Source organism: Pseudomonas iranensis, from assembly GCF_014268585.2.
Classification (GTDB): Bacteria; Pseudomonadota; Gammaproteobacteria; order Pseudomonadales; family Pseudomonadaceae; genus Aquipseudomonas; species Aquipseudomonas iranensis.
In genome coordinates, this window is sequence record NZ_CP077092.1 from 4,890,405 (window position 1) to 5,005,747 (window position 115,343).

Consider the following 115,343-nt stretch of genomic DNA (forward strand, 5'->3'; position numbering starts at 1 on the left):
CTGACCGGGCGGATGGCCCGATCCTGGACTTCTTCGCGCTCGCGCGGGCTGTGCGCGGCGGCGATCAGACGATCAGCTTCAATCACTTAAATCATTCCCTTCAGAGCGCGGCGGATCAGGTCTTCGCTGCTCAGGTTCTTGTCTTTGATCGCGGAAATCGCCTTGCTCGCTTCCTGCGGCTTGTAGCCCAGCGAGATCAACGCGCTGACCGCATCGGTCTCGGCGCTGTTGACCGGCGCCGGGCCGTCCGGCTGATTCGGCACCAGCGCGAACATCGCCGGCGAGGTTTCCCAGGCCTTGAAGCGGTCTTTCAATTCCACCAGCAGACGCTCGGCGGTCTTCTTGCCAACCCCCGGGACCTTGGTCAACGCCGAAGTGTCCTGAGATTGCACGCAGCGCACCAACTCATCGACTTCCAGACTCGACATCAACGCCAGCGCCAGTTTCGGCCCGACGCCGTTGAGACGGATCAGCTCGCGAAAGAAGTCTCGCTCACGCTTGCCGGCAAAACCATAGAGCAATTGCGCATCTTCGCGTACGACCAAATGGGTGTGCAGGGTCAGCGGTTCACCGACCGACGGCAACCGATAAAGCGTGGTCATCGGCACTTCCACCTCATAGCCGAGGCCATTGACATCGAGAATCAGGTGCGGCGGCTGTTTCTCAGCCAGGGTGCCGCGCAAGCGTCCAATCACGTTTTGAATCCTTGAGCGCTGGCCAGCCGTGGGCTGGCGACGATTGAAGGTGGCTTGCACGCCGGCAACACAACACCGCAAAGCCACTTTCAGGAAAATTGATGCTGATGCTATCAGAGACGCAGGCGCCCGCCACGACTGCGTGCGGTTCCCAGCCCGTGCGGCAGCAGGCTGGAGCGCGTGTGCGCATGGCAAATGGCAATCGCGAGGGCGTCGGAGGCGTCGATCTGCGGCTTGCTGGTCAACTTGAGCATGTGCATGACCATCATCTGCACCTGTTCTTTATTGGCCGCACCGGTGCCGACGACAGCCTGTTTGACTTGCGTGGCGGTGTACTCGGCAATTTCCAGACACTCTTCGGCGCCGGCGACAATCGCAGCGCCCCGTGCCTGTCCGAGCTTCAGCGCCGAGTCGGCGTTTTTCGCCATGAACACTTTTTCAATACCCATGGTCACCGGGCCGTAGGTCTTGATGATTTCGCGCACGCCGCGATAGACGATTTGCAGACGTTCATGCAGCTCGCCGGAGCCGGTGCGAATGCAGCCCGAGGCCACATAGATGCAGCCGCCCCGCCCGGTATCGCGAACGATCCCGTAACCGGTAATGCGCGAACCGGGGTCGATACCAAGAATTAGAGTCATAACGCCTGCAGAAAATGATGCGAAAGCTGAGGGTACATGTAGGAGCTGCCGAAGGCTGCGATCTTTGTGTTTTTAAAAGATCAAAAGATCGCAGCCTTCGGCAGCTCCTACAGAGGAAGTGTAGAGCCAGCAAAAAACTGCAACCTTTCTATTTACATCAACCAAGCTGAGCGGCGACGTCTTCCGGGATATCCGCGTTGGAGTAGACGTTCTGCACGTCATCCAGGTCCTCAAGCATGTCGATCAACTTGAGCACCTTCTCCGCCCCTTCCAGATCAAGCTCGGCGCTGGTGGTCGGCTGCATGACGATTTCCGCATCATCGCCCTTGAACCCGGCCGCTTCCAGCGCGTTGCGCACCGCATAGAACCCGGTGAACGACGTAAACACGTCGATCGAACCGTCTTCGTGGGTGACCACGTCATCGGCATCGGCTTCCAGCGCCGCTTCGGTCAGTGCGTCTTCATCGACACCCGGGGCGAAGCTGATCTGGCCCTTGCGCTCGAACAGATAGGCCACCGAACCGTCGGTGCCGAGGTTGCCGCCACACTTGCTGAACGCATGGCGCACAGCTGCGGCGGTACGGTTACGGTTGTCGGTCATGCACTCGACCATCACCGCCACGCCGCCCGGGCCGTAACCTTCGTAGGTCAGTTCTTCAACGTTGTCCGCTTCAGTGGCACCGGCACCGCGCGCAACGGCGCGATCGATGATGTCGCGACTCATGTTGGCGCTCAACGCCTTGTCCAGAGCCAGACGCAGACGCGGGTTGGAACCTGGATCTCCGCCACCCTGACGGGCCGCAACGGTCAGTTCACGAATCCACTTGGTGAAGATCTTGCCCCTCTTGGCATCCTGACGTTCTTTGCGGTGCTTGATGTTTGCCCACTTGGAATGACCTGCCATAACTTGCTCCGAATGCTCTTGAAACCTTGCCCGCCCCGCCAAGGCAGCGGCCGGCAATTGAAAAATTCGACCTGAGAAAGAAAAAAGGCGCATCCGAAGATGCGCCTTCAGGCCCGTCTTACTCAGCCTTTGGCGTTTCGCGCAGGCGAATGTGCAGCTCGCGCAATGCCTTGGCATCCACTACGCCCGGAGCCTGCGTCATCACGTCGGCAGCACTCTGGGTTTTCGGGAAGGCGATCACTTCACGGATCGACTGGGCGCCGGTCATCAGCATCACCAGACGGTCCAGACCGAAAGCCAGACCACCGTGCGGCGGTGCACCGTACTTCAGCGCGTCGAGCAGGAAGCCGAACTTCTCTTCCTGTTCCGCTTCATTGATGCCCAGCAGGCGGAATACCGCTTGCTGCATTTCCTTGCGGTGGATACGGATCGAACCGCCGCCCAGCTCGGTGCCGTTCAACACCATGTCGTACGCACGGGACAGTGCGCCGGCCGGGTTGGCTTCGAGTTCCTGCGGGGTGCACTTCGGTGCGGTGAACGGGTGGTGCAGCGCCGAGAAGCTGCCGTCGTCGTTCTCTTCGAACATCGGGAAGTCGACGACCCACATTGGTGCCCACTCGCAGGTCAGCAGCTTGAGGTCGTGACCGAGCTTGATACGCAGCGCGCCCAGGGCTTCGCTGACGATCTTGGCCTTGTCGGCACCGAAGAACACGATGTCGCCATCGACTGCGCCAACGCGATCGAGGATCACGTTGAGTTTGTCTTCAGGGATGTTTTTCACGATCGGCGATTGCAGGCCTTCAACACCGGCAGCACGCTCGTTGACCTTGATGTACGCCAGGCCCTTGGCACCGTAGATGCCGACGAACTTGGTGTAGTCGTCGATCTGTTTGCGCGGCATGCTCGCCCCGCCTGGAACGCGCAGTGCGGCAATGCGGCACTTCGGATCGTTGGCCGGGCCGCTGAACACCTTGAAATCGACTTCGTTGAGCTGGTCGGCAACGTCGACCAGTTCCAGCGGAATACGCAGGTCCGGCTTGTCCGAACCGTAGCGGCGCATGGCTTCTTCAAAGGTCATGTGCGGGAATTCGCCGAACTCCAGATTCAGCACTTCCTTGAACAGGTTGCGGATCATCTGCTCGGTCAGGCCCATGATCTCTTTTTCATCGAGGAAGCTGGTCTCGATGTCGATCTGGGTGAATTCCGGCTGACGGTCGGCACGCAGGTCTTCGTCACGGAAGCACTTGGCGATCTGGTAGTAACGGTCGAAGCCGGCCACCATCAGCAGTTGCTTGAACAGCTGCGGCGATTGCGGCAGGGCGAAGAACGAACCGGCGTGGGTACGGCTCGGCACCAGATAGTCACGCGCGCCTTCCGGAGTGGCCCGGGTCAGGATCGGCGTTTCGACGTCGAGGAAGCCGTTCTCGTCGAGGAAGCGGCGGATGCTGGTGGTCATGCGCGAACGCAGACGCAGCTTCTCGGCCATTTCCGGACGACGCAGGTCGAGGAAGCGATAGCGCAGGCGGGTTTCCTCGCCAACGTCGGAGAACTCGTTGAGCGGGAACGGCGGGGTTTCCGACTCGTTCAGCACTTCCAGTTCATAACCGAGCACTTCGATCATGCCCGAAGCCATGTTGGCGTTGGTCGCGCCGGCCGGACGCAGACGCACCTTGCCGGTGATCTTCACGACGTATTCGCTGCGCACGCGATCGGCAGCGGCGAAGCTCTCGGCGCGATCCGGGTCGAACACCACCTGGGCCAGACCATCACGATCACGGATGTCGAGGAAAATCACCCCGCCGTGGTCGCGGCGACGGTGAACCCATCCGCAAAGGGTAATTTCCTGGCCTTCCAGGCTTTCGTTCAGTTGGCCGCAATAGTGGCTGCGCATCATGGTGTGGTTCGCTTCTCGTAATTCGAAATTCGGTGGAGATCCGGCCGCGATCAAGCAAGGCGGAAACTCACGCGTGTCGTTCGTTCAGGGTTGGAACCCTAGTCAGCTTTGTCGCCACCGGCCAGATTCTTCTTGGCTCCGGTCTTGAAGTCGGTCTCGTACCAACCGTTGCCGCTGAGGCGAAAACCCGGCATGGACAGCTGCTTCTTCAGTTCGGGCGCCTGGCAGGCAGGGCAATCGACCAACGGTGCGTCGCTGATCTTCTGAATGGCTTCCAACTGATGACCACAGGAAGCACATTGGTAATCGTACATTGGCATGGAGGTGTCTCGGCGATCAGATTGCTGCCGCGCGCAGGGCTTTGCGGCGAAAGCGCGGGATTATATCGATTAAATGCGGGCTGTGCAGCCGTAACGCTGCACAGCCCCCAACCTCGTTGCAACCGCCGTTTCAGCGCGAAACGGCGGGTGCGAGATCTTTGATCCCGTTCATGACACAAACCACCCGTACCAGCGCACTGAAATTCTTCACCCCGCCGTAACGCAGATGCACCTCGCGATCGACGTGGGATAACAGTGTGCTGACCGAACAATGATTGTCCTCGGCCATGCCGCCGAGAATATTCCAGTAGACCTGCTCCAGGCGCAGGCAGGTCGCAAAACCGTTGAGGCGAATCGATCGCGACAACGGCCGGATCAGATTCATGTCGAACTCGCTGACAAACGGGTCGACTTTAATTACGTGCCGCGAAGCCGACATCCTGTCGCTTCGCCTGTCTCCTTCTACCATAGCGTTGACACTCCTTTGCCATGATTGCTGATTTATAAGGCAACATCCTGCGCCTTCATAAAAACCCAGTGACAAAGTTAGCGCCATACGATTTGTTGACCAGCCTCGTAGGATAAGCCAACGACAACGGTAAGAGTCTGGAGAGCATGCGGACGACCTCACGCCGTCCGCAGCGGCCCGGTCATTCCTCGAGCAGCGCGCGCAGCATCCACGCAGTTTTCTCGTGCACTTGCATGCGCTGGGTCAGCAGGTCAGCGGTCGGCTCGTCGCTGACCTTGTCCAGCAGCGGGAAAATGCCGCGCGCGGTACGCGTCACCGCTTCCTGACCTTCGACCAATTGCTTGATCATGTCTTCGGCGCTCGGTACACCGACCTCTTCTTTAATAGAAGAAAGACGCGCGTAGGTCGCGTAGGCACCCGGCGCTGGGAAGCCCAACGCACGGATACGCTCGGCGATCGAATCGACGGCCAGCGCCAGCTCGTTGTATTGCTCTTCGAACATCAGGTGCAGCGTGCGGAACATCGGGCCGGTGACGTTCCAGTGAAAGTTATGGGTTTTCAGATACAGCACATAGGTGTCCGACAGCAGTCGCGACAGCCCTTCGACGATGGATTTGCGGTCTTCTTCACTGATACCGATATCAATTGCCATGCTTACCCCCTAACAGTGATTGAATTCATCCAGCAGGTTCAGCCCCACTTTAGCAAGGCACGCGCCCGCTCGCAGCTATCAATCCGTGATCTGACTGCGACAAATCGACCGTTTCTCTGCCGCTGGCCGGGCTGATTTGAGTAGCCGCAGGCTTTGCTGTTAAATAGGCAGTGTGTCGCCATGCCCTATTTTCCGGGGCGTTGCGCATAGGCTGATGCCGTGTACGTGTCCACCGCCTCTTATTTTGTCCTGAAGCGAACCGTGCGCCTTCAGCTCTTCCTTGTGAGCCGTCATAACGTGAGCCAATCAAAATGTTGAAAATCGTCCACCTGCTAATGGGCGCAGCAGCCTTGCTGCTGTCGTTCATACCCAGCCTGAAAGCCGAAGCCGTTCCTTACCTGCAACAGCCCGATGCACTTTACCTGGCCTTTTTCGGCCTGCTGAACCTGGTCATCGCTCCAGTGATTCCCTACTGGAACAAAGGCCCGCGCCAGCATCTGCAAAATCTGGTCAGCGCCCTTCTGGTACTGACTGTCGTCCTGCAAACTTTGACCCTGATCGCGCCGATGCCGGTCATCGCTGGCCAGCCGGCGGTGTTGTTCAGCCTGGTGATCGCCCTGGTTGCCGTGCTGCTGCATTTGGCTGTCAGCTTCTACAAATCGTCACCGGCCGCTGCGCCGACTACCTATGACATGAGCAATCGCGATACCGGCACCGTGAAGTGGTTCAACACTTCCAAGGGTTTCGGGTTTATCTCCCGGGATTCCGGCGATGATATTTTCGTGCACTTTCGCGCCATTCGTGGCGAAGGCCACCGTGTTCTGGTCGAAGGCCAGCGCGTCGAGTTCTCGGTGATGAACCGCGACAAGGGCCTGCAAGCCGAGGACGTGATCGCCGCTCTGCCGCGTCGCTGATCCAAAGCAAAAAAACCGCGAACAGCCTGGCTGTCCGCGGTTTTTTTATGCCTGCCGAATGGCTCAATAATGCGGCGGTGGCGCATCTTCTTCAAAAGCACCGAACTGCCCGACCATTTCTTCGTGACGCTTGATCAGCGCCTCCATCTGCAATTGCAGGCGCTCGATGACTCTCTGCTGGGCCACCAGCACATCGTTCAAAGCCTGAATGGTGTCATCCTGAAAGGCCAGACGGCTTTCCAGATCGGTAACGCGTTCTTCAAGGCTCATGACTCAGCCCTCCACAAAGGTGAATTCTTCGGTCAGCACCAGACGCAAGCGCTCGCGAATGGCTGCCACCTGTTCCGCGCTGTACGGCCTGGCCGGGTGCCTGCCCCAGACCGGCGCCGGCCAGGCGGCGTCATCGCGTTTACGCACAATGACATGCATGTGCAACTGACTGACAACGTTACCCAGGGTTGCCACGTTCAGCTTGTCGGCGTCGAACGAATCCTTGAGTAACTCGGCAAGGGTGTTGGTTTCCCGCCATAGCTGTTGCTGATCGGCGACATCCAACTGAAACAACTCGCTTATATCCTCGCGACGAGGTACCAGGATGAACCAAGGGTAATTGCTGTCGTTGGACAGCAACAGCCGGCACAACGGAAAGTCGCCGATGACCAGGGCGTCCTGTTGAAGTCGTGAATCCAAAGCAAACACTGTGAGCACTCCCGCTGACCCTATGACTCAGCTTAGCGGCGGCGCCGTGAAAGCAGCGCGCCAAGCGACAGAACGGCAGCATACCTGCGAATGCAGCGGGCTTCACGCTTCCCTCCGACAGTAATTCAGTAAGCGCGCCGACATAAGACATTTATCTCGCCGACGCACCAATACAGCCCCGGACATGAGCCTTGACGTGAAGATCCGCATGAAAACCCCTGATCTGTCGACCCTCGAATCGGGCGGCGCCAGTTTTACTCGGGCCCGATTGTGATTTTTTTGCACCAAAACTGCACAACACGTCTACGCTCAGTGGGTCGGGCATCCGCCAAATACTCAATGCGGGGTGAACCGGTAACGTTTTTGGTTGTCCTGCGCGTCTTTGGTGCGTTGCAACACCATTGGGGGATCGTCGTCAAGCCCGTAACAAAACAGCCCCGAGACCCCGTTTTCACAAGGTTTTCACATCTGAGAGCTGCACACAGAAAAATAACCGCAGCGTTTTTGCGGTTTGTGCACGCTTGTTGCATTCGTAAAGGTATGGACTATAAGCGCACCACTGGAAGTGGTCGCCGCAAGCCAATAAAAACAGTGGCAGGGTTGCCCGATGGAGATTCAAGTGTTTTGCCAGGGACTCTTTTTTAGCGATGCAAAAAGGCCCGGAAACAGCGATAAAGTTGTCAGCCCGGTTGCATCGGTACTGTGGATTTGCGACATCCAGCGCTCCTTCTGCGACAACGCCGTAAAGAAGCTGAAAGGTTGATTTCGCAAGTATCGCCAACAATGTCGGCGTGATATAAGTTTGCGCCGACACAAAAAGAAAGAGCCGCCCAGATAATAAAACAGGTGGGACGGCAGTACTCTTCTAAAAACCAAAGGAGCAAATCACGATGCGCGTGATGAAGTGGAGCATGATCGCCCTGGCTGTTGCAGCAGGCACCTCGCAGTTCGCAATGGCGTCTTCTCAGGATGAATCGAAAGGTTTTGTTGAAGACAGCAGCTTCAGCGTCAAGACTCGCATGCTGTATATGAACCGTGATTTCAAGAACGAAAACCTGAAAAGCAGCCCGTCGGGTGAGCGCCAGGGCTATCGTGAAGAAACCGGTATTGGCATGCATGCCATTTACGAGTCCGGCTTCACCCAAGGCACCATCGGTGTAGGTGTAGACGCTTTCGGTCTTGGCTCCATCAAGCTGGACACTGGACGCGGCCGCACTGGCAACGGTCTGTTCGCTCCCGATAGCGACGGCAGAGCTGAAGACACTCAGTCGAAAAGCGGTGGAGCAGTCAAGTTCCGTCTTTCCGACACTGTCCTGAAATACGGTAACCAGTTTGTCGCCAGCCCGGTTTTTTCCACCGACGACAGCCGCTTGCTGCCTGAGACCGCTACCGGCACCATGCTGGTATCCAAAGAGATCCCGGGCCTGGAACTGAGCGCAGGTCGCTTTACCGCGCTGAGCGCGCAAAGCCAGATGGGTCGTGACTCCATCGTTGAAGGTGGCCTGAAATCCGCTGACATCGCCGGTGCTACCTATCAGTTCACCGACAGTTTTGTCGCCGGTGTTGCAGCATCCGACGTGGAAGACCACTTCAAGAAGCAATACGTCAATCTGAACTACACCCTGCCGATCAACGACGAACAGTCGCTGAACTTCGATTTCAACGGGTACAAGAGCAAGAGCCAGGGTCAAGACCTGTCCGGCGACATCGACAACCGCATCTGGTCCCTTAGCGCTGCTTACAGCATCGGCGCGCACAAATTCACCCTCGCCCACCAGCGCTCCAGCGGTGACACCGGTTACGTGTACGGCGTGGACGGCGGCGGCACGATCTTCCTCGCCAACTCCGTGCAGTACTCTGACTTCAACGGTGCAGACGAGCGTTCATGGCAGGGCCGTTATGACCTGAACATGGCTACCTTCGGCGTACCTGGTCTGAGCTTCATGACCCGTTACATCAAAGGTGACAACATCAGCACCGGCGCTGAAGAGGGCAAAGAGCACGAACTGGACTTCGAATCCAAATACGTTATGCAAAACGGTCCAGCGAAAGACTTGTCTTTCCGCCTGCGTAGCGCCTGGTATCGCTCCAACACTTCTTACAACGGTGGTGATAACAACGACCTGCGTTTGATCGTTGAATATCCACTGAGCATCCTCTAATAAGGTTGCGAAGCTGACGTACTGTAGAGCTCTGCTCTAACAAAACCGCCCGCCTGAATCAGGTGGGCGGTTTTTTTATGGATGAATAACTAACCAAAAAGACAAACATTAGCTAGCTACTTATTAGCCAGCATAGTTTCATCGCGCCGATAAAAAACCCGAGAGTGCACACACTGCTCGGGTTTTATATTAGTTGCTGACTGCCAAGCCAACTTCCAAGACGATTACTGCGTGGCAGACTCCTGCACTACGCGTATAACCCGCTGCGGAAACGGAATATCAATCCCGGCAGCCTTCAAACGATCTCGCGCCTGTTCATTGAACATGAACATCACATCCCAATAGTCCGCAGTTTTAACCCATACGCGCAGGGAAACAGTGATCGAGCTGTCACCCAATGTCGAAATCACTGCCTGTGGCTCCGGGTCCTGCATGACGCGGGGATCCTTGGCCAGATCCATCAATACCTGACGGGCCTTCTGCAGATCCGCTTCGTAATCCACGCCCACATCGAACACGACTTTGCGGGTTGGCTGACGGTTGGTGTTGGTGATGATGCCGTTCGACAGGTTGCCGTTGGGCAGGATGATGGTCTTGTTGTCGCCGGTACGCAGCACGGTGTGGAAAATCTGGATGCTGTCGACAGTACCCGCTACACCTTGGGCTTCGATCCAGTCACCGATGCGGAACGGGCGGAACAGCAGAATCAGCACGCCGCCAGCGAAGTTCGCCAGGCTGCCCTGCAAGGCCAAGCCAATCGCCAGACCCGCAGCACCGATGGCCGCGACGAACGAGGTGGTTTCGACGCCGATCATCGACGCGACGCTGACAATCAGCAACACCTTGAGAATGATGTTGGCCAGGCTGCTGATAAAGCCTTGCAGCGCGAGGTCGGCATTGCGCAGAGCGAGCAGACCGCCGAGTTTCTGCGTGACCTTGTTGATCAGCCACCAGCCGATGGCCAGGGTAATCACTGCCAGCAGTACGCGGCTGCCGTATTCCATGATCATCGGGATCCACGCCTGGGACGCCTTGACCAGGTGGTCCACTTCCGCATTCAAATCCATGTTCTATCTCCTGATTTCCGGCTTCCCGGGGTGTATTCAAAACAACTGTGGGAGCGAGCCTGCTCGCGAATGCGGCGTGTCAGTCAACTTTTCGCTGAATGAAACACCGCATTCGCGAGCAGGCTCGCTCCCACATAGCCTTCAGACCAAGCTTAGTCGCGGAAGTTGTTGAACTGCAGCGGCATGCCGAATTCCTTGGCACGCAGGGCCGCGATGGCTTCCTGCAGGTCGTCGCGCTTCTTGCCGGTGACACGCACCTGCTCGCCCTGAATGGCAGCCTGGACCTTGAGCTTGGCTTCCTTGATGTGGCCGACGATTTTCTTTGCCAGCTCTTTGTCGATGCCTTCCTTGAGGATGGCGTCCTGCTTCATCAGTTTGCCCGAAGCGTAGGCGTCCTTGACCTCGAGGCACTGCACGTCGATCTTGCGCTTGGTCAGCGCCAGCTTGAGGATTTCGATCATCGCTTCGAGCTGGAAAGCGGCTTCGGCGGTGAGGCTGACGGTGAGGTCCTTTTCCTTGAACTCGAAGCTGCCCTTGCCTTTCAGGTCATAACGACGATCGAGTTCCTTCACGGCGTTCTCGACCGCGTTGGTGAGTTCGTGTTTGTCCAGTTCGGATACCACGTCGAACGACGGCATGTAATCTCTCCAATAAAAAGGCGCGCTCGATGTGCATAGAGCGCGCTTGGCTTGCGGTTAAAATCGGGCTCATTATAACGGGTCTTTTCCTACCGATACGGCGAGCCGCACATGCCTGCAAGCAATCGAGCAAAAAACTGATGTCGACCACCTGGCACGTACTCGGCGCCGGCAGTCTCGGCACACTCTGGGCTACACGTCTGGCTCGCGCCGGCTTGCCGGTGCGCCTGATCCTGCGCGATGCGGCGCGTTTGCAAAGCTATGCGGCGGTTGGCGGCTTGACCCTGGTAGAAAACGGACAAGCTCATACCTATGCAGTTCCCGGCGAAACCCCGGACAGCCCCGAGCCGATTCGCCGATTGCTGGTTGCGTGCAAGGCCTATGACGCCGAAGAGGCCGTCGCCCGCCTCGCTTCCCGCCTCGCGCCGGACGCCGAACTGATCCTCCTGCAAAACGGCCTCGGCAGTCAGGACGCCGTCGCCGCGGGGGTGCCACAGGCGCGCTGCATCAGCGCGTCCAGCACCGAGGGCGCGTTCCGCGATGGCGATTGGCGCGTAGTGTTCGCCGGTCACGGGTTCAACTGGCTGGGCGATGGCGCGAATCCGCTGGCGCCGGTCTGGCTGGACGATCTGCAAGCGGCGAACATTCCCCATGAATGGAGCGCTGACATCCTCACCCGCCTGTGGCGCAAACTGGCGCTGAACTGCGCGATCAACCCGCTGACCGTGCTGCACGATTGCCGCAACGGCGGGCTGAGCGAGCATCACTGCGAAGTCGCCACACTCTGCGCCGAACTGGCGGAACTGCTCCAACATTGCGGCCAGCCGGCTGCGGCGGACAATCTGCAAGCGGAAGTAGAACGGGTGATCCACGCCACCGCCGCCAATTACTCTTCGATGTATCAGGACGTCGCCAACCAGCGCCGCACCGAGATCAGCTATCTGTTGGGCCACGCCTGCAAAGTTGCCGAGCGCCATCAGTTGCATCTGCCGCATCTGCAGCAGTTGCAGCAACGTTTGGTGGCGCATCTGCGCAAGCGTGGATTGCCCAGTGACTGAGCAGCCGCTAGGCTGACCACTTGTTCCCCTGCTGCGATAAACCCGATGCCATTGCGCCAGCGCCTTGAAAACCTGCCGGTCGGCCAGAAACTGCTGGCCGCCCTGCTGGTGTTGTTGACCACGGTTCTGCTGGTCGCCAACCTGACCTTTATCAGCGCCGCCTATTACATTTCTCAGGAAAGCATGGCGCCACAAGCCTTGCAGACCATCGGCCGGTTGATTGCCAATCCGAGTCTGGTCAGTGATGCGCTGGAGTCGCCGCGCAGCGCCGAGCGCCTGCTCAAGGAACTCGACAGTTATTCACCGCTGCGCGCCGCCGCCCTGTATGACGGCAAGGGTGAACGCCTGGCGCAAGTGCAGCGCGGCGAAAAACTCAGCCTCCCCGAGCGCTACCGCCACGTCGAAGCCTGGCAACTCACCGAGTTTCGCAGCAACCAACTGATCACCCTGCCCCGCCCTGGTGCCGCGCCGGGACATCTGTTACTGGTCGCCAGCAGCGAGCTGCCGATGGCGTTCTACACCGGTACCCTGACCGCCAGCCTCGGCATCCTGATCTTCAGCGTACTGCTGTGGCTGGTGATTGCCCGGCAGATCAAACGTCTGATTACCCGGCCGATTCATCAGCTTGAGGAATTGTCCCGCCAGGTCACCCGCGAAGAGAACTACGCCCTGCGCGCTGCACGCGGCAACCATGACGAAATCGGCAGTCTGGCCGAGGCGTTCAACACCATGCTTTCGCGCATCGAAGCCCGCGAGCAGCAACTCAAACGCGCCCGCGACGACTCGCAGGCCGCCTACGATCAGGCGCAGGGGCTGGCCGAGGAAACCCGCCACACCAACCGCAAACTGGAACTGGAAGTCCAGGTGCGCAGCAAGATCGAAAAGAAGCTCACCGGCTTCCAGAATTACCTCAACAGCATCATCGACTCGATGCCCTCGGCGCTGATCGCCCTCGACGAGCAGCTCTACGTCACCCAGTGGAACCAGGAAGCCAGCGCGCTCTCCGGTACACGCCTGGATGAGGCTTTGAACCAACCGATCTTCCTCGCCTTCGAACCGCTCAAGCCGTTTTTGCCGCAGCTCAAGGCCACCGTCGAACAGCACACCGTGGCCAAAGTCGACCGGGTGACCTGGTTCAAGGACGATGAACCCAAACACTATGCACTGACGTTTTATCCGCTGATGGGCGGTGCCGGGCGTGGCGTGGTGATCCGTATCGATGACATCACCCAGCGTCTGTCGCTGGAAGAAATGATGGTGCAGTCGGAGAAGATGCTCTCGGTCGGTGGCCTTGCGGCCGGCATGGCCCATGAAATCAACAACCCGCTTGGCGCGATCCTGCACAACGTGCAGAACATTCGTCGGCGTCTGTCGGCGGATCTGCCGAAGAACATCGAAACTGCCGAACAACTGGGCATCGAACTGGACACGGTGAACCGCTACCTGCAAGGCCGCGAAGTCCCGCAATTGCTCGACGGCATTCAACAGGCTGGCGCCCGCGCGGCGAAAATCGTCACGCACATGCTCAGCTTCAGCCGCCGCAGCACCCGGCAAATGGCGCCGTGCGATCTGCCGGCGCTGATCGATCAAGCCGTTGAGATCGCCGGTAACGACTTCGATCTGGCCATCGGCTTCGACTTCAAGGGCCAGGCGATCATCCGCCAGTTCGACCCAGCCCTCGGTCCGGTGCCGGGCACCGCCAACGAGCTGGAACAGGTGCTGCTCAATCTGCTGAAAAACGCCGCGCAGGCGATTCATCAGCGTGAAGACGACAGCGAGCCGGGCCGGATCATTCTGCGCACCAGGCTCAATCCGCCGTGGGCCGAGATCCAGGTCGAAGACAACGGCATCGGCATGAGCGAGAACGTGCGCAAGCGTACCTTCGAGCCGTTCTTCACCACCAAGGAAATCGGCCAAGGCACCGGCCTGGGCCTGTCGGTGTCGTACTTCATCATCACCAACAATCACAAGGGCCAGATGGAAGTGCAGTCGGCGCCCGGCCAGGGCACTTGCTTCACCCTGCGTCTGCCGCTGGCGCAACCGGCGCCGCTGACCACCGAAACCAATCCACTACCGAGGTAACCCATGGGCTTCCGCCTGTCGAAGATCTACACCCGCACCGGCGACAAAGGCGAAACCGGCCTCGGTGACGGCCGCCGCGTTCCCAAGGATCACCCGCGTATCGAGGCGATCGGCGAGGTCGATACGCTGAACAGTCAGGTCGGCGTGCTGCTCGCCGGTTTGCTCGCCGAGCGCGCAGTGCATCCAGGGCTGAATGAAATCATCGACGTGTTGGCGCCGTGTCAGCATCGCCTGTTCGACCTCGGCGGTGAACTGGCGATGCCGGAATATCAGGCGTTGAACGAGGCTGAAATCGAGCGGCTGGAAGCGGCGATCGATGTGTGGAATGAAGAGCTGGGGCCGCTGGAAAACTTTATCTTGCCGGGTGGTTCAATGTTGATTGCGCAGGCGCATGTCTGCCGCAGTCTGGCGCGCGGTGCCGAGCGGCGGTGTCAGCATTTGAACTCGGTTGAGCCATTGGCCGGGGTTGGCCTGGCGTATATCAATCGATTGTCGGATTTGCTGTTTGTTGTGGCGCGGTTGATTGCGCGGCGGCAGGGGGTGGCGGAGATTTTGTGGCAGCCGGCGGCGAAACCTGAAGGAAAGTAGCGCCTGTCAGGGCGCCTTCGCGAGCAGGCTCGCTCCCACATTTGCCTGCATTCTGACTGGAGAAATGCAATCCACTGTGGGAGCGAGCCTGCTCGCGAAGAGGCCGCTAGCCTCAATCGAGAATCAAGCTTCTGGCCAGAACGCCCGAATCCCCGCCACACCCTGAGCCCCAACACCCCAGGCTTTCTCGCACTCCGCCGGCCCTACTCCACCGAGCAGAAACACCGGTTTGCTGAAACCCTCAATCAGTGCCGCAGCCTGTTCCCAACCCAATGGCTGTGCATCCGGGTGCGTCAAAGTCGGCTGCACCGGCGACAGGGTGACGAAGTCGACGCCCATCTGCGCGGCCAGTGCCAGCTCTTCAGCGTTATGGCACGACGCTGCGAGCCAGCGCTCCGCTGGCAACGGACGTCCTGCCGCTGCGTATTTACGCAGTTGGGCCGCGGTGATGTGCCAACCGGCAGACGGGAAATCGCCGAGCCATTCGAAGGGCCCTTTGATCATCAACTGTGCCTTGCCCGCACACAGGCCCACCGCATCCACCGCCAGATCACGGTATTTCGGGTCGTAGCCGTTGGGTGCGCGCAGCTGGATCAATTTGATGCCGCCGGCGATCGCCTTCTGGATGCCGCGCAACAAGGCCGGGCCTTCCAGATCTTCCGGAGTGATCAAGTATTCGGCAGGCAAGCGCGCTGCCGCGACGATTGGCTGGTTGGCTGCCGGAAACTCATAGTCGATCAATTCCCTGGCAGTGACCCAAGCCAGTGGCTGACCTTCCGCGCCGTGGGGCTCGCCGCTGAACGCCGAGACTTCCCAGACATCCAGCAAGACCTGTTTGTCCGGGTAATCGTGGCGAACCTTGATCAGCGGCCGCGCAGCATCAACGATGATGCCCAGCTCTTCGTGCAGCTCGCGAGCCAGTGCCGATTCGACAGACTCGTCAGCCTCGACCTTTCCACCGGGAAACTCCCACAAGCCGCCCTGATGCTGGGTGTCGGCACGGCGGGCGATAAGAATTTTGCCGGCGCCGTCACGGATGACGGCAGCGGCGACGTGGACGCGTTTCACGGGTTCAATTCCTCCAGTCCAGCCTTTTGCCACGCTTTGAAGGCGGGCCATTGGTAGACGGTTTCAACGTAAGCTTCGTCGACCGCTGGCAGCTTCACCTGATAGGTGCGCAAGCGCACGGCGATCGGCGCGAAGAAGGCATCGGCGAGACTGACACGACCGAACAGGTACGGCCCCTCTTCCGTGGCTGCCGCGCGGCATTCAGCCCATAGCGCGAGCATGCGTTCGATATCGACCTTCACTTCTGGCGGCACCGGGTTCAGCGGTGCGTCCTGGCTGAGGTTGAACGGCATGTGGTTACGCATGGCGAAGAAGCCGCTGTGCATTTGTGCGCAGGCCGAGCGGGCCTGGGCGCGAGCGAAGGTATCGCTCGGCCAGAGTTGCTCGGACGGAAACTGTTCGGCGAGGTACTCAGCAATGGCCAGCGAATCGGCGATGGTGCCACGGGTGGTTTGCAGCAGCGGCACCTTGCCGGTCGGCGAATGCTTGAGCAGTTGCGCGCGGGTGTCGGGCTTGCCGAGCTTGATCAGCTCTTCGCTGTAGGGTGCGCCGGTCAGGTCCAGCGCCAGTGCCGCACGCAGGGACCAGGAGGAAAGCAGTTTGTCGCCGATGATCAGGTGCAGGGACATGGTGTGGCGCCTTTTCGTCAGGGAAACAATCCAGAATGTCTGGCGTCTGGTCGTCCGTCATCGCGGGCAAGCCCGCTCCCACAGGTTTTGGTGGTGTACACGGCATTTGTGAACGACCGCAATCACTGTGGGAGCGGGCTTGCCCGCGAAGAGGCCGGCAGCCCACTCCCACACCTTGAATCAAGTACGGTATTCAGCGTTGATCTTCACGTACTCATGCGACAGGTCGGTGGTCCAGATGGTTTCGCTGCAATCGCCGCGCCCCAGTTCGATGCGAATGGTGATTTCTTCCTGCTGCATCACCGCCGAGCCCTGTGCTTCAGTGTAGGTCGCGGCGCGGGCGCCACGGCTGGCGATGCACACGTCGCCGAGGAACACGTCGATCTTGCTCACGTCCAGATCCGGCACGCCGGCACGACCCACGGCAGCGAGGATACGGCCCCAGTTCGGGTCAGAGGCGAACAGCGCGGTCTTGATCAGCGGCGAGTGGGCCACGGTGTAACCGACGTCCAGGCATTCCTGGTGGTTGCCGCCGCCGTTCACTTCAACGGTGACGAACTTGGTCGCGCCTTCGCCGTCACGCACGATGGCCTGGGCGACGTCCATGCACACTTCGAATACCGCCTGTTTCAGCTTGGCGAACAGCTCGCCTTCAGCGCGGGTGATCTCAGGCAGCGCGGCCTTGCCAGTGGCGATCAGCATGCAGCAATCGTTGGTCGAGGTGTCGCCGTCGATGGTGATGCGGTTGAACGACTTGTTGGCGCCGTCGAGCATCAGGTTGTGCAGCACCTCGCGGGAGACTTTGGCGTCGGTGGCGATGTAACCCAGCATGGTCGCCATGTTCGGGCGAATCATGCCGGCGCCTTTGCTGATGCCGGTGACAGTGATGGTCACGCCGTCATGCTCGAACTGGCGGCTGGCGCCCTTGGGCAGGGTGTCGGTGGTCATGATGCCAGTGGCGGCGGCTTCCCAGTTGTTCTCCGACAGGTCGTCCAGCGCGGCTTGCAGTGCGCCTTCGATTTTTTCGACCGGCAGCGGCTCGCCGATCACACCGGTGGAGTACGGCAGAATCTGGCTGGCATCGACGCCGGTCAGCTCGGCCAATTTAGCGGTGGTGCGCTCGGCAGCCGCCAAGCCAGGCTCGCCGGTGCCGGCGTTGGCATTGCCGGTGTTGGTCAGCAAGTACCGCACGGCATTGTGCACGCGCTTTTTCGCCAGGATCACCGGCGCGGCGCAGAACGCGTTCAGGGTGAACACGCCAGCCACGGTCGAACCTTCAGCACAGCGCATCACCACTACATCCTTGCGCCCCGGGCGCTTGATGCCGGCCGAGGCGATACCGAGTTCAAAACCGGCAACCGGGTGCAACGTTGGCAAAGGACCAAGACCAACAGCCATGAATGCGCTCCTTACTCAATGATGTCAGCACCGTCACGGAAAAGGACGGTGGGATAAATGGCAAAACGCCGCGACGGCAGGAGCCGGTCGCGGCGCGGGGTGTTCAGCGATTGAAACGGGTTTTACTGGATCTGCCCGTGGCAATGCTTGTATTTCTTGCCCGAACCGCAGTAGCACAGTTCGTTGCGGCCCAGCTTCTGCTCGTTGCGCACCGGGGCAGCGGCGGTGGCCAGTGCCACATCGACCTCTTCACCCAACGCTTCCGGCTGATCCAGCCCAGGCGCTTCGGCATGTTCGAACTGCATGCGCGCCGCCAGTGCTTCGGCTTCCTGACGCAGGCGTTGCTCTTCGGCTTCCGGATCTTCGCGGCGAACCTGAACGTGCGAGAGCACGCGGATCGAGTCGCGCTTGATCGAATCGAGCAGCTCGGAGAACAGCGTGAACGACTCGCGCTTGTATTCCTGCTTCGGGTTCTTCTGCGCATAGCCACGCAGGTGAATGCCGTGACGCAGGTGATCCATGGTCGACAGGTGGTCTTTCCACAGGTCGTCGAGTACGCGCAGGACGATCTGCTTCTCGAACGAGCGCAGCGCCTCGGCACCGGCCTGATCTTCTTTCTCGTTGTAAGCCGCCATCAGCTCGGTCATGAGCTTCTCGCGCAGGGTTTCTTCGTACAGGTGATCGTCTTCGTCGAGCCATTGCTGGATCGGCAGTTTCACGCCGAAATCGCTTTCGATCGACGCTTCCAGACCGGCGACGTCCCACTGCTCTGGCAGCGATTGCGGCGGAATGTGGGCGCTGACGGTAGCGTTGAGCACGTCCTGACGGAAGTCGGCGATGGTTTCGCCGATGTTGTCAGCGGCCAGCAACGTGTTACGCATGTGATAGATCACTTTACGCTGCTCGTTGTTGACGTCGTCGAACTCGAGCAGTTGCTTGCGGATGTCGAAGTTGCGGCCTTCAACCTTGCGCTGCGCCTTCTCGATTGCGTTGGTCACCATGCGGTGTTCGATCGCTTCGCCCGGCTGCATGCCCAGAGCCTTCATGAAGTTCTTCACCCGGTCAGAGGCGAAAATGCGCATCAGGCTGTCTTCCAGCGACAGGTAGAAGCGGCTCGAACCGGCATCGCCCTGACGGCCGGCACGGCCACGCAGCTGGTTGTCGATACGGCGCGATTCATGCCGCTCGGAAGCGATCACCTGCAAGCCGCCGGACTCCAGCACTTGCTGGTGACGCTTCTGCCAGTCGGCCTTGATCTGGGCGATCTGCTCAGGGGTCGGGTTCTCCAGCGAAGCGACTTCCACTTCCCAGTTGCCGCCCAACAGGATGTCGGTACCACGACCGGCCATGTTGGTGGCGATGGTCAGCGCACCCGGACGACCGGCCTGCGCGATGATTTCAGCTTCTTTTTCGTGGAACTTGGCGTTGAGAACCTTGTGTTCGATGCCTTCTTTGACGAGCAATTCGGACATGTGCTCGGAGGTCTCGATGGTCGCGGTACCCACCAGCACCGGACGACCGGCGGCCATGCTTTCCTTGATGTCGGCCACGATCGCCGCGTATTTCTCTTCGGCGGTGAGGAACACCAGGTCGTTGTAGTCTTTACGCGCCAACGGCTTGTTCGGCGGGATGACCATGACTTCCAGACCATAGATCTGGTGGAATTCGAACGCTTCGGTGTCGGCGGTACCGGTCATGCCGGACAGCTTGGTGTACAGACGGAAGTAGTTCTGGAAGGTGGTCGAGGCCAGGGTCTGGCTCTCGGCCTGAATGTTCAGACCTTCCTTGGCTTCGATAGCCTGGTGCAGGCCTTCGGACAGACGACGACCCGGCATGGTACGACCGGTGTGTTCGTCGACCAGCACGACCTGACCGTCCTGGACGATGTATTCGATGTTGCGGTTGAACAGCTTGTGCGCACGCAGACCGGCATAGACGTGGGTCAGCAGGCCAAGGTTGTGCGCCGAGTACAGGCTCTCGCCTTCGGCCAGCAGGCCGACGCGGGTGAGCATTTCTTCGATGAACTGGTGACCAGCTTCGTTGAGTTCGACCTGACGGGTCTTTTCGTCAACGGTGTAGTGGCCGGCCTTGGTGACCTGGCCTTCGACTTCCTCGACGTGCAATTCCAGCTGCGGGATCAGTTTGTTGATCTCCATGTACAGCTTGGAGCTGTCCTCGGCCTGACCGGAAATGATCAGCGGAGTACGCGCTTCGTCGATGAGGATGGAGTCGACTTCGTCGATCACGGCAAAATTGAGTTCGCGCTGGAATTTTTCATCCATGCTGAACGCCATGTTGTCGCGCAGGTAGTCGAAACCGAATTCGTTGTTGGTGCCGTAGGTGATGTCGGCGGCGTAGGCGGCGCGCTTCTCTTCCGGCGGCTGGAACGGCGTCACGACGCCGACGGTCAGGCCGAGGAACTCATACAGCGGGCGCATCCAGTTGGCGTCACGGCGGGCCAGGTAGTCGTTCACGGTCACAACGTGCACGCCCTTGCCGGACAGTGCGTTGAGGTAAACACCCAGGGTGGCCACGAGGGTCTTGCCCTCACCGGTGCGCATTTCGGCAATCTTGCCTTCGTGCAGAGTCATGCCGCCGACGAGTTGCACGTCGAAGTGGCGCATGCCCATCACACGCTTGCCGGCCTCGCGGGCGACGGCGAAGGCTTCCGGCAACAGCTTGTCGAGGGTTTCCCCTTTGGCGATACGGGCCTTGAACTCGGCGGTCTTGGCGCGCAATTGATCGTCCGAAAGGGCCACCATTTGCTCTTCGAAGGCATTGACGAGCTGCACCGTCTTGAGCATGCGTTTGACTTCACGCTCGTTCTTGCTTCCAAAAAGTTTCTTTAACAAAGGCGCAAACATATCGGCAGGATCTTCCACACTAAAGGGATGGAGGGCGGCCCCGTGAGTCGCCCGTGCAGCCCTCATGGCCGCATGCGAACGAGCATTCTACCCGGAAACGGTGGTGAGGAAAGTGGCGATGTTCCACGATGCTGGCACTGCGCTTTGACGGGGCTCACTTAAAATAGGGGCGTTTTGCTCAACTTCAACCCGTCGGGGGAAAGAAGTCAGGCGTTGATTTAATGAGCAAATCAGGGACAAAAGCAATGGCCCAGAGGTTCCGCAGCTTTCTGCTACCATGGCGCCTCTGTTCCTTCAGGTGTTCGATCATGGCGTTTCGCCCTCTCACGGCCAGAGCACCCGCCGTTCTGTTACGCGAAGCCAAACCGCTGAAAGCCATCCTCGGCCATGCCCAGCGTCTGGAGCATTTGCAGCGCCTGCTCGAAAGCCAGCTGCAACCGGCCGCCCGCGAGCATTGCCGGGTAGCCAAGTGGCGCGAAGGCGAGCTGTCGCTGGTGGTCACTGACGGCCATTGGGCAACGCGCCTGCGCTATCAGCAAAAACGTCTGCAACGACAACTGCAATTGTTCGAAGAGTTCGCCAACCTGACGCGGATCAAATTCAGCGTGCGCCCGCCGATCATCCAGCACCGGGCGGTTGGACACACCATGGATTTGTCCAGCAGTGCGGCGGAGACGATTCAGTCGACGGCCGACGGGATCAGCGATCCGGGATTGCGCGCGGCGCTGGAGCGGTTGGCGGCGCATGCCAAAAGCAAAACCTGACCGTGCACACCATTCCCCTTGTGGGAGCGAGCCTGCTCGCGAAGAGGCCGTGTCAGACGACATTGATGTTGAATGACACAGCGCTTTCGCGAGCAGGCTCGCTCCCACAGTTTGGATCTCCGATTCGCCTGAGATCAGCGGCGCTTGCTGCCTCCGAGCAGAGAGCCCATCAACCCGCGCACCAACTGCTTGCCAAGGTTATTGGCCGCCTGGCGCATCGCTGATTTCAGCGCCTGCCCTGCCGCCGTGCCGAGGAATTCTCCCGCGCGGTCAGCCAGGCTCGGCTCTTCGGCCGCCGCTTTGCCCGCTGGTGTTTCAGCCTCGGGCGCCAGCCCTTTGCGGCCCATCAAGATCTCATAGGCCGACTCGCGATCGATCGGCTTGTCATAACGGCCCTTGAACGGTGAGCCGGCGATCAGCACGGTGCGCTCGGTTTCGGTCAGCGGGCCGATCCGCGATTGCGGCGGTGCCACCAGCACGCGCTGGACCATTTCCGGGGTGCCCTTCTCGGTCAGCGTGCCGACCAGCGCCTCACCAATACCTAACTCAGTCAGCACCGACAGACTGTCGAACGCCGGATTCGGCCGAAAGCCATCCGCAACCGCACGCAGGGACTTCTGCTCTTTGGCGGTGAACGCACGCAGGCCGTGTTGAATACGCAAGCCCAACTGCGCCAGCACGTCATCCGGCAGATCCGCCGGCGACTGAGTGACGAAGTACACGCCAACGCCTTTGGAACGAATCAAGCGCACCACTTGCTCCAGGCGTTCCTGCAAAGCCTTGGGCGTGTCGCCGAACAACAAGTGCGCCTCATCGAAGAACAGCGCCAGCAGCGGCTTGTCAGCATCGCCGCGCTCGGGCAGTTGCTCGAACAACTCGGCCAGCAGCCACAGCAGGAACGTTGCGTAAACCTTCGGCGCCTCGTGCACCAGACGGCTGGCGTCGAGCAGGTGGATGCGTCCCCGGCCATCGGCGCCCGGTTGCAGGATGTCTTCGAGTTGCAGCGCCGGCTCGCCGAACAGGGCTTCGGCGCCCTGCTGTTCCAGCGTCGCCAAACGGCGCAGCAGTGCCTGGCTGGAGCCGGTGGTCATCAGCGCGGCGTCTTCGCCGAGCAACTGTGGATTGTCCTTGAGGTGACTGAGCAGCGCTTTCAGATCCTTGAGATCCAGCAGCAACAGCCCTTCGCGATCCGCCACCTTGAACGCCGCGTACAGCGCCGACTGCTGACTGTCGGTCAGCTCGAGCAGGCTGCCGATCAGTAGCGGACCCATTTCGCTCAACGTGGTGCGCAGCGGGTGACCGGATTCACCGTGGATGTCCCACAGCGTCACCGGGTAAGCCTGCGGCGTATGACCGAGCCAAGGCATGCCAGCGATGCGCTCGGCCACTTTGCCCTGCGGGTTGCCAGCGGCGCCGAGCCCGCAGAGGTCGCCCTTGATGTCGGCGGCGAACACCGCCACACCGGCATCGCTGAAGGCTTCGGCCAGACGCTGCAAGGTCACGGTCTTACCGGTGCCGGTGGCGCCGGCGATCAGCCCGTGGCGGTTGGCCAGGCGCATGGCCTGAGCGATGGGTTGCGCGGCCGGACCAGCGCCGATAACGAGTTGCGAGGAGTCAGGCATTTTCTCACCCAATGGTTAATCTTTGATGACACATGGCCGATACATAAAGTGGACAGACCCGTCAGAAAATCGGGTCGCACATTTCCCTAAGGAGAGCCGGAAATATCAGTTTTTCAACCTTGCCCATAGTGCGCGCCTCTATCAAAGCATGCCCAGGACATTAAGACCTTAGCGGAACCCCAAGCCATGAACAAAAACCTGCGCTTCAGCCATAAGATTTTGCTTGCCGCCGCTCTCATCGTCATTGCCGCCTTCGCCTCGTTCACGTTGTACAACGACTGGCTGCAGCGCAATGCGATCCGCGATGATCTGAACAACTACCTCAACGAAATGGGCGAGGTCACCGCCGGCAACATCCAGACCTGGCTCAGCGGGCGCATCCTGCTGATCGAGAACGCCGCGCAGAACATCGCCATCAACCCGGAACCTGCCACGGTCGCCAGCCTGCTGGAACAGAAAAGCCTGACCTCGACGTTCATGGCCACCTATCTGGGCGATGCCACCGGGCATTTCACCATCCGCCCGGACGTGAAGATGCCGGACGGTTTCGATCCGCGCGTACGCCCTTGGTATAAAGGTGCCGAAAGCAGCAGCACCTCGACCCTGACCGAACCCTACATCGATGCGGCCACCGGCCAGTTGATCATTTCCATCGCCACCGCGTCGAAAAAGGCCGGGCAGAGCGTCGGCGTGGTCGGCGGCGACCTGAGCCTGCAATCGCTGGTCGACACCCTCGCCGCACGGGATTTCGACGGCATGGGCTATGCGTTTCTGATCAGCGCCGACGGCAAGATCCTCGTCCACCCGGACAAGGCTTTGGTGATGAAATCGCTGCAAGAAGCCTACCCGCAGGACACGCCGCGCATCAGCAGCGATTTCAGCGAAGTGAGCGTCGACGGCAAAACCCGCATCGTCACCTTCGCCCCGATCAAGGGGCTGCCGTCGGTGAACTGGTACATCGGCCTGTCGATCGACAAGGATCAGGCCTACTCGATGCTCAGCGAATTCCGTACCTCAGCGGTAATCGCAACCATTATTGCCGTGGCAATCATCATCGCCCTGCTCGGCATGCTGATCCGCCTGCTGATCCAGCCGCTGCACGTGATGAACCGCGCGATGGAAGACATCGCCGACGGTGAGGGCGACCTGACCAAACGCCTGAACATCGTCAATAACGATGAATTCGGCATCCTTGGCACCGCGTTCAACCGCTTCGTCGAGCGCATTCACGGTTCGATCCGCGAAGTGTCCTCGGCCACCGGCCAGGTCAACGAGGTCGCCCTGCGCGTGGTCGCAGCGTCAAACTCGTCGATGTACAACTCTGACCAGCAAGCTTCGCGCACCAGCAGTGTTGCCGCCGCGATCAATCAGCTCGGCGCCGCCGCCCAGGAAATCGCCCGCAATGCTGCGCAAGCGTCGAATCAGGCCAGCGACGCCCGTGGTCTGGCCGAGGATGGCCAGCAAGTGGTCGAGCGCAGCATCAAGGCGATGAACCAACTGTCGAGCATGCTCAGCGCGTCGAGCACCAACATCGAGTCGCTGAACAGCAAGACCGTCAATATCGGCCAGATTCTCGAAGTGATCACCAGCATTTCCCAGCAGACCAACCTGTTGGCGCTGAACGCAGCGATCGAAGCGGCGCGCGCCGGTGAGGCCGGTCGTGGTTTCGCCGTGGTGGCCGACGAAGTGCGCAACCTGGCGCACCGCACGCAGGAATCGGCACAGCAGGTGCAGACCATGATCGAGGAGCTGCAAGTCGGCGCCCGGGAATCGGTGAGCACCATGAGCGACAGCCAGCGCCACAGCCAGGACAGCGTCGAGATCGCCAACCTTGCCGGCGAACGCCTGAACAGCGTGACCCTGCGCATTGGCGAGATTGATGGGATGAACCAGTCGGTGGCGACCGCGACCGAGGAGCAGACTGCGGTGGTTGAGTCGATCAATGTCGATATCACCGAGATCAACACGCTGAACCAGGAGGGAGTAGAGAACCTGCAAGCGACCTTGCGCGCGTGCTCGGATCTGGAGCAGCAGGCTTCGCGTCTCAAGCAACTGGTGGGCAGCTTCAGGATTTAAGCTGCGGCGACTGGCCACTTCGCGAGCAGGCTCGCTCCCACAGGGAAAATGCATTCCATTGTGGGAGCGAGCCTGCTCGCGAATATCTACCTTTCAACGAAACCCGACTGACACCCCACCGCGCAATCCCGACCGAACATCTATTCTGGATAAAGGTCAATCAAGGGAGAACGACACAGCGGAGGGTTGCTCATCGTGCATATCGCCGACATCACCATGTTCTACGCCCCGGCCAGCGGAGGCGTGCGGACTTATCTGGATGCCAAACACCGTCGCCTTGGCGAGCGCAATGCCATTCGCCACAGCCTGCTGATCCCCGGCGCGAGACTGGGTGAACATGACGGCATTTTCACGGTTCCGGCGCCCGCCCTGCCCTTCGGCAAAGGTTATCGCTTCCCCCTGCGCCTGGCGCCATGGCGAAACGTCTTGCAGGATCTGCAGCCGGATCTGATCGAAGTCGGCGATCCCTACCTCACCGCATGGGCAGCGCTGGATGCGCGGCGGCAGCTGGATGTGCCGGTGATCGGCTTTTATCACTCGGATCTGCCGCTGCTGGCGGGCAATCGCATGGGCCATTGGGTCACGCCGAATGTCGAGGCTTACGTGACTCGTCTGTACGGCAATTTCGATCGTGTGCTCGCGCCAAGCCAGGTCATGGCCGACAAGCTCATCGGGCTTGGCGTGCGCAATGTCCATGTGCAACCGCTGGGCGTGGATCTGCACACTTTCCATCCCGACGCCCGCGATCCTGGCTTGCGGGCTGAGCTGGGCATTGCCGAAGACACGCGCCTGCTGATCTTTGCCGGGCGCGGTTCCAAGGAGAAAAACCTGCCGGTGCTGCTCAAGTGCATGCAGCGCCTTGGTCCGCGTTATCACTTGTTGTTGGTCGGCTCGTCGATGCCTGCGGCGGTGCCGGACAACGTCAGCGTTATCGACGAATTCTGCCCGGCGCCGAAAGTCGCGCGGCTGATGGCCAGCGCCGATGCGCTGCTGCATGCCGGTGACCAGGAAACTTTCGGGCTGGTCATCCTTGAGGCCATGGCCTGCGGCATTCCCGTGGTGGCGGTGGCGGCCGGGGCGTTTGAAGAAATCGTCAACGAATCCTGCGGTCTGCTCTGCGCGCCGAACAATCCACAGGCCATGGCTAACGCCGTGCGTGAGCTGTTCAGTCGCGGCTGCGATCGGCTCGGCCGCCAGGCGCGCCAGCACGTCGAACGGCATTACGCCTGGGACACCGTGGTCGACAGTCTGCTCAGCCACTATCACGCGGTGCTCGGCCATACGCTGCCACGGGTGGCCAATGGTTGAGAACATGAAAGCGGTGTGCCTGGTATTGCACGACGTGGCGCCCTCGACCTGGGCGGACTACCAGCCCTTCGTCGAGGCTGTCGATGCCTTGGGCAAGGTGCCGATGACCTGGCTGGTGGTTCCGGACTTCCATCGCCACGATTCGCTCGATGCCAACCCAGCGTTTCGCCGAGTGCTCGATGCCCGTGTCGCCCGAGGCGACGAACTGGCGCTGCACGGCTACTACCATGACGATCAGGAGCCCCTGCCGAACACCCCGCGCGACTGGTTCATGCGCCGGGTCTACACCCATGAAGGCGAGTTCTATCGCTTGTCCCGCGAAGCAGCCCTGGCCCGCCTGCACGCGGGTCTGGAGATGTTTCAGCGCTACGACTGGCCGGTGAATGGCTTCGTCGCCCCGGCCTGGCTGATGAGCGACGGCACCCGCCAAGCCTTGCGCGAATTGCCGCTCAGCTACACCAGCGATCCGCAGCATCTTTATCGCTTGCCCGACTTCAGCGCCATCGCTGCACCCGGGCTGGTGTGGAGTGCGCGCAGTGCCTGGCGGCGCGGCTTGTCGAAAATCCTCAGCGACCAGCGCGAACAGCGCTGGCGCGAGGGATCGGTGATTCGCCTGGGGCTGCATCCGGTGGACATGCGTCACCGTTTTTCTCGCGATTACTGGTTGCACACGCTGCAACGCCTGCTGGCGGAGGGACGCGTGCCGCTGACCAAAATCGACTGGCTGGCCCGACAGCGCGGACAACTGGAACGCGCAGCATGAAGCGCAGCCTGTTGTTGCTGATCGGCCTGCTCGCGGCGGTGCTGATTCCGGTGCTGCTCGGCGGCGGCGAAACCTGGGCGCGCCTGCGCAGTTTTCCGCTGCACTGGCTGTTGATCATGTTCGGCATGATTCTGCTGTGCTGGGGCATCAATACGTTGCGCCTGCGTTTGTTGCTCGGCGACCAACGTGAAAAAGTCGCGCCATTGAAAAGCCTTGGCGTGGTGATGGCCGCCGAGTTCGCGTACTGCGCCACGCCGGGTGGCAGCGGCGGGCCGCTGACGATCATGGCCCTGCTCGCCCGTTGCGGCGTGCGTCCGGCGCGGGGCAGCGCGGTGTTTGCCATGGATCAGCTCAGCGATCTGCTGTTCTTTCTCTGCGCCCTGAGCGGGATTCTGATTTACGCGCTGTTCCAGCACCTGAGCGATCGTCTCGAGTGGCTGCTGACCGTCAGCGCCGTTTCGCTGTTTGGCGGTTTGTTCAGTTGCGTGTTGATCGCGCGTTATCACCGAGCGTTGATTCGCCTGAGCGGGCGGCTGTTGGCGGGGATGAACATTACGGCACGCACTCGCCGTCGCTGGGCGCGCAAGTTGCTGCACTTCCTCGCGGCATTTACTGATACCTTGAAACTGCCCTGGCAAACGCTGGTTCAGGTTTTTGCTCTGACCTGCGTGCACTGGCTGCTGCGCTACAGCGTGCTGTATCTGGCCTTGCGCGGGCTCGGCGCGGATTTGCAGTGGGCATGGAGTTTTCTGGTGCAGATGCTTTCGCTCGGCGCCGGTCAATTCAGCCTGTTACCTGGCGGCGCGGGAGCCGCAGAATTGACCTCCGCCGCGCTGCTCGCACCCATGGTGGGCAAGTCCACCGCAGCGGCGGCGATCCTGATCTGGCGCGTGGTGACGTATTACTTCTATCTGCTGGTGGGCGGGCCGGTGTTCGTATTGATGCTGGGCAAGCCGTTGCTGAAGAAGTTGATGAACGTCAGGCAGGCTTCTTAGGTTCGTCCTGCTCTTGCTGGAGTTGCTCCCAAAGTTCGGCGGCGCCGGGGAATTCGGTGCCGTCGTCCGGGCTCATGTCATCCGGGTCGTAACGACTCAGGCAACCTTCACCAAGGGTGGCGGGGGCTTTGGAAGTGGCTTTGTCCAGTGGATCGCTCATGGCTTTTCCTCGGGCTCAAATGACAAGGGCCTGAGCGATTCAACGCCCAGGCCCCTGGTTTTTCAAGCGTGGCGTGCTCGATCAGAACACAACCGTCTTGTTGCCGTGCACCAGCACGCGGTCTTCCAGGTGATAACGCAGGCCGCGGGCCAGCACCATCTTCTCGACGTCACGGCCGAAACGCACCATGTCTTCGATGCTGTCGCTGTGGCTGACACGCACCACGTCCTGCTCGATGATCGGGCCGGCGTCCAGCTCTTCGGTCACGTAATGGCAGGTTGCGCCGATCAGTTTCACACCACGCAGGGACGCCTGGTGATACGGCTTGGCGCCGACGAACGATGGCAGGAAGCTGTGGTGGATGTTGATGACTTTGTGCGCGTATTCGCGGCACATGTCCGGCGGCAGGATCTGCATGTAGCGCGCCAGCACCACCACTTCGGCGTCGTGCTGTTTGACCAGGCGCGACACTTCGTCGAATGCCGGCTGCTTGTCCTGCGGATTGACCGGCACGTGGTAGTACGGGATGCCGTGCCACTCGACCATGCTGCGCAGGTCGTCATGGTTGGAGATCACGCAGGCGATTTCGCAATCCAGTTCATCGCTGTGCCAGCGGTGCAGCAGGTCGGCCAGGCAGTGGGATTCGCGGCTGGCCATCAGCACCACGCGTTTTTTCTGCTCGGTGTCGGTGATGCGCCAGTCCATCGAGAACTCTTCGGCGATCGGCGCGAACTTCTCGCGCAACTCTTCAATACCGAACGGCAGGGAATCGGCACGGATTTCGTGACGCATGAAGAACCAGCCCACTTGATTGTCAGAGTGGTGGCTCGCTTCGGTGATCCAGCCATTATGAGAGGCCAGAAAATTACTGACTTTGGCAACGATGCCAACGCGGTCCGGGCAAGAGATCACCAGCCGAAAAGTGCGCATGAGGGGGAAACTCCAGAACTTCACAAAGGCCGCCATTCTAGCGACTGCGCAGGAAAACTGCAGTACGCATACGCGCCGGGTGGGACAAAGCATGGCGAAACGGCTTTCTGACGCAGCTCTTCCGTCAAGACCGTGACGCTTTAGCGGGGCTTTTGTCAGACAACTGTAAATATCTGTGCTGACTGCATCACATTATTTAACTGAACATTCAAATCGCGGCTAATTCCTGTAACTCATTTAAATAAAAAGCCGATCTAAATGTTTACTTGATGAAACAGCCTGACTATTATTGCGGCACTGTCCCCTGTCATTCAGCATTCTACAAAAGGTAGTACTCATGTCCTTGATCAACGAATATCGCGCCACCGAAGAAGCCATCAAAGAGCTGCAAGCCCGTCTGAAGAACCTGTCCGAAGACGACAAACTGCAAGCCGAACTGGAATTCGAAGGCAAACTGCGCACGCTGATGGGTGAATACTCCAAGTCGCTGCGTGACATCATCGCGCTGCTGGATCCAGAAGCCAAATCCAAGGCTCCACGTGGCGGCGCAGTAAAAACTACCGGCACCAAGCGTGCACGCAAAGTTAAGCAATACAAAAACCCGCACAACGGTGAAGTCATCGAAACCAAAGGTGGCAACCACAAGACTCTGAAAGAGTGGAAAGCCAAGTGGGGCGGCGACGTGGTTGAAGGCTGGGCTACCCTGCTGGGCTAAGCCGCAACGCCTTCGCAGAGCGATCCGCGAACAAAAGAACGCCAGCTAGCGCTGGCGTTTTTTTATGCCCGTAATTTATTGTCCGGGCATGTTCGATTTCACAGATTCAAACGTTTGCGTAATGCCTGGACATAATTCTGCCAGTCATTGAGCACCTCTCGCTGCATCGGTGACGCACTAAGCGACCATTGCTCGGCGGCCTCGATAAATGACTGCACGGTATTCGGCGCACCTGCCTCGGGTTGCGTAAGGCGCTGCTGACAAAATAATTTCCAGCGCTCTTGCTCGGCCACATCCAGGGTGTCCGGAAAGTTGCGTGCTCGATATCGAAAAAGTAATTCAGGCAAACGTTCATCATCGAAAGGCCACTGCTCTTGCGCCAATTGCGCAGGGTCGGCCGTTCGAACTTGTTCGCATAAACGACGATCACGATCACCGATAAATCCATCGTACAACTGCTGCTCGGGATCTTCGCTGGGAGTGAAATCTTCGCTGGCATAAATCGCCGCGACTTTATCTTTCCAGACTTGTTGTGCGTCAGTTAGTCGCACAGCCCGCTCCTGATAAAGCGCCATGTCCAGCCCAAGGCGCTGCTGGTCTTGCGCGCGCAATACCGCCAGCGGCGCTACAACCGGGCAACGATTGATATGAATCAGCTTGAGCGGTACCGGTAACTCACCTTCGGCCAACTCATCGCGACGGGTATAAAGACGCTGACGCAAGGCTTGCGCATCGAGGTCCAGCAACCCCTGCGGATCAAGATGCAGATCACAGACGATCAGGGCGTTGCGATTCTTCGGGTGCCAGGCCAGCGGCAGCACCACGCCGACATAACTGCGCGCCGCCGAGAAACGCCCGGACACATGCACCAGTGGCTGCAACAGGCGGATCTGATCCATCACCTTTTGTTTGCTGCGCAACTGGAACAGCCACTCGTAGAGCTTGGGTTGTTTCTCGCGAATCAGCCGCGCCAACGCGATGGTGGCGCGCACATCCGACAGCGCCTCGTGAGCGTGCCCGTGATCGATATTGTTGGCCGCCGTGAGGCGTTCGAGCTTGAGGGTCACGCGGCCTTCATCATCGGTCGGCCAGACCAGACCGTCCGGGCGCAATGCGTAAGCGGCGCGCACCACATCAATCAGATCCCAGCGACTGTTGCCACCCTGCCATTCACGGGCATAGGGGTCGAAGAAATTGCGATACAGGCTGTAGCGGGTCATCTCGTCGTCGAAACGCAAGGTGTTGTAACCGGCGCCACAGGTCCCCGGTGTGGCCAGTTGCGCATGCACGCGAGTCATGAAATCGGCTTCGCTCAGGCCTTTTTCAGCGAGCTGACCGGGGGTGATACCAGTGATCGCGCACGCCGCCGGGTGTGGCAGGATGTCTTCGCTGGGCTGGCAATAGAGATTGACCGGCTCGTCGATTTCGTTGAGCGCATGGTCGGTGCGAATCCCGGCCACTTGCAGCGGTCGGTCGTTGCGCGGATTGATGCCAGTGGTTTCGTAGTCGTACCAGAAGATTGAAGTCACGGGCGAATCCTGAACAGAAGATCGGCGAAGTCTAGGCGCTCCAAGGTTGCCACGGCCAGTCTCGTAGCCCGCGAACAACAATTTCTCCATATTCCTACAGGTGAATCGTATTTTCCCTGTGTGCGAGCCTGCTCGCGAAAGGTTTCTGTCAGTTGCAAATGGACTGACTGATCCGCCGCATTCGCGAGCAGGCTCGCTCCCACACCCGAGAGGCTGCTAGCATCAGGCGCACTTGCACCCCGAACAGGCGAACATCAGGTAGCCCATGCTCGAGCCCACAGCACCGCGAAGGAAAGCACCGCTGGATACGCGCCATCAGGTCGAAACGCCAGAAGGCATCGACCTGCCGTTGCGTCCCGCTGGGCTGATGGTGCGCGCCGTGGCGTTTGCCATCGATCTGGGCATTCGCGGCTTGATCCTCGGCGTGCTGTTCATCGCGCTGGCATTTCTCGGCAAGCTCGGCATGGGCCTCGGTTCCTTGCTGCTGTTTGCCATCAGCTGGTGGTACATGGTGTTGTTCGAGGTGCTGCGTCAGGGCCGCTCGCCGGGCAAGCAATGGCTGGGTTTGCGCGTGGTACACGATGACGGCACGCCGATCGGTTGGTCGGCCTCGCTATTGCGCAACCTGCTGCGTTTTGTCGATTTGCTGCCCTTAGGCTATTTCCTCGGAGCGCTCAGTTGCCTGCAACACCCGACCTTCAAACGCCTCGGCGACATTGCCGCCGGCACCTTGGTGGTATACAGCGAGCGGCCGCTGAGCCGACCGCAATTACCTGATGCCGAACCTCGTCGCTGCCCCGTTCCACTGACCTTGAGCGAACAACGCGCGGTACTCGGTTTCGCCGAGCGTCAGGCCGAACTCTCTCCCGCACGGGTCAACGAGCTGGCGGCATTGCTGGCGCAGCCGCTGCACATCTCTGCGCCCAAAGCCGTGTCTGAACTCAATGGCATCGCGCGCGGCCTGTTGGGGCCGACCCCATGAAGCAGAGCCTGTTCGAAAGTCGCCACAAGGCCGAATGGGAGCGTTTCGCCGTGGCGCTTGAACGCCTCGAACACGGCAAGGATACGGCGCAAGTCAGCGATTTTCCCAAGGCCTATCGACGTCTCTGCCAACATCTGGCTCTGGCCCAGGCGCGTGGCTACAGCAGTTTTCTGATCGATTCATTACAGCAGCAAGTGCTGCGCGGCCATCAACAGCTCTATCGGCATCGCAGTCGCCTCGGGGCGCTCATCATCAGCTTTATCCTCGCCGACTTCCCGCGACTGGTGCGCGAACAGTGGCGCTTTGTTGCGGCCGCCAGCCTGTTGTTCTTCGGCAGTCTGATCGGTTTCGGCGTGCTGGTTTATCTGAACCCGGAACTGATCTACAACCTGATTCCGGCCGAACAGGTGCGCGAGATGCAAGGCATGTACGACCCCGTCGCCGGCCACCTCGGACGCTCGGCCGAGCGAGCGGCCAGCGAAGACTGGGTAATGTTCGGCTATTACGTGATGCACAACACAGGCATCGCCTTCCAGATGTTCGCCAGCGGTTTGCTGATGGGTGTGGGCAGTGCATTTTTCCTGCTTTACAACGGCATGATCATCGGCGCGGTGGCGGGGCATCTCAGCGAAATCGGTTTTGGCCAGACCTTCTGGTCGTTCGTCATCGGTCACGGCGCATTCGAACTAACGGCGATTGCCCTCGCCGGAGCGGCGGGCCTCAAATTGGGCTGGGCGCTGATTGCACCGGGCTGCCTGACACGCGGCGAGGCACTCCGGCTGGCTGCGCGCAAGAGCGTGTTGCTGGTGTGCGGGGTCATGCTGTTCCTGCTGATCGCCGCTTTTATCGAGGCTTACTGGTCGTCGAAAACCAGTGTCACGCCGCTGACCAAATACGCCGTCGGCACCGCGCTGTGGCTGGCCGTCGCGGTGTATCTGCTGTTTGCCGGAAGGACCCGCCATGCGCCTGAGTGACGCCAGCGTAGTGATCCGCCCGCGCACGACCTGGGAAGCCATGGACCTGGGCGTACTGATGAGCCAGCAGCATCGGCGGTTGTTGATGACCAGTTGGGCGATCGTCACCCTGCCGCTGTTCGCCGTCCTCAGCCTGTTGCTGTGGGATTCGCCGTCGTTGGCGGTGTTCATTTTCTGGTGGCTGAAACCGGCCTTCGAACGCCTGCCGTTGTACATCCTCTCCAAAGCGCTGTTCGGCGAAACCCCGACGCTCAAGCAAGCCCTGCGTGAATGGCCGCGCCTGCTCAGGCCGCAAGTGCTGGCGAGTCTGACCTGGCGACGACTGAGCCTGAGTCGCAGCTTTGTACTGCCGGTGACGCAACTCGAAGGCCTCGACGGCGAGGCCCGACAACAACGTCTGCAGGTGCTGCTGCAACGCAACGGCGGCGCCGCGCAATGGCTGACGATTATCGGCGTGCATCTGGAGACAGCACTGTGGATCGGCTTGATGCTGCTGTTCTACATGCTCTTGCCGCAGCAGATCGAGACCGACTGGGACTGGCAATCACTGTTGCTCGCCGCCGATCAGGACTGGCGCTGGCTGGAGCACCTGACCAACGCTTTTTATGCGCTGATCCTGGTGGTCTGGGAGCCGGTTTATGTTGCCTGCGGCTTCAGCCTCTACCTGAACCGCCGCACACAACTGGAAGCCTGGGACATCGAGTTGGTCTTCCGCCGTTTGCGCCAGCGCTTGAACAACGGCGTGCTCGGTGTGTTGCTGGCCGCGTGCCTGTTGCTGCCGAACCTGCAACCGGTATGGGCCAGCGATGCGCCGGATGCTCCTCGGTTGTTGAATCAGCCGCTGACCAGTCAGGCCTCGCGCGACAGTATTCAGTCGCTGCTCGAACAACCGCCGTTCAAGAACAAGGAAAGCGTCACCCGCTACCGCTTTGGCGACGACCCGGCAAGTCCGGCCAAAGACGCGCAAGCGGGTGAGGCACCGCAGTGGCTGAAAACCCTGCTCGGCTGGCTCGATGGTCGGCACCTCGATACCCTCGCCGGCGTGATTGAGGTGCTGCTGTGGGGCGCGCTGATCGCGGCGCTGGGCTGGCTGGCCTGGCGTTATCGCGAATTCCTCCGGGCTTTCGTCAGCCGCCGCCCGAACCTGCCTGCGCGCAGCAAACCGCCGACGTCGCCACAAGTCTTCGGCCTCGATCTGAGCCGTGAAACCCTGCCGGATGACATTGCCAGCAGCGCCGAACAATTGTGGCTGAGCGAACCTCGCGCCGCGCTGGGCCTGCTCTATCGCGGCCTGCTCAGCCGTCTGCTGCATGATTTTGACCTGACGCTGAAAGCCGCCGACACCGAGAGCCAGATCCTCAAACGCATTGAGCAATTACAACGCCCGGACCTGCTCGCCTACAGCCGCAACCTCACTGTTCACTGGCAGAACATGGCCTACGGGCACCGACTTCCAGCTGCGCACCTGCAAGCAGAGCTGTGCAACGGCTGGCGTGAATTGTTCGGCAAAGGATCCGGGCATTGAACCGGCGCATCGGCTGGTCGTTGGCTGCGCTGGCGCTTGTGCTGCTGGGCGGCTTGAGCCTGTTCCTCTACCTCAAGGCCCGGCCCTATCAGGAAACCGTCGATCACGGCCCCTCGCCTGCCGCGCAAGCCAATCCTTATCTGGCGGCGGAAATGTTCCTGCGCGAGCGCGGCCTCGCGGTCAGTCACGCCGAGACCCTGGCGGTACTGCCGCAGATCGATCCGCACAGCCACACCTTGTTGTTGTTCGGCGAGCGCGCGCGGATGACGCCGCGTGAAGTCGATCAGGTGCTGAACTGGACTCGCGCCGGCGGACGCTTGGTATTTGTCGCGGAATCGCTGTGGGATGCGCAAACCCGGCAAAGTAATGATCTGCTGCTCGACCGGGTGCAACTGCAGCAATCGCTGAGCAAGGATCTGAAAGATGCTCCGCAAGCAGTGGAAAAGGACCGCTACCCGAAACTCACCAAGCTCTATCTGGAAGACGAAGACGCGCCGGCCTACGCCGGTTTCGACACCGACTTCCACCTCGACGACCCGAACAATGTCGCGCAAGCCTGGGCCAACAGCGCCAAGGCCACGCACATGATGCAACGGGTGTACGGCCTCGGCACGATCACCGTGGTCACCGATGCCGAGTTATGGAAAACCGGCGCTATCGGCAAGTACGACAACGCCTGGCTGCTCTGGTACCTGAGCGCCGACACCGACGTCACGCTGATTTACAACACGGCGCACGATGGCTTGTGGACCTTGCTCTGGCGCTACTTCCCGCAGGCCATCGTCGCCCTGCTCGCCTTGATCGGCCTGTGGTTGTGGCAGGCCGGCGTGCGTCACGGCCCGGTGCAAATGCCGGCGCCAGCAGGTCGCCGCCAACTGCTGGAGCATCTGCGTGCCAGTGCCGACTTCCTGCTGCGCCACAACGGCCAGCAGGCGCTGCTGCAAGCCTTGCAACAAGACATCCTGCGCAGCGCCCGCCGCCGCCATCCCGGTTTCGATCAATTGAATGTGGCCGAGCAATGGCTGGCGTTATCGCGCCTGACCCGGCAACCCACCCGCGCCATCAGCCAGGCCCTGAGCCCACGTCCGAAGCAGCGTTTGTCCAGCGCCGAATTCAGCCGCCAGGTCGCTCATCTGCAAACCTTGAGGAACGCGTTATGACTGAACAGATCGAGCCCGGCAGCGTGACTCACGCTGCCCAGCAGCGCCAGCGCGCCAGCCAGTTGGCGCAGGCAGTGCGCAATGAATTGAACAAGGCGCTGATCGGCCAGGATGCGGTGGTCGACGATGTCCTGACCGCGCTGATCGCCGGCGGCCACGTGCTGCTCGAAGGCGTGCCCGGTCTGGGCAAGACCTTGCTGGTGCGGGCACTGGCGCGATGCTTCGGCGGCGAGTTCGCGCGCATCCAGTTCACCCCGGATCTGATGCCCAGCGACGTTACCGGCCACGCCGTGTATGACCTGCAGACCGAGCAGTTCAAGCTGCGCAAAGGCCCGCTGTTCACCAACCTGCTGCTGGCGGACGAGATCAACCGCGCCCCGGCAAAAACCCAGGCGGCATTGCTCGAAGCCATGCAGGAACGCCAGGTGACACTCGAAGGTCGCCCCCTGCCCATCGCGCAACCGTTCATGGTTTTGGCGACGCAGAACCCGATCGAACAGGAAGGCACCTATCCGCTGCCGGAAGCCGAGCTCGACCGTTTCATGCTCAAGGTGCGCATGGATTATCCCGACGCCGATCAGGAGCTGAACATGGTCCGTCAGGTCTGTCGTTCGACCCGCGCCGACATGCTCGATGTGCAACCGCTACGCACAGTGTTGCAAGCCAAAGACGTGCAGGCGTTGCAGCGTATTGCCAGCGATCTGCCGCTGGATGATCAGGTGCTCGATTACGCCGTGCGCCTGGCGCGCAGCACGCGCAGCTGGCCGGGCCTCACCCTCGGCGCCGGGCCGCGCGCCTCGATTGCACTGGTGCGTTGCGCCCGTGCCCGCGCCTTGTTGCGCGGCGGCGAGTTTGTAATCCCGGATGACATCAAAGGCTGCGCGCTGGCCGTGCTGCGCCATCGCGTGCGCATCGCTCCGGAGCTGGATATCGAAGGGTTGCAGGTCGATCAGGTGCTGCAGCAAATGCTCGATCAAGTGCCGGCGCCGCGCCTGTGAAACCCGCGCGCCTGCTGCTGATCTGGCTGGCTCTGCTGCTGGTTTCCAGCATTGTGCTCGGCACTTTGCAGGCCTTGCAGATCGACCTCCCGTCCAGCCTGATTTCGATCAACTGGGGGCTGCTGCTCGCGCTGTTGGCCCTGGCGGTTATCGACGCTGTGCGCCTCAGGCGCCTGCCCTCGCCACGCATCAAGCGGCAGATGCCCGGCAGCCTGGCTCTGGGACGCTGGGCAGAGGTGAAACTGGAAATCAGCCATGACTTCGCCGAGCCACTGGACATTGACCTTTTCGACCACATTCCTGACGGTCTCGCATTTGAACATTTGCCACTGAACGTCGAGCTTCGAACCGGCCAAATCAGCCACATCAGTTACCGCTTGCGCCCAACCAGGCGCGGGCATTTCAGCTTCGAACACTGCGAAGCCAACCTGCCGAGCCCGCTGGGATTGTGGTCAGGCAAGCGCCTGCTGAAGATCGCCGATCAGACCCGCGTCTACCCGGACTACGCCCGACTGTACGGAGGTGAGTTGCGCGCCGTCGACAACTGGCTCAGCCAGCTCGGTATACGCCAACGGCAACGTCGTGGTCAGGGCATGGAATTCCATCAGTTGCGCGAATTTCGCGAGGGCGACAGCCTGCGCCAGATCGACTGGAAAGCCACCGCCCGCCAACGCACGCCGATTGCGCGCGAGTACGAAGATGAACGCGATCAACAGATCATTCTTCTGCTCGATTGCGGAAGGCAAATGCGCAGTCAGGATGGTGAGTTGTCGCACTTCGACCACGCGCTCAATGCCTGTCTGTTGCTCGCCTATGTGGCGTTGCGTCAGGGCGATGCGGTGGGGTTGAGTACGTTTGCCTGCGATCAACCGCGCTACGTGGCGCCGGTCAAAGGCAGCGGTCAACTGAATGTGCTGCTCAATGCGATTTATGACCTCGAGAGTACGCAGCGTCCTGCTGATTTTCAGGCTGCTGCCAACCAGTTGCTGGCTCGGCAGAAGCGCCGGGCGCTGGTGGTGCTGGTGACCAATTTGCGCGATGAAGATGATGAACTGCTGGGCGCGGTCAAGCGCCTGAGCGCAGCACACCGAGTGCTGGTGGCGAGTCTGCGCGAAGAAGCGCTGGATGCGATGCGTCAGACCGCGGTGCAAACGCTGCCCGAGGCATTGGCCTACTGCGGCACCGTCAACTTCCTTAATGAGCGTTCGGAACTCCATGAGCGGCTGAGTGCTCATGGAGTTAATGTGGTGGACGTCCGCCCCGCAGGATTGGGAGCCGCACTGGTGAAGCGCTATTTTCAGTGGAAAAAATCCGCCACGTTCTAATCCGACGGCACATTCAGATCACGACCAGAGTCAGCGAGTTTTCAGCTGCTCCCACAGGATTGTTCACTATTGCCTTGACATCGACAGAGCCCGTTGCCGTGGGTTCATAAACCACTTTTGACCATCCCTTCTCATCGCTGGGAGTTCCTCTCAACGGCACACCCTTAACGGTCCAGAACACGCTCATGCCCACGACTGGCTCGCTCAGAATAGTTACGACCTGAACCTTGATTGTCACGGGCTTGCCCACTTGACCAATGAGCGGTGACGCATTAATCAAACGCAAGATAACGCTCGGCCGAGCAAGCACGTTGATCTTCCGTGTTACCGAACCTGTGGCCAGATTCAGTGAAGCCTCCAGTTCAAACTCCCCGACTTCAGCAGCCAGAAATGTTGCTTGAGCAATCCCGTACTCGTCGGAAATCGATGTGGGCAGCGATTTACCGGCGTATCGCCAGTTGACTGGCAGGTTTGTTGCGGGTGTGCCTCCGGAGTGGATATTGACGACTGCCCAGGCGTTCACCTCATCTGCGCGATAGATCATGGTCCTGTCGCAATTGAGCGATTCAATAATCGGCAGTTGCCCGCTATAAGCCAATACAGCCATATCCCAACCGCCAAGCCCCCCTTCAACCGTTGCCGTTAGAGCACCATCCCCTTCATTCAAAACCTTGTGAGTCCAATCTGCGATACCCGCGGAATCGGTCACCGAACTCACGACGTACCCGGCAAACTCCCACGTCACGGTCACTCCTGCCAAAGGTAATCCGGTGAGCGTAGAAGTTACTTTGGCCTTCGCCTGCGCTTGAGCTTCGTCGGCAGGCTGGCGTGAGTCGGACGACTCATAAAGCTCGGCGATCCGCCTCGGTTGCGCGAGGAAAAGACCCATTGCAATCGAAGCCGAATTGACAGTATCGCCAACCGTTGCGATGACTTGACTGTTACCTGGAGTTGTAGGAACAAAGCGTACCGACGCCCTTCCGTAAAAATCGGTCTCGGCATCCAGAACACCCAGGTCAGGGTGCGTGAACGTTACCAAGACTCCTGACATCGGTTTTCCACTGATGGATGATACGACCTGGATGGCCTCCTCGAAGACATCGCACCAAAGAAGCTGCGCACCGGCCTTGGTGGCCGACGAGCTGATTTTCATCACCCGCGAACCTGTACCCTGCGACATCGCATTGGTCGGCGACAGCCTTGCCAGCCGCTCGGCGGAGAATCGCAACGCAAAACTGCCGTCCGTTAGATTTCCCGCGCGCAACTCAAACCTCGCCATTGCGTTGGTGACGACCTGCGCCACGCCCAGCTCTGGCTCATAGCTATTGCCCAGGGTTGATGGTGCAGTGCCGATATGACCCAGACGTACGGTTTGTCCCTCGAACTCCTCCGGGAAAAACGCCACGATACTGTGAATGCCATTGCGGCGGGGAAACCCCGTGGCGCTGCCCCAAACCTGACTGGTCTGGCCATCGAAGCTGACCTTGACCCGCGGCCACAGATCTTCTGCCAGCGGCGTGAATGTGGCGTTTCGCTCCTCGGTGGAACTGTCGTAGGGGCTGAGCAAAGTCGCCCGCACCGTATGCACGCCGGCGCTCACTGGCAGAACGGCAAAACCGGAGTTTCCTTCGCTGTCGGTGTTGACCGCTACGGGGTCACCGCCAGAGCGCCATGACACCGGCACATTGGCAGCCGCCTTCCCGGTAAAACGCGATACCACATTAGCCCACGTCCAGGCTCGATCCAGATCCACTACCGGGTCCACCGGTGATTCCACTATGTAATTGAAACTCAGGGCATTATTTGCCAGAACCATGGGAGTGACGGGGGCGACGAATGCCAATTGAGGCAGATTTGCAGCGAGCGCAAAGTCGCCTGCCGTCTTGCTGCCGCTGAAGCCAAGCTCCCAGATGGCGCCCTCTGCACCCAGCGGTTGCGATTGCGTCAAGGGCGGACTCACGGTCGCATCCAAATCGCCGTCAGGCGTTCCCGACCAGTCCAGCTTTGCTGACAGGCCCACCAGCGGACTTAGCTCATTGAGCCAGACGGTAAACCGATGATCCGCACCGAGGCAGGGATAGAGTTTCTGCCCGTCAAGTGCTGCCGAGACGCGATCCAGTCTGACGCCAAGCTCTCGGGTCAGGTCCTGATTGATGAAACGCCCGCACAACTCGCGATCGTCTGCAACGTCGTCGGCTCGCAAACGCAACTCAAAGGATCTGCTCAGACTTTCGGCGGCGCTGGAGGACAGGGTCCATGTCAATCCATCAGCCCCCAGCAGGAAAGAAACGCCGAGATCAGCCGGGTTCAGACCAATCAGTGGATCGCCCTCTCGCCAATCCAGACTGATGCGTTTGCTGCCGATCCATGGGCTGCCAGCAACTGGACTGACCTTCAGCACATGTGTCTGTCCATGCCGGCAAACCAATCCTATGGTCTGGAGATCGATTGCTTCGCCGTCCATGGTTAATGTCACATGCGCCTTCCAGATGCTGGTGGCAATCGCCTTCACGACAAATTCCATCTCGCTCGGCTCGGCTTCTTCGTGAGCCTTGATGGTGGCAGTTACACGATGGTCTCCCGCGCCTCCAGGCTGATGGCTATGACTGGCCCAACCACCGGTGCCTGTCAGGGTCCTCGTCACGCTCCCATCCGGCTTTTTCCAGAAAACCAGCGCTCCCTCTACCGGGCCACTTGGTCCTGATGCCGTCTTGTGCAATACCTGCACCCACATCCGTGCACTTTCGTTTTCACCTACCACGCAAGTTCTGTCAGGCCCTCGCACCTCACCAGGTATAACGTCATTGCGCGCCAGCGACATGGGTTTGGCAGGCGAGCTTTCCAACAGATGCGCAGAGCTCAGTTGCAGCGAAAACCGGCCATCCTGTCTGTCCTCGTTATCCAGACGATATTCAAGTATTCCATCCGGACCTACACGAGCGGCTGTTTCGAGCGGTGGCGAAACGGTAACACCCAATTTATCGGCAGGTTCACCAATCCAGTGCAGCCTCACATCGGTGTCCCAGAGAATCTCAGGGAAGCGGATCCGCAAGTCGTACACTGTCCCGCGGTTGGGGTATCCCTTCTGCTCCCAGGGCTGCGCTACTCCCCTGCACATCCAGCGTGCAAAGCTCCTTCAGCGGGTCGGTCGCCAATACCTTGACCTCAAAGACGTGAGTTACTACACCGCCGAGGTAATAGAGACTTTCGACAGAGGTTTCGATGCGCACAACGCCGGCTGCAACCGGTACATGTTCAAACCATGCCCAGCCCTCACGGTCGGTCGTCGTTGTCTGCCTGTTCCTCTTCGGCGCAGGCTTGGCGCGCGTACCTGTTATCTTCCAGCTGACCTTTTTCCCTTGCAGTGCCTTTTGGGTGTAATACGAGCCCACACGGACGCCAACCCTTATCGTTTGGCCATGCTCGAGAACCACGTAATGCGCTGCGTTTTCGAACTGGAGAAACTTCAAACGGTGATCACCCAGCGAGACGGAAATGTCCAGCACGGGGGCGTTGAACTCGTTCGCTAAGCGCAGAGTGAAAAGATAGGGGCGGTCGCCGTCGATCTCCGGGCAATCGAAACGCCAAAAGTCATCCAGCGGTTTGTCCCTGCCACAGTCTGGATCGGCGACAATTGCGCCCTGAGGATTATTTTCGATAGTCAAGGAAGCCTGCGTCCCTCGCCAGGCATCATCCTGCGCGTGCACACATCTGAATCGGTGCGAAAGCTCGCCGAGGGCTCCAAAGCACAGCGGCACAGCCCGCTGGAGTGGAAACTGTTTCCCATCCAGCTCAAATGTTTGTACCTGCGTCGCCGGCAAATGCAACTGCAGGTCAAGCCCGGTGATAAGCAGCGACGAGGTAAAGTCACCTTCTTCGTTGCCCGGACTGATGACTTCGACTCGAAGTATGTTTTTGTCCTCAAGGGGCAATGTCACATCCACTTCGTATGCGCGCGGTTCGAATATCGGGGCCAGACCATTGTTCTCGTCCACAAGGTCGGCCTGCCGATCACGAAGTGGCCCCGCCAGCAAAGCAATTTCCTGCTTTTCGGGGGATCCTTCCACGCTGAGTATCAAGCGGCCGTCCTCACTGTGATTCATCACATTGAGACAGCTCAAGACATACCTGACGTCGATTCCGGCACTCTTGGATAACGTCATCCGTTGAGAAACGGATGCGCCGTCGGAAGCGGAAAGCACGCGTATCTCGTCGCCGTTTGCACATTCAAAAGCCTTCGTTATAAGGTTCGACGGTTTGACCGGTCCTCTTGTCCAGCTTTCGAGCCCCAGGGAAAAATCACCATTGCGCAGCAGATTCCGTAATGCCCTGACGTCGTAATCAGACATGACGCTGACTCCGTTTGGCCTTGCGCTTACTGGCGGTCTGCATCGCTTCTGTTACCAGATTTTCCACGGCCAGCCGGAACGGCGCCTCACCGGCCTTGGCCGTATAACGTATGGTGATGATGATGTCGGTGATGGACGCGAGCAGAGCAGCCTGCGCGGCCAGGCTCCACCACGGAAATTCGATGGACCACGATGAAACGACTCCCGTACATGCAAAGGTGCGAAGCAAGCCCGCGTCCTGCTCATCCGCCACGCGTCCATCATCCCTGACGCCCTCGGAAATTCCGATCTGTTGTCCTGGGCGCACATTGACCACCATGCCTGCAGGTGGATTCTGGTCATTGGTTCCGTGTAGAAAGTCCACCACTCGCGGCGATGGGCTGATGACGGTTCGACTGCCGTTCTGCCTCACAGTGGCGACAGCACACTCATACGGCGCAAGCAGTACCGGGAGGTCCACTTCAACCGATTGAATCAGACGGCAATATTCACCGGGACTGCCGCGGTTAAGATTCAACTCTGTCACTTCGAATGCCAGCCGGCCGGTGGTCTGCAACTTTTGCAACGCCTTGGCCCAGGTGGGTGCATCGAGCTGAGGTTCGACGTCATCATCAAAGAGCTGGCGCAAGGAAATGATCTTGATTCGCTCGATACGCCGCTCATAGCTCTGCAGGTGATCGCGCTCGATGTTCATCAGAAAGTTATTGAGGTGCTCGGCAGCCGCCAGACCATGATGTTTCTCCGACCATGGCTGAGGCAAAGCCGGCCGCGAGTCGTAATCGCCGGTTTGCGCAGCGCGCGATGCCAGCACACTGAGGCACAGGCTGCGCGTGGCATCATAAGCCTGGTAATACAGCGCCTTGAGCTGTGCCAGCAACCAGTCGTACAACTGGCTGTGAGTGCTGCGTTTCTGCAAGAAGTCGTAAAGCGCCAACGCTTGGCGATTTGTCTGCAATACCAGTTGCTCGCTGGCCCGGGCCGCTTCCACTGCAATTTCCTGCGCCTTGATCTGCTCGTCAAGCGCCGACAGTTCAGCGAGCGCGAGGTTGCGCTGCATTCCCCATTCGCGGCGACGCAGACGATAGCCTTCAGCCACTGCTCTCTTTTCCGCGTCTGCCGACTTGCCCATGGACGCAATTTGCATACCACGGGCAACGGCATGGCCCACAGTTTCAGGAAACATATTGCCGAAGGACATACCAGCGATTTTGGGTACGAGGGCCATTGCCGCTGCGGTGACCTCCATGGCCGTCGACGCCTGATTGAGTTGTTTGGCGGCGAGAATGTCATCCATGATCCGGTACTCTTCAGCACTTACATTTTCAGTGAACCACTCGGACAAACCATCGTAACGTTGCTGCACCGCCTCGCGACTTTGCTGCAACGCTACCAGCGTCGCTTCCATTTGAGCGATGGACTTTTCCTGAATGGCCTTTGTCCATTCGCCTTGCTCAACCAAATGCCGTTGCTGTATCTCAACCTGTTGTGCTGTATCGCGCTGTTCCAGAAAGCGCAGCACCCGGTCGCCGAACTCCTTCAACATCTGCACGGAGCGCAGCGCGAACTCGAATGTCACTCGCCAGTTATAGGCATTGACGACTGCCCCCCCGCCCATTGGTCTGGGGCCGGCGTTGGGTCCAGCAGCCAGATCACGTAACAGTTGCGCAGGATCACCCGGTTGTTCATACAGCGGCAGGTAAAGATCCTTGCCATCAATGCTCAACCAATTGCGCAAGTTGTTTAGACGACGCTGCGGCAGTTGGAACAGCGCCGTCAAGCGGTCATTGGTCGGGAACTTGAACGGCCCGCTCGCAAGCATGCCCATCGATGGTTTGAAACGGGCAGAAGGAGGTACGTCTGCCAGGGAATAAATCAGAGCACGTTCAAATGCCTCCAGCCCCGGGCGTGTCCTGCTGTTTTCAAGTAGCGCCCCGAGCGATACCGGTTGCCAGTCCGTCACCGAACGCGCTGAAGGCGGGTCGCCCATTAGCTCTTGGGCCTGCAGATAACACTCTTTGGCGAGCACCAAACTGTCCCGCGTCTGTTGGCGGTAATACCAGTCACCTTCTTCGATCAGGTTCTTGACGAATTCGATGAAGGTCAGAATCCTGAAATGTCGCGGGTTCGAGTACGCAACTGCGTATGGGTCGTCCTCTGTAAGGCACTCATGGCCGACATTGCCTTTCTGCACCAGCGGGCGGCATCGCCAGTAGTCCGGTTTGGCGGGAGAACTCTTCGTCGTCGATGGGTCAGCAATGGCTTGCGGGTCGAACACCCTGCGTAACCAAAGATCGGACTCGCGATAACGGTTCTCTTCGCGAAGGCGGGCGGCCACCAGATGATGCAAATAAAAAAACAGCTCCCAAAAATACAAGCCGTTGGCCCCGTCGAATGCACCGTTTGGCTCATTGACCTCTCCGGCTTCGGAAGCCGGTTCAACCAGGAACTGCGTCGTCCAATCGAACAAGGCATCCAGCGAAAAGTTGGCAAGGGCGGCCAGATGCGGGGCGAACAACGAGTTCAGGCGCACCCGCGCCAAAGTGTCCGGCTTGTTGAATGCCAAAAACTGCGCCGCGTCGTTTCGGTTCTTTTCCAGCACAGCAGGGTCGAAGCGCGCGATGCCCGTCATGGTCAACACGAATTTTTTTCTACCGTAACCTGTAGAGGAGTCGCTGGCGCCGAAGGTGAAAGTGAGGGGTGTGAGAAATCCACCGGCCGCACGCGTGTAAGTCAACGATACAGTCTGCCATCCGCCCAGCCCCGGGAATGAGCCGGTAATTATTTCTGGGTCTTGGCCTGACCCAGGGTTGGTCAGTGTCAAATCAAAATTGACGTTCGCCGCGCTCCCCTGGCTGTTCGTTTTGCAAAAGCCCTGAACAATCAGCTTGTCTCCCGTGGAGTGGGTGAGCAGGATGGCGTGCAATCCATAGAACTCAGTCAGCGTCCCCTTCACTTCGTCCGAGGCTTCAACCTTCGGCAAGCTTTGCTCAGTCAACGAATGCTGGACGGTCAGGACGCTGTCGAAACGTTCCGCCAGAATTTCCAGCCAGCCGCCCTCATACCAGGCAACAGGGCGAAACAGCGCATCGAGCAACACTGGAGTCGCTGCCTTGGCACCGTTGAAGAACAATACGCCCAGACAGCCGTTGGGATGACTTTTGCTGACCTGAACCGTGGCGATCAAGCGACTGCCAAGAGCAGGAGGCGTATCTGGATAGGATATGTTTTGCAGATTCGTTGTAGGCGACCAGTCGCCATTCTGAGACCTGAAAGCAAGGTTGATGCTCAACTTGTAGGGAACATATCCTTCCTGGTCCTTCCCAAGCTCGTCTGCAAGTTCAGCCCAGACCAGACAAGGCCGACCATTCCAGAACACCGGACGCATATCCAGTACCGTTCCGGTAACCCCGACATCAATGGGTGCCCATGGCCCCCATGCCGCCGGACTGATTGCAGCACAGCTCGGCGTCAGTTCGATTTGCGCCTCGCGCCAGAAGTATCGGTAAGGCGCCACTCGCTCACGACCGATAAAGAAATAGCGTCCCTTCACAGCCGAGTCGCCGTGCAGGAAAGCACTGATGACTTCCAGATTGCAGAACCCTTCAAAGGCTTTCAGATAGTTGCGAACGGCAACCGACACCGAATCGGTACTGAGCCGTGTCTGATTCAGATCGGTCATCAGCGTCAGGAACAACTGCGTCATGCCCGGCCGCACGAACGGTGTCATGTAGTTTTCCGGATAGATCAAAAGCATCTGCAATGCCGACCAGTCCGAATAGCTTCTGTAAAGCTCCCAGCGCTTGAGATCGTCTTGAGGAAACCGAGCTGTCACATAGCCCGGCTCAAGCCGCTGATAGGCGGCGTGGACGAACTTCTGCGCACAGCTGATCCCCTCGGCGCCACGTGCGCTGGGCACCTTGGGACTGTCCTGCGTGTCCAGACGCAGCAATTCATCAAGATGCTCAGGTTTTTTGATGTTGTGATACCGGTGACGTGTTTTATCAGCGAAGTAGCTCACGCAGAATTCCGTGAGCGCAATGCGATATTGGTTGTTCAGGTCGTCGATGATGCTTTGGCTCATGATCCTTGCTCCAGTCATACGGGCTGCGCGGACATCGTGTTTAGCGAGGACGGACGGCAGGTACAAATTCAATCCAGTCGAAGTCCACGCTGTCCCCGTCAGGCATCGAGGTAGAGGTCACGGTAAACCTGAACTTTCCTCCCGAAACGCTGGAGACGAAGGCCCGGGCGAAGCCGTCCTGAGTGGTGAGCCTGGCCGCCTTGATCACCGCCTCGACCTTGCGCGAGGAATTTTCGCCATAGGCCTGTACGGTCCACTGCACCGGCCTGCTCTTGCCCCGATTTTTGAATGCATCCTCAAGTACGGCGGACAGCTCGACAGTCTGCCCCGCAGCGACCCGGGTTACCGGCACTTTGGACATTAACGGCGGCGGGAAAACCAGAGTGGCGACGTCATCGGTCAACTGGACGGGATCCGCTTCCTGCGGTGAAAACAGCTGCACCCAGAACAACAGCCGCTCCGTCCCCATGGCTTTGCCTGGCGTATATATTGCCTGGGCCACCCCGTCCGGATCAGTTACCGACGTGACCACCGTGCCAAGGCTGGCCTGTCCATGAATGGCCACTCCGCTGAGCGGCTCGCCGTTCTGATCAGTCAGGGTAATAGTGATCACGATCGTGTCGGAGCTGCCGGCGACCACCGTGGTCTTGTCCGGCACGATCTGCATGTTGACGAGCGGCGCACGCAGCTCGTCGGACGGGCGAATCGCTGGCGCCGTTTCCGTCAGACTCAACAAGGCGCGTTCGGCAACATCCTTGTAAACAGCTTTGTCCGTAGCCCCATCGACGGTCCTGGGCAGCGTACCCAGCAGGAAAACAGTCAGTGCATCCATCCCGGTATGTCTGGCCAGTTCGCGAACCCGGACCAACAGATCCAGTTGTTCAAGGTTCTTCAAAAGCCTGTGTATCGGATCGATTCGCCCGACACACTCGTGCACTTCCTGCTCGCTCCAGTCAAATAACCGTGCCAGCCACACTACTGACGCTTGTTGCGCCAGACGCAGAGCGTCCTCGGACAACTTGTCGGGATCACCCAATTCGTTGACCTGCCGCAGATAGTCAAGCAAATCCGTATGTGGCGGTTCGCTGATCTCGAAGGCGTGGGCCAAAACTGACAGGTAATACACCGTGGACATGACGACGGCGTGGCGATCGACTTGCTTCCACCACACGTTGATGCCGTAATCGAGCAGCTCGCTGAGTGTTTCGAGACTCAGGTCAAGTTCGCTCACAATGGCGCTGCGCCGACGCACTTCAGCCAACAACTTGAAGAGCGGATCGAGAGGTTCGCTGCGCAATGGCAGTGGCAGCATCCACTCCTCGGCCATGTGTTCGACAATACTTGTCAACAACTTATAAACGGTAGAATTCGCCCAGCTCAAAACCCGCAGCGACCGCTCCGCATCCAATTCGGTGTATTGCGCCAGACACTTGCCAGCGATCGACAGCTGCGCGTCACGCGCCTGCAACAGAACAGTCAGCATGATCTCGACGATCGGAGCACGCACGCTGCTGTCCTCGTTCAATCCTTCTTCCACCGCCTTGTCGAGCTCCTGCCTGGCGAACATCAGGTACTCGGCCTCGCAGCCATCGTAAGACTTCACCAGGCCCTGTGGGTCTGTCAGTGAAGGCATCAATTCTCTCCAGTCCCTGCCAGGCAACTCTCTCACGCCATCCCTCAGGAAGGAGGCGTTGGTCAGCAGTGCCTTGTCCAGCAAGTCATGGATCAAACCGAACAAACGCTGCTCAGGCTCGGATGCCTCATTGCTGACCTCTGGAGCCGTCACTTGTTGCAGCATCCACGGCACCGGCAGGTTGCGCGTCTGGCACCAGTAGCGACATGAGACCAGTGCCGAAACAAGATCGAGCACATCAGGTACTGTGTTTCTGGTCTCGCGGTTTTTCCTGATTGCCGGTATACCCGCCAGACCGTTGACCCACGCTTCCCCGCCCAGCACCGTGAGCATCGACAAACCTTCAACCGGGGTCATGTTCAACAGACGTGGCAGTTTCACCAGTCGGTAAAACGCCGATAGAATTTCGGGGCTGCGCTGTAGCTTGTTGGTCAGGCCATGGGCACGGGCAATCGCCTGCGCCAGATACTGGTAGGTTTGCAGGTCGATTTTCAACGCGCTGCAGATTCGGTTGACCGTGAGTTCCGATACACCTGGCGCCAGCAGCAAGGGAAAATCGCCGCCATCGATAACCAATGGCTCACGGTAGTTTCCCAGGACGTTATTGAATATCTCATCAAACTGGGATGGGGCCTGTCCGCGCCCATAAAGCGACATCTTGTCGATAAACACGGCGAAATCCGCAGCCTTGCATCCATAACCTCTACGCAAGGTCTGAAACAGCCCAAGCGACTGCACGGTCTTGTCGGTAATCCAGATGTCAGGCGGTTCAGGGTTCTCAGCGTCTCCTGCGCGCTCCGCATTGAAAGCGGCTACCAACAACAGATCAACTTGCTCCGGACTCACATCCAACCACAGATCCAGCCGCCGTTTGCGGTTCATCCGGTCGTAGGTTTCAGGGTGTATGTTGGGAAGTTTGCTCAATCGAGGGGAGAAGTTCAGGTAATCGATATCGAGGGCAGGAGGCTTGCCAGCATTGATGAAAACAGAACCGGAACGCTCGCTTTCATGCGTGGCGGACTCTTCATAGACATGGACATTGTCCGATCGCGTCGGCGCGTAGCTACGCAGCGACAACGAGGCTGCGATTGCCTCGCTATCCTGCCGGGTTCGCGCGCCGAAGAACTTCGCTTCATTGAGGCTCTGAAAATCCACCCCGTGCAGCCCGTAGTTCTTCGCGTAAAACGCCTCTTTGGTGTCCTGGTCGGCGTCATCAGTAACAGGATCCTCGGTCAACAATGCCCGCTGAAACGGCCCCAACTCCGAGGCAAGTTCCAGTGCACGACCGCCATCCTCATCCCACGCGTCCGGTTGAAGAAAGTTGGGGTACTGGGCACTTGTCCAGCGCGAAAAATGTCCGACTGACAGACCGTGATGAATAACAACCGCGTTGATTGTTGCCCAATGTCGGTAGTACGGCAGCCCATAAGGATGGCGCCGCTCGATCATTTGTTCATCCAGATCCGCCCCGTCGGTGTGCTTGGCGATGAATGCTTTCAGGACATCGAGGATGATGTCGACGGCCGAGATCGTCTTGTTCATCGCGTTGTGATCAATCATCAACGCTTCGATGTCGGGACGACGCTCATGGATAAAGAGTCTGCCGGTATCCGGATCGAGATCACCATACGGCTCGATATTGTCTCGGACCCAGGTCCAAAGCTGTACCAGATACCCCACCACACCCGTTGAATCTTCCAGAGCTCCGACCGGCGCGTATTCATGAAAATTCGTGGGAAACAAAAGCTCGTAACTGGGCCCCGTATTGAAGCCACCCTCGTACGGTGATGGTGTGGTCTCGCCGGTCAATAACTGTTCGATATAGCGCCGGCGCAGGTATATCGCCAGTGCATTGGCGCGCAACAGAAATTTTTGTGCATATTCGATGCTGAGTCCGAAATCTTCGGCCAGCCGGACGGGACCTTTTTCCACCAGCGGAAAAATCGAGTCACCACGTTCCAGATACGCTTTCAGTGCGGCAAATTTCTTGTACCTGGCCTGTTTGCCAAATACCTGCTCAAACAGCTCCACGCTGGGGCGCTTCGAGTTTTTTGCCTTAGCCATATGGACACCCTTGAGCAGTAAGTTTGCGATGGTGGAACGTTGCCGACATTCGTTGGAAGAGCCTATTCAACGCTACTGAAACCCAGCCGACCACTGTAATAACTGACAGGTTTGATGACCATTCGTCGAGATTAGGTGCGGCATTGGCTTTGCGGGCCTTTGGGGGCTACTTCGTATTGACCTCTAAATCAAAAGGCAACGATTCGATCCAGCCACCCGCATTGTCGGGAAGTTTCTGTACGAGCTGGATGTCATGAGTCCCTCCTTGCCAGTCGCGTGTCGTCATTTCCCAATGCTCGTTCACTATTATTACCGGGGGTGGCGCGGTGCCTCCCGGGCCAGTCTTGATGGTCATACTCACCGTTGCGTTGGTCCAACCCGCGCCGGAAATTTTCACTTGCCCATCAGGTAGAGTTTCCTGGGTAATTTCCTTGAGCTGATCGGGGCGGACAAACAGATCAAATGGGGCGGAGCGATTTGAAGGCTCACCCCAAAGAAACCTTTGGCTGGCCACGATCGAGTGACGACCGGGCTTTAAATACATTGTTATCTCCCATCTCCCCTCCTTGACGAGCGCTGGAACCGGATAGAGCAATTCGTCGGTCAAATCTCGCCAGACACTGACCCAGCACAGAGAACTAGCTTCACCCCCGATAACGAATGTCTGATCCACAGGTTTCTCCGTAGGCTTGTCAATCGTCGGTGCAGGCAAGGTGGGCGGCGTGTATTTAAAGGTCGCTTGGTAGCTGACTTCGGTGGAAAGTTCGCAAGAGTCTGCATACTTGCAAACCAGCGTCACCTCTCCCCATTGAGGCTTGAGTATGACCCACCAGATACCGTTGTCTTGAAGTGTCACAGTGTCGACATGACGTCTCGTGCCATTTTCCACTCGGTACAATTCGACAGTTTGCGCTGTGTGCGAAAAGGTCTCTCCCCTGCCCCAGATCGAGTATCCATTGGCTTCAATGACATCTCCCTCTCGCGGGTACTCGATAGTGGGTGGACTGTCGACCTTGCTGTTGTCGCTTTTCACACCGGACATAAAGTTGCGCTCCTCGCTGAGGTTCCGTTTGTGGAATGTGACCTGGTTCCTGCAATCAGTCCCGCACGTGGAAACGGCCACTGTCGACAAAGTCCGACGGAGGGCTTGCGGTGGCGAATGTTTGTGACCACCGGCACCATTGGCCTGCGCTTGAAAGCGGGTACCTCAACTCGACCGCCCAGCCGTTCTCGGTAACGGTAACCGGTTCAGCGAGCACAACATCCGCGCTATACCATGTCGTCAATCTTCCAGAGCCCGGTTTGCCCGTCCCGGCAAGGGCCACCGGTGACGACACCCATTGGCCGGCTTCAGGCTTGGTGAACTGCGGCTGATAAAGTCCCAACTGCCCCTTCCATTGGCTCAGGCTCGAATGAAACTCATCGAATGACGCCATGAGGTGCAGAGTGATGTCCCCATCGGGCGGCTCGAACGCTATGTCGATTGACCAGGTTCGATCGGGAAGAACGGTGGCTTGTCCCAGTTTTTCCCCGTCCCGCAGTAACGTGATCAAGTCGCCAGGCACCGCAAACCCGGCAAACGTCGCCGTTTTGCCAAGGGGTTCTGTAGTAACGGGTGACTCGGCCATTACCGCATTGGGCACGACCTGGCACGGTACGTCAGGGCTTGGAGCTGAAGTTTCGCCCTCGAATGTCTGGGTTGCCCAGAGAAGCCTGTGCCCCGGCTCCAGCGTGATACTGCCTTCTACGGTGCCACTAGGACCGACCTGGATATCGCGCAGCAACGGCTCACCGATCCCCCGACACCAGACGGTAACCAGTGCATCCGGCCGACCTGTGAGCGAGATCGTTGAGGTCCGCGGCAGATCATCCCCCGGGCCCGGAAAGAGGAACACAGGCGGTAGAACCACCACCTTGACTTTGAGGATTGCACTGTGTTTTGACTCTCGATCGTTCAGGGTCTGCTGGGCACTGATATGCCGTTCACCGCGTTTCAGTCCGGTAAGGCAGATGGACCAATCGTTCTGGACGATAGTCACCGGCTCGCCCAAGGTTTTTTCGTACTGCGCATCCCACAGCTGCATCGATGCGCCGGGCATGCCGTTACGACCCATCACCGCCACATCACTGCCGACTTCTGAGTCCGGCGAGGGACTCGTGATCACGGGTACAAGGCGCTCCGCATACGCCGTAAAGGTTACGCGAACGGGCAGCGAGGTTTGCTCGACGATCGTCTGGGTCGCTTCAACGGTATAGGTCTTACCATCGACAAACGGCGCATCGCGCTGATACTCCCAGGCAGTCCCCGAGACTTTAGCGTCATACGATTGCTCGCCATCACTGAACTTGATCTTGACTACCGCGCCAGACTCGCAACGACCAGTGAAGACCGGCTTGAGGCTCCCTTCCGCAGGCTGGTCCAGAATGGGTGACCGAGGCCGGATGCTGACGTGATATTCCAGCCAGCTTTCAAAGTCGTTTAATGTTTGCTGTATGGAGATCTTCCGGTTGTTTGTGGGGCCCCATGGGGTCGATGCTTGCGTCGACCATTGCCGATTTCTGACCGGTGCATCAGGCGCAGCGAACTCACTTTGGCTCAGCCATATTCTGACGGTAGCGCCGGCGACACCTTCCCCGCTGAAGGTGGGCTGGTAGTCGTCGGTGTGATTTACATTGCTGACGGGGGGCAGCTCCTTTTCGACCTCGAATTCGACAGATAAAGAGTCGATCCAGCCTCCGGCATTGTCGTAAATCTGTTGAATCGCCTCGAGCGTGCGGCTGCCCAATTCCCAGCCCGTTGCGCTGGTAGCCCACGTACCGTCGTTTTGCACCGTGGCAACAGCCGGCGCATTGCCCTGGCCTGTTTTCACGGTGAACTGGATGCGTGTGGGGAAGTGGGCATCGTAGTGGCCTTTACCGGAGAACATCACCGTTGTTTCGTCTGGAAAGCCGATTACTGGTAGTTCAGGTTTTGGAGGGCGAATCTTGAAGGCTCGCGGTGCACTGCGTCCGGATGGAACACTGTTCGAGAACTGTTCGACAACAAGAACGCGCGGCCCCGACGGTACCTCAACCTCCACTACCCATTTGCCGCCTTCATCCTGAATAACCGCCGAACCGTAAAGCGGCCCATCAGCCAGATCGGGCAATACCTCGATCCGGGCATTGTGCAGGCCGCCCGTGCCTTCCAGACGGAAATTCTGCTCTTGCAGGCTTGATGCAGGTGGACCCTGAATTTCCGGTAAGTCCAGAAAGATGAAAGTTACGTACTCGCTTAGAATCTGACCCGCGCCAGGCGCCGCATCTTTAAGCGCAACCTTGACGGGTCCGCTGGGTGGAAAATAGTCCGCCCGTTTCTGCCAGGCTGTGTTGCCAAGCTCCGTGTAAAAAGGCCAGGTCAATTCCTGCGAATCAGGCGGAGCAGTAACCACCATGAGCCGCGTATTTGGAGCAGCCGTACCGCTGAAGATCAGATCCTTCATGAGTACGGTCGAACCCGCTTGCGGTGAAGTGATGCGCACCAGATAAACTGACATGACTGCACTCAGATCAGAATCCTTACCATCGACTCGCTGCCTGGCTTGAACGTCCAGCTGATGTAAATGACTTGGCATCGTGACGCGCACCGACCATCTGGCAGCGGTAGCCACAACCGTTCCCAGGTTCTGCCCGGCTGCATTGACAACCGTAACAGTTGCCCCGACAACGGCGCCGCCACCGGTAACATTGAAAGTAGAGGCACTCACACTACGCAGGGGGTCAAGAGTAAGGGGAGGAGGTTTATAGGCCACCGTGATGTACTTTTCCAAACGGACGTCGCCAACGTCGTCTCTGTCGTACTCATAAACAAAACTTATTCTTGTATTACCCTTGGATGCGGTGTAAGTGATGGGCGCATGGGAAATATCATGCCAAGTACCATCCTGACGAGCGTCGCCCGTCAATCCGAAGTGATGGGGAGCGGAGTTAGCCGGACCAGCCCCCAGCCAAACGTTTCCTTCCCAGCGGGTGTTGGCTTTCGCGCGGTACTGCCTTACATAACAAGTAAAGACAAGGCCGTCCCGGCTATAGTTATAATCGACTTTCAGCTCTGCCCAGTATTCACCTTTGGTGGCGCGAATTACTTCACTGATGTTCAATCCACTGTCCAGATCCTCTGCGTAAGCGTCCGTTTCCTCGAAAATCAACTGATTGCTTGCAGAAGAATTCCCCTCACTTGAAATCGCCGATTCCTGAAGCGAGACGTTGGCGGATTTTTTATCGATATCATCATCTTTCTTTTCCATGGCTCAGCCCATGAGTTGCTAGGAGGATTAATCGCAAGGTCGCACATCATTAATGCGCGACCGTCTCGCCAGCACACCTGTCAACTCTGACAGTCCCGACCAACGGTAACTATTCCCACACTGCAACATGCTGACGTCCTTCAGCCGTTAACACGCGGCTACAGCAGGTTGCGCCGTTGCCTACACATCACTCAGAATCCGCCGGCTTGTGCGCTTTGAAGCTGCCCCGTAACGTGATCCGTGCCGCTGCCAATCAGTGGTCGGGTTTAGTCGCCCGGGTCGTGCATTGCGCATAAGCGTCATCAAGTCGGGTAATCCCTATCCCCGCACTCGATGGTGGCTGTTCGCAGGGCGCCTCAGGGCGCGCCGGTTTGTGCACTCCCGGTCGACTAACCTGCTTACAGCCGCCACCCTTTCGTTTAGTCGCGAAGAGGTGGATGCCCCAACTATGAGTGTGCAGACAATGATCAAACCAACACCCAATCCCCCCGAAACCGAAGACTCGACTTCCCCCTACGCTTCTCCCGATTCCACCAGACTCCACGAGGCCGCTGAAAAAGCCCTCGACCACTACCTGAAAAAACCCGCCGCTCCACCTTCGAGCAATTCTGTCGATCGCGGCATGCAGATGTTCATGGTTGCGCCCGACATCAACCCCGAAGCGATGGCCATTCAGACTTACGAAACCTTTTCTTCGGTCAGCATCCTGCTGCTCGATCTGGCGGACAGCCTCGAGGACAAGCCACGGCATCTGGCGATGGCGATTTATCAGTTGAGCGAGATGGGGTTATTGCTGGCGGAGAAGGCGCTGGATCAGGAGCGGGCGATCGCGGTGGCATGACGTCAAGATCAAAAGATCGCAGCCTTCGGCAGCTCCTACAGGGGAAACGCATTCCAAATGTAGGAGCTGCCGAAGGTTGCGATCTTTTGTTGTTCAGGCAGAAGCCGGCAACGGCTGAAAACTGAAGTACTGCTTCAGCGCCAGCACCAGCTCGCCGAACTCCGCCGGCGCACGCCGCAGGATGAAACCGGCGTCGTAGTGCAACGGCGTGGCGTCTTCATGGCACCACATGCAACAAGCGCTGAAATCGATGACTTGCTGACTGCCATCGCGGGCGGGGACTTTGAGGCGTAACTGAAAATCTGCGCCAACCATCATCGGCAACTGGCTGATCAGCATCAGCCCGTCCACCGACACGTTGCCGAGAAAGCCGACGGGTTTGTCGGTGATGCTATTGAACACTCTGAGGTAATACGGCAACTGGTGCCGTTCGATCCGGCGGTCGGTAAACATGATGTGCTGTACGCCATGCAGGGCTCCGCCAGGGAGCCGCACCTGTGCTTCGGAACGAGCCTGTAGGCAGGCCCGCTCTCCCCGCTTCCGGTGTGACGGTCGCGACAATCGCCGTCACTTTTACCACTGCCAGTCGCAGGTGTTGCGCCGCCATCGAGACAAGCCTCGCAAGCGGTTTCCTTGACTATAGCGGAGCTTGTACAGACGGCCAGATTTTGTACGACGGTACCGTCAGAAGCGTGTCGGCCGCACCACCGCAGCGGCGCTGCGTGTCGGGTAATGGCCCAGGCTCTGCAAGGTTTCCAGACGCGCACGGGCGCGGTAGGCATATTCGCTGTTGGGGTACGAAGCGATAATGAACTGGTAGGTCTGCACCGCGTCGATGTACAGCTTCTGCCGCTCCAGGCACTGGCCGCGCATCATCGACACTTCCGGCCACACGTACGGGCGGGCGCGGCTGGCGCGCTCTACTTTGGAAAGTTCAAGCATGACCTGCTCGCAATTGCCACGTTCATAGGCGCTGTAGGCGTTGTTCAAATGATGGTTCATCGACCAACGGGTGCAGCCCGTCGCGGCGAGGACGCTGAGGGCAAGGGCGGCAATGGGCAACAATCGCATGGGGGTTCTCCTGTCTTGTGCTCTGTATCGACCCCTGGTCGAAAATCTTCAGGCGCGTTTGTCCCGAAGTTGCCACGTTCAATAAAGAAAACGATAAGTAGTGCATTCGAACAATGACTACACCCTTCGAGCATAGTAGCCTCTGCCTGCGCTTGAACTCAGGAGTCTTTGCATGTCCGTCCGTCGTACCAAAATCGTCGCTACCCTTGGCCCGGCCAGTAACTCGCCGGAAGTTCTCGAACAGCTGATTCTGGCTGGTCTGGACGTTGCCCGTCTGAACTTCTCCCACGGCACCCCCGACGAGCACAAGGCTCGCGCGAAACTGGTGCGTGACCTCGCTGCCAAGCACGGCCGCTTCGTCGCCCTGCTCGGCGACCTGCAAGGCCCGAAAATCCGTATCGCCAAATTCGCCAACAAGAAGATCGAGCTGAAGATCGGTGACAAGTTCACCTTCTCCACCAGCCATCCGTTGACCGAAGGCAACCAGCAGGTGGTCGGCATCGACTACCCGGATCTGGTCAAGGACTGCGGCGTGGGCGACGAGCTGCTGCTCGACGACGGCCGCGTGGTGATGCGCGTCGATACCCAGACTGACGATGCATTGCATTGCACCGTGACCATCGGCGGCCCGCTGTCCGACCACAAAGGCATCAACCGTCGCGGTGGCGGCCTGACTGCCCCGGCCCTGACGGAAAAAGACAAGGCCGACATCAAGCTCGCCGCCGAAATGGAAGTCGACTACCTCGCGGTGTCCTTCCCGCGTGACGCCGCCGACATGGAATACGCCCGTCAACTGCGTGACGAAGCCGGCGGCACTGCCTGGCTGGTGGCGAAGATCGAACGCGCCGAAGCCGTGGCCGACGACGAAACCCTCGATGGCCTGATCAAGGCTTCCGACGCAGTGATGGTTGCCCGTGGCGACCTCGGTGTGGAAATCGGCGATGCCGAGCTGGTAGGCATTCAGAAGAAAATCATTCTGCACGCACGCCGCCACAACAAAGCGGTGATCGTCGCGACGCAGATGATGGAGTCGATGATCCAGAACCCGATGCCGACCCGCGCCGAAGTGTCCGACGTGGCCAACGCCGTGCTCGACTACACCGACGCCGTGATGCTCTCGGCAGAATCCGCCGCTGGTCTCTACCCGCTGGAAGCCGTGCAGGCGATGGCGCGCATCTGCGTCGGCGCCGAGAAACACCCGACCGGCAAGACGTCCAGCCACCGCATCGGCAAGGAATTCAGCCGTTGCGACGAAAGCATCGCGCTGGCGACCATGTACACCGCCAACCACTTCCCGGGCGTCAAAGCGATCATTGCGTTGACTGAAAGCGGCTTCACCCCGCTGATCATGTCGCGTATCCGCTCCTCGGTGCCGATCTACGCGTTCACCCCGCACCGCGAAGCCCAGGCCCGCGCGGCGATGTTCCGTGGCGTCTACACCATCCCGTTCGACCCGGCCTCGCTGGAACCGCACGAAGTCAGCCAGAAAGCCATCGACGAGCTGACCAAGCGCGGCGTCGTGGAAAAAGGCGACTGGGTCATCCTGACCAAGGGCGACAGCTACCACACCACCGGCGGTACCAACGGCATGAAGATCCTGCATGTCGGTGATCCGCAGGTCTGAGTGACCGGCAGCTGAAACGCAAAAGCCCCGCCATGTGAATGGCGGGGCTTTTTGCTTGAGATTCAACAGATACTTTGTCTGGTAAGGCCCTTTCGCGAGCAGGCTCGCTCCCACAGGAGATTGCATTTCAAATGTGGGAGCGAGCCTGCTCGCGAAAGCGTCTCAAGATTCAGCGAAAAAAACCGCTCAACGCCGCCACCGCCTCCGGCGAACGCAGGCGCTGGGTGAACAACGCACCCTCCTCCTCGATCACCTTGCGTAGCAGATCCCGATCCGGCGCTCGCATCAATTGCTTGCTGATGCGCACCGCTTCGGCCGGCAATTCATCAAACCGCAGCGCCACTTCTCGCGCCTTGCTCAACGCCGCTTCACCGCTGTCCAGCGCTTCGGTGGCGATCCCCCACTGCGCAGCCTGTTCGCCGTTAAAGCCTTCCCCAAGCAGCAATAACTCAGCCGCTTTCGCCTGCCCGAGCAAACGCGGCAGGATCAGGCTGGAACCGAATTCGGGACACAATCCGAGGTTGACGAACGGCATGCGCAGCCTGGCGTCGCGGCTGACATAGACCAGATCGCAGTGCAGCAACATCGTCGTGCCGATGCCTACCGCTGCACCGGCGACGGCGGCGATCACTGGTTTGCGGCATTCGAGCAGGTCAAGCATGAAGTGGAACACCGGGCTGTCGAGGTCGCTCGGCGGTTGCTCGATAAAGTCGGCGATGTCGTTGCCGGCGGTGAAGCACTCGGCGCTGCCAGTGATCAGCACGGCGTTGATTGCCGGGTCACCGTCGGCCTGTTTCAGTGCTTCGGCGAGGCGGCTGTACATGGCGCGGGTCAGGGCGTTTTTCTTGCCCGGGCGGTTGAGGCGCAGGGTCAGCAAACCGCGTTCGCGTTCCAGCACAATCGTTTCAGTCATGGCATGTCTCGCGTCTGAAAATCAGCGCTCAACCACGGCTTACGAACACGTCGGCCAGCAGTTGATTGCGCGGCAATCCGGCCAGGTACAGACGCTTGGCGAACGCATCGACGCTGGCCGTCGAGCCGCAGACTAAGGCGAGAGTCTGCCGGGAAACAAGGCGCAGTTGCGCCAAAGCGGCGGCCGACTCGGCCGCTTTCCACAGCTCGACGCTGAGGTTTTCCCGCTGCGCGGCCAGTGCGGCAAGGGGTTTGGCCAGATAGTGGTCGCGTTCGTCATGGGCCAGGTGAATGACGCGGATGGCGCCTTGGTGATCCTGACGCAAGGCTTCGCGCAGCACACCGAACAACGGACCCAAACCGGTACCGGCGGCCAGCAGCCACAGCGGGCGCGTATGCCAGTCCGGGTCATAGTGCAAAGCACCACCGCGCAGCTCGCCGAGGCGGATCGAATCGCCGATCTGCAGCTTGCGTGCGGCATCGATGAATTCGCCGGGCTGGCGGCAATCGAGGTGAAACTCCAGAAAGCGGTCTTCTTGCGGCAGGCTCGCCAGCGAGTAAGGGCGGGCGATGTGGCCGTTCCACAACACCAGATGCTGGCCGGCGCTGTAGCGCAATGGCCGCTGCGGGGTCAGGCGCAGGCGCAGAACGCTGTCGCTGAGCCAGTCCAGCGCTTCGACCAAGGCCGGCAGACCGTCAGTAATCGGGTCGAAGGTGTGCACCTGCAAGTCTTCGACCACTTGGCATTGGCAGGCCAGGCGCCAACCGTCCTGACGTTGCTCGGCACTCAAGGCATCCGGGCGATTGTCGTTGGGCACACCTCGGATGCATTGCACCAGACAGGCGTGGCAACTGCCGGCGCGACAGCTGTAGGGCACGGCGACGCCGTTGTGGTTGAGGGCATCGAGCAGGTTGCTGCCCGCCTCGACCGTCCACTGCCGATCACCGACACGCAATTCAGGCATCGACGTTCTCCCACGCGGCGGCACAACGATTGCGCCCGTCACGCTTGGCCCGGTACAGCGCCTGATCGGCACGCTGCAACGCCTCATCCAGATCATCGCCAACGGACAGCAGGGTCATGCCCGCCGACAGGCTCAGGTTGCGCACTTGCAGGCCCATCAATTCAACCTCAGTGAAGGCGATGCGCAAACGCTCGCAACACGCGGTCAGGCGTTCGGCATCACAGTCGGGCACCAGCACCACGAATTCTTCGCCACCATAGCGCGCCAGCACGTCACCGTCGCGCAGGCAGGCTTGCGCCACTCCGGCAAACGCCTGCAATACCTGATCGCCGGCGGCGTGGCCGTGCAGATCGTTGATGCGTTTGAAGTGGTCCAGATCGATCAGCGCCAGCCCGTGCATTACGTCGCCGTCCAACGCGTTGAGCTCGCGGGAGGCGATGCGCAGGAAATGCCGGCGATTGAACAGCCCGGTCAGTTCGTCGGTGGCCACCAGATCTTCAAGCTGGCGCATCATCCCGCGCAGGGTGTCCTGATGCGCCTGCAAGGCAAACCGGCGCTGACGCTGACGTTGCCGCGAGACCTGGACAAAGCGTGCGTAAAGCACCAGCCACGCCAAAACCATCGCCAGAATGCACACTTGCAACGCCGCGAGCGCAGGCTCGGCCAAGCGGAAGTGGTAAGCGTCCCACAGGGTAATCGCGGAGAAACTGAAGAACACCAGCAGCGCGCAGCGGATGAACACCCGTCGGGTGAGATGGAATAGGCCGAACAGCAGGATCAGCACATAGAACACCAGAAACGCGCCGCGTGCCTCGTCGACATGGGCGATCAGCCACGTCTGCCAGCCGAGGCCCATCAGCACTTGCGCTTCGGTCAGGCTGGGGTCGGCGAAGCGCTGGTTGCGCCCGCTCCAGAACATGGCGAAAAGGCTCGCCTGACTGATGACCACCAGCGCGCTGCCGATGGCCACTCCACTGAGCGATTGCTGATAATGCCCGGTAAAAAACGCCAGCCACAGCAGCAGCAAAGCCAATCCGTAGGTGGCCGCAGCGAGGGCGAAGCGTTTGAGCAAAAGGCGTTGAATGGCGTTATGGGTCAATCGTTGACTCACCGTGCGATAGGAGGCTGACCGAGTGTCCTACTCTACAGACCGGATGCCACTTTAGAGGCCCGGTCGCTAAATGACCACCGATTTTCGGGCTCGAAAATTGACGTCAAATGCATGACCTGATTGAGCTGCATTGATGCCCGCACCAGGTCCCTGTGGTGAGGGGATTCATCTTCGTTGGGCTGCGAAGTTGCCGCTTGCAACCTGTCAATCACACTGAGCTCGGTTTTACGACTGCTGCGCAGCCGAGCGGGGATAAATCCCCTCGCCACAGGGTCATCCGACCAAAAGCCAATGTGCCCCCACCACCGAGGCGCGGTATACTGCCGCGCCTTTTTAGCGTCGCGCCACAAAAAGACAGCTACAAGCCGCAAGCCTGAAGCGGCAAGCTCAAGCTGTCCGCGTAATGCTTTAACTTGCCGCTCGAAGCTAGAAGCTTGTAGCTGCCCCATCGTGTTTTAGAGGAGCGCGACTCATGACCGTGATCAAGCAAGATGACCTGATTCAGAGCGTTGCCGACGCCCTGCAGTTCATTTCCTATTACCACCCCGTGGATTTCATCCAGGCGATGCACGAAGCCTACCTGCGCGAAGAATCGCCAGCGGCCCGTGATTCGATGGCGCAGATCCTGATCAACTCGCGCATGTGCGCCACCGGCCATCGCCCGATCTGCCAGGACACCGGTATCGTCACCGTGTTCGTCCGTGTCGGCATGGACGTGCGCTGGGATGGCGCCACCATGGGCCTGGACGACATGATCAACGAAGGCGTGCGTCGCGCCTACAACCTGCCGGAAAACGTCCTGCGGGCCTCGATCCTTGCCGACCCGGCGGGCGCTCGCAAGAACACCAAGGACAACACCCCGGCCGTAATTCACTACTCCATCGTCCCGGGTAACACCGTGGAAGTGGACGTAGCGGCCAAGGGCGGCGGTTCCGAGAACAAGTCGAAAATGGCCATGCTCAACCCGTCCGACTCGATCGTCGACTGGGTATTGAAGACCGTGCCGACCATGGGCGCCGGCTGGTGCCCACCGGGCATGCTGGGTATCGGCATCGGCGGCACCGCCGAGAAGGCCGCAGTGATGGCCAAGGAAGTGTTGATGGAATCCATCGACATTCACGAGCTGAAAGCGCGTGGCCCGCAGAACCGCATCGAAGAAATGCGTCTGGAGCTGTTCGAGAAGGTCAACCAGCTGGGCATCGGCGCCCAGGGCCTCGGCGGTCTGACCACCGTGCTCGACGTGAAGATCATGGACTACCCGACCCACGCCGCATCCTTGCCGGTGTGCATGATCCCCAACTGCGCCGCCACCCGTCACGCACACTTTGTGCTCGACGGTTCCGGCCCGGCCTCGCTGGAGGCGCCACCGCTTGATGCCTACCCGGAAATCGTCTGGGAAGCCGGCCCGTCGGCCCGTCGCGTCAACCTCGACACCCTGACCCCGGAAGACGTGCAGAGCTGGAAGCCGGGCGAAACCGTGCTGCTCAACGGCAAGATGCTCACCGGTCGCGACGCCGCGCACAAGCGCATGGTCGAGATGCTCAACAAGGGTGAAACCCTGCCGGTCGACCTCAAGGGTCGCTTCATCTACTACGTCGGCCCGGTTGATCCGGTCGGTGACGAAGTGGTTGGCCCGGCTGGCCCGACCACCGCGACGCGGATGGACAAGTTCACCCGGCAGATCCTCGAGCAGACAGGCCTGCTGGGCATGATCGGCAAATCCGAGCGCGGCCCTACCGCAATCGAAGCGATCAAGGACAATAAAGCCGTGTACCTGATGGCCGTCGGCGGCGCTGCGTACCTGGTTGCGCAAGCGATCAAGAAGTCCAAGGTGCTGGCATTTGCCGAGCTGGGTATGGAAGCGATCTACGAGTTCGAGGTCAAGGACATGCCGGTCACCGTTGCCGTGGACAGCAAAGGCGAGTCCGTGCACATCACTGGCCCGGCGATCTGGCAGCAGAAGATCAGCGAAAGCCTGGCAGTCGAAGTGCAATAAGCTTTGCGCTTCAACAAAACGGCCGGTGCATCTGTAAAGATGCACCGGCCGTTTTTATATGTTCAAACCAATCGCGATAAAAACAGCGCTGATGCACAGAAAATGATCTTGCGCACCTGTCAGATCTGACAGGTACATTTTCTGCCGATACTTGTTAGCGTCGTTCCATACACGCCCACGCTGCGCGCTATGGATTCGACCATGCCCGACCAAGATTTGAGCATCACCGCACCGGCCATCGCCAAGAGTTCATCGATAGCCACGATCGGCAAGAGCTGGAGCGCCGTTGGGCCGACCGGCACTGCCGGATTCGAACTGCCGTGCCCGATGTCGGCCGGTCGTGTTTACAATCCGCAAATGGCCTTGTCATTGAGCAGCCAGAGCGGCAACGGTCCGTTTGGCCTTGGTTGCCACCTGGGGCTGAGCCAGATCCGCCGACGCACCAACAAGGGCGTGCCGCGCTACACCGAGCTTGATGAAATCATCGGTCATGACGGCGAAGTGTGGATGCCGGAGTTGGATGATGAAGGCAACGTGGTGTCGCGCAGGGAAAACACGTTCAGAAAATTACCCATTGCCGAACATGTTGTCGTGGCGTACCGGGCCCGGATAGAAAGCGATTTCTCCCTTCGCCAACGCTGGCAACCCGCTGAGGGCGGCGCCCCCTTCTGGTTGATACACGGCGCCGACGGCACGTTACACGTCTACGGCAAAACCGCTGCCTCCCGCCTCGCCGACCCCGATGATGAATCGCGCATCAGTAGCTGGCTGCTCTGCGAAAGCATGAACGCCCATGGCGAACACATCTTCTACGAGTACAAGCCAGACGATCAATCCGACGAGCCAGAGCCGATTCACGATTACCGTGCACAGCGCTATTTGCGACGGGTGTGTTACGGCAATGCCACCGCCTGCGAACATCTGTATAGCTGGGGCCCGGAGGAACCGGCGGAACTGCAGTGGCATTTTCAACTTGTATTTGACTATGGCGAACGCAGCACCTCGCTGTCAGAGGTTCCGACCTACGCTGAAGCGCGACCCTGGCAGGTGCGGCAGGATCCGTTTTCAACTTATGGACAAGGCTTCGAACTGGGTACCCGCAGGCTCTGCCAGCAAGTGCTGATGTTTCATGACTTCCCACTGGAATGGCCAGACGGGCCGAAATTGATACGGCGTCAGATTCTCGAATACTCGACTGCACGCATCGGTGGCGAGTGGACGTACAGCCAGATCACCGCAGCGCACTATCAGGCCTTCGATGCCGAAGGCAATGTCGAGGACTCACCGCCGGTGGAGTTCGAATACTCTCCTTTCGACATTAATAAAACACCGTCACGCCTTTTGGAAAACGTGATCCAGCCCGGCATTGAAGACGGCGGGTTCTACCAATGCGTCGATCTGTATGGCGAGGGCGTGCCGGGCTTCCTCTGCCGCTACGACAACGCCTGGTATTACCGCGAACCGTTGCGTGCGGTGCCTGGTACTGACGAAATCGGTTACGGCCCATGGACCTTGCTGGACAAGATCCCGGTCGCCGATCGTAACCGGGCCGTGTCGCAACTGCTCGATCTGACCGGCGACGGGCGTCTGGACCTGATCATTGCCAGATTGGGTTACTGCGGCTTTCATGCGCTGAATGCCCAGCGCCAGTTCGAACTGTTTACCTGTTTCGATAAATTCCCCCGAGAGCACCAGGACCTGCGTTTGATCATGGGGGATTTTTGCGGCGACGGCTTGAACTCGGCGGCCCTGGTCAGCACAGACGGTGTGCGCCTGTACGCCAGCCTGCGTGAAAAAGGCTTCGCGGCCGCTGTAGAGGTACGCCATGAATACGAAGACGACCGTTTGCCCGTCTTCAGCAACTCGTCCACTGAACTGGTGCTGCTGGGCAACCTGCTGGGCAGCGACATGCCCGAACTGTGCCGCATCCGCCACGACGAGATCCGCTGCTGGCCGAACCTCGGCCACGGAAAATTCGGTAAAGGTCGCAAGATCAGCGACTTGCCGTTTACCTATGAAGAGTTCGACTCCTCGCGAGTGCGTCTGGCCGACCTCGACGGCTCCGGCGCGCCGGCATTGATCTATCTGAAATCCGACGTGTTCGAGATTTATCTGAACCGAGGCGGCAACGGCCTCAACCAGATTCCCGTCAGCGTGCCGTGGCCTGAAGAAGTGCGCTATGACCGCTTGTGCCAGGTCAGCTTCGCCGACCTGCAAGGTTTGGGTTGCGCCAGCTTGATTCTGACCGTGCCGCATATGCAGCCGAGGCACTGGCGCTACGATTTCGTGGAGGCCAAGCCCTACCTGCCGATCTCCAGCAATAACAACATGGGCTGCGCTTGCAGCGTGACTTATCGCAGCTCGGCGCAGGAATGGCTGGATGAAAAACAGTGGTTTCTGGACAACAAAGCTGTACCCGTCTGCCACTTGCCATTCCCGCTGACCGTGGTCAAGAAACAACAGCAACTGGACGAGATCACCGGCAATCTGTTTACCCAGACGTTCGCCTGGGGCAACGCGTTCTATGACGGCAGGGAACGTGAATTCTGCGGTTTCGGCTATCTGGAGCAAATCGATTGCGAAACCGCCACGGTCAATCCGGACCCGGGGACCAGCGCACCGATGCGGGTGTGCACCTGGTTTCACACCGGCCAGGCCATGGATCGCTCACGCGAGGATTATTTCAATGGGGATTCTGAGGCCTGCCCGCTGGGCAAAACCTTGTTCAGCCTTTATCAGTTGCGCGACAAATGGGATCAGCCGAGCGAACCGCACGATGCCGACAGCCGATACCATATCGCTCGGGCGCTGGTAGGCTTGATCGCTCGCAGCGAAACCTATGCCTATGACAACACCCTTGGCGGCGAAACACTCTATGCGGTTGAAGAAATGCGTTATCTGGTGCGCGAGGTACAGCCTCAGGGTCGCTACTGCGCCCCGGTCCTGCTGGCGTTATTGGCTGAAAGCATCAGCTACCGATACGACGGTTTCCTCAATGACCCGCAGTGCCAGCATGCACTGAATCTGTTCTGGGATGAATTCGGCGCGGTCATCCACGCAATGGTGGTGAGCTACGCGCGCAGGCTGAACGAGCAGAGCCCACCACCTTTCGAAGATAAGGACATGATTCAGTGGTGGCGCGACGCCCACGATGTTGCGCAGCACGCGTTCTACATCAGTGAAACGTACGCGAACTTCATCAATCTTTCTGCCGATCCGCAATATTGGCGCCTGGGCTTGCCGTTTCAGGCGCGCGGCAATGCGCTGAAGTTGCTCAAGGGCGACCTGCCCGGCGGCCTCAATCCCGCTCAGGTGTCATTCGAGTGCCTGCGTGAGCATTGCCATTCCGATCCGTGGAACAAGGCGAGAGTTTTGACCTCGCAATCCGAACAGCTCTACGTGGACACCAACAACCAGCCGATGGAAAAAGGCCTCGCCGGATTCGAAGGCTTGTTCGGTCCGCAGACAATAGCAACGCTGGACAAGACCGCGATTGACGCTTACAGCGTCGTGTCGGAGCGCCCTATTCGCGAGCTTCTGGAGGACATCGGTTACACCGCGATGACGCCGCTTTTCGAAGACAACCGGAGCGACGAAAATAACCTGTATGCGTCGCAATTCAACTTTGCTCAGTACGGTACGCTCGCCGATTTCCACGAAGTGCTCTCATTCAAGGAAACGCTAAGTCACGGCATAACCACAGCGGTGTATGACCCGTATCACCTGACAGTCATCAGCGTACGGTTACCCGACGGTTGTATCGTGCGAATCGAGGAGTTCGATTACCACGCACTGAAACCCCTGCGAATCATCGACGCCAACGAGAACATCGAAGAAGTTATCTACGAGCCCTCCGGTCAGCCGCGAGTCACCAGTTTCCACGGCAAGGAAAACGGCAAAGACGCCGGATTCTACGAGTTGGCCGAATATAACCCCATGCCGGATACCAGCCCGGAATACGCCATCCAGTGTCCAGAAGAAACCGTACAGAACGCCGCGAGTACCCTGCACAAAAATCTGTTCAGCTGGATGGCCAGCATCCCTGCCTCCGTGCAGCAAAGTCGTTGGATCGAACAAGGTGACCTGCTACCCGGCGGACACATCCGCGCCAGCACACGCCGCCGACTGGCCTTTGCCCGGACACTGACGCTCGAAGATCAACAGTTGCTCGTGGCGATAGGCTCTGCATATCGGGAACCGGTACACACCGTGATACTCAGCGCCGACCGCTACCCCGACGATGTCATCGACGCGCAGATTCAGATCGTCAAAGCCTGTGTCGACGGTTTTGGCCGTCCCTTGCAGACCTTGCAATTGGTCGACCCGGGCCTTGCGCATGATGTGGACCCGGCAACAGGTACGTTGCGCCTTGACAACGGTGAGTTACATGCCGATGTACGCTGGCGCGTCAGCGAGCGCGTCGAATACAACAACAAGGGTTTGCCAATACGCCAGTACCGACCGATTTTCGCTAACACGCACCACTACGTCGATGATCAGTCGCTAAACGAGCTCGGGCTCTTCGACCAGCTGTTTTATGACGCACTGGGGCGTCCGACGAAACTGATCAACGCCAAAGGCTACTTTTCCCTCGAGACTTACCATCCGTGGTATCTCACGAGGCAGGACTTCAACGACACCGCCGAAGAGCTGGAGTCCTCTCTCGAGTCAGGCTCATGACCGCCTCCCTGCATTGGCGCACGCCGTCGTTGGCGGTCATCGACGGCCGCGGCCTGCCGATCCGCCAGGTCGCTTACTTGCGTACTCTTGCAGAAGACACACCGAGCGCCTTCGCGACCTGTCAGGACCACGATGTCGCCGGACGAGTGGTGGCGCAACGCGATCCGCGCCTGCTGATGGCCAACACCACCACCGTTTATGCGTTGAACGGTGCCGCAGTCTTCACTGACAGCGTGGATAGCGGCTGGCGCTTGGTATTGCCGGGGCTGGCCGGCGAGCCCCGGCAACGCTGGGACGAACGTGGTCACCACTGGGAGTCGACCTTCGATACGCAGTTGCGCGTGACAACGCTCAAGGAAGTCGGTGACGCTCGGATCGATAGTTTCAGCTATGGCAAGAGTTCTGCCGATGCCGGCCACAACCTGCGCGGGCAGTTGATCAAGCAGGCTGATTCTTCAGGTTCGCTGGACATCACCAGTTACGCCCTCACCGGTCAGGCGCTCGTAGAAACCCGAACCTTTGACGATGGCAAGGCGTTCACCAGCCAACAAGTGTTCAGCCCATTGGGCGCTGTGCTGCAGCAGATCGATGCCGGCGGCCATCGCAAAGCATCTCGTTACGGACTTGCCGGGCAACTCAAGAAGGTCGAGCTGGAAGTCGCAACGAAAGTCACGCAGGTCTTGCAGGATGCGCACTACAACGCCAACAGTCAGATCATCTCGCAACTGGCCGGCAACGGCGTGCTCCGCCAATGGACCTATGACCCGGCGGACGGCCGCCTTGATACACGAACCAGTCAGAAACCCGGTCAGGCCAGATTGCAGGATCTCGCCTATTTCTACGACCGCGTCGGCAACATCATTCGCATTGAAGACCACGCCTTCGAACCCACCTGGTTTGCCAACCAGCGGGTCGATGGCCATCGCGAATTCATCTACGACTCCTTGTACCGGTTGATTCGCGCAACCGGTTACGACGACGCCCTACCCCCGGACATCCCCGGCCTGCCGCAACCGACCGATCCGAAAAACCGCCGCAACTACACCCAGACTTACACTTACGACAAGGGAGGAAACCTGATCGAGTTGTGCCATCAGCGCGACGAGGGTTGTCGCACCAGGCGTATGCACATCGACAGTGAAAGCAATCGCGCAGTACGCCGGGAAACCGGCGATGACGAACCGGACTTTGGCAACTGGTTCGACCTGCACGGCAATCAATCCAGGCTGCGGCACGGCCCGACATTGCACTGGAACAATCGTGACGAGCTGGAACATATAGATCTGGTCATTCGCAAGGACAGCGCCAACGACACCGAGAATTACCGCTACAGCCAGGGCGTGCGGGTACTCAAATATCGCGAAACGGTCGCCAGGGGTGTCAGTCATATCGATAAAGTGCGCTACCTGCCCGGCCTGGAAATCCGCAGCAAAGACAACGGCGAAGAGCTGCACATCATCAGCGTCGGCAACGCGCGGTGTCTGCATTGGGTGAGCAATCCGCCTGCCGCCAACACCCAACTGCGCTATACCCTCGAAGACCATCTCGGCTCTTGTGTGATGGAGCTCAATGAAGAGGCCGTCATCACCAGCGAAGAAGGCTATTACCCGTTCGGCGAAACCGCGTGGATGGCCCCGGAATCGGAAATCGAATACCGCTTCATCCGTTACTCCGGCAAGGAAATGGATGCCAGTGGTTTGTATTACTACGGCGCTCGTTATTACGCGCCGTGGTTGCAGCGTTGGGTCAGTGCAGATCCGGCGGGGGATGTGGATGGGTTGAATCTGTATGGGTTTGTGGGGAATAACCCACTCACTTACTTGGATGATCAAGGTCGCTTCAGGCTTCCCTTTGCGATTATTGAGCGATGGAAAACATCATTTGGAAATGGCGATCCGGCCAGCTCCTTCGACCTGAAGATTTTCAGGCATCTCGAATTGCTTGATGAGGTTACGCTGGGTGTTCGCGACACCGCAAAGCAGATACTCAACCATCGTCATGCAAAGAACCATGCCAAATCCAGTGCAGAACGAACCACCTTCACGCTCGCGGAGAAAGGTGTTTCCACGATTGCCACAGCCGGTGTGGGCGCATTGCTAGGCACGCCCGGCGGGCCTTTGGGTATGCTGGCGGGCGCGGCGGCCGGGCTGTTGTTCGGCAAAGCCATCAGCACAACAACGGGTTATATAGGTAAAAAAACCGGAGCAAGCACTTCGATAAACCTGCAATCTGGTCGTCTGAATCCTGACAAGATACTGAAGAAAATTCGCTCCGAAACTTCGGACCGCTATTTGATGGACACGTTATCCAAATGGTTGCCAACCAATGAGGAGGGGAGAAAAAATCTTGGAAAAGAAGTGGTCGTTTTCGCGGCAAAAAAGGTACCGCTCGCGGGCCAGGGTCTAAGCATGGGATTCAAGGTGGCCGATCTTCTTGAAGAAGTGAATGCGGCAGGAAAAGATCTGACTGAGAAACAGTTCAATGAACTCGATAACGACATCGTTGACATGATGGCAACTATAGAACGAGGCACAGGGCGGCTATTGGCGTTGGCAGAGAGTTTCAACCGCTCAAGAGTACTTGGCTACTCCATGGAGCGAATCAAGGAAAAAAGCGAAAAACGCGTCAACATGCTCAAGGAACTGCGAGTTTTATTGCACTCCGGGTCCAAAAAAGGGAAAGCTGCATAGTCAGACTGACGCGAGCACTGAAACGGGAACAGCCGCATGTTATCGTGCCGGCCCGACCTCTGATTTCAGTCCCAACATGCATGCGATTTCTCGCAACTGGCGCATGTCATTTTATGCGCTTCTCATCATCGCCGGCACGGTCATTGCCGCGACGCTCGCGATGCGCCACGCGGAACGTCAGGCGCTGGAAGAGGACGCCGCCCGCGCCAATCAGCAACTGGGGTTGTACGCCAACTCCTTGCACACCCTGATCGACCGCTATCGCGCCCTGCCCGCCGTGCTGGCGCTGGATCCGCAATTGCGTTCGGCCCTGGCCGGCCCGGTCGATGCTGCGCAGCAAGCGGCATTGAATGTGAAGCTGGAAAAGATCAACGGTGCGGCGCAGTCCTCGACCCTTGAACTGCTCGATCGTACCGGCCTGGCCGTGGCCGCCAGCAACTGGCGCTTGCCCAGCAGTTACGTTGGCCACAATTACGGCTTCCGCCCTTACTTCAGCCAGACCCGCACCCAAGGCACCGGGCGTTTTTACGCGGTAGGCGTGACCAGCGGCATTCCCGGGTATTTCCTTTCCAGCGCCGTACTTGGCGACAACGACGAGTTTCTCGGCGCGATGGTGGTCAAGCTGGAATTCCCGGAGCTGGAACGCGAATGGAGCCAGGGCAGCGACACGCTGCTGGTTAGCGATGCACGCGGGATCATCTTTATCGCCAATCAGCCGGGCTGGCGTTATCGCGCCTTGCGGCCGTTGAGCGCCGATGATCTGGCCGAGATCAAAACCACGCGTCAGTACGACAAGCAATCGCTGGTACCGTTGACCCATTTGCCGCTACGGCGCTTCGATGACAACAGCGATCTGCGCCGGGTCGAAGGTCCGCAGGGCACGGCGGACTATTTATGGGAATCGCTGCCGCTGGCGACCGAAGGCTGGACCCTGCACCTGTTGCGCCGTCCGCAAGTGGCCTTCGAAGATTTGCGCAACGCCGCGCTGGCCGCCGCCGGTGTGTGGCTGGCGCTGGTGTTCTTGTTGCTGTTTCTCAATCAGCGCTGGCGGCTGGCCAAGGTCCGTCAGCGCAATCGCGAAGAACTCGAGCGTCTGGTCGAGGAGCGCACCCGCGACTTGCGCACCGCCCAGGAAGGTCTGGTGCAATCGGCCAAACTCGCCGCGCTGGGGCAGATGTCCGCCGCACTGGCCCACGAAATCAATCAACCGCTGACCGCCCAGCGCATGCAATTGGCGACTCTGCGCCTGCTGCTCGAACATGGCCGCGTCGATGACGCCTACAAGGCGCTGAAACCGGTGGACGACATGCTCACGCGCATGGCCGCCCTCACCGGCCACCTCAAGACCTTCGCCCGCAAGAGCCCGAGCGGCTTGCGCGAACGTCTGGATCTGGCAACGGTGATCGATCAATCACTGCAACTGCTCGATGCGCGGCTGCGTGACGAGCAGGTCAGCCTGGTGCTGCATCTGGCGCGACCGGCGTGGGTGCGCGGTGATGCGATTCGTCTGGAACAAGTACTGATCAACCTGCTGCGCAATGCGCTGGACGCTATGCATGGCAAAACCTGCAAGCGTCTGGAAATCCGTCTGGAGGCCGATGAGCAATTGTGGCGGCTCAGCGTCAGCGACAACGGCGGCGGCATTGCCGAGGAACACCTCGGCCAAGTGTTCGATCCGTTCTTTACCACCAAACCGGTGGGCGATGGTCTGGGTCTGGGGCTGGCGGTATCCTTCGCCATCGTGCATGAATCCGGCGGGCGCCTGAGCGTGGAGAATGGCGACCACGGCGCGGTGTTCAGCCTGACCCTGCCAATCGATCTGGAGGCACACATCTGATGCTCAATTCGGTGATGGTGGTCGACGACGAAAGCAGCATTCGCAGCGCCGTCGAACAGTGGTTGAGCCTGTCGGGGTTTCAGGTGCAGTTGTTCAGCCGTGCCGAAGAATGCCTCGCCGCGCTCCCGGAACATTTTGCCGGGGTGATCCTCAGCGACGTGCGCATGCCCGGCATGGACGGCTTGCAATTGCTCGCCGAAGTGCAAAAGCGCGACGCCGATCTGCCGGTGATTCTGCTCACCGGCCATGGCGACGTGCCGATGGCGGTCGAAGCCATGCGCGATGGCGCCTACGACTTTCTGGAAAAACCGTTCAGCCCGGAAACCCTGCTCGGCAGCCTGCGCCGGGCGCTGGACAAACGCCGCCTGGTTCTGGAAAACCGTGCCCTGCACGAACTGGCTGACAACCGCGCAAAGCTCGATGCGACACTGCTCGGCGTGTCCCGCGGTTTGCAGACATTGCGTCGGCAAGTGCTGGATCTGGCGACGTTGCCGGTCAACGTGCTGATCCGGGGCGAAACCGGCAGCGGCAAGGAGCTGGTCGCACGTTGCCTGCATGATTTCGGCCCGCGCGCCGGTAAGCCCTTTGTAGCGCTCAATTGCGCGGCGATCCCCGAGCAACTGTTCGAGGCCGAACTGTTCGGCCATGAGAGCGGCGCGTTTACCGGCGCCTCGGGCAAGCGCATCGGCAAGCTGGAATACGCCGATGGCGGCACGCTGTTTCTCGACGAGATCGAAAGCATGCCGCTGGCCCAGCAGGTGAAATTGCTGCGGGTCTTGCAGGAACAAAAGCTCGAACGGCTGGGTTCGAACCAGAGCATTCGCGTTGATTTGCGTATCGTCGCGGCGACCAAACCGGACCTGCTCGACGAAGCTCGCGCCGGGCGTTTTCGTGAGGACCTGGCGTATCGCCTCAACGTCGCCGAACTGCGCTTGCCGCCGCTGCGTGATCGCCGCGAAGACATTCCATTACTGTTTGAAACCTTCGCGCAGAACGCCGCCCAGCGTCTGGGCCGGACCTTTCCGCCGTTGACCGGTGCGCAGCTCAGTCACTTGCTCAGCCATGACTGGCCGGGCAATGTTCGCGAACTGGCCAACGTTGCTGAGCGTCAGGTGTTGGGGCTGGATGAACCGGTCGCCGGAATCGATCCGGGGCAATCGCTGGCGGCGCAGCAGGAAGCCTTCGAAGCGCAATGCCTGCGCGCGGCGTTGACCCGGCACAAGGGTGATGTCAAAGCCGTGCTCGAAGAACTGCAACTGCCGCGCCGCACGTTCAATGAAAAGATGCAGCGGCATGGGTTGAGTCGGGAGATGTTTCTGGCGGAGTGAGGCAGAGATTTGTGGTGTAGCTGAAATCCATCCCCCTCACCCCAGCCCTCTCCCCCAGGGGGGCGAGGGGGAAGGGAGCCGATTTCCGTGCTTTCCCGAATCTGTATTCGGCTCGATATTGCAGGTCGATGTAACCCACGAGAACACCTCGGTCAGTCCCCTCTCCCTCTGGGAGAGGGCTAGGGTGAGGGGCTTTTGATCTTCACGCGGTAAGCGGAAATCCGCTCACCTCAGCCCAATCAGTCGGCACAAATCCGCTCACTCCTCCCCGCCACCCCCTCTAAACCGGCCCCTCACCCCTTGGCACACCTCCTGCTATAGCCCTGGCAGGCTGCGTTCCGACGCGCTCCACAAAAACAATTAAACGAAGGATCCTTCAATGGATAACTCCAACGCCCTGCCCCTTGGGTCGGCTGCCGTGCCGGCCAAACCGAGAACCACCGCCAGCCGGATCAAATCGATCTTCAGCGGCTCTGTCGGCAACATGGTCGAGTGGTACGACTGGTACGTGTACGCCGCCTTCTCGCTGTACTTCGCCAAGACCTTCTTCCCCGCCGGCTCCACCACTGCGCAACTGATGAACACCGCTGCGATCTTCGCCGTGGGCTTCCTGATGCGTCCGATCGGTGGCTGGCTGATGGGCATGTACGCCGACAAGGTCGGGCGCAAGAAAGCGCTGATGGCCTCGGTGTACCTGATGTGCTTCGGCTCGCTGCTGATCGCCCTGAGCCCGAACTATGAAACCATCGGCATCGGCGCGCCGATCCTGCTGGTGTTCGCCCGCCTGCTGCAAGGCCTGTCGGTCGGTGGCGAATACGGCACCTCGGCGACTTACCTGTCCGAGATGGCGACCAAGGAACGTCGCGGCTTCTTCTCCAGTTTTCAGTACGTGACCCTGATCTCCGGCCAGCTCATCGCCCTCGGCGTCTTGATCGTGCTGCAAAACACGCTGACCACCGAACAGCTGTATGCATGGGGCTGGCGCATTCCGTTCGCCATCGGCGCGCTCTGCGCAGTGGTGGCGCTGTACCTGCGTCGCGGCATGGAAGAAACCGAGTCGTTCACCAAAAAAGAGAAGTCCAAGGAAAGCGCGATGCGCACCTTGATGCGCCACCCGAAAGAGCTGTTGACCGTGGTCGGCCTGACTATGGGCGGCACCCTGGCGTTCTACACCTACACCACCTACATGCAGAAGTATCTGGTGAACACGGTCGGCATGAGCATCTCCGACTCGACCACCATTTCCGCCGCCACGCTGTTCCTGTTCATGTGCCTGCAACCGATCATCGGTGGCCTGTCGGACAAGATCGGTCGTCGCCCGATCCTGATCGCGTTCGGCGTGCTCGGTACGATCTTCACCGTGCCGATCCTGATGACCCTGCACACCATCCAGACCTGGTGGGGCGCGTTCTTCCTGATCATGGCGGCGTTGATCATTGTCAGCGGCTACACCTCGATCAACGCGGTGGTCAAAGCCGAATTGTTCCCTACCGAAATCCGCGCCCTGGGCGTCGGCCTGCCGTACGCGCTGACCGTGTCGATCTTCGGCGGCACTGCCGAATACATCGCGCTGTGGTTCAAGAGCATCGGCATGGAAACCGGTTACTACTGGTACGTCACCGCGTGCATTGCCGTGTCGCTGCTGGTGTACATCACCATGAAAGACACCCAGAAGCATTCGCGGATCGTGACTGACTGACGGGGCTACATCGCTGGCAGGCCACAAAATCTGTGTCCTGCCACGAACCCTACGGGGTCTCGCGTCTGGCTGGAAATATGCGCCGGGTCCTTGCACTATGGCTGCATCCGAATGCAGCTCAGGAATCCGTTACCCATGCCCGATGACATCCACTTCTACGAACCCGCCAACGGCCACGGCCTGCCTCACGATCCGTTCAACGCCATCGTCGGCCCGCGGCCCATCGGCTGGATTTCCTCGCAGGATGCCGAAGGCCGGCTCAATCTCGCGCCGTACAGTTTCTTCAACGCGTTCAACTACGTGCCGCCGATCATTGGTTTTTCCAGCGTCGGGCGCAAAGACAGTCTGAACAACATCGAGCAGACCGGAGAGTTCGTCTGGAACCTCGCCACGCGCCCGTTGGCCGAGCAGATGAACCAGAGCTGCGCGATGGTCGCGCCTGAGGTCAACGAGTTTGAACTGGCAGGGCTGACGACCGTGGCGTCAAAGGTGATTTCGGTGCCACGGGTCGCCGAAAGCCCGGTGTCCTTCGAGTGCAAGGTTACGCAGATCATCCAGCTGCAACGCGCCGATGGCGAAACGGTGCCGAGTTGGCTGATCCTCGGTGAAGTAGTCGCGGTGCACATCGCCAAATGGCTGCTGAAGGACGGCATCTACGACACCGCCGCCGCACAACCGATTTTGCGCGGCGGCGGGCCGGCGGATTATTTCCAGCTGGGGCCTGAGGCTCTGTTCAAGATGTGGCGCCCGGGCGCACAGAAGTAATTACCAGATCAGCTCGGCGTCGTCAGTGACGCCCTTGAGCTTGTCCAGTTCGTTGATGGCCGCATCATCGGCAGCGATGGCGCCGGGAAACACCTGCTCATCGAGCAATTTGTGAAAGCGTGGTGCGCCGCCATCGACCAGGGCCTTGACCGCGATGGCCGCGTAATAACCCTTGTTGCCGCCCAGCTCGACGGGGACGACTGCGGAGACTGCTTCGAAGCGTTCAAACTCTTTACGTGCCATGTCGCGGATCCTGGCTCAATCAAATAAGCCGGACATTAAACCCTCAACCGGCGAGTTTGTGTATCGGCGCAGCGCATTGACCGAGGGCCTGCGCGGCGGATACGTCCCTGAAGGTGTGGAAGTCGAGGCTGTTGACCACCAGGTCCTGGACCAACTCGGCGAAGACTTCCATCGACGGACTGTTGAAATACGTCGTCATCATCTGTTGGCTGCTCCAGTAGCCGCTGACCAGCCACAGGTCGGCGTCGCACTGCGATTGTTGCAGGGAAAAACTCAGGCAGCCGGGCGCCGCGCGCGAGACCTCGATCAACGCGCTCAGGCGCACGCCGAGTTCCGCCGAACGCCCGGCCTGGGCACGAACGAAGGCCATATGACTGACAGGCATTTGATTGGACATGATCAACCCTCCATGAAATCGCGTGGCAGCCGGGGGACGGGCTGCGACTGAAGCAAAGATTAAGGGCCGGGGCCGCCGCGCCGTTAGTCGATTCCTGCCTTCGCGTTGCACAATCCTGCGAGACTTGCCAAAACCCCGGCCGGCGCCGCTGCCCTGTAGGAGCTGCCGAAGGCTGCGATCTTTTGATCTGAAAAACAAAAATCAAAAGATCGCAGCCTTCGGCAGCTCCTACACACAGGCATCGCGTCGATGCTGATGGATATCGCGATGCAGAATCAGGCAAGCATTTGGCAGAATGTGTCTACCGCTGCTGCTTGCACAAACATATGCTCTGCTGAATTCCCCCCTCACTTGCCGAGGATGCCGTGCATGACGTCATTCGATCGTTTTCAAGCCGAACCCAGCACCGACATGGAAAAGCAGCGCGCGGAGCTGGCGGCGATCATCCGCCGCAACACCAGCGACGATGGCAGCTACCAGACCGCGATCGGTTCGCTGGTGATGTCGCGCCACACCCAGTCCCATGACTTTGCCCCGGTACTCGCGCAGCCGGCGCTGTGCATCATGGCGCAGGGGCGCAAAGAGGTCCGCCTGGCCGACGAGTTCTTCAACTACGACCCGCTGAATTATCTGGTGGTGTCGGTTTCGATGCCGCTCAGCGGCCGGGTGGTCAATGTCTCGCCAGAAGAACCGATCCTCGCCGTGCGCCTTGACATCGACCCGACCGAAATCACCGCGCTGATCGCCGACGCCGGCCCGATGGGCGTACCGACCCGGCCGACCGGACGTGGTCTGTACGTGGAAAAAATCGACAGTGCCATGCTCGACGCGGTGTTGCGTCTGGCGCGGCTGCTCGACGCGCCGAAAGACATCGCCATGCTCGCGCCGCTGATTCGCCGGGAGATTCTCTATCGCCTGCTGCGTAGTCCGCAGGGTCATCGTTTGTATGAGATTGCGATTGCCAACAGCCAGAGCCATCGCATCAGCCAGGCCATCAAATGGCTCAACGGCAACTTCGAGCAGCCGCTGCGCATCGATGATCTGGCCCGGGAAGTGAACCTCAGCGTGTCGACGTTGCATCACCGTTTCAAGGCGATGACCGCGATGAGTCCGTTGCAGTACCAGAAGCAACTGCGCCTGCAAGAGGCGCGGCGGCTGATGTTGACCGAAGGGCTGGAAGCCTCGGCGGCGGGGTATCGGGTGGGCTATGAAAGTCCGTCGCAGTTCAGTCGTGAGTACAGCCGCCTGTTTGGTGCGCCGCCGTTGCGAGATCTGGCGCGGTTGCGGCTGTCGGTGTAACTCCATAGAAGCCCCTCACCCTAGCCCTCTCCCAGAGGGAGAGGGAACCGATTGGGGGATATTGGAGAGGTTCATCGACTTGCGATATCGGTGCTGAATCCGGAATCAGCCAAGCCAGGCCAACCCAGCGTTGGGTTGATGACCTTCAAATCCATAATCGACTCGGTTTTTCAGGTCAACGAAGAAAGCAAGACACCTCGGTCAGCTCCCTCTCCCCCAGGGAGAGGGCTGGGGTGAGGGCAGGCTTCTACACCGCTCGCACGACGTGCTTGATCTCCAAAAACGCCGCCAACCCCCAGGGCCCCAACTCTCGACCGACACTGCTCTGCTTGTAGCCGCCCCAAGCCGCCTGCGGGAAGATCACCTGCGGTGCATTGATCCACACCAGCCCCGTCTGCAAGGCATTGGCCACGCGATCCGCCGTTGCAGCATCGCGCGTCACCACACTCGCGACCAGGCCGAACTGCGTGTCGTTGGCCAGCGCAATCGCCTCGCTCTCACTGGCGAAACCGCGCACACACACCACCGGGCCGAAAATCTCTTCACGCCATAACGCGCTGTCCAGCGGCACGTCGGTGAACACCGTCGGTTGCAGAAAATACCCGCGCGGCAAATGCACCGGACGATTACCGCCGCACACCAACCTCGCCCCGGCGCTCAAACCGCGATCAATATGCCCAAGCACCCGCTGGTACTGCGCCTGATTGACCAGCGCGCCCATCTCCACATCCGCATCAAACGGATCAGCGACTCGGATCGCCTCCGCACGTTTTTGCAGGCGCTGAAGAAATTCATCCATCAATGCCTCGGCAACCAGCACCCGACTGGTGGCCGAGCACATTTGCCCGGCGTTGAAGAACGCCCCACCACACGCCAGTTCCACCGCCAGATCCAAATCGGCATCCGCCAGCACCAGCAACGACGATTTGCCACCCAGCTCCAGGCTCACACCCTTCACCGTTTCGGCAGCGCGTTGCATCACCTGCACGCCAACCGCATTGCTGCCCGTGAAAGAGATCTTGGCGATGCGTGGATCGGCCGACAACGGCGCGCCTACCGCCAGCCCGGTGCCGCAGACCAGATTGAATACGCCGTCGGGCAGCCCGGATTCAGCGATGATCGCGGCCAGTTCCAGCTCCGGCAGCGGCGTCACTTCAGAAGGTTTCAGCACCACGCAGCAACCGGCGGCGAGCGCTGGCGCCAGTTTCCACGCGGTGGTGACCATGGGGAAATTCCACGGCACGATCAGCCCGACCACGCCGCAGGGTTCACGCCGCAGGCGTGCGCTGAAGTCATTGCTGGGCAGCGGCACGTTGCTGTCCTGACCGGCGTCGAGGCCTTCGGCGAGTTCGGCGTAATAGTCGAAAGTGGCGATCACGTCATCGACATCGATGGCCGCTTCGAACTGCGGTTTGCCATTGTTGCTCGACTGCAGGTTCATCAAGTGATCGCGACCGTTGCGCACGCCGTTGGCAATGTTGCGCAGGATCGCAGCGCGTTCGGCGCCGGTGGTTTTCGACCAGTGTTCGAACGCTTCGGTCGCCGCGCTGATCGCCTGGTCGACGGCGTGTTCGTCACCGCCATTGACGGTGGTCAGCAGCGCTTCGGTAGCGGGATTGATCACCCGCAGATGTTCGCCCCCCGCCGACCATCGACCGTTGATGTAGAGCCCGTCGAGTGTGGTTGGAAAACTGATCATTGGGCCACCGCCTGCATCCACTGGTTCTGGTCGATTTCAATCAGCGTCGGGCCTTGCCGGTCCGTCGCCTCGCGCAGCGCTGCGCGCAATTCGTCGATGCTGCTGATGGCTTGCGCGGCGCAACCGAGGCCCTTGGCCACGGCGACGAAATCCGGGGTGTAGATGTCCACGCCGACCGGTTCGATGGCGCGGTTGACCATGTACTTTTTGATTTCCTCGTAACCCTGGTTATTCCACAGCAGCACGATCACCGGCACCCGTGCTTCAACGGCGCTGGCCAGTTCCGGCAGGGTGAACTGCAAGCCGCCGTCACCGATCAGGCACACCACTGGCGGGCGCGCGCCGTTATCGAGTTGGCCGCCGAGCCACGCGCCAATCGCCGCCGGCAACGCATAGCCGAGGGTGCCGTAACCGGTGGATGCGTTGAACCAGCGACGCGGACGCTCGGGATTGAAGGTGAGGTTGCCGGTGTACACCGGTTGCGTGGAATCGCCGACGAACACCGCTTCGGGCAATTCGTGCAGCACGGTTTCGAGCAAACGCGTCTGCGCCAGCGTTGGCGCATCCCAGCTCGCGGCCAATTCGTTACGCAGACGCGCGGCGCGGACCTGGCCCCAATCATTGCGGCGCTCGGCCAGCGGTTGGTGCGACAAGGCGCTGAGCAATGCTTGCGCGGCATTGCGCGAATCAGCGACCAGTGCGACGTGCGGCGGGTAGTTGCGCACGGTCTGATCGGCATCGATGTCGATGCGCAACAGCTTGCCGGGAATCTCGAAGCCGCCGGCGAAGGTCACGTCGTAATCGGTCTCGGCCAGCTCGGTGCCGATCGCCAGCACCACGTCGGCTTCAGCGACCAGTGCGCGGGTGGCAACCAGGCTCTGCGTCGAACCGATCAACAACGGATGACTGGTCGGCAGCATGCCTTTGGCGTTGATGGTCAGCGCCACTGGAGCGTCGAGCAATTCGGCGAGTCGGGTCAGCTCCGACGCCGCGTCGATGGCACCGCCGCCGGCGAGAATCAGTGGCCGTTGCGCGGTGGCGAGCAGTTCGCTCATGCGGGCCACGGCAGCCGGTGCGGCGCCGGCGCGATCGATATTCACCGGCAGGCTGGCGAGCAACTCATCGGCCTCTTCCACCAGCACGTCCAACGGAATTTCGATGTGCACCGGACGCGGTCGCCCGGCCTGAAACAAGGCAAACGCACGCGCCAGCACCACCGGCAGTTCGGCAGCGGACATCAGCGTGTGCGAGAACGCTGCGACGCCGCCGACCAGTGCGCTCTGGTTCGGCAGTTCATGCAACTTGCCGCGCCCACCGCCCAACTGACTGCGCGACTGCACGCTGGAAATCACCAGCATCGGAATCGAATCGGCGTAAGCCTGGCCCATGGCCGTGGTGATATTGGTCATGCCCGGGCCGGTGATGATGAAACACACACCGGGTTTGCCGCTGGTGCGCGCGTAGCCGTCAGCCATGAACCCGGCGCCCTGTTCGTGACGAGGCGTGACGTGGTTGATGCTTGAACGCGCGAGGCCTCGGTACAGCTCAACGGTATGCACACCGGGAATGCCGAACACCTGCTCGACCGCGTAATTCTCCAACAGCTTGACCAGTACTTCGCCGCACGTTGCCATGTTGATTGCCCTTTCATTCACTGAACTCTCCCTGTGGGAGCGAGCCTGCTCGCGAATAAGCGGTCCAGCCAACATCCGTGTCGAACCTTGAACCGTATTCGCGAGCAGACTCGCTCCCACAGGGTCCGTGGAGTGCCCATTGGAACGGCGCGCAACTGGCAGCAACAATCGATTAAAAGTCATACTAGCCATGTCCCCACGTCATACCTCGGATCGCCATGAAACGCCTGCCACCCCTGCCCGCTCTGCATACGTTCTGGATCACCGCGCAATGCTGCAACTTCACTCGCGCCGCCGAGCAGCTGCACATCACTCAGGGCGCGGTGAGCCGGCAGATCGCCGGGCTCGAAGAACAGCTCGGTTATCCGCTGTTTATTCGTCTGGCCCGAGGTCTGGCGCTGACGGCGGAAGGCCGCGAATGGCTGCCACAAATAGAGAAGGTCTTCGGGCTGATCAGTGAAGCGACCGAGCAGATCGGTCAGACGCGGCAAACCTTGCAACTCAAGGCCCCAAGCTGCGTGATGCGCTGGCTGCTGCCGCGTCTGCTGCAATGGCAGAAGGAACGCCCGGACGTGCCGGTCAAATTGACGGCCTCGCTGCAACACGGGGTGGACTTTCAGCGCGAGCAATTCGACGCCGCGGTGATCTACGGCCCGCCGCCGGACCATTCGCCAGGCGCGCTGCATCTGTTCGACGAGCAACTGACACCGGTCTGCTCGCCGCAATTGCTCAAAGGCTCGCCTGCGCTGAATTCACCGCAGGATTTGCAAGAGCATCTGTTATTGCACCCGACCCACGACATTCAGGACTGGTCGGTATGGCTCGATGCAGCGGGATTGCGACTGAGCAACCTTGGCAGCGGGCAGCATTTCGAAACGCTGGATCAGGCGATGTCGATGGCTTCCCATGGCACGGGTGTGGCGATCGGAGACTGGTCGCTGATTGGCGATGATCTGAACGCAGGACGGCTGGTGATGCCGTTTGCGTTGAAGGTGAAGACGGGGTTGGCGTATTACGTGGTGGTGCCTGCCGCAGCCGAACCCTCGCCGCAACTTGAGGAGCTGATGCTCTGGCTGGTTGAGCAGGCTCATTTGCGCTGAAGCCTCTCCCCTCACCCTAGCCCTCTCCCCAGGGAGAGGGAACTGATTGGGGATACTCAAGAAATTCATCGACCTGACACAGCCACGCCGAATTTATAATCAACACGGTCGTTCAGGTCAATGCGTGACCCAAGACAACTCGGTCGGCTCCCTCTCCCCCGGGAGAGGGCTGGGGTGAGGGGAAAAGGCTTGACTCAATACCCGACCGTATAACGCTGCCGCAAATGCTTCGGCATTTCCACTTCGTCGATCAGCGCAATCGCATAATCGGCAAAGGTGATCCAGCTACGCCCATCGGCACTGACCAACAGATGATCCTTGCCGACGCGATACTCGCCGCTGCGTTCACCCTCGACAAATTCCGCCGACGGCGAGAGGAAAGTCCAGTCCAGTTCCTGCTCCTGACGCAACGCATCAAGAAACGCCGCCCCTGCGCTCGCCTCGGCTTTGTATTCAGCCGGGAAACCGGCACTGTCGATCACCCGCGTGCCATCCGGCAGCAACAACGACCCGGCGCCACCGACCACCAGCAAGCGCTTCACGCCCGCCTGTTTTACCGGTCCGACAATCGCCGAGGCCGGGACGGTGGCGAAGTGCGCTGCGCTGATCACTACATCGTGACCGGCCACCGCCGCTTGCAGCGCCGCCGAATCCAGCACGTCGAGGCTCTTGCTGACGACACCGGCGCGATCACCGACCTTTGAGGTATCGCGGGCGATGGCGGTGACGCTGTGGCCGCGACGCAGGGCTTCTTCCAGCAGTTGGCTACCGGCACGGCCGGTGGCACCAATGATTGCGATCTTGCTCATGACATTCTCCAGTTGGCTTGAAAACGCTGCGTGTTCAGGTTCGGCTTACCACTGCATCTCGCCCTTGGCGACTTTCGCGCTGAGCTCCAGCGAACTTTCTTCGCCCAGTTGCGGGTAGCGTTTTTTCATCGCTGCGATCAGTGCAGCAGAGTCTTTGGCCTTGGCGGTTTCAGCATCGAAGGCCTTGATGTAATCAGCGGTGAATTTCACGCTGGCCAGCGAGCGGCTGCTGTCACCCAGATAATGGCCTGGCACTACGGTTTGCGGTTTCAGGCTTTCGATGGTGTGCAGGGTGTGCAGCCAATCGGCGTGGGATTGCGCGGTCTGGGTGTCGGCCATCCACACATGAATGTTCTCGGCGACCACCACGCCACCGACCACTGCTTTGAGCGACGGGATCCATACGAAGCTGCGATCCGGTTGCTTGCCGTCGAGGCCAATCACCTGCAATTGCTTGCCTTCGAGGGTCAGGCTGTCGCCCTTGAGCACGTCCGGGACGATGGTTTTCGTCGGCACATCGGCGCCCATTTTTGGCCCCCAGTAGGCCAGTTTGCCGTCGACGGTGTGCTTGATGTGATCGACGGTCGGCTGCGAAGCCAATACTTTCGCCTGCGGGAATGCTTTGGTCAGGGTGTCGAGGCCGAAGTAGTAATCCGGATCACCGTGGCTGATGTAGATGGTGGTCAACTGCTTGCCACTGGCGCGGATCTTTTCCACCACCTGTTCGGCCTGGGATTTGCCGAATTGCGCATCGACCAGAATCGCTTCTTTCTCACCGCTGACCAGCACCGAGCTGACCGGGAAAATCGCCTCGGTGCCCGGGTTGTAGACATCCAGGCTCAGCTCGGCAGCGGATGCATGGGCGGCAAAGCCGAAAAATGCTGCGGCGAGCAGAACGCGTTTGAAGGGGGTGAAGCCGATCATTTGTTGCTCCGGATTACCAATGCCAGTCTGGCGATGCAACAGAGCTTAGTTGCCAGACTCAGTACAAAAAATGCGATGCTTGGACATAGTTTGTTTCTGAAAGCGGGCAAATCATGGATCGGCTTCAAGCAATGCGGATATTCGTCACGGTGGTGGACCTGGGCAGCCAGTCGGCGGCGGCCGACCACCTCGACCTGTCGCGGCCGGTAGTGTCGCGTTATCTGGCGGAGCTGGAAGACTGGGTCGGTGCGCGGCTGATGCACCGCACCACGCGCAAATTGAGCCTGACCGCCGCCGGCAGTGAAATCCTCCCGCGCTGTCGGCAGATGCTCGACTTGTCGCAGGACATGCAGGCCGCCGTCAGCGAACCCGATGACGCGCCGCGCGGACTGCTGCGGATCAGCGTCAGCACCTCGTTTGGCCAGGCGCAACTGGCCGATGCGATGGCGGCATACGTCAAGCTTTACCCAGGCGTGAGTATCGATCTGCAAATGCTCGACCGCACGGTGAATCTGGTCGATGAACGCATCGATCTGGCGATTCGCACCAGCAATGATCTTGATCCGAATCTGATCGCCCGGCGCCTGACCGTGTGCCGCTCGGTGGTCTGCGCAGCGCCGGCTTATCTGCTTGAGCATCCGGCGCCGCAGACAGTTGAGGATTTGAGCCGACATAACTGCCTGACCCATTCCTATTTCGGCAAGAGCCTGTGGCATTTCGAGGAGGATGGCGAACCGGTTTCGGTACCGGTGCAGGGCAATATCAGCGCCAACGAGGCCAGCACCCTTCTGCGCGCAACCCTCGCCGGCGCCGGCGTGGCGATGCTGCCGACCTACCAGGCTGGCGTGCATATTCACAACGGCGAACTGCTGCGTTTGCTGCCACACGCAGAACCGCGCCAGATGAATATCTACGCGGTGTACGCCTCACGCAAACACATGCCCGCAGCGCTGCGCAGCATGCTCGACTTTCTGGTGCAGCGCTTTCCCGAAAATCCCGCCTGGGATGTCGGCCTGTAAACCCGATCCCTTGTGGGAGCGAGCCTGCTCGCGAAGAGGCCAGTACCTTCAACATTGAGATCGCTTGCACCACCGCCTTCGCGAGCAGGCTCGCTCCCACAGGGGCATCAATCACCTGAATGGCCGGCTAAATCCTCAAGCGCACTCGCTGGCAAGTGCGCGCCGCTGACCTATGCTCAAAGTAATACCGCAAGGTAGACGTTCAGAGGTCGAACACCATGAACATCAAAACAAAAAGATACGCCGCCATCTTCATCACCTGCGCCGCCACGCTGGCGCTGTACGGCACCGCTGCCTGGCGGGTCGAGCAGTTGCGCCAGCTGCCGCGCGAGTATGCGAGCTGCAACTATGAGCGGTGTATTCCGCACAATGCCACGCTGAACGCATTGCGCTGATAGACCTGAGCTGGACTGCAACTGCTGTGGGAGCGAGCCTGCTCGCTCCCACAGGGCTCATCAGCGCATCAGGACTGTTGCTCGGCCTTCAAGCGGTCGCGGAACGCCTTTGGCGAAATTCCCACGCGGCGGCGGAACAGGCGCGTGAAGTTGGTCGGGTCGGAAAAACCCAACAGCTCCGACATCTCGTAAATCGTCATGCTGGTGTAGGTCAGCAGGCGCTTGGCTTCCAGCAACTGACGCTCGTGCATGATCTGCAACGCCGGTTGCCCGGCCAGTTCACGGCAGGTGCCGTTGAGGTGCGACACGGAGATGCCCAGGCGATGGGCGAGGTCTTCGACCTTGACGTGCTGGCGGTAAGTCTCTTCCACCAACTGAATGAAACCGTTGAGGTATTCGCGTTGGCGCTGCGGGCGCTGGCTGGCCTTGTGCCGGACGATCGCCTGGCGGCTGACCCAGACCATGATCACGCTGACCAGCGAATGCATGAGCATTTCCCGCGCCGGTTGATGGCCGTTGTACTCGGCCTGCAACGCTGAAAACAGGCTGTTGAGATAATCGCCATCCTTGCCGGCCGGGTAGTTTTCCGCCCGGGCCAACGCGTGTACCGAATCGCCCAGTTGCGCCTGCAAATGGTTGATCAGCGGCGTGGCCAAGGTGACGATGAAGCCTTCAACATCTTCGGAAAAACGAAAGCCGTGCACCGACAACGGTGGCAGCACCTGTATCGCCGGAGTCTCGAGTTGCGTGCGCTGGCCTTCGATTTCGAGCTCTGCCTGACCTTTGAAAACGAACAGCAGCTGGCATAGATCCGCGTGGCGGTGAGGTTTGATTTCCCATTGGTGTTCGCGACTGCGCGAGGAAATGGTTTCACAGTGCAGCAAGTCCGGGGTCGGCCAGTCCAGGCTTTCACCGTAGAGCTTGAACACCGGAATCGAAGGCAGGGCAGGCTTGTTCATACTTCAATCCAGGCCTCTGGTTTTTGGGCGATAATCGCACCGATTGGCAGAATGTACAGGTATCGGCTCAGTTTTCACCTTCAATTGACAGACCCGCAAGGGAAAAATGCAAGCACTCGATCCATAAAATCATTCACCGGCTGTTGCTGTGTGAAGCTTGCGAGTCATAAAAACAATGAAAACCTTGAAAACTCAAGTCGCCATTATCGGCGCCGGTCCTTCCGGACTGCTCCTCGGCCAGTTGCTGCACAACGCTGGCATCGACACCCTGATTCTCGAACGCCAGACACCCGATTACATTCTTGGGCGCATCCGCGCCGGTGTGCTTGAACAAGGCATGGTAGAGCTGCTGCGTGAGGCCGGCGTCGGTCAGCGAATGGATGCCGAAGGTCTGGTTCATGGCGGCTTCGATCTGGCGCTGGACGGGCGTCAGGTGCACATCGACCTGCACGCGCTGACCGGCGGCAAAACAGTAATGGTCTACGGCCAGACCGAGGTCACCCGCGACCTGATGGCCGCTCGTCGGGAGGCCGGCGCGCCAACAATTTATCAAGCGAGCAATGTCGTTCCCCACGGCATGAAAAGCGACGAAGCTTTCGTCACCTTCGAAAAGGACGGTGAAAGCTGGCGCGTCGATTGCGATTACATCGCCGGTTGCGATGGTTTCCATGGCGTCGCGCGGCAGTCGATTCCGGCCGATTGCCTGAAGATCTTCGAGCGGGTCTACCCGTTCGGCTGGCTGGGCATTCTCGCCGACACGCCGCCGGTTCACGACGAATTGGTCTATGCCCGCCATGAGCGTGGCTTCGCTTTGTGCAGCATGCGTTCGGCCACGCGTACCCGCTATTACCTGCAAGTGCCGGCGGACGAAAACGTCGATGACTGGAGCGATCAGCGTTTCTGGGATGAGTTGAAAAAACGCCTGCCGGATGCCCTCGCGGAAAAACTGGTGACCGGTCCTTCGATCGAGAAAAGCATCGCGCCGTTGCGCAGCTTTGTCGTCGAGCCGATGCAGTACGGGCGCATGTTTCTCGTCGGCGACGCTGCCCATATCGTACCGCCGACTGGCGCCAAGGGCTTGAACCTGGCCGCCAGCGATGTCAGCACGTTGTTCAATATTCTGCTGAAGGTCTATCGCGAAGGCCGCACCGATCTGCTGGAAAAATACTCGGGGATCTGCCTGCGCCGAGTATGGAAAGCCGAGCGGTTTTCCTGGTGGATGACGTCGATGCTGCATCGCTTCGACGAGCACGATGAATTCAGCCAGCGCATCAGCGCGTCGGAACTGGACTATTTTGTCAGCTCGCAAGCCGGGCAAAAAACCATTGCAGAAAATTACGTCGGGCTTCCGTACGAGGCTATCGAATAGCCTGCTATCGACTTACACTGGCGAGCACTTACCCGCTCGCCTTGTCCATGCGGGTCAATCACTGCCCGCAGGTTTTCCGTGACCACTCTCAATCAGCCTGAAACGCCCAAACCGGCCATTCGCAGCGTGCTGGTCGCCTTGATGATGGCGATCTTCCTCGGAGCGCTGGACCAGACCATCGTCGCCGTGTCGATGCCGGCGATCTCTGCGCAATTCAAGGACGTCAGCCTGCTGGCCTGGGTGATTTCCGGTTACATGGTGGCGATGACCGTGGCGGTGCCGATCTACGGCAAGCTCGGCGACCTGTACGGGCGGCGCAAGCTGATGCTGTTCGGTATGGGCCTGTTCACCCTCGCCTCGCTGTTCTGCGGCATGGCGCAGAGCATGGAACAACTGGTGCTGGCGCGGATCCTTCAGGGCATCGGCGCCGGCGGCATGATCTCGGTGAGTCAGGCGATCATCGGCGACATCGTCCCGCCACGTGAACGCGGGCGCTATCAGGGTTATTTCAGCAGCATGTACGCCGTGGCCAGCGTTGCCGGTCCGGTGCTTGGCGGCTACATGACCGAATACCTGTCGTGGCGCTGGGTGTTTCTGATCAACCTGCCGCTGGGCCTCGGCGCCTGGTGGGTGGCACGGCGCAACCTGCGCGGCTTGCCGATTCCGCAGCGTAAACCGGTGATCGATTACCTCGGCACGGTGCTGATGATCATCGGCCTGACCGCGTTGCTGCTCGGCATCACCGAGGTCGGCCAGGGTCATTCATGGCGCAGCAGCGAAGTGCTCGGCCTGTTCGCCTGTGCCGTGGTGGTATTGGCGCTGTTTGTCTGGCATGAGCGCCGGGCGCGGGAGCCGTTGCTGCCGATGCACCTGTTCGCCAACCGCAATGCCCTGCTGTGCTGGTGCACGATTTTCTTCACCAGTTTCCAGGCCATCTCGCTGATCGTGCTGATGCCGCTGCGCTTTCAAAGCGTCACCGGCGCTGGCGCCGACAGCGCCGCGTTGCACTTGCTGCCACTGGCGATGGGCTTGCCGATCGGTGCCTATTTCGCCGGCCGGCGCACCTCGATCACCGGACGCTACAAACCGCAGATTCTCACCGGGGCGATCCTCATGCCGATCTCGATTCTCGGCATGGCCTTCAGTCCGCCACAAGCAACGCTGCTCAGCGGTCTGTTCATGCTGCTCAGCGGCATCGCCGGCGGCATGCAGTTCCCGACCTCGCTGGTCGGCACGCAGAACTCGGTGGAACAACGCGACATCGGCGTCGCCACCAGCACCACCAATCTGTTCCGCTCACTGGGCGGCGCGGTGGGCGTGGCATTGATGTCGGCGCTGCTGCTGGCGCTGTTGCACGACTCCAGTTTCGCGCACCTGGCGAACAGTTCGCTGATCAGCGAAGGGCATTCGGGCAACGTCCTGCTCGATGGCCTGAACGCAGCCCCAGGCGAAGCGCAGAACGCTTTGCGCGCGGAGCTGCTGGTGACCTTCCGCCACTTGCTCTGGGTCAGCACGGCAGTGTCGTTGCTCGGGCTGGCGGCGGCGATTGCCATGCCGAACAACCTGCTGCGCGGGCGGGAGCACGGCGCGAAATGAGCCTTTTGCGCTGATCGTTCCCACGCTCTGCATGGGAATGCCTCAACGGACGCTCTGCGTTCGGCCTTGGATGGGACGCAGAGCGTCCCGGGCTGCATTCCCACGCGGGCGTGGGAACGATCATCGCGCGCTCAAGGGCTGTAGTAGCCCACCGCGACGAGGAAATGCCCGACCTTTTTCAGGTACGCATGCTTGTCCTCGATCTTGCCGGTCACCGGGTTTTTCCAGCGGTATTCATATTCGCCTTCATCCTGCTTGTCGATCAGCGCCAGAATCGGCTCGCCCACCGGTTTGCCTTCCGGATCCTTGACCTTGCCAAAATCAGTGTTGATCAAACGCAGATTGGTGCCGTGAGCGACGTAGCGTTGGTTGTTCAGATCGACCACGAAGACATACAGGTCATCCTGCAAGTAACCGCCCTTGAGTGAGTTGATCGCGGTCAGCGTGCCCTTCTCGTTCTTGGTCAGATCCGTCGCGGCTTTGTCCAGCAAGGCCTTGGCCTGCTCAGCCGAGGCCCGTGGCAGGTAGTAACCTACCGCGAGAATGCGCTGCCCGACGCGCTGATAGAACACATGCTTGCGCTCGACCTTGCCGTCGGCCCAGTTCTGCCAGCGGTATTCGGCCTGCTGGATACCGTTGCCTTCCGGCACTTTCAGCGCATCCTTGAACGCCTTCTGCAGATCCGGCCCGAGCACTTCGCTGACATCGCGGCCGATCAGCGCCGATGACGGCCCGCCACTGGCAAGCATGACGCCTTTGGTGTCGAGGACGAACACGTAGCGATCCTTGTCGACGAACTCACCCTGGCGGCTGAACGCGGCGAAGGCCTTGTCGCCATTGTCGTGGTAGTAGGCCAAGGCTTTTTCCAGCAGGGCGATGGCGGCCTGACTGTCATCCTTGGCGGCGGTGGCGGCGCTGGCCTGGCCGAAACCGGCCAACAGAATCAGGCCGAGCCAGGCCACTTTATGCAAAAACCCCATAGCGCATCCCTCGTTCTTTTTGGTGTCTCAAGAGCGTAGACGGCTTGCGGTCATGTAGAGATATTCAGAGCGTTTCTGAACATTGCGCCGTGAGGCTGACAAGCAATGCTCGCCAGCCTCGCTCAGCGCTTACGGGCGGGAATTGATCTGCTGCTGGAGATTCTGGATCTGCGCCTGCAAGGTATTGAGGTTGCGGGTCATCTGCGCGCGGAACGCATCGAACTCGGCGGTGTTGCCGCCACCCTGTGGCGCTGCCGGGCGGTTGTCCTGCTGACTTTTCAACACCACGATGTCCTGCTCCAGACGATCGATAGCCGCGCTCGGGTTGCCCTGTTTCTTCAGCGCGGCGATATCGGCGCCGAGGCTTTTGACCTGGGCATCGAAAGCTTTCAACTGCGCATCGACCTTGCTGGTATCGGCCGGCGTGCTTTTGATTGTCGCCAGTTCAGCGCTCAGGGCTTTGACCTGCGCCTGCAATTGGGTATTGGCATTCTGTTGTTCGGTGGTCTGCGCGGTCATCTGCGCCAGCCGCTTGTCCAGCTCGCTGGCCTGCCCGGCCACGCCTTGCTGCTGCTTGCTCTGGTCGAGCAGCTTGCCTTCGAGTTGCTTGATTTGCAGCTTCAGCGCTTCGCTGTCGCTGCTGACGTTGCTCTGGCTGGCGACGACCTTGCCGGAAATATCCTGCAGGCGCCCTGCCGCTTCTTCGCTGATCCGCGCGAAGCTTTCCTGGGTGGCGACCAGTTGCTGCTCCATCAGCGAGATCTGCTGGAAGCTCCACCAGGCCAGACCGATGAAGGCAAAAAACAACGCGCCGACCAGCGCCCACAGCGGCCCGGTGCTGGCGGCCTTGACCTTGACCACTGGCGCGCTGCGCGAATGCACGGAAGTGCGGGGGCCGGGCGCGATGTCATCGTCATCGAACGGGTCGGCGCGCAGGCTTGGCACGTTGTCGAAATCGTCGTCGTGGGCATCGTTTCGCATGGACATTGAGGCAACCTTTGGCAAACGCGGTGATGGCTAAATGCTGCGAAGTATAACCGCCGCAGCCGCAGGCATTGACCCTCAACCCGCGAGGCGGTTCATTGCCGCCCGGCCGAATCGTTTCAACGGATGTCCTGGGCTTTCCACCATGCGCAGAACTCATCGAGGGCCGCCCACAGGCTGACTTTCGGATCGTAGTCGAGATAATGCCGGGCGCGGCTGATGTCGAGGGTGAAATTTTTTTTCATGACCTGCATGCCCAGGCGCGACAGGGTCGGCTCAGGGCGTCCCGGCCAGAGCATGCACGCGCCTTCGTTGAGCGCCGCGACGCTGTAGGCCAGACCGTAGGAGCGATATTTGCGCACCTGATCGACGTCCATCCGCCGCATTACGTAATTGACCACATCCCACAGCGGCACCGGCGTGCCGTTGCTGATGTTGTAGGCCTTGCCCAGCGCCGAACCTTGCGCCAACAGGCTGCTGAGCATGGCTTCGTTGAGGTTCTGCACGCTGGTGAAATCGACCTTGTTCAAGCCGTCGCCGATGATCGCCAGCCGACCCTTGCGCTGCATCTTCAGCAGGCGCGGGAAGATGCTCATGTCGCCGGCACCGGTGACGAAACGCGGGCGCAGGGCGATGGTTTCCAGACCGAATTCCTGGGCACCGAAGACTTTCTGCTCGGCCAGATATTTGGTCGCGGCGTAGGGATGCTTGAAGCGTTTGGGCACTTGCTCTTCGGTCAGACCGAGATGGTCGCGGCCATCGAAATAGATCGACGGCGACGACAGATGCACCAGCCGCCGCACCCGCTGCTTGAGGCACGCTTCGACGACGTTTTCGGTGACTTCGACGTTGCCCTGATGAAAGTCCTGATAACGCCCCCACACACCGACAGCACCGGCGCAATGCACCACGGCTTCGACATCGTTGCACAGATCCCGCACCAGATCGGCGTCGGTCAGATCGCCCGGCACGAACTCCGCGCCCCGGCGCACCAGATGCTCGACGCTCTCGGCCCGGCGACCGTTGACCCGCACTTCAAGGCCCTGCTCCAGGGCGAAACGCGCAAAGCGCCCGCCAATAAAGCCGCTGGCGCCGGTAACCAAAATCTTCATCAAAAACTCCAGGGAAGCAGCTGCAAGCTTCGAGCTTTCAGCTGCAAGTTGAAACGGTGCGTGTTCTTGCCGCTTGCAGCTTGACGCTTGTTGCTGCGTTCAAGCCACTAGCCATTGCTTTGAGGAGCGCAGCAGTTGTTCGGTCAGTAGATTGAGCAACTGGCCGCCATTGCGCCAATGATGCCAGTACAGCGGCACGTCGATCGGTTTATCTGGCAGCAATTCAAGCAACACGCCGCGTTGCAATTGTTCGCGCACCTGCAGTTCCGGCACCAGGCCCCAACCCAGACCGGCTTCGGTCAGGCGAATGAAGCCTTCGGAAGACGGGCATAAGTGATGTTCAAAAGCGCCGTCGACGCCCAACAGCGCCAGATAGCGATGCTGGAGAAAATCGTCCGGACCGAACACCAGCGCCGGGGTGCGCGGCAGCTGTTCGGCGCGCACGCCATCGGGAAAGTGCCGGGCGATGAAGGCCGGGCTGGCCAACGCGCGATAACGCATGGCGCCGAGCAATACGCTGCGTGCGCCGGCCACCGGGCGCTCGCTGGCACACAGGCACGCAGCCACTTCACCGGCACGCATGCGTTTGAGGCCGACGGTCTGGTCTTCGACGATCAGGTCGAGCAACAAATGCTGCTCGGCGCAGAAATCGCCGACGGCCGCGGCCCACCACGTGGCGAGGCTGTCGGCGTTGAGGGCGATGCGCAGGCGATCGGGCAGGCCTTCTTCGTCCAGCGCCGGCACCACCGATTGCAGGTCGCGCTCGAGCAACCGCACCTGTTGCACATGGTTGAGCAAGCGTCGGCCGATTTCGGTCGGCGCTGGCGGTGTTCCGCGCACCAGCACTGGCTGGCCGACCCGCGCTTCAAGCAATTTGATGCGCTGGGAGATCGCCGACTGCGACAGGCCCAGCACCTGTGCGGCGCGATCGAATCCGGCCTGCTCGACCACAGCGGCGAGCGCGGAAAGCAATTTATAGTCGAACATCAGTTTTCCTAATGGGCGATCAGCACTATTGGTTTTTCTTATACAGCGTCACACCGGAGAATAGCCAGCAAGCACTCTCTTTCAAGGATCTCTCCCATGTGGCAAAGCTACGTAAACGGCCTGTTGGTGGCGTTCGGCCTGATCATGGCGATCGGCACGCAGAACGCTTTTGTCTTGGCGCAAAGCCTGCGCCGTGAACACCATCTGCCGGTGGCGGCATTGTGCGTGGTGTGTGACGCAATTCTGGTCGCGGCCGGGGTGTTCGGCCTGGCGACGATCCTCGCGCAGAACCCGACCCTGCTGGCGATCGCCCGTTGGGGCGGTGCGACGTTTCTGATCTGGTACGGCAGCCAGGCGCTGCGCCGGGCCTGCTCGAAACAGAGCCTTGAGCAAGGCGAAAACCAGACCGTGCGTTCGCTGCGCGCAGTGATGCTCAGCGCTCTGGCGGTGACATTGCTTAACCCCCACGTTTATCTCGATACGGTATTGCTGATCGGCTCGCTGGGCGCGCAGCAATCGGTGCCGGGCGCTTATGTGGTCGGCGCGGCGAGCGCATCGTTGCTGTGGTTTTTCACCCTGGCCCTCGGCGCGGCGTGGCTGGCACCGTGGCTGGCACGCCCGAGCACCTGGCGCATTCTCGATCTGGTCGTGGCATTGATGATGTTCGCCGTGGCCGCGCAGTTGATCATCGCCGGATGAATAATTGCCAAAGGCTCTGGAACCTCTATCCCACACAGTTGTTGCGTGGTTAAGGCGCGACCCCGGTGCTATGATCCGAACCCTGCGCCGCAAAGAGTAAAAACTCGCCGGTGCATTTCCGGCCGCCCGTGATCGGCCTTGCGCTCACCGCAACAGACCTGATTAGGAGAATCATCATGGCTTTCGAATTGCCGCCGCTGCCTTACGCACACGATGCCCTGCAGCCGCACATCTCCAAGGAAACCCTGGAGTTCCACCACGACAAGCACCACAACACCTACGTCGTGAACCTGAACAACCTGGTGCCAGGCACCGAGTTTGAAGGCAAGACCCTGGAAGAAATCGTCAAGACTTCTTCGGGCGGCATCTTCAACAACGCCGCTCAGGTCTGGAACCACACCTTCTACTGGAACTGCCTGGCGCCAAACGCCGGCGGTCAACCAACCGGCGCCCTGGCAGATGCCATCAACGCAGCGTTCGGTTCGTTCGACAAGTTCAAGGAAGAATTCAGCAAAACCTCGATCGGCACCTTCGGTTCCGGCTGGGGCTGGCTGGTGAAAAAGGCTGACGGTTCCCTGGCCCTGGCCAGCACCATCGGCGCCGGCAACCCGCTGACCAGCGGCGACACCCCGCTGCTGACCTGCGACGTCTGGGAACACGCTTACTACATCGACTACCGCAACCTGCGTCCGAAGTACGTTGAAGCGTTCTGGAACCTGGTCAACTGGAAGTTCGTGGCCGAGCAGTTCGAAGGCAAAACCTTCACCGCTTAAGCTGCGCGCCCGATGAAAAGCCCGGCTTCGGCCGGGTTTTTTTATGCCCGGCGCATGGCGTTTCTCGCACGGTAAAAGCAGCTTCACGCCGTTTGCCGCCAGCCCCCAGCCGTCTACCATCACAGAAAGGAAAAAATCTTTGGCCCAGTGCTCAAGTTGAAGGCAATTGCAACCGACACAGTTAATTCAGAGCTATTACTCAAATGACGACATTGCGGCCAGGATCACGGCGACTTTTCCCGTGCCTGATTGTCCCTTTGACTGCCAACCCGGGATTGCCAATACTCATGGCAACTTGACGCTACCCGCACGGAACAAGGAATAACCCTTTGAAGCTGGAACTCAAGAACAGCTTGTCGGTGAAGTTGCTCCGGGTCGTGCTCCTGTCGGCATTGATCGTAGGCGTAGTCTTGAGCTGCGCGCAGATTGTCTTCGATGCCTACAAGACCCGTCAGGCGGTGGCCGGCGACGCCGAGCGCATCCTCGACATGTTCCGCGATCCATCGACCCAGGCCGTGTACAGCCTGGATCGGGAAATGGGCATGCAGGTGATCGAAGGGCTGTTCCAGGACGACGCCGTGCGTCAGGCCTCCATCGGCCACCCCAACGAGGCCATGCTCGCGCAGAAATCCCGCGAACTGCAGCACTCCAACAGCCGTTGGCTGACCGACCTGATTCTCGGCCAGGAACGCACCTTCACCACGCAATTGGTCGGCCGTGGCCCTTACAGCGAGTATTACGGCGACCTGAGCATCACCCTCGACACCGCCACTTATGGCGAAGGTTTCATCGTCAGCTCGGTGATCATTTTCATTTCCGGCGTGCTGCGCGCACTGGCGTTGGGCCTGGTGCTGTATCTGGTCTATCACTGGTTGCTGACCAAACCGCTGTCGCGAATCATTGAGCACCTCACCGAGATCAACCCCGATCGTCCCAGCGAGCACAAGATTCCGCAGATCAAGGGCCACGAAAAAAACGAACTGGGCCTGTGGATCAACACCGCCAACCAGTTGCTCGAGTCCATCGAACGCAACACCCACCTGCGCCACGAAGCGGAAAACAGCCTGCTGCGCATGGCCCAGTACGACTTCCTCACCGGTCTGCCGAACCGCCAGCAATTGCAGCAGCAACTGGACAAGATTCTCGTCGATGCCGGCAAGCTGCAGCGCCGCGTCGCGGTGTTGTGCGTCGGCCTGGATGACTTCAAGGGCATCAACGAGCAATTCAGCTACCAGACCGGCGACCAATTGCTGCTGGCCCTGGCCGATCGTTTACGTGCCCACAGTGGTCGTCTTGGCGCCCTCGCTCGCCTCGGCGGCGATCAGTTCGCGCTGGTGCAGGCCGACATTGAACAGCCTTACGAAGCAGCAGAACTGGCGCAAAGCATTCTCGATGACCTCGAGGCGCCGTTCGCCCTCGACGATCAGGAGATCCGCCTGCGCGCGACCATCGGCATCACCCTGTTTCCGGAGGACGGCGACAGCACCGAGAAGCTGTTGCAGAAAGCCGAACAGACCATGACCCTGGCCAAGACCCGCTCGCGCAATCGCTATCAGTTCTATATCGCCAGCGTCGACAGCGAGATGCGCCGTCGTCGCGAGCTGGAAAAAGATTTGCGCGATGCGCTGATCCGCGACCAGTTCTACCTCGTCTACCAACCGCAGATCAGTTATCGCGATCATCGCGTGGTCGGCGTCGAAGCGCTGATTCGCTGGCAACATCCGGAACACGGTCTGGTGCCGCCGGACCTGTTCATCCCGCTGGCCGAACAGAACGGCACGATCATCGCCATCGGCGAGTGGGTGCTCGATCAGGCCTGCAAGCAATTGCGCGAGTGGCACGATCAGGGCTTTGTCGATCTGCGCATGGCGGTCAATCTGTCCACCGTGCAACTGCACCACGCCGAGCTGCCACGGGTGGTCAACAACCTGCTGCAAATGTACCGCTTGCCGCCGCGTAGTCTGGAACTGGAAGTCACCGAAACCGGCCTGATGGAAGACATCACCACCGCCGCCCAGCATCTGCTCAGCCTGCGCCGCTCCGGTGCGCTGATTGCGATCGACGACTTCGGCACCGGCTATTCGTCCCTCAGTTATCTGAAAAGCCTGCCGCTGGACAAGATCAAGATCGACAAGAGCTTCGTTCAGGATCTGCTCGATGACGACGATGACGCGACCATCGTTCGCGCGATCATTCAACTGGGCAAGAGCCTGGGCATGCAGGTGATTGCCGAAGGCGTGGAAACCGCCGAGCAGGAAACCTACATCATTTCCGAGGGTTGCCACGAAGGTCAGGGCTACCACTACAGCAAACCGCTGCCGGCGCGGGAGCTGGGCATTTACCTCAAGCAGGCGCAACGCAGCAACGCGGCCATTCTCTAAAAGCGCAAGATCGCGCCATCACACTTGCCTAAATAAGAAATATTTCCAAGCACGCCTTTACACATAATGCGAAAGATTTGCATTATGTCGCAGTTTTGCGCGCCACCGGCGCCAGTCCACTCAACTACCGAAGCAGGATGTTCGCCATGATTCGTATGCCTCTGGCTACCGCCAGTCTGCTGGCCATCGCTATTTCCCTCGCCGGTTGCGGCGAAGGCAAGGACAAAGAAAAAGCCTCCGAAATGACTCCGGCTTCCAGCAGCGCTGCTCCAGCCCCTGCCGCTGCGCCTGCTCCTGCCGCCGGTAAAGTTGACGATGCCGCCGCCAAGGCCGTGGTCGCGCACTACGCCGACATGGTCTTCGCCGTTTACAGCGATGCCGAATCCACCGCGAAAACCCTGCAGAGCGCGGTCGACGCGTTCCTCGCCAAGCCGAACGCCGACACCCTCAAAGCCGCCAAGGCTGCCTGGGTCGCCGCACGCGTGCCGTACCTGCAGAGCGAAGTATTCCGCTTCGGCAACACCATCATCGACGACTGGGAAGGTCAGGTTAACGCCTGGCCATTGGACGAGGGCTTGATCGACTACGTCGACAAATCCTACGAGCACGCACTGGGTAACCCGGGCGCCAGCGCCAACATCATCGCCAACACCGAAGTGCAGGTCGGCGAAGACAAAGTCGACGTGAAAGAGATCACCCCGGAAAAACTCGCCAGCCTCAACGAGCTGGGCGGTTCCGAGGCGAACGTTGCCACCGGCTACCACGCGATCGAATTCCTCCTCTGGGGCCAGGATCTGAACGGCACCGGCCCTGGCGCTGGCAACCGTCCGGCCTCGGACTACCTGGAAGGCGCCGGCGCCACCGGTGGTCACAACGAGCGTCGTCGTGCCTACCTGAAAGCCGTGACCCAACTGCTGGTGAGCGACCTGGAAGAAATGGTCGGCAACTGGAAGCCGAACGTGGCCGACAACTACCGCGCCACCCTGGAAGCGGAGCCAGGCGAAACCGGCCTGCGCAAAATGCTCTTCGGCATGGGCAGCCTGTCCCTGGGTGAACTGGCGGGCGAGCGCATGAAGGTTTCCCTGGAAGCCAACTCCCCCGAAGACGAGCAGGATTGCTTCAGCGACAACACCCACTACTCGCACTTCTACGACGCCAAAGGCGTGCGTAACGTTTACCTGGGCGAGTACACCCGTGTTGACGGCACCAAGCTGACCGGCGCCAGCCTGTCGTCGCTGGTGGCCAAGGCCGATCCGGCTGCCGACACCGCGCTGAAAGCCGATCTGGCCGCGACCGAAGCGAAGATCCAGGTCATGGTCGATCACGCCAACAAGGGTGAGCACTACGACCAGTTGATCGCTGCCGGCAACACCGCTGGCAACCAGGTTGTTCGCGACGCCATCGCCGCGCTGGTCAAGCAGACCGGCTCGATCGAAGCCGCTGCCGGCAAACTTGGCATCAGCGACCTGAACCCGGACAGCGCCGATCACGAGTTCTGATCGCAGCGTCCGTTCAAAAAGAGGCGACCTTCGGGTCGCCTTTTTCATTATTGGCACACCACTATCCCTGTGGGAGCGAGCCTGCTCGCGAAGGCTTGATCCGGCGCAGCATTTTCAGCGCGTCGGGCATCGCTTTCGCGAGCAGGCTCGCTCCCACAGTATTGGCATGCGCTTAAAGGCTTGCGCGATATCAAGCAAACGATAATTCCTCTTATTCAAACTCCCCCGCCCTGTTAGACTTTGCGCCTTTGTTTTCGCCCGTTTGCAGGATGTCTGATGCTGTCGTTGCCGCTTCGCTTGTCCGCACTGTTGCTGGCCCTGGGCCTGAGTGCCTGCGATGACGCCCCGCGTTTCATCAAGGCCGAGCCAGGGGAAGCGCGTTCGGGCGGTGCGGCGACTGTACGCAAGAGCGATCAGAACGCCTTCTCCCTGCCATCGGCCAATCTGCCGCCGTCGCGGCGGGTGGATTTCAGTGTCGGCAACAGTTTCTTTCGCAGCCCGTGGGTCATCGCGCCGTCGACCACCACGGCGCGCGACGGCCTCGGCCCTTTGTTCAATACCAACGCCTGCCAGAACTGCCACATCAAGGACGGTCGCGGGCATCCGCCGGCACCTGACGCATCCAATGCGGTGTCGATGCTGGTGCGCCTGTCGATTCCCGACGCGCCGCCCTACGCCAAAGTCATCGAACAGCTCGGCGTAGTGCCGGAGCCGGTGTATGGCGGGCAGTTCCAGGACATGGCCGTGCCCGGCGTTGCCCCGGAAGGCAAGGTCCGCGTCGACTACACACCGGTGCCCGTACGCTTCAAGGACGGCACTGAAGTCGAGCTGCGCAAACCGACCCTGCAGATCACTCAACTCGGTTACGGCCCGATGCACCCGGACACGCGTTTTTCCGCGCGGGTGGCGCCGCCGATGATTGGTCTGGGCCTGCTCGAAGCCATCCCCGAGGAGGCGATCCTCGCCAACGCCGCCGCCCAGGCGAAAGAGAACAATGGCATCAACGGCCGGCCCAACCGTGTCTGGGATGACCAGTTGCAGAAAACCGTTATCGGCCGGTTCGGCTGGAAAGCCGGGCAGCCGAATCTCAATCAGCAGAACGTTCACGCATTCTCCGGTGACATGGGCCTGACCACCAGCCTGCGGCCGTTCGACGATTGCACCGAGGCGCAAACCGCCTGCAAACAGGCGCCGAACGGTAATGGCCCGGACGGCGAACCGGAAGTCAGCGACAACATCCTGCGGCTGGTGCTGTTCTACAGCCGCAATCTGGCAGTGCCGGCGCGCCGTGGCGTCAACGATCCACAGGTGCTGGCCGGCAAGAATCTGTTTTTCCAGGCCGGTTGCCAGTCGTGCCACACGCCTAAATACACCACCGCCGCCGATGCCGCCGAACCGGAATTGGCCAATCAGGTGATTCGTCCGTACAGCGACTTGCTGCTGCATGACATGGGCGAAGGCCTGGCGGACAACCGCACGGAATTTCAGGCCTCCGGCCGCGACTGGCGCACCCCGCCGTTGTGGGGGATTGGTCTGACGCAAGCGGTCAGCGGTCACACCCAGTTTTTGCATGACGGCCGCGCACGCAACCTGCTCGAAGCGGTGCTCTGGCATGGCGGCGAAGCGACGGCGGCGCAGCAACAGGTTTTGTCTTTCAATGCCGAGCAGCGCGCTGCGTTGCTGGCGTTTCTGAACTCACTTTAAATACTGAAAAAACATCGGGAGCCCGACATGTTCCGTCCCAAGTTACTGTTCACCAGCCTTGCCGCGCTCGCCCTCGGCGCCTGCTCGCCGCAGGACCCGCAAGCGGTCACTTCGGCGGCGATCGCCAAATCGGTAATCCTGCCGACCTACACTCGCTGGGTCGAAGCCGACCGGCAACTGGCGGTCAGCGCCCTCGCCTACTGCCAGGGCAAAGAGACCCTGGACACCGCCCGTGCCGATTTCCTCCACGCGCAGAAAGCCTGGGCCGAGTTGCAACCGCTGCTGATCGGTCCGCTGGCCGAGGGCAATCGTTCGTGGCAAGTGCAGTTCTGGCCGGACAAGAAAAACCTCGTCGGCCGCCAGGTCGAGCAACTGGTCGTCGCCCAGCCGCAGATCGATGCCGCCGCATTGGCCAAATCCAGCGTCGTGGTGCAAGGCCTGTCGGCTTACGAATACATCCTGTTCGACGCCAAGCCTGACGTCGCCAACGACGCGCAAAAAGCCAAATACTGCCCACTGCTGATCGCCATCGGCGAACGCCAGAAGCAACTGGCCGAAGAGATCCTGCAGGGCTGGAACAACACTGACGGCATGCTCGCGCAGATGAGCAAGTTCCCTAACCAGCGCTACGCCGACTCCCACGAAGCGATCGCCGATCTGCTGCGCGTCCAAGTGACGGCACTGGATACCCTGAAGAAAAAACTCGGCACGCCGATGGGCCGTCAGAGCAAGGGCGTGCCGCAGCCGTTCCAGGCTGATGCGTGGCGCAGCCAGTCGTCGCTGACCGCGCTGGAAGCCAGCCTTGCCGCGGCCAAAACCGTCTGGGAAGGCGTCGACAACAAAGGCCTGCGCGGTCTGCTGCCGGCCGAGCAGAAACCGTTGGCGGACAAGATCGATGCCGCCTATGCCGCGTCGCTGAAGCTGTTCGACAGCACCCAGCGCTCGCTGGGCGAAATGCTCGAAGACGACGCCGGTCGCCAGCAACTCAACGATATCTACGACAGCCTCAACGTCGTCCATCGCCTGCATGAAGGTGAGCTGGCCAAGGCGCTGGGCATCCAACTGGGCTTCAACGCCAACGACGGTGACTGATGAGGGCGAGTGCCATGCTGCGACGTCAGGTTCTGACTTTAGGTAGTGCACTGCTGGGAGCAGTGACGCTGGGCGGCTGGACGCTGTTCAAACGCAAGGATCAGAGCCCGCTGCTGCTGTCGGCGCGCGACGACACCGATGGCAAGCATTACGCGGTCGGTTATCGCCTCGACGGCACGCGGGTGTTCGCCACCCACGTCGGTCAGCGTTGCCACGACATCATCAACCACCCGACGCAGCCGCTGGCGCTGTTCGTTGCACGGCGTCCGGGTACCGAGAGTTACCTGATCGACCTGCGCGACGGCAAGCTACTGCAGACCGTGGCCTCGCAGCCGAACCGGCACTTCTACGGCCACGCCGTGGTGCACAAGGACGGCGAATACCTGTACGCCACCGAGAACGACACGAGCGATCCCGGCCGTGGCCTGCTCGGCGTGTACAAGTTCGAGGGCGAACGGCTGGTGCACACGGGCGAGATTTCTACCCACGGCCTCGGCCCGCATCAGGTGTCGTGGATGCCCGACGGCGAGACGCTGGTGGTGGCCAACGGCGGCATTCGCACCGAGGCGGAAAGCCGCGTCGACATGAACCTCAACGCCATGGAACCGAGCCTGGTGCTGATGCAGCGCGACGGCACATTGCTGAGCAAGGAAACCCTCGCCCAGCAGATGAACAGCGTGCGCCACCTGGGCATCGCCAGTGACGGCACCATCGTTGCCGGTCAGCAATTCATGGGGCCGTCCCACGAGCGCTCGGAGCTGTTGGCGATCAAGCGACCCGGGCAAGCGTTCGGGGCGTTCCCGGTAGCGGAAGAGCAGTTGCAGGCGATGGGGCACTACACCGCCAGCGTCGCGGTGCACAGCGACCTGCGTCTGGTCGCGTTGACGGCGCCGCGCGGCAATCGTTTCTTTATCTGGGATCTGGACAGCGGCGAACTGCGCCTCGATGCGCCTTTGCCTGATTGCGCCGGGGTCGGAGCGGTGAAGGATGGCTTTGTCGTGACCTCGGGTCAGGGCCGTTGCCGCTACTACGATTGCCGCCAGGAACAGCTGCTGGCCAAGCCGCTGGAATTGCCGGCGGGGCTCTGGGACAACCATCTTCATCTGATGGCCTGATACCCCCCCATTTTTGAGATGCCCCCCCGTCCTGTGGCGAGGGGATTTATCCCCGTTGGGTGGCGCAGCCGCCCTTAAAACTGCAATTGCGGTATGACTGAAGGATTCAGGGGGCCGCTTCGCAGCCCAACGGGGATAAATCCCCTCGCCACAGGATTGTGTCCCGCTGCACCTGTAAACACTGCCAGTTGGAATCCCCACCTGACTCGGAGTAATGTGCCCGCCTGTCTCATGATTTATCCAAGGAACTGGACATATGCTGCGTCGCCGCATGCTGATCATGTTGGGTGTTGTTTTGCTGATCGTCCTGATACTGGGCGGATACAAAGCCTTTTCGATCTACACGATGATCCAGGGCTTTTCCAAGCCCAAGCCGCCGATCAGCGTCGCCGTGGCCACTGCCGGCGAACAGCCGTGGCAGATGCGCCTGCCCACCGTCGGCACGCTCAAGGCGCTGCAAGGTGTCGACTTGAGTCTGGAAGTCGCCGGCACCGTCACTGAGCTCAAATTCGAATCCGGGCAGAAGGTCAAGGCCGGGCAACCGTTGCTGCAACTCGACAGTGCCGTCGAGACCGCTCTGCTGGAAACCGCCCGCGCCGACCTCGGCCTGGCGCAACTGGACTTCGGCCGTGGCGCGCAACTGGTCGACAGCCGCGCGATCTCCAAAGGCGAATACGACCGCCTCTCCGCCGTGCTGCAAAAGAACAAGGCCACGGTCAATCAGCTCAACGCTTCGCTGGCGAAAAAACGCATCCTCGCGCCATTCAGCGGCACCATCGGCATCCGTCAGGTCGACGTCGGCGACTACCTCGCCAGCGGTACCAAAATCGCTACGTTGCAGGATTTGAGCAGCCTTTACGCCGACTTCTACGTGCCCGAACAAGCGGTGCCGAAACTCGCTATCGGCCAGCCCGTGCAGTTCACCGTCGCCGCTTATCCGGGGCAGAACTTCGTCGGCAAGATCAGCGCAATCAACCCGATCGTCGAAAGCACCACGCGCAATATCCTCGTCCGCGCCACCCTGGCCAACCCCGACGGCAAGCTGCTGCCGGGCATGTTCGCCAGCCTTGAAGTGCTACTGCCTGATCCACAGAAACACATCGTGGTGCCGGAGAGCGCGATCACCTACACCCTGTACGGCAACTCGGTTTACGTGGTCGGGCAGAAAAAGGCCGAGGACGGCAGCGTCGCCAAGGATGAAAACGGCCAACCGCTGCTGATCGCCGAACGTCGTTTCGTCGAAACCGGTGAACGCCGCGATGGCCTGGTGATGATCAACAAGGGCGTGCAGAGCGGCGAACAAGTGGTAACGGCGGGCCAGATCAAACTGGACAACGGCGCCCACATCGCTATCAGCGACGACAAGACCCTAGGCGAGCAGAACAGTCCGCCTCGCGCCGACTGATCAAGGAATTCCCATGGCTTTTACCGATCCGTTCATCCGCCGCCCGGTGCTCGCCACCGTGGTCAGCCTGCTGATTGTGCTGCTGGGCTTTCAGGCCTGGAGCAAGCTGCCGCTGCGCCAGTACCCACAAATGGAAAACGCCCTGATCACGGTGACCACGGCTTATCCCGGGGCCAACGCCGAAACCATTCAGGGCTACATCACCCAGCCGATGCAACAGAGCCTGGCCAGTGCCGAGGGCATCGATTACATGACCTCGGTCAGCCGGCAGAACTTCTCGGTGATTTCGATTTACGCGCGCATCGGCGCCAACACCGACCGCTTGTTCACCGAACTGCTGGCCAAGGCCAACGAGGTGAAGAACAAGCTGCCGCAGGACGCCGAAGACCCGGTGCTGAGCAAGGAATCCGCCGACGCTTCGGCGCTGATGTACATCAGTTTCTTCAGCAAGGACCTGAGCAACCCGCAGATCACCGACTACCTGTCGCGGGTCATCCAGCCAAAACTGGCGACGCTGCCGGGCATGGCCGAAGCGGAAATTCTCGGCAATCAGGTGTTCGCCATGCGTCTGTGGCTCGACCCGGTGAAACTCGCCGGCTTCGGCCTCAGCGCCGCCGACGTGACCGCTGCGGTGCGCCAGTACAACTTCCTCTCCGCCGCCGGCGAGGTGAAAGGCGAGTACACCGTCACCAGCATCAACGCCAACACCGAACTGAAATCCGCCGAGGCCTTCGCGGCGATTCCGCTCAAGGTCGATGGCGACAGCCGTGTGTTGCTGCGTGATGTCGCGCGGGTGGAAATGGGCGCGGAAAACTACGACTCGATCAGCTCGTTTGGCGGCACGCCGTCGGTGTACATCGGCATCAAGGCCACTCCCGGCGCCAACCCGCTGGACGTGATCAAGGAAGTGCGCAAGTTGATGCCCGAGCTGGAAGCACAGCTGCCGCCGAACCTGAAAAGCGAAATCGCCTACGACGCGACACTGTTCATTCAGGCCTCCATCGATGAGGTGGTGAAAACCCTGTTCGAAGCGGTGCTGATCGTCATCGTCGTGGTGTTCCTGTTTCTCGGCGCGCTGCGTTCGGTAGTGATCCCGGTGGTGACCATTCCGCTGTCGATGATCGGCGTGATGTTCTTCATGCAGATGATGGGTTACTCGATGAACCTGCTGACGCTGCTGGCCATGGTGCTGGCCATCGGTCTGGTGGTGGACGACGCGATCGTCGTGGTGGAAAACATCCACCGGCACATCGAGGAAGGCAAGACGCCGTTCGACGCAGCGCTGGAAGGCGCGCGGGAAATTGCCATGCCGGTGGTGTCGATGACCATCACCCTGGCGGCGGTGTATGCGCCGATCGGTTTCCTCACCGGGCTGACCGGGGCGTTGTTCAAGGAGTTCGCCCTGACCCTGGCTGGAGCAGTGGTGATTTCTGGCGTCGTCGCCCTGACGCTGTCGCCGATGATGTGCGCGTTTCTGCTGCGCCACGAAGAGAACCCCAGCGGGCTGGCCCATCGTCTCGACCGCGTCTTTGAAGGCCTCAAGCGCCGTTATCAAAGCATGCTCCACGGCACGCTCAATACGCGGCCGGTGGTGCTGGTGTTTGCGGTGATCGTGCTGTGCCTGATTCCGGTGTTTCTCAAGTTCACCAAGTCGGAACTGGCCCCGGACGAGGATCAAGGCATCATTTTCATGATGGCCAGCGCACCGCAGCCGACCAACCTCGACTACCTGAGCACCTACACCGACGAATTCATCACCATCTTCAAAGAGTTTCCCGAGTACTACTCATCGTTTCAGATCAACGGCTATAACGGTGTGCAGGCCGGCATCGGCGGCTTTTTGCTCAAGCCATGGAACGAGCGCAGCCGCACGCAGATGGAAATCCTCCCCGAGGTGCAGAGCAAACTGGAGAGTATTCCCGGCCTGCAGATCTTCGGTTTCAACCTGCCCTCCCTGCCCGGCACCGGTGAAGGCCTGCCCTTCGAATTCGTGGTCAACACCGCCAATGACTATGAACTGCTGCTGCAAGTCGCCGAGCGCATCGAGAAACGCGCGATGGAGTCCGGCAAGTTCGCCTTTGTCGACCTCGATCTGGCGTTCGACAAGCCGGAAGTAGTCGTGGATATCGACCGCGACAAGGCCGCGCAGATGGGCGTGTCGATGCTTGACCTCGGCAGCACGCTGGCGACCTTGCTCGGCGAGGCGGAGATCAATCGCTTCACCATCGACGGGCGCAGCTACAAGGTCATCGCCCAGGTCGAACGGGCCTACCGCGACAACCCGGACTGGCTGAGCAATTACTACGTGAAAAACACCCAGGGCGAATTGCTGCCGCTGTCGACGCTGATCAAGGTCAGCGACCGCGCACGACCGCGCCAGCTCAATCAGTTCCAGCAACTCAACGCAGCGAAGATTTCCGGTTTCCCGCTGGTGAGCATGGGCGAAGCCATCGACACCGTGCTGCAGATTGCCCGCGAAGAAGCACCGGCCGGGTTTGCCTTCGACTACGGCGGTGCCTCGCGCCAGTACGTGCAAGAAGGCAGCGCGCTGTGGGTAACTTTCGCTCTGGCATTGGCGATCATCTTTCTGGTGCTGGCCGCACAGTTCGAAAGCTTCCGTGATCCGCTGGTGATTCTCGTGACGGTGCCGCTGTCGATCTGCGGCGCGCTGATCCCGTTGTTCCTCGGCTGGTCGAGCATGAACATCTACACCCAGGTCGGGCTCGTGACGCTGATCGGCCTGATCAGCAAGCACGGCATCCTGATCGTCGAATTCGCCAACCAGTTGCGCAAGGACAAGGGCCTGAGCGCCCGTGACGCGGTGGAGGAAGCGGCGGCAATTCGCTTGCGCCCGGTGCTGATGACGACGGCGGCAATGGTGTTCGGCATGGTGCCGCTGATTCTGGCCACCGGCGCGGGCGCCGTGAGCCGCTTTGATATCGGCATGGTGATTGCCACAGGGATGTCGATTGGCACGCTGTTTACGCTGTTCGTGCTGCCGTGTGTTTATACCTTCCTGGCGAAACCGGATCGCAAATAACATCCTGTGGGAGCGAGCCTGCTCGCGAATGCGGCAGTTCAGCTGCATTGATGTCGACTGATACACCTTCGCGAGCAGGCTCGCTCCCACAGAGGGCGATATGTATCTTGAAAGTTGTTGAATAAAAAAGGCCTCGCAATTGCGAGGCCTTTCATTTGGGCTTCAATCGTTTCAACTGGCTGGCCTCATTCCCTGAGACAGTCCGAACATGAACAACAGCAAATCATGATCGGGCTGGGTCGCCACGGAGGCTTTTGCCACCCGTGGAACCGAACAATGAGCGTCGTTCCCGGACGCCCCTATGACCTGCATGCGCGGCTGCTCCCAGGCAGCCACCGCCAGTGAAGCAACTGCCAAGGCCCCGACCAGGAACAAACCTCGTGCAATTTCGAGTTTCATCGCTATAAACCTTTGATAGCGCTGCCAAACGCCGTCTCATAAAAGTAGACGAGTTTTTTCCAGTCGGCATCGCGGAACGACGAATGGCGACGCAGTTGCTTCAAGTCATGCTGTGCGGCTCGATAGGGGGTCAGACGCTGGCGGCACTTCTCCAGATCGATCAACGCCACTTCAACCTGCGCCGTTTCACCTTCACCGGTGACGCGCACGAAAACGTGTTTGATGTAAATGCAGCTGTGTTGCCAGCGGCCCTTGTGCATGCGCGCCAGGTTCTCGGCGAGGTCCTTGAGGACTTTTTCGTAGACCACGTCACCACATTGATCGCGACCACCGGCGGCGGCCAGCCAGTGTTCCAGTTCCTGAAAACCGTCGAGGGATTTGGTGACAAGCAGTGCGCGCCATTTGTGCTGCGGATCCGGCTGAGCGCCGCAAAAAACGATTTGCGGAACACGCACGCCGAGTTTGCTTACGCCGGTCAGCGCATCGAGTTCACGCAATACGGTCGGGCGACCGAACGGGTGCAACCAACTGCGATAGATGTGCCCGGTCTGGCGCTTGGCGTACAAGAGCTGACCGTCACGGTCGACGATGCGCTGCACCCCGCTTTCGCCACCACGGCGCACATTGGGCTCTTCAACCCATTCGCCGCGCTGGTTCCAGTAATAATCGAAACGATCCTGGGGAGCGACATCCGCTTCAACCGCTGCTTGCACTGCCATCCTCTACCTCTTGCGTAATACGTAAACTCGCCACATCGCATAGAGCGGTATGAAGTCCAGTTGTTCCTGAATGCGGAAACCCGCCTGTTCAAATTCTTTCTCGATCGTCGCCGCCGGAATCAGAAATCGATTCTGGTAGTCATGGCTCGGTCGATCCCGCTCGGCGCGCTTGCGCTTCCAGGCCTTGAAATTGCCGTCAACCCACAACGAAACAATCACGCTGTCACGGGTCACCCGCTCGAACTCGCGCAGGATCACCCGGCGGTGCTCGGCCTCGCCGATGTGGTGCAACAGACGCATGCAAAAGATGCTGTCGACCGAGTTATCCGGCAGAGCGATATCGAATGCCGAGGTGTGCAGCGGTTGTACACGCTTGACCACCTCGGCTGGCTGCCCTTGCAGCGCGGTCTTGATCATCGACTCGGAATTGTCCGCGCCAATGATCACCCGGTTGGGCTTCTCCGCGAGCATTGGCCAGAAACGCCCGGCACCGCAGGGCAGATCCAGCACCAGCCCGGGATCTCCCGCCAGCGCCAGGGCCTTGCGACCGACTTGCTCATCGCGCCAGTGCGACAGGCGGCGACCGAGGCTTTGCTGGTGCTTGCGCAGATATCGTTGTGCGTGTTGGTCGTCGTACTTTTCGGAAAAATCGAGCTTGATCGGGCCGGCCATCATCTGGACTCCTGTTCTGATGACGCCACCTTAAGCAGCGGCGTGTCAGCGTCAGGTCATCCAATTGTGAAAATTCTGTCAGGTAAATCTGCAAAGTATTACAACGTTATACAGGATTTAGACAGCTGTACGGGAGTAGCCTCGAGCCACTATTTGCCGGCATTCACGCCAAGATCTACCTCGAATCGGCAGCCATTGGGGTCCATCGTGCTCAGGCTGACTGTCCAGCCCTGGTTTTCGCAGATGCGCTGGACCAGCGACAGGCCCAAGCCGAGACCCTCGCCACGTTTCTCGCTGCCGCGCACAAACGGTTCGAACATCGCCTCGCGTTTTTCCTCGGGGATGCCCACGCCCGAATCCTCAACGACAAAACCGTTGGCGGTGAGCGTCAGACGAATGAAACCCTGTTCGGTGTAATGCAGGGCGTTACGCAGCAGGTTGCCCATTACCGCGTTCAGCAAGGTCGCGTTGTAGCGAGTATCCGCTGGGGTGCCCGGCTCGAATATCAGTGTCAGCCCCTTGCGCTCGATCGGCTCACGCCACAGGCACAGCAGGCTCTCGGCCACTTGTGTGAGGTTCTGCTGTGGCGCCGCTGCGGCCTCTTCGTTCTGCGTGCGCGCCAGCATCAGGAAGGTCTGTACCAGTTCGCGCATCTCCTCGCTGGCTCGGGCGATGCGTTCGACCTGAGCGCGACCGCGCTGATCGATACCGGGGTTTTCCAGCAGCAGTTCGCAGGAGCTGGCCAGGACCATCAGCGGCGTGCGCAATTCATGGCTGACGTCGCTGGTGAACAGCCGTTCGCGGGTCAATGCCTGACGCAAGCGTCCCAGCGTGGCATCGAACGCCACCGCCAGTTCGCCGACTTCATCCGCCGCGTAATCCGGCGCCAAGGGCGGGGCCAGGCCGAGCAACTGGTCGCGATGGCGGACCTGTCTCGCCAGGCGCACCACCGGCGCCATCACCTTGCGGGCGAGCACCCAGCCAAGAAACACCGCCAGCGCCAGACTGAGCACGAAGCCCACCAGCACCACGGCAAACAGCACGCGCTCGCGCTCTTCGAAATCGCTCTGGTCCTGCAGCAAGACATAACGCCGACCATCCACCACTTCGACCATCGCGTGATAGGACAGCTGCTCGCGAAATACCTCATGAAAACCCGCATCGAGGTGACGCAGATCCTTGGGCAGGTCGAAATCCCCCGGCCCGCCACTGAAATAGAACAACTGATCCGGCTCGGGGCGATGGCTCCAGTCGGAGACGTTGTCCATCAGCAGCAGACGTTGCAGGTCGCCGCCCAGCCCTGCGGAAATCAGTTTCTCTTCCACAAGATGCACCGTCGCAACGATGCCCATGGCGAAAGCGCCGGCGACCAGTGCGCTCATCAGCGCAAAGGCGATGATGATCCGCTGGGAAAGACTCTGCTTAAACTCCATCTCGCCCCTCGGCCAAGCGATAACCGACACCGTGCACGGTGTGCAGCAGTGGCTTGGCGAATGGCTTGTCGATCACTTGGCGCAACTGGTGAACATGGCTGCGCAGGCTGTCGCTGTCCGGGCAGTCATCGCCCCACAGCGCTTCCTCGAGAATCTCCCGACGCAGCACGTGCGGGCTCTTCTGCATCAACACCGCGAGCAGCTTGAGGCCGACCGGATTGAGCTTGAGCAGCTTGCCTTCGCGGGTCACTTCCAGGGTGTCGAGGTCGTAGCTCAGATCACCGACCTGCAATGCGCGGCGACCGCCGCCCTGAGCACGGCGCATGACCGCTTCGACGCGGGCGGCCAGCTCGGACAGCGCAAACGGTTTGATCAGGTAATCGTCGGCACCGGACTTGAAGCCCTGCAGACGGTCGTCGAGTTGGTCGCGGGCGGTGAGCATGATCACCGGCGTGTCACGCCGGGCGTCTTCACGCAGGCGCTTGCACAAGGTGTAGCCGTCGATGCCGGGCAGCATGATGTCGAGCACGATCAGGTCGTAATGCTCGGTCGCCGCCAGATGCAGACCGGACAAGCCGTCTTGTGCGCAATCGACGGTATAGCCTTTCATGCCCAGGTAATCGGCCAGATTGGCCAGGATGTCACGGTTGTCTTCGACCAGCAGAATTCGCATGGACATCTCCTCCGAACGGGGTAACGGCCGTCTTGGCCCGCGCAGCTTACGGCCAAGTGTGGCTCAGGGCTAGGGGCGTTTTTCGATAAACCTGCACTGCGCGCGCGGCGACGTTTTTTTCACTTTCGGTTAACAAATCGCCGACGCCAGCGCGCGCAGACTCCGCGCGATTACGCTCTCTCCTCCGTTCATCGACCAAGGAACCTGCCATGGTGTCGACCTCTGCCCTTCCCGCTTCAAGACCGCTGAACTGGTGGTTGTGTCTGGGCATTCCCGCAGCGGCGGCGATCATTCTGCTGTTGCTCGAACTGACCGATCTGGACATGGTTCTGGCACAGATGTTCTACGACCCGGTCGCCGGCGATTTCATCGGGCGGCACAGCTATTTTCTTGAAGACATCCTGCATGACCGGGCGAAACAGCTGGTGATCGGCTTCTCGGTGTTTGCCATTCTGGGTTTCATCGGCGCGTTTTTCATCGAACGGCTGAAACCGCTCAAGCGCGAACTCGGTTGCCTGGTGCTGTCGCTGGGGCTGGCGACTTCGTTTGTCACTCCAGTCAAAGCCGTCACTGCCGTGCAATGCCCGTGGAGCCTGGAGCAATTCGGCGGTCACGAGACCTACAGCAAACTGATGGAGCATCGCCCCGCCACGGACAAGCCGGGACGTTGCTGGCCGGGTGGCCATGCGGCGACAGGGTTCACCCTGTTTGCACTGTTCTTCGTGTTGCGTGACCGCCGCCCGCGACTGGCACGGCAGGCGTTTGTATTTGCCTTTGCGCTGGGCTCGGTGTTCTCGATCAGCCGCATGATGCAGGGTGCGCATTTCTTTTCGCACAACGTGTGGACGGCGATTTTTTGCTGGCTGATTTGTCTGGGGGCTTATTACTGGGTGCTGTATCGCCCGGCTGGCAAGACTTCGACGGCGATGAACACACAGCCGATCAATGCCTGAAATAAACAACCTGTGGGAGCGAGCCTGCTCGCGAATTGTCGGCTCAACTGGCTTGCATGTCGGATGACAGACCGCTTTCGCGAGCAGGCTCGCTCCCACAGGGGGATACCAGTGAGCTTCGAAATTGGGGCAATAAAAAACCCCGCTGACTTTCGCCAGCGGGGTTTTGCGTTACAGGGCCAGGGCTGGCTTACATCATGCCGCCCATGCCACCCATGCCGCCCATGTCTGGCATACCGCCGCCAGCTGCACCTTCTTTCTTCGGTGCGTCGGCAACCGCTGCTTCGGTGGTCAGGATCAGACCGCCGATGGAGGCTGCAGCTTGCAGAGCCGAACGGGTTACCTTGGTTGGGTCCAGGATACCCATTTCGATCATGTCGCCGTATTCGCCGGAAGCAGCGTTGTAACCGAAGTTACCTTTGCCGTTCTTCACTTCGTTGACGACGACGCTTGGCTCGTCACCGGAGTTGGCAGCGATCTGACGCAGCGGCGCTTCAACAGCGCGACGCAGCACAGCGATACCGACGTTCTGGTCAGCGTTGTCGCCGGTCAGCTCGGTCAGTGCTTCCAGAGCACGGATCAGTGCCACGCCACCGCCAGGTACCACGCCTTCTTCAACGGCTGCGCGGGTTGCGTGCAGGGCGTCTTCAACGCGGGCTTTCTTCTCTTTCATTTCAACTTCGGAACCAGCGCCAACCTTGATCACTGCAACGCCGCCGGACAGCTTGGCCAGACGCTCTTGCAGTTTTTCACGGTCATAGTCCGAGGAGGTTTCGGCAACCTGGGCGCGGATCTGAGCGATACGGCCTTCGATGTCTGCCTGCACGCCAGCACCGTCAACGATGATGGTGTTTTCCTTGGACAGGGTCACGCGCTTGGCGTTACCCAGGTGCTCCAGGGTGGTGCTTTCCAGGCTCAGACCGATCTCTTCGGAGATAACGGTACCGCCGGTCAGAACAGCGATGTCCTGCAGCATGGCCTTGCGACGGTCGCCGAAGCCCGGTGCCTTGACGGCAGCGACTTTGACGATGCCACGCATGTTGTTCACAACCAGAGTCGCCAGGGCTTCGCCTTCAACGTCTTCGGCCACGATCAGCAGTGGGCGGCCGGCTTTGGCAACGGCTTCCAGCACTGGCAGCATTTCGCGGATGTTCGAGATCTTCTTGTCGACCAGCAGGATCAGCGGGCCGTCGAGCTCGGCAACCATGGTGTCCGGCTTGTTGACGAAGTATGGCGACAGGTAGCCACGGTCGAACTGCATGCCTTCTACAACCGACAGTTCGTTTTCCAGGCCCGAGCCTTCTTCAACGGTGATCACGCCTTCTTTACCGACTTTTTCCATGGCTTCGGCAATGATGTCGCCGATGGAGTTGTCGGAGTTGGCCGAGATGGTGCCGACCTGAGCGATGGCTTTGAAGTCAGCGCATGGCTTGGACAGGGCTTTGAGCTCTTTGACAATGGCGATGGTCGCCTTGTCGATGCCGCGCTTGAGGTCCATCGGGTTCATGCCGGCAGCGACGGCTTTCAGGCCTTCGTTGACGATCGACTGAGCCAGAACGGTAGCGGTGGTAGTACCGTCACCAGCGTCATCGTTGGCACGGGAGGCAACGTCTTTGACCAGCTGCGCGCCCATGTTTTCGAAGCGGTCATCCAGTTCGATTTCTTTGGCGACGGAAACGCCGTCCTTGGTGATGGTTGGAGCGCCGAAGCTCTTCTCGATAACCACGTTACGGCCTTTCGGGCCCAGGGTCGCTTTTACCGCGTCAGCCAGAACGTTGACGCCTTTGAGCATCTTGGTACGGGCGGCATCGCCGAACTTAACTTCTTTAGCAGCCATGATCGATATTCCTTAAATACTTTGTAGTAGCGGGAAAATGAACGGGGATATCAGCCTTCGATAACCGCGAGGATTTCGTTCTCGCTCATTACCAGCAGGTCTTCGCCATCGACTTTCACAGTGTTGCTGCCGGAGTAAGGACCGAACACAACCTTGTCGCCTTCCTTCACGGACAGTGCACGCACTTCACCGTTTTCCAGAGCTTTGCCCGGGCCTACAGCGAGAATCACACCGTGGTTGGCTTTTTCAGCAGCCGAACCTGGCAGGACGATACCGCCAGCGGTTTTCTTTTCTTCTTCGCTGCGACGGATGACGACGCGGTCATGCAGAGGACGAAGCTTCATTGTCGATCTCTCCTAATTGTGGTTTTCATCGGCCGGTGTAGTCCCGGCGGGTTTAACGAATCCGGCCTGCGCCGGTTGCGGTCCGTCGAGCGAACCGCGCAAGTCTGTCCGGTTTGAATACCGGAAACCTTTCGGTGACCGATACATAGGGGCGTACAAGCCGATTACAAGGGCTGGCGGAAAAAATTTTTCATCCAGACACAGTAAATAACAGCCATAAACGAGCACGGCACCCGCAGGTGCCGTGTCGATGCTGATATCACTTGTTGTCGCGGTGTTCGAACTCGCCTTCGATCACATTCGGCTCTCGACCGAGCGGCTCGCGCGGGGCCGGGCCGCCACGGGGTTGCAGGTCGTCGGCGAAGGCACGCTGGCGCATCGCCTGGTCTTCAGCACGCTGGCGCATCTTGTTCGCCAGCAGACGACGGGTGACCGGCAACAGCATCACCAGACCGACCACGTCACTGATGAAGCCGGGAATGATCAACAGGCCGCCGGCCAGTGCCAGCATCAGGCCTTCGAGCATGGTCTGCGCGGGCAATTCGCCGCGATTCAGGCTTTCCCGGGCACGCAATGCGGTGGCCAGACCGGCGACGCGC

Annotated in this window: 93 protein-coding genes and 1 pseudogene (2 of these 94 cut by a window edge); 43 read left to right on the forward strand and 51 right to left on the reverse strand. The window is 59.9% G+C overall.

Annotated elements, in window-relative coordinates; translation table 11 throughout:
- The 8 genes from ruvB to HU724_RS22025 all read right to left on the reverse strand — a co-directional run.
- Nucleotides 1-86, reverse strand: the 5' end (the start) of a protein-coding gene (gene ruvB / locus HU724_RS21990; RefSeq protein ID WP_024014087.1) for a Holliday junction branch migration DNA helicase RuvB. Its footprint begins 976 nt before the window's first position; only the first 86 of its 1,062 coding nucleotides appear in the window; its start codon is at nucleotides 84-86; its stop codon lies beyond the left edge, outside the window.
- Complete coding sequence (gene ruvA / locus HU724_RS21995) at nucleotides 87-695, reverse strand: Holliday junction branch migration protein RuvA (RefSeq protein WP_024014088.1); 609 nt, start codon at nucleotides 693-695, stop codon at nucleotides 87-89.
- Between the two features lie 113 nt (nucleotides 696-808).
- The gene (gene ruvC / locus HU724_RS22000) at nucleotides 809-1,336 is read right to left on the reverse strand and encodes a crossover junction endodeoxyribonuclease RuvC (RefSeq protein ID WP_016773501.1); all 528 of its coding nucleotides are present in this window, start codon (nucleotides 1,334-1,336) and stop codon (nucleotides 809-811) included.
- Between the two features lie 157 nt (nucleotides 1,337-1,493).
- Nucleotides 1,494-2,240, reverse strand: a complete 747-nt coding sequence (locus HU724_RS22005) for a YebC/PmpR family DNA-binding transcriptional regulator (RefSeq protein ID WP_024014089.1) — start codon at nucleotides 2,238-2,240, stop codon at nucleotides 1,494-1,496.
- Nucleotides 2,241-2,358: 118 nt separating this feature from the next.
- Nucleotides 2,359-4,134: an aspartate--tRNA ligase gene (aspS, locus tag HU724_RS22010; RefSeq protein WP_122752202.1), complete on the reverse strand. Its 1,776-nt coding sequence runs from the start codon at nucleotides 4,132-4,134 to the stop codon at nucleotides 2,359-2,361.
- 98 nt (nucleotides 4,135-4,232) lie between these two features.
- Entirely contained in the window at nucleotides 4,233-4,454 is a 222-nt protein-coding gene (locus HU724_RS22015) for an FmdB family zinc ribbon protein (RefSeq protein ID WP_016773499.1), read from the reverse strand.
- A 130-nt stretch (nucleotides 4,455-4,584) separates the two neighbouring features.
- Nucleotides 4,585-4,923 (reverse strand): ribbon-helix-helix domain-containing protein, encoded by a 339-nt coding sequence (locus HU724_RS22020; RefSeq protein ID WP_038861040.1) that lies wholly within the window; start codon nucleotides 4,921-4,923, stop codon nucleotides 4,585-4,587.
- 181 nt (nucleotides 4,924-5,104) lie between these two features.
- Nucleotides 5,105-5,575, reverse strand: a complete 471-nt coding sequence (locus HU724_RS22025) for a Dps family protein (RefSeq protein WP_016773497.1) — start codon at nucleotides 5,573-5,575, stop codon at nucleotides 5,105-5,107.
- 311 nt (nucleotides 5,576-5,886) lie between these two features.
- Here HU724_RS22025 and HU724_RS27785 point away from each other — a divergent pair, with 311 nt between their 5' ends.
- Nucleotides 5,887-6,489, forward strand: a complete 603-nt coding sequence (locus tag HU724_RS27785) for a cold-shock protein (protein ID WP_016773496.1) — start codon at nucleotides 5,887-5,889, stop codon at nucleotides 6,487-6,489.
- Nucleotides 6,490-6,552: 63 nt separating this feature from the next.
- On the opposite strand, the gene HU724_RS22035 is transcribed toward HU724_RS27785, so the two are convergent.
- From HU724_RS22035 to HU724_RS22045, 3 genes are all read right to left on the reverse strand, one after another.
- Entirely contained in the window at nucleotides 6,553-6,759 is a 207-nt protein-coding gene (locus HU724_RS22035) for a SlyX family protein (protein WP_016773495.1), read from the reverse strand.
- 3 nt (nucleotides 6,760-6,762) lie between these two features.
- Nucleotides 6,763-7,188, reverse strand: coding sequence for an HIT family protein (locus tag HU724_RS22040; RefSeq protein WP_186567657.1), 426 nt, complete (start codon nucleotides 7,186-7,188; stop codon nucleotides 6,763-6,765).
- 451 nt (nucleotides 7,189-7,639) lie between these two features.
- The gene (locus HU724_RS22045; protein WP_186567656.1) at nucleotides 7,640-8,002 is read right to left on the reverse strand and encodes a hypothetical protein; all 363 of its coding nucleotides are present in this window, start codon (nucleotides 8,000-8,002) and stop codon (nucleotides 7,640-7,642) included.
- A gap of 76 nt (nucleotides 8,003-8,078) precedes the next feature.
- Between HU724_RS22045 and HU724_RS22050 the strand changes: the two genes are divergently transcribed.
- Complete coding sequence (locus HU724_RS22050; protein WP_071173364.1) at nucleotides 8,079-9,350, forward strand: OprD family porin; 1,272 nt, start codon at nucleotides 8,079-8,081, stop codon at nucleotides 9,348-9,350.
- 224 nt (nucleotides 9,351-9,574) lie between these two features.
- Here the strand turns inward: HU724_RS22050 and HU724_RS22055 are convergent, their stop codons facing one another.
- Nucleotides 9,575-10,417: a mechanosensitive ion channel family protein gene (locus tag HU724_RS22055; RefSeq protein WP_186567655.1), complete on the reverse strand. Its 843-nt coding sequence runs from the start codon at nucleotides 10,415-10,417 to the stop codon at nucleotides 9,575-9,577.
- 152 nt (nucleotides 10,418-10,569) lie between these two features.
- Nucleotides 10,570-11,055 (reverse strand): YajQ family cyclic di-GMP-binding protein, encoded by a 486-nt coding sequence (locus HU724_RS22060; protein WP_016773491.1) that lies wholly within the window; start codon nucleotides 11,053-11,055, stop codon nucleotides 10,570-10,572.
- Nucleotides 11,056-11,195: 140 nt separating this feature from the next.
- On the opposite strand from HU724_RS22060, the gene HU724_RS22065 reads away from it, so the two are divergent.
- Genes HU724_RS22065 through HU724_RS22075 form a run of 3 tightly spaced genes read left to right on the forward strand, consistent with a single transcriptional unit; the run spans nucleotide 11,196 to nucleotide 14,783 of the window.
- On the forward strand, nucleotides 11,196-12,113 hold the full coding sequence (locus HU724_RS22065) for a putative 2-dehydropantoate 2-reductase (protein WP_186567654.1): 918 nt from the start codon (nucleotides 11,196-11,198) through the stop codon (nucleotides 12,111-12,113).
- A gap of 45 nt (nucleotides 12,114-12,158) precedes the next feature.
- Complete coding sequence (locus HU724_RS22070; RefSeq protein ID WP_016773489.1) at nucleotides 12,159-14,195, forward strand: sensor histidine kinase; 2,037 nt, start codon at nucleotides 12,159-12,161, stop codon at nucleotides 14,193-14,195.
- 3 nt (nucleotides 14,196-14,198) lie between these two features.
- On the forward strand, nucleotides 14,199-14,783 hold the full coding sequence (locus HU724_RS22075) for a cob(I)yrinic acid a,c-diamide adenosyltransferase (RefSeq protein ID WP_186567653.1): 585 nt from the start codon (nucleotides 14,199-14,201) through the stop codon (nucleotides 14,781-14,783).
- Between the two features lie 123 nt (nucleotides 14,784-14,906).
- Here HU724_RS22075 and HU724_RS22080 read toward each other — a convergent pair whose 3' ends face one another.
- From HU724_RS22080 to secA, 4 genes are all read right to left on the reverse strand, one after another.
- Nucleotides 14,907-15,851, reverse strand: a complete 945-nt coding sequence (locus HU724_RS22080) for a Nudix family hydrolase (RefSeq protein ID WP_186567652.1) — start codon at nucleotides 15,849-15,851, stop codon at nucleotides 14,907-14,909.
- On the reverse strand, nucleotides 15,848-16,480 hold the full coding sequence (locus HU724_RS22085) for a glutathione S-transferase family protein (RefSeq protein WP_186567651.1): 633 nt from the start codon (nucleotides 16,478-16,480) through the stop codon (nucleotides 15,848-15,850). The genes HU724_RS22080 and HU724_RS22085 overlap by 4 nt, the downstream gene beginning before the upstream one ends.
- A 180-nt stretch (nucleotides 16,481-16,660) precedes the next feature.
- On the reverse strand, nucleotides 16,661-17,878 hold the full coding sequence (argJ, locus tag HU724_RS22090) for a bifunctional glutamate N-acetyltransferase/amino-acid acetyltransferase ArgJ (RefSeq protein ID WP_041479803.1): 1,218 nt from the start codon (nucleotides 17,876-17,878) through the stop codon (nucleotides 16,661-16,663).
- A gap of 122 nt (nucleotides 17,879-18,000) precedes the next feature.
- Nucleotides 18,001-20,742, reverse strand: coding sequence for a preprotein translocase subunit SecA (gene secA, locus HU724_RS22095; RefSeq protein ID WP_038861039.1), 2,742 nt, complete (start codon nucleotides 20,740-20,742; stop codon nucleotides 18,001-18,003).
- A 308-nt stretch (nucleotides 20,743-21,050) separates the two neighbouring features.
- Here secA and HU724_RS22100 point away from each other — a divergent pair, with 308 nt between their 5' ends.
- Nucleotides 21,051-21,506 carry a DUF721 domain-containing protein gene (locus HU724_RS22100; protein ID WP_016773483.1) on the forward strand — a complete coding sequence of 152 codons (456 nt, stop codon included), beginning with the start codon at nucleotides 21,051-21,053 and terminating at the stop codon, nucleotides 21,504-21,506.
- A gap of 134 nt (nucleotides 21,507-21,640) precedes the next feature.
- On the opposite strand, the gene HU724_RS22105 is transcribed toward HU724_RS22100, so the two are convergent.
- The gene (locus tag HU724_RS22105; protein WP_186567650.1) at nucleotides 21,641-23,128 is read right to left on the reverse strand and encodes a helicase HerA-like domain-containing protein; all 1,488 of its coding nucleotides are present in this window, start codon (nucleotides 23,126-23,128) and stop codon (nucleotides 21,641-21,643) included.
- Between the two features lie 186 nt (nucleotides 23,129-23,314).
- Here HU724_RS22105 and HU724_RS28060 point away from each other — a divergent pair.
- From HU724_RS28060 to gpgF, 5 genes and pseudogenes are all read left to right on the forward strand, one after another.
- A pseudogene (locus HU724_RS28060) lies at nucleotides 23,315-24,346 on the forward strand (HAMP domain-containing protein); the annotation flags it as partial.
- Nucleotides 24,347-24,439: 93 nt separating this feature from the next.
- Nucleotides 24,440-25,204, forward strand: a complete 765-nt coding sequence (locus HU724_RS28065) for a methyl-accepting chemotaxis protein (RefSeq protein ID WP_425375757.1) — start codon at nucleotides 24,440-24,442, stop codon at nucleotides 25,202-25,204.
- A gap of 195 nt (nucleotides 25,205-25,399) precedes the next feature.
- Entirely contained in the window at nucleotides 25,400-26,512 is a 1,113-nt protein-coding gene (gene gpgS, locus HU724_RS22115; protein ID WP_496197724.1) for an N-acetylglucosaminyl phosphatidylglycerol synthase, read from the forward strand.
- Complete coding sequence (gene gpgD, locus HU724_RS22120) at nucleotides 26,505-27,275, forward strand: N-acetylglucosaminyl phosphatidylglycerol deacetylase (RefSeq protein WP_186567648.1); 771 nt, start codon at nucleotides 26,505-26,507, stop codon at nucleotides 27,273-27,275. The genes gpgS and gpgD overlap by 8 nt, the downstream gene beginning before the upstream one ends.
- Nucleotides 27,272-28,270, forward strand: coding sequence for a glucosaminyl phosphatidylglycerol flippase (gene gpgF, locus HU724_RS22125; RefSeq protein WP_186567647.1), 999 nt, complete (start codon nucleotides 27,272-27,274; stop codon nucleotides 28,268-28,270). The genes gpgD and gpgF overlap by 4 nt, the downstream gene beginning before the upstream one ends.
- Here gpgF and HU724_RS22130 read toward each other — a convergent pair.
- Both HU724_RS22130 and purU read right to left on the reverse strand, forming a co-directional pair.
- Entirely contained in the window at nucleotides 28,254-28,430 is a 177-nt protein-coding gene (locus HU724_RS22130) for a hypothetical protein (RefSeq protein ID WP_016773478.1), read from the reverse strand. The two genes, gpgF and HU724_RS22130, sit on opposite strands and share 17 nt — an antisense overlap.
- Nucleotides 28,431-28,511: 81 nt before the next feature.
- Nucleotides 28,512-29,360, reverse strand: a complete 849-nt coding sequence (purU, locus tag HU724_RS22135) for a formyltetrahydrofolate deformylase (RefSeq protein WP_041479808.1) — start codon at nucleotides 29,358-29,360, stop codon at nucleotides 28,512-28,514.
- Nucleotides 29,361-29,697: 337 nt separating this feature from the next.
- Here purU and mvaT point away from each other — a divergent pair, with 337 nt between their 5' ends.
- A complete protein-coding gene (gene mvaT / locus HU724_RS22140; protein WP_016773476.1) occupies nucleotides 29,698-30,075 on the forward strand; it encodes a histone-like nucleoid-structuring protein MvaT in 378 nt (125 codons plus the stop codon).
- Between the two features lie 98 nt (nucleotides 30,076-30,173).
- On the opposite strand, the gene sbcB is transcribed toward mvaT, so the two are convergent.
- Nucleotides 30,174-31,604 carry an exodeoxyribonuclease I gene (gene sbcB, locus HU724_RS22145; protein WP_186567646.1) on the reverse strand — a complete coding sequence of 477 codons (1,431 nt, stop codon included), beginning with the start codon at nucleotides 31,602-31,604 and terminating at the stop codon, nucleotides 30,174-30,176.
- Nucleotides 31,605-31,869: 265 nt separating this feature from the next.
- On the opposite strand from sbcB, the gene HU724_RS22150 reads away from it, so the two are divergent.
- From HU724_RS22150 to HU724_RS22175, 6 genes are read left to right on the forward strand one after another with little or no spacing between them, the layout of a single operon-like run.
- Entirely contained in the window at nucleotides 31,870-32,586 is a 717-nt protein-coding gene (locus HU724_RS22150; RefSeq protein WP_186567645.1) for an RDD family protein, read from the forward strand.
- Nucleotides 32,583-33,560 carry a stage II sporulation protein M gene (locus HU724_RS22155; protein WP_186567644.1) on the forward strand — a complete coding sequence of 326 codons (978 nt, stop codon included), beginning with the start codon at nucleotides 32,583-32,585 and terminating at the stop codon, nucleotides 33,558-33,560. Before HU724_RS22150 ends, HU724_RS22155 begins: the two co-directional genes overlap by 4 nt.
- On the forward strand, nucleotides 33,547-35,085 hold the full coding sequence (locus HU724_RS22160) for a DUF4129 domain-containing protein (RefSeq protein WP_186567643.1): 1,539 nt from the start codon (nucleotides 33,547-33,549) through the stop codon (nucleotides 35,083-35,085). The genes HU724_RS22155 and HU724_RS22160 overlap by 14 nt, the downstream gene beginning before the upstream one ends.
- The gene (locus tag HU724_RS22165; RefSeq protein WP_186567642.1) at nucleotides 35,082-36,245 is read left to right on the forward strand and encodes a DUF4350 domain-containing protein; all 1,164 of its coding nucleotides are present in this window, start codon (nucleotides 35,082-35,084) and stop codon (nucleotides 36,243-36,245) included. The genes HU724_RS22160 and HU724_RS22165 overlap by 4 nt, the downstream gene beginning before the upstream one ends.
- Nucleotides 36,242-37,243: an AAA family ATPase gene (locus HU724_RS22170; RefSeq protein WP_186567640.1), complete on the forward strand. Its 1,002-nt coding sequence runs from the start codon at nucleotides 36,242-36,244 to the stop codon at nucleotides 37,241-37,243. Before HU724_RS22165 ends, HU724_RS22170 begins: the two co-directional genes overlap by 4 nt.
- Nucleotides 37,240-38,568: a DUF58 domain-containing protein gene (locus HU724_RS22175; protein WP_186567638.1), complete on the forward strand. Its 1,329-nt coding sequence runs from the start codon at nucleotides 37,240-37,242 to the stop codon at nucleotides 38,566-38,568. The genes HU724_RS22170 and HU724_RS22175 overlap by 4 nt, the downstream gene beginning before the upstream one ends.
- 13 nt (nucleotides 38,569-38,581) lie before the next feature.
- Here the strand turns inward: HU724_RS22175 and HU724_RS22180 are convergent, their stop codons facing one another.
- From HU724_RS22180 to HU724_RS22205, 6 genes are all read right to left on the reverse strand, one after another.
- Nucleotides 38,582-41,620: an Ig-like domain-containing protein gene (locus tag HU724_RS22180; protein ID WP_186567636.1), complete on the reverse strand. Its 3,039-nt coding sequence runs from the start codon at nucleotides 41,618-41,620 to the stop codon at nucleotides 38,582-38,584.
- Nucleotides 41,601-42,917: a hypothetical protein gene (locus HU724_RS22185; RefSeq protein ID WP_186567634.1), complete on the reverse strand. Its 1,317-nt coding sequence runs from the start codon at nucleotides 42,915-42,917 to the stop codon at nucleotides 41,601-41,603. Before HU724_RS22185 ends, HU724_RS22180 begins: the two co-directional genes overlap by 20 nt.
- Nucleotides 42,910-46,998, reverse strand: a complete 4,089-nt coding sequence (locus HU724_RS22190) for a Tc toxin subunit A-related protein (RefSeq protein ID WP_186567632.1) — start codon at nucleotides 46,996-46,998, stop codon at nucleotides 42,910-42,912. The genes HU724_RS22185 and HU724_RS22190 overlap by 8 nt, the downstream gene beginning before the upstream one ends.
- 40 nt (nucleotides 46,999-47,038) lie before the next feature.
- The gene (locus HU724_RS22195) at nucleotides 47,039-50,695 is read right to left on the reverse strand and encodes a Tc toxin subunit A (protein WP_186567630.1); all 3,657 of its coding nucleotides are present in this window, start codon (nucleotides 50,693-50,695) and stop codon (nucleotides 47,039-47,041) included.
- Between the two features lie 166 nt (nucleotides 50,696-50,861).
- Entirely contained in the window at nucleotides 50,862-51,737 is an 876-nt protein-coding gene (locus tag HU724_RS22200; protein WP_186567628.1) for a hypothetical protein, read from the reverse strand.
- Nucleotides 51,738-51,792: 55 nt separating this feature from the next.
- Nucleotides 51,793-54,981: an Ig-like domain-containing protein gene (locus HU724_RS22205; protein ID WP_186567626.1), complete on the reverse strand. Its 3,189-nt coding sequence runs from the start codon at nucleotides 54,979-54,981 to the stop codon at nucleotides 51,793-51,795.
- 463 nt (nucleotides 54,982-55,444) lie between these two features.
- On the opposite strand from HU724_RS22205, the gene HU724_RS22210 reads away from it, so the two are divergent.
- Nucleotides 55,445-55,822: a DUF6124 family protein gene (locus tag HU724_RS22210; protein WP_186567734.1), complete on the forward strand. Its 378-nt coding sequence runs from the start codon at nucleotides 55,445-55,447 to the stop codon at nucleotides 55,820-55,822.
- Nucleotides 55,823-55,915: 93 nt separating this feature from the next.
- On the opposite strand, the gene HU724_RS22215 is transcribed toward HU724_RS22210, so the two are convergent.
- Together HU724_RS22215 and HU724_RS22220 are read right to left on the reverse strand one after the other, a co-directional pair.
- Nucleotides 55,916-56,275 carry a PilZ domain-containing protein gene (locus tag HU724_RS22215; RefSeq protein ID WP_137214026.1) on the reverse strand — a complete coding sequence of 120 codons (360 nt, stop codon included), beginning with the start codon at nucleotides 56,273-56,275 and terminating at the stop codon, nucleotides 55,916-55,918.
- Nucleotides 56,276-56,506: 231 nt separating this feature from the next.
- Nucleotides 56,507-56,893, reverse strand: coding sequence for a tetratricopeptide repeat protein (locus HU724_RS22220; protein WP_016773461.1), 387 nt, complete (start codon nucleotides 56,891-56,893; stop codon nucleotides 56,507-56,509).
- A 172-nt stretch (nucleotides 56,894-57,065) separates the two neighbouring features.
- Between HU724_RS22220 and pyk the strand changes: the two genes are divergently transcribed.
- On the forward strand, nucleotides 57,066-58,517 hold the full coding sequence (gene pyk / locus HU724_RS22225) for a pyruvate kinase (RefSeq protein WP_101155690.1): 1,452 nt from the start codon (nucleotides 57,066-57,068) through the stop codon (nucleotides 58,515-58,517).
- A gap of 169 nt (nucleotides 58,518-58,686) precedes the next feature.
- On the opposite strand, the gene HU724_RS22230 is transcribed toward pyk, so the two are convergent.
- Genes HU724_RS22230 through HU724_RS22240 form a run of 3 tightly spaced genes read right to left on the reverse strand, consistent with a single transcriptional unit; the run spans nucleotide 58,687 to nucleotide 61,493 of the window.
- Complete coding sequence (locus HU724_RS22230; protein ID WP_186567624.1) at nucleotides 58,687-59,430, reverse strand: enoyl-CoA hydratase-related protein; 744 nt, start codon at nucleotides 59,428-59,430, stop codon at nucleotides 58,687-58,689.
- Between the two features lie 28 nt (nucleotides 59,431-59,458).
- Complete coding sequence (locus HU724_RS22235; RefSeq protein WP_186567622.1) at nucleotides 59,459-60,394, reverse strand: iron-sulfur-binding ferredoxin reductase; 936 nt, start codon at nucleotides 60,392-60,394, stop codon at nucleotides 59,459-59,461.
- Nucleotides 60,387-61,493, reverse strand: a complete 1,107-nt coding sequence (locus HU724_RS22240; protein ID WP_186567620.1) for a GGDEF domain-containing protein — start codon at nucleotides 61,491-61,493, stop codon at nucleotides 60,387-60,389. The genes HU724_RS22235 and HU724_RS22240 overlap by 8 nt, the downstream gene beginning before the upstream one ends.
- 484 nt (nucleotides 61,494-61,977) lie before the next feature.
- Here HU724_RS22240 and HU724_RS22245 point away from each other — a divergent pair, with 484 nt between their 5' ends.
- From HU724_RS22245 to HU724_RS22275, 7 genes are all read left to right on the forward strand, one after another.
- Nucleotides 61,978-63,501: a fumarate hydratase gene (locus HU724_RS22245; RefSeq protein ID WP_007916251.1), complete on the forward strand. Its 1,524-nt coding sequence runs from the start codon at nucleotides 61,978-61,980 to the stop codon at nucleotides 63,499-63,501.
- A 201-nt stretch (nucleotides 63,502-63,702) separates the two neighbouring features.
- Nucleotides 63,703-68,181, forward strand: a complete 4,479-nt coding sequence (locus tag HU724_RS22250; protein WP_186567618.1) for a SpvB/TcaC N-terminal domain-containing protein — start codon at nucleotides 63,703-63,705, stop codon at nucleotides 68,179-68,181.
- A complete protein-coding gene (locus HU724_RS22255) occupies nucleotides 68,178-70,871 on the forward strand; it encodes an RHS repeat domain-containing protein (protein ID WP_186567616.1) in 2,694 nt (897 codons plus the stop codon). The genes HU724_RS22250 and HU724_RS22255 overlap by 4 nt, the downstream gene beginning before the upstream one ends.
- Nucleotides 70,872-70,947: 76 nt before the next feature.
- Complete coding sequence (locus HU724_RS22260; protein WP_186567614.1) at nucleotides 70,948-72,708, forward strand: sensor histidine kinase; 1,761 nt, start codon at nucleotides 70,948-70,950, stop codon at nucleotides 72,706-72,708.
- On the forward strand, nucleotides 72,708-74,036 hold the full coding sequence (locus HU724_RS22265) for a sigma-54-dependent transcriptional regulator (protein WP_186567612.1): 1,329 nt from the start codon (nucleotides 72,708-72,710) through the stop codon (nucleotides 74,034-74,036). The genes HU724_RS22260 and HU724_RS22265 overlap by 1 nt, the downstream gene beginning before the upstream one ends.
- A 379-nt stretch (nucleotides 74,037-74,415) precedes the next feature.
- Nucleotides 74,416-75,735 carry an MFS transporter gene (locus HU724_RS22270; RefSeq protein WP_076563978.1) on the forward strand — a complete coding sequence of 440 codons (1,320 nt, stop codon included), beginning with the start codon at nucleotides 74,416-74,418 and terminating at the stop codon, nucleotides 75,733-75,735.
- A 135-nt stretch (nucleotides 75,736-75,870) separates the two neighbouring features.
- Nucleotides 75,871-76,500, forward strand: coding sequence for a flavin reductase family protein (locus tag HU724_RS22275; RefSeq protein ID WP_071173402.1), 630 nt, complete (start codon nucleotides 75,871-75,873; stop codon nucleotides 76,498-76,500).
- On the opposite strand, the gene HU724_RS22280 is transcribed toward HU724_RS22275, so the two are convergent.
- Entirely contained in the window at nucleotides 76,501-76,743 is a 243-nt protein-coding gene (locus tag HU724_RS22280; protein ID WP_016773447.1) for a hypothetical protein, read from the reverse strand. It lies immediately after the preceding gene.
- Between the two features lie 43 nt (nucleotides 76,744-76,786).
- Nucleotides 76,787-77,140, reverse strand: coding sequence for a putative quinol monooxygenase (locus HU724_RS22285; RefSeq protein WP_186567610.1), 354 nt, complete (start codon nucleotides 77,138-77,140; stop codon nucleotides 76,787-76,789).
- A 369-nt stretch (nucleotides 77,141-77,509) separates the two neighbouring features.
- Here HU724_RS22285 and HU724_RS22290 point away from each other — a divergent pair, with 369 nt between their 5' ends.
- Complete coding sequence (locus HU724_RS22290; protein ID WP_186567608.1) at nucleotides 77,510-78,439, forward strand: AraC family transcriptional regulator; 930 nt, start codon at nucleotides 77,510-77,512, stop codon at nucleotides 78,437-78,439.
- A 247-nt stretch (nucleotides 78,440-78,686) separates the two neighbouring features.
- On the opposite strand, the gene HU724_RS22295 is transcribed toward HU724_RS22290, so the two are convergent.
- Nucleotides 78,687-80,138, reverse strand: a complete 1,452-nt coding sequence (locus tag HU724_RS22295; RefSeq protein ID WP_186567606.1) for an aldehyde dehydrogenase family protein — start codon at nucleotides 80,136-80,138, stop codon at nucleotides 78,687-78,689.
- Nucleotides 80,135-81,772: a 5-guanidino-2-oxopentanoate decarboxylase gene (locus HU724_RS22300; RefSeq protein WP_186567733.1), complete on the reverse strand. Its 1,638-nt coding sequence runs from the start codon at nucleotides 81,770-81,772 to the stop codon at nucleotides 80,135-80,137. Before HU724_RS22300 ends, HU724_RS22295 begins: the two co-directional genes overlap by 4 nt.
- 218 nt (nucleotides 81,773-81,990) lie before the next feature.
- Here HU724_RS22300 and HU724_RS22305 point away from each other — a divergent pair, with 218 nt between their 5' ends.
- Complete coding sequence (locus HU724_RS22305) at nucleotides 81,991-82,872, forward strand: LysR substrate-binding domain-containing protein (protein WP_186567604.1); 882 nt, start codon at nucleotides 81,991-81,993, stop codon at nucleotides 82,870-82,872.
- 194 nt (nucleotides 82,873-83,066) lie between these two features.
- Here HU724_RS22305 and HU724_RS22310 read toward each other — a convergent pair whose 3' ends face one another.
- Nucleotides 83,067-83,681: an NAD(P)-dependent oxidoreductase gene (locus tag HU724_RS22310; protein WP_186567602.1), complete on the reverse strand. Its 615-nt coding sequence runs from the start codon at nucleotides 83,679-83,681 to the stop codon at nucleotides 83,067-83,069.
- Nucleotides 83,682-83,726: 45 nt separating this feature from the next.
- Nucleotides 83,727-84,605 carry an MBL fold metallo-hydrolase gene (locus HU724_RS22315; RefSeq protein WP_186567600.1) on the reverse strand — a complete coding sequence of 293 codons (879 nt, stop codon included), beginning with the start codon at nucleotides 84,603-84,605 and terminating at the stop codon, nucleotides 83,727-83,729.
- Nucleotides 84,606-84,718: 113 nt separating this feature from the next.
- Here HU724_RS22315 and HU724_RS22320 point away from each other — a divergent pair, with 113 nt between their 5' ends.
- Entirely contained in the window at nucleotides 84,719-85,624 is a 906-nt protein-coding gene (locus HU724_RS22320; RefSeq protein ID WP_202883382.1) for a LysR family transcriptional regulator, read from the forward strand.
- Nucleotides 85,625-85,842: 218 nt separating this feature from the next.
- Complete coding sequence (locus tag HU724_RS22325) at nucleotides 85,843-86,019, forward strand: hypothetical protein (protein WP_016773438.1); 177 nt, start codon at nucleotides 85,843-85,845, stop codon at nucleotides 86,017-86,019.
- A gap of 68 nt (nucleotides 86,020-86,087) precedes the next feature.
- On the opposite strand, the gene HU724_RS22330 is transcribed toward HU724_RS22325, so the two are convergent.
- Entirely contained in the window at nucleotides 86,088-86,978 is an 891-nt protein-coding gene (locus tag HU724_RS22330; protein ID WP_024014136.1) for a helix-turn-helix domain-containing protein, read from the reverse strand.
- Nucleotides 86,979-87,153: 175 nt separating this feature from the next.
- Between HU724_RS22330 and pobA the strand changes: the two genes are divergently transcribed.
- On the forward strand, nucleotides 87,154-88,347 hold the full coding sequence (gene pobA / locus HU724_RS22335; RefSeq protein ID WP_186567597.1) for a 4-hydroxybenzoate 3-monooxygenase: 1,194 nt from the start codon (nucleotides 87,154-87,156) through the stop codon (nucleotides 88,345-88,347).
- Between the two features lie 78 nt (nucleotides 88,348-88,425).
- Nucleotides 88,426-89,943 (forward strand): MDR family MFS transporter, encoded by a 1,518-nt coding sequence (locus HU724_RS22340; RefSeq protein ID WP_071173411.1) that lies wholly within the window; start codon nucleotides 88,426-88,428, stop codon nucleotides 89,941-89,943.
- A gap of 131 nt (nucleotides 89,944-90,074) precedes the next feature.
- Here the strand turns inward: HU724_RS22340 and HU724_RS22345 are convergent, their stop codons facing one another.
- The 4 genes from HU724_RS22345 to HU724_RS22360 all read right to left on the reverse strand — a co-directional run bounded on the left by HU724_RS22345 (nucleotide 90,075) and on the right by HU724_RS22360 (nucleotide 94,006).
- On the reverse strand, nucleotides 90,075-90,923 hold the full coding sequence (locus HU724_RS22345; RefSeq protein WP_186567595.1) for a cache domain-containing protein: 849 nt from the start codon (nucleotides 90,921-90,923) through the stop codon (nucleotides 90,075-90,077).
- 129 nt (nucleotides 90,924-91,052) lie between these two features.
- Nucleotides 91,053-91,910, reverse strand: coding sequence for an ATPase (locus tag HU724_RS22350; RefSeq protein WP_186567593.1), 858 nt, complete (start codon nucleotides 91,908-91,910; stop codon nucleotides 91,053-91,055).
- A 116-nt stretch (nucleotides 91,911-92,026) separates the two neighbouring features.
- A complete protein-coding gene (locus HU724_RS22355) occupies nucleotides 92,027-93,019 on the reverse strand; it encodes an NAD-dependent epimerase/dehydratase family protein (protein ID WP_071173414.1) in 993 nt (330 codons plus the stop codon).
- A 99-nt stretch (nucleotides 93,020-93,118) separates the two neighbouring features.
- Complete coding sequence (locus HU724_RS22360) at nucleotides 93,119-94,006, reverse strand: LysR family transcriptional regulator ArgP (protein WP_186567591.1); 888 nt, start codon at nucleotides 94,004-94,006, stop codon at nucleotides 93,119-93,121.
- Nucleotides 94,007-94,102: 96 nt separating this feature from the next.
- Between HU724_RS22360 and HU724_RS22365 the strand changes: the two genes are divergently transcribed.
- The 9 genes from HU724_RS22365 to HU724_RS22405 all read left to right on the forward strand — a co-directional run bounded on the left by HU724_RS22365 (nucleotide 94,103) and on the right by HU724_RS22405 (nucleotide 107,714).
- Nucleotides 94,103-94,705, forward strand: a complete 603-nt coding sequence (locus tag HU724_RS22365; RefSeq protein ID WP_016773432.1) for a LysE/ArgO family amino acid transporter — start codon at nucleotides 94,103-94,105, stop codon at nucleotides 94,703-94,705.
- Between the two features lie 176 nt (nucleotides 94,706-94,881).
- The gene (locus HU724_RS22370; protein ID WP_016773431.1) at nucleotides 94,882-95,478 is read left to right on the forward strand and encodes a superoxide dismutase; all 597 of its coding nucleotides are present in this window, start codon (nucleotides 94,882-94,884) and stop codon (nucleotides 95,476-95,478) included.
- A gap of 329 nt (nucleotides 95,479-95,807) precedes the next feature.
- The gene (locus HU724_RS22375; RefSeq protein WP_016773430.1) at nucleotides 95,808-97,859 is read left to right on the forward strand and encodes a putative bifunctional diguanylate cyclase/phosphodiesterase; all 2,052 of its coding nucleotides are present in this window, start codon (nucleotides 95,808-95,810) and stop codon (nucleotides 97,857-97,859) included.
- 146 nt (nucleotides 97,860-98,005) lie between these two features.
- Complete coding sequence (locus HU724_RS22380) at nucleotides 98,006-99,358, forward strand: imelysin family protein (protein WP_122752236.1); 1,353 nt, start codon at nucleotides 98,006-98,008, stop codon at nucleotides 99,356-99,358.
- A 279-nt stretch (nucleotides 99,359-99,637) separates the two neighbouring features.
- Complete coding sequence (locus tag HU724_RS22385) at nucleotides 99,638-101,062, forward strand: di-heme oxidoreductase family protein (protein WP_437180365.1); 1,425 nt, start codon at nucleotides 99,638-99,640, stop codon at nucleotides 101,060-101,062.
- A 27-nt stretch (nucleotides 101,063-101,089) separates the two neighbouring features.
- On the forward strand, nucleotides 101,090-102,154 hold the full coding sequence (locus HU724_RS22390) for an imelysin family protein (RefSeq protein WP_186567588.1): 1,065 nt from the start codon (nucleotides 101,090-101,092) through the stop codon (nucleotides 102,152-102,154).
- A gap of 14 nt (nucleotides 102,155-102,168) precedes the next feature.
- The gene (locus HU724_RS22395; RefSeq protein ID WP_186567586.1) at nucleotides 102,169-103,269 is read left to right on the forward strand and encodes a DUF1513 domain-containing protein; all 1,101 of its coding nucleotides are present in this window, start codon (nucleotides 102,169-102,171) and stop codon (nucleotides 103,267-103,269) included.
- 256 nt (nucleotides 103,270-103,525) lie between these two features.
- Complete coding sequence (locus HU724_RS22400) at nucleotides 103,526-104,674, forward strand: efflux RND transporter periplasmic adaptor subunit (RefSeq protein ID WP_186567584.1); 1,149 nt, start codon at nucleotides 103,526-103,528, stop codon at nucleotides 104,672-104,674.
- 13 nt (nucleotides 104,675-104,687) lie between these two features.
- Entirely contained in the window at nucleotides 104,688-107,714 is a 3,027-nt protein-coding gene (locus HU724_RS22405; protein ID WP_186567582.1) for a multidrug efflux RND transporter permease subunit, read from the forward strand.
- A gap of 171 nt (nucleotides 107,715-107,885) precedes the next feature.
- Here the strand turns inward: HU724_RS22405 and HU724_RS22410 are convergent, their stop codons facing one another.
- The 5 genes from HU724_RS22410 to colR all read right to left on the reverse strand — a co-directional run bounded on the left by HU724_RS22410 (nucleotide 107,886) and on the right by colR (nucleotide 111,610).
- Entirely contained in the window at nucleotides 107,886-108,113 is a 228-nt protein-coding gene (locus HU724_RS22410; protein ID WP_016773424.1) for a hypothetical protein, read from the reverse strand.
- 2 nt (nucleotides 108,114-108,115) lie between these two features.
- On the reverse strand, nucleotides 108,116-108,832 hold the full coding sequence (locus HU724_RS22415; protein WP_186567580.1) for a lipopolysaccharide kinase InaA family protein: 717 nt from the start codon (nucleotides 108,830-108,832) through the stop codon (nucleotides 108,116-108,118).
- 3 nt (nucleotides 108,833-108,835) lie between these two features.
- The gene (locus HU724_RS22420; RefSeq protein ID WP_186567579.1) at nucleotides 108,836-109,504 is read right to left on the reverse strand and encodes a class I SAM-dependent methyltransferase; all 669 of its coding nucleotides are present in this window, start codon (nucleotides 109,502-109,504) and stop codon (nucleotides 108,836-108,838) included.
- Nucleotides 109,505-109,653: 149 nt separating this feature from the next.
- Nucleotides 109,654-110,937 carry a sensor histidine kinase gene (locus tag HU724_RS22425; RefSeq protein WP_186567578.1) on the reverse strand — a complete coding sequence of 428 codons (1,284 nt, stop codon included), beginning with the start codon at nucleotides 110,935-110,937 and terminating at the stop codon, nucleotides 109,654-109,656.
- Nucleotides 110,927-111,610, reverse strand: a complete 684-nt coding sequence (colR, locus tag HU724_RS22430; protein ID WP_016773421.1) for a two-component system response regulator ColR — start codon at nucleotides 111,608-111,610, stop codon at nucleotides 110,927-110,929. Before colR ends, HU724_RS22425 begins: the two co-directional genes overlap by 11 nt.
- Nucleotides 111,611-111,819: 209 nt before the next feature.
- Here colR and HU724_RS22435 point away from each other — a divergent pair, with 209 nt between their 5' ends.
- A complete protein-coding gene (locus tag HU724_RS22435) occupies nucleotides 111,820-112,563 on the forward strand; it encodes a phosphatase PAP2 family protein (RefSeq protein WP_133338591.1) in 744 nt (247 codons plus the stop codon).
- 190 nt (nucleotides 112,564-112,753) lie between these two features.
- On the opposite strand, the gene groL is transcribed toward HU724_RS22435, so the two are convergent.
- The 3 genes from groL to HU724_RS22450 all read right to left on the reverse strand — a co-directional run.
- A complete protein-coding gene (groL, locus tag HU724_RS22440; RefSeq protein WP_016773419.1) occupies nucleotides 112,754-114,400 on the reverse strand; it encodes a chaperonin GroEL in 1,647 nt (548 codons plus the stop codon).
- A 50-nt stretch (nucleotides 114,401-114,450) separates the two neighbouring features.
- Nucleotides 114,451-114,744, reverse strand: a complete 294-nt coding sequence (locus HU724_RS22445) for a co-chaperone GroES (RefSeq protein WP_007916610.1) — start codon at nucleotides 114,742-114,744, stop codon at nucleotides 114,451-114,453.
- Nucleotides 114,745-115,003: 259 nt separating this feature from the next.
- Nucleotides 115,004-115,343, reverse strand: partial view of an FxsA family protein gene (locus HU724_RS22450; RefSeq protein ID WP_016773418.1) — the 3' portion only. Its footprint extends 137 nt past the window's final position; 340 of the gene's 477 nt are visible here — the last part of the coding sequence; the start codon falls outside the window, past its right edge; it ends in the stop codon at nucleotides 115,004-115,006.

Excerpts from the sequence above, each read along its gene's own strand:
- HU724_RS22420 (WP_186567579.1), bottom strand. The coding sequence starts at position 109,504 with ATGGCCGGCCCGATCAAGCTCGATTTTTCCGAAAAGTACGACGACCAA.
- HU724_RS22270 (WP_076563978.1), top strand. The coding sequence starts at position 74,416 with ATGGATAACTCCAACGCCCTGCCCCTTGGGTCGGCTGCCGTGCCGGCC.
- HU724_RS22380 (WP_122752236.1), top strand. The coding sequence starts at position 98,006 with ATGATTCGTATGCCTCTGGCTACCGCCAGTCTGCTGGCCATCGCTATT.
- HU724_RS22035 (WP_016773495.1), bottom strand. The coding sequence starts at position 6,759 with ATGAGCCTTGAAGAACGCGTTACCGATCTGGAAAGCCGTCTGGCCTTT.
- HU724_RS22070 (WP_016773489.1), top strand. The coding sequence starts at position 12,159 with ATGCCATTGCGCCAGCGCCTTGAAAACCTGCCGGTCGGCCAGAAACTG.
- secA (WP_038861039.1), bottom strand. The coding sequence starts at position 20,742 with ATGTTTGCGCCTTTGTTAAAGAAACTTTTTGGAAGCAAGAACGAGCGT.
- HU724_RS22370 (WP_016773431.1), top strand. The coding sequence starts at position 94,882 with ATGGCTTTCGAATTGCCGCCGCTGCCTTACGCACACGATGCCCTGCAG.
- HU724_RS22410 (WP_016773424.1), bottom strand. The coding sequence starts at position 108,113 with ATGAAACTCGAAATTGCACGAGGTTTGTTCCTGGTCGGGGCCTTGGCA.
- HU724_RS27785 (WP_016773496.1), top strand. The coding sequence starts at position 5,887 with ATGTTGAAAATCGTCCACCTGCTAATGGGCGCAGCAGCCTTGCTGCTG.
- HU724_RS22190 (WP_186567632.1), bottom strand. The coding sequence starts at position 46,998 with ATGAGCCAAAGCATCATCGACGACCTGAACAACCAATATCGCATTGCG.
- argJ (WP_041479803.1), bottom strand. The coding sequence starts at position 17,878 with ATGGCTGTTGGTCTTGGTCCTTTGCCAACGTTGCACCCGGTTGCCGGT.
- HU724_RS22255 (WP_186567616.1), top strand. The coding sequence starts at position 68,178 with ATGACCGCCTCCCTGCATTGGCGCACGCCGTCGTTGGCGGTCATCGAC.
- HU724_RS22315 (WP_186567600.1), bottom strand. The coding sequence starts at position 84,605 with ATGATCGGCTTCACCCCCTTCAAACGCGTTCTGCTCGCCGCAGCATTT.
- HU724_RS22205 (WP_186567626.1), bottom strand. The coding sequence starts at position 54,981 with ATGGAAAAGAAAGATGATGATATCGATAAAAAATCCGCCAACGTCTCG.
- HU724_RS22330 (WP_024014136.1), bottom strand. The coding sequence starts at position 86,978 with ATGAACAAGCCTGCCCTGCCTTCGATTCCGGTGTTCAAGCTCTACGGT.
- HU724_RS22105 (WP_186567650.1), bottom strand. The coding sequence starts at position 23,128 with ATGCCTGACTCCTCGCAACTCGTTATCGGCGCTGGTCCGGCCGCGCAA.
- pyk (WP_101155690.1), top strand. The coding sequence starts at position 57,066 with ATGTCCGTCCGTCGTACCAAAATCGTCGCTACCCTTGGCCCGGCCAGT.
- HU724_RS22195 (WP_186567630.1), bottom strand. The coding sequence starts at position 50,695 with ATGGCTAAGGCAAAAAACTCGAAGCGCCCCAGCGTGGAGCTGTTTGAG.
- HU724_RS22245 (WP_007916251.1), top strand. The coding sequence starts at position 61,978 with ATGACCGTGATCAAGCAAGATGACCTGATTCAGAGCGTTGCCGACGCC.
- HU724_RS22235 (WP_186567622.1), bottom strand. The coding sequence starts at position 60,394 with ATGCCTGAATTGCGTGTCGGTGATCGGCAGTGGACGGTCGAGGCGGGC.
- HU724_RS22075 (WP_186567653.1), top strand. The coding sequence starts at position 14,199 with ATGGGCTTCCGCCTGTCGAAGATCTACACCCGCACCGGCGACAAAGGC.
- HU724_RS22065 (WP_186567654.1), top strand. The coding sequence starts at position 11,196 with ATGTCGACCACCTGGCACGTACTCGGCGCCGGCAGTCTCGGCACACTC.
- HU724_RS22060 (WP_016773491.1), bottom strand. The coding sequence starts at position 11,055 with ATGCCGTCGTTCGACGTGGTATCCGAACTGGACAAACACGAACTCACC.
- mvaT (WP_016773476.1), top strand. The coding sequence starts at position 29,698 with ATGTCCTTGATCAACGAATATCGCGCCACCGAAGAAGCCATCAAAGAG.
- gpgF (WP_186567647.1), top strand. The coding sequence starts at position 27,272 with ATGAAGCGCAGCCTGTTGTTGCTGATCGGCCTGCTCGCGGCGGTGCTG.
- HU724_RS22290 (WP_186567608.1), top strand. The coding sequence starts at position 77,510 with ATGACGTCATTCGATCGTTTTCAAGCCGAACCCAGCACCGACATGGAA.
- HU724_RS22435 (WP_133338591.1), top strand. The coding sequence starts at position 111,820 with ATGGTGTCGACCTCTGCCCTTCCCGCTTCAAGACCGCTGAACTGGTGG.
- HU724_RS22355 (WP_071173414.1), bottom strand. The coding sequence starts at position 93,019 with ATGAAGATTTTGGTTACCGGCGCCAGCGGCTTTATTGGCGGGCGCTTT.
- HU724_RS22345 (WP_186567595.1), bottom strand. The coding sequence starts at position 90,923 with ATGGGGTTTTTGCATAAAGTGGCCTGGCTCGGCCTGATTCTGTTGGCC.
- HU724_RS22260 (WP_186567614.1), top strand. The coding sequence starts at position 70,948 with ATGCATGCGATTTCTCGCAACTGGCGCATGTCATTTTATGCGCTTCTC.
- HU724_RS22280 (WP_016773447.1), bottom strand. The coding sequence starts at position 76,743 with ATGGCACGTAAAGAGTTTGAACGCTTCGAAGCAGTCTCCGCAGTCGTC.
- colR (WP_016773421.1), bottom strand. The coding sequence starts at position 111,610 with ATGCGAATTCTGCTGGTCGAAGACAACCGTGACATCCTGGCCAATCTG.
- HU724_RS22300 (WP_186567733.1), bottom strand. The coding sequence starts at position 81,772 with ATGGCAACGTGCGGCGAAGTACTGGTCAAGCTGTTGGAGAATTACGCG.
- HU724_RS22325 (WP_016773438.1), top strand. The coding sequence starts at position 85,843 with ATGAACATCAAAACAAAAAGATACGCCGCCATCTTCATCACCTGCGCC.
- HU724_RS22390 (WP_186567588.1), top strand. The coding sequence starts at position 101,090 with ATGTTCCGTCCCAAGTTACTGTTCACCAGCCTTGCCGCGCTCGCCCTC.
- HU724_RS22215 (WP_137214026.1), bottom strand. The coding sequence starts at position 56,275 with ATGTTTACCGACCGCCGGATCGAACGGCACCAGTTGCCGTATTACCTC.
- HU724_RS22365 (WP_016773432.1), top strand. The coding sequence starts at position 94,103 with ATGTGGCAAAGCTACGTAAACGGCCTGTTGGTGGCGTTCGGCCTGATC.
- HU724_RS22275 (WP_071173402.1), top strand. The coding sequence starts at position 75,871 with ATGCCCGATGACATCCACTTCTACGAACCCGCCAACGGCCACGGCCTG.
- HU724_RS22100 (WP_016773483.1), top strand. The coding sequence starts at position 21,051 with ATGGCGTTTCGCCCTCTCACGGCCAGAGCACCCGCCGTTCTGTTACGC.
- HU724_RS22055 (WP_186567655.1), bottom strand. The coding sequence starts at position 10,417 with ATGGATTTGAATGCGGAAGTGGACCACCTGGTCAAGGCGTCCCAGGCG.
- HU724_RS22025 (WP_016773497.1), bottom strand. The coding sequence starts at position 5,575 with ATGGCAATTGATATCGGTATCAGTGAAGAAGACCGCAAATCCATCGTC.
- HU724_RS22200 (WP_186567628.1), bottom strand. The coding sequence starts at position 51,737 with ATGTCCGGTGTGAAAAGCGACAACAGCAAGGTCGACAGTCCACCCACT.
- gpgD (WP_186567648.1), top strand. The coding sequence starts at position 26,505 with ATGGTTGAGAACATGAAAGCGGTGTGCCTGGTATTGCACGACGTGGCG.
- HU724_RS22150 (WP_186567645.1), top strand. The coding sequence starts at position 31,870 with ATGCTCGAGCCCACAGCACCGCGAAGGAAAGCACCGCTGGATACGCGC.
- HU724_RS22305 (WP_186567604.1), top strand. The coding sequence starts at position 81,991 with ATGAAACGCCTGCCACCCCTGCCCGCTCTGCATACGTTCTGGATCACC.
- aspS (WP_122752202.1), bottom strand. The coding sequence starts at position 4,134 with ATGATGCGCAGCCACTATTGCGGCCAACTGAACGAAAGCCTGGAAGGC.
- HU724_RS22170 (WP_186567640.1), top strand. The coding sequence starts at position 36,242 with ATGACTGAACAGATCGAGCCCGGCAGCGTGACTCACGCTGCCCAGCAG.
- HU724_RS22050 (WP_071173364.1), top strand. The coding sequence starts at position 8,079 with ATGCGCGTGATGAAGTGGAGCATGATCGCCCTGGCTGTTGCAGCAGGC.
- HU724_RS22285 (WP_186567610.1), bottom strand. The coding sequence starts at position 77,140 with ATGTCCAATCAAATGCCTGTCAGTCATATGGCCTTCGTTCGTGCCCAG.
- HU724_RS22400 (WP_186567584.1), top strand. The coding sequence starts at position 103,526 with ATGCTGCGTCGCCGCATGCTGATCATGTTGGGTGTTGTTTTGCTGATC.
- HU724_RS22130 (WP_016773478.1), bottom strand. The coding sequence starts at position 28,430 with ATGAGCGATCCACTGGACAAAGCCACTTCCAAAGCCCCCGCCACCCTT.
- HU724_RS22005 (WP_024014089.1), bottom strand. The coding sequence starts at position 2,240 with ATGGCAGGTCATTCCAAGTGGGCAAACATCAAGCACCGCAAAGAACGT.
- HU724_RS22185 (WP_186567634.1), bottom strand. The coding sequence starts at position 42,917 with ATGTCTGATTACGACGTCAGGGCATTACGGAATCTGCTGCGCAATGGT.
- ruvC (WP_016773501.1), bottom strand. The coding sequence starts at position 1,336 with ATGACTCTAATTCTTGGTATCGACCCCGGTTCGCGCATTACCGGTTAC.
- HU724_RS22360 (WP_186567591.1), bottom strand. The coding sequence starts at position 94,006 with ATGTTCGACTATAAATTGCTTTCCGCGCTCGCCGCTGTGGTCGAGCAG.
- HU724_RS22310 (WP_186567602.1), bottom strand. The coding sequence starts at position 83,681 with ATGAGCAAGATCGCAATCATTGGTGCCACCGGCCGTGCCGGTAGCCAA.
- HU724_RS22425 (WP_186567578.1), bottom strand. The coding sequence starts at position 110,937 with ATGGAGTTTAAGCAGAGTCTTTCCCAGCGGATCATCATCGCCTTTGCG.
- HU724_RS28065 (WP_425375757.1), top strand. The coding sequence starts at position 24,440 with ATGTACAACTCTGACCAGCAAGCTTCGCGCACCAGCAGTGTTGCCGCC.
- HU724_RS22020 (WP_038861040.1), bottom strand. The coding sequence starts at position 4,923 with ATGGTAGAAGGAGACAGGCGAAGCGACAGGATGTCGGCTTCGCGGCAC.
- pobA (WP_186567597.1), top strand. The coding sequence starts at position 87,154 with ATGAAAACCTTGAAAACTCAAGTCGCCATTATCGGCGCCGGTCCTTCC.
- HU724_RS22295 (WP_186567606.1), bottom strand. The coding sequence starts at position 80,138 with ATGATCAGTTTTCCAACCACACTCGACGGGCTCTACATCAACGGTCGA.
- purU (WP_041479808.1), bottom strand. The coding sequence starts at position 29,360 with ATGCGCACTTTTCGGCTGGTGATCTCTTGCCCGGACCGCGTTGGCATC.
- HU724_RS22220 (WP_016773461.1), bottom strand. The coding sequence starts at position 56,893 with ATGCGATTGTTGCCCATTGCCGCCCTTGCCCTCAGCGTCCTCGCCGCG.
- HU724_RS22405 (WP_186567582.1), top strand. The coding sequence starts at position 104,688 with ATGGCTTTTACCGATCCGTTCATCCGCCGCCCGGTGCTCGCCACCGTG.
- HU724_RS22085 (WP_186567651.1), bottom strand. The coding sequence starts at position 16,480 with ATGTCCCTGCACCTGATCATCGGCGACAAACTGCTTTCCTCCTGGTCC.
- HU724_RS22230 (WP_186567624.1), bottom strand. The coding sequence starts at position 59,430 with ATGACTGAAACGATTGTGCTGGAACGCGAACGCGGTTTGCTGACCCTG.
- groL (WP_016773419.1), bottom strand. The coding sequence starts at position 114,400 with ATGGCTGCTAAAGAAGTTAAGTTCGGCGATGCCGCCCGTACCAAGATG.
- HU724_RS22015 (WP_016773499.1), bottom strand. The coding sequence starts at position 4,454 with ATGCCAATGTACGATTACCAATGTGCTTCCTGTGGTCATCAGTTGGAA.
- HU724_RS22250 (WP_186567618.1), top strand. The coding sequence starts at position 63,703 with ATGCCCGACCAAGATTTGAGCATCACCGCACCGGCCATCGCCAAGAGT.
- HU724_RS22210 (WP_186567734.1), top strand. The coding sequence starts at position 55,445 with ATGATCAAACCAACACCCAATCCCCCCGAAACCGAAGACTCGACTTCC.
- HU724_RS22320 (WP_202883382.1), top strand. The coding sequence starts at position 84,719 with ATGGATCGGCTTCAAGCAATGCGGATATTCGTCACGGTGGTGGACCTG.
- HU724_RS22265 (WP_186567612.1), top strand. The coding sequence starts at position 72,708 with ATGCTCAATTCGGTGATGGTGGTCGACGACGAAAGCAGCATTCGCAGC.
- HU724_RS22395 (WP_186567586.1), top strand. The coding sequence starts at position 102,169 with ATGCTGCGACGTCAGGTTCTGACTTTAGGTAGTGCACTGCTGGGAGCA.
- HU724_RS22160 (WP_186567643.1), top strand. The coding sequence starts at position 33,547 with ATGCGCCTGAGTGACGCCAGCGTAGTGATCCGCCCGCGCACGACCTGG.
- HU724_RS22445 (WP_007916610.1), bottom strand. The coding sequence starts at position 114,744 with ATGAAGCTTCGTCCTCTGCATGACCGCGTCGTCATCCGTCGCAGCGAA.
- HU724_RS22350 (WP_186567593.1), bottom strand. The coding sequence starts at position 91,910 with ATGTCCATGCGAAACGATGCCCACGACGACGATTTCGACAACGTGCCA.
- HU724_RS22155 (WP_186567644.1), top strand. The coding sequence starts at position 32,583 with ATGAAGCAGAGCCTGTTCGAAAGTCGCCACAAGGCCGAATGGGAGCGT.
- HU724_RS22415 (WP_186567580.1), bottom strand. The coding sequence starts at position 108,832 with ATGGCAGTGCAAGCAGCGGTTGAAGCGGATGTCGCTCCCCAGGATCGT.